This window comes from Pseudomonas sp. NPDC087029 (genome assembly GCF_044745345.1).
GTDB lineage: Bacteria > Pseudomonadota > Gammaproteobacteria > Pseudomonadales > Pseudomonadaceae > Aquipseudomonas > Aquipseudomonas faucium.
Genome location: NZ_JBIVAB010000004.1, coordinates 109642 through 221981 on the forward strand (window position 1 = coordinate 109642; position 112340 = coordinate 221981).

Sequence of the window (112340 nt, forward strand, 5' to 3'; positions counted from 1 at the left end):
GCAGCGGCCGCCTGCTCACTGCCGCCAAACGCCTCAACACCACCCACAGCACCGTTGCCCGGCATATCGAAAGCATCGAGAAAAGCCTCGGCACGCCGCTGTTCGTGCAGCATGCCCAGGGCTACGAGCTGACCTCGTCCGGCCAGGCACTGCTCAAGCACGCCGAAGCCATGGAAAACGTCGCCCTGCTGGCGCAGGAAGAAATCACCCAGGCCATCACCCCGCTGGGCAAGATCCGCCTGGGCGTCACCGAAGGCATCGGCATCATGTTCTTCACCCCGCGCATGGGCGAGCTGTTCGAGCGCTACCCGGGCCTTGAAGTGGAACTGGTGGCCGTGCCGCGCTTCGTCAGCATCCTCAACCGCGAAGCGGAAATCAGCATTCACCTGGAACGGCCCAGCGCCGACCTGTTGATCACCCGCAAGCTCACCGACTACCGCCTGGCGCTGTATGCCAGCCAAGCCTACCTGGACCGCGCCCCGCCACTGCGCCACCGCGAGGATTTGGCCCAGCACAGCTGGATCGGCTACGTCGATGACCTGTTGTTCAGCCAGGAGCTGCTGTTTCTCAACAGCTTCTGCCGTTCACCCAACGTCGCCTTTCGCAGCACCAGCGTGATTGCCCAGCAGACCGCCGCCCGCGCAGGGCTGGGCATTGCCGTGCTGCCCAACTACATGGCCCGCCACGACCCCACGCTGGTGCGCGTGCTGCCCAGCGAGACCATCCAGCGCAGCTACTGGATCTGCACCCGCCGCGAGCTGCACAAGTCGGTGCGCCTGCGGGTGGTGTGGGACTACCTGCTGGCGCTGTGCGCTGCGCAACAAGGCGAACTGCTAGCCGAATAGCGCCTTGCCGGCCAACAGCAACGCCGCCGACCAACCGGCCACGGCAAACATCTGCTGCAGGCGTGGCCCGGCGAGTTTGGCGGCCAGCGGCCGAGCCGCCAGCAAGCCGAGCACCGCACCGACGGCGAACGGTGCACCCACGCGCCAGTGCATCACGCCTGCCAGGCTGGCGCTGACCACACTGCCCGTGGACACCAGGGCGATCACCGCCAGCGAGGTGGAAACGATGCTTTTCATGCGCAAGTTGGTATAGCGGTTTAACGCCGGAATGATCACGAACCCGCCCCCCACACCGAGCAAACCGGACAGCAGCCCGGACAACGCCCCGGTGAAAGCCAGGGCGCGTGCGCACGGCAAGGTCCAGCGCAAGCGGCCCTGCAGCGGGTTGAGCACGCAGGGTTCGATGTAGCGGTGAGCTTCCGACGCTTCGCCGCGCAGCTCCTTGGCCGCCTTGCGCCAGATGCGCAGGCAGGCATACACCAGCACCGCGGCGAACACCAGGGCCAGGGGCGTGTTGGGCAAGCGGTGGGCGAGCATCAAGCCGAACGGCGCTGCCGCGATGCCGATCACGGCGATGAACAGGGCAGCGCGATAGCGCACCAGGCCCTGCCGCAACCCCAGCACTGCGCCCACGGCCGCCGCCATCCCCACCGCCAGCAACCCGATCGGCGCTGCTTCGACCATCGACAAGCCCAGGCCGAACACCAGCAGCGGCACCGCCAGGATGCCACCGCCGGCGCCAGTCAGCGCCAGCACCGCACCGATGATGGCGCCGAGGCCGGCGCCCAACAGTTCGTGTTCGATCACTGGCGTGCCTCGACCAGCGGCTGCGGCCGTGCCAACCACTCACGCCCCTTGAGCATGGCCTGCCAATACAGCGGTGGCAGCACCCGCGCCTTGAGCAGCCAGGCCAGGCGGGTAGGCTTGCGACCGTCGAGCAGCCAGCGCGGGAAGCTGGGCGCGACCTTGCCGCCATAGGTGAACTCGGCCAGCACGATCTTGCCGCGCTCGACGGTCAGCGGGCAGGAGCCGTAGCCATCGTACTGGGCCAGGGTCGGCAGCCTGCCGAGCGCCACCAGCACATTGTTGGCCACCACCGGTGCCTGCTTGCGGGCAGCGGCGGCGGTCTTGGCGTTGCTGGTGTTGGCTACGTCGCCCAGGGCATGAACATTGGAGAACTGGCGATGGCGCAAGGTCTGCGGGTCGACGTCGACCCAGCCGGCGGCATCGGCCAACGGGCTCTGGCGGATGAAGTCAGGAGCGACCTGCGGCGGTACCACGTGCAGCATGTCGAAGGCTTCAGTGCGGGTTTCGCTGCTGCCGTCGGCGAGGGTGCGGACGAAGGTCGCGCGCTTGTTGGGGCCATCCACCGCCACCAGGCGGTGGCTGTAGTTGAGGTCGACCCCGTACTTGTCGATGTAGGCCATCAGCGCCGGTACATAGTCGGGCACGCCGAACAGCACGGCGCCGGCATTGAAGAAGCTGGCCTTGACGTTACCCAGATGGCCGTGGCGCAGCCAGTGGTCGCACGACAAGTACAACGCCTTTTGCGGCGCGCCCGCGCACTTGATCGGCATGGGCGGCTGGGTGAACAGCGCGCGGCCCTGCTTGAGGTTTTGCACCAGCTGCCAGGTGTAGGGCGCCAGGTCGTAACGGTAGTTGGAGGTCACGCCATTGCGGCCAAGGGTTTCGCTGAGCCCGGCAATGGCCTCCCAGTCGAGCTTGAGGCCAGGGCAGACCACCAGCTGTTCGTAACTGATGGCGCGGCCGTCTTCGAGCATCACCAGCTGGGCCGACGGGTCGAAGCCCTGAACCCGAGCCTTCACCCAGTGCACACCACGGGGGATGGCCGAGGCCATGGTGCGGGCGGTGCTTGGCGCCTTGAACACGCCCGCACCGACCATGGTCCAGCCGGGCTGGTAGTAGTGCACGTCGGCGGGGTCGATGAGGGCGATGTCCAGCGACGGGTCGCGGCTGATCAGGCTTGAGGCGGTGGCGATACCGGCGGCGCCGGCACCGACGATGACCACTTTGTGGTGGTCGGCATGAGGGGAGGACAACAAGGCAGGCATGACGGAATTTCCTGGATTTCTAATGATGGAGCAGGGCAGTCAGAGCTTGTTCAGCGGGATCTTCAGGTAGCTCACGCCGTTTTCCTCGGGCTCGGGGAAATGGCCGCTGCGCATGTTCACCTGCACCGAAGGCAGGATCAGCACTGGCATGTCGAGGGTCTTGTCGCGGGCTTCGCGCATGGCGACGAAGCTGTCCTCGTCGATGCCGTGGTGGATGTGGATGTTGCTGGCGCGCTGCTCGGCCACGGTGGTCACGTAGCGCATCTCACGGCCACCTGGCAAGTAGTCGTGGCACATGAACAGCTGGGTCTGGTCGGGGAATGCCAGCAAGCGGCGGATGGAGCGATACAGGGTGCGGGCGTCGGCACCGGGGAAGTCGCAGCGCGCCGTGCCGTAGTCGGGCATGAACAGGGTGTCGCCAACGAACACCGCCTTCTCCCCGGCATCGGTGACCACATAGCTCATGCAAGCGGGGGTATGCCCAGGGGTGTGCAGGGCACGGGCATGCAGGTTGCCGATGCGAAACCCTTCCTCGTCTTCGAGCAGCACATCGAACTGGCTGCCATCGCGGGCGAAGCCAGGTTCGGCGTTGAACAGCGAGCCGAAGACTTTCTGCACCTGGGTGATGTGCGCACCAATGGCGGTATGCCCGCCCAGATGTTCCTTGAGATAGGCCGCCGCAGAAAGGTGGTCGGCATGCACGTGGGTTTCCAGCACCCACTGCACCTCGGCACCCAGCGCCTTTACCCGGGCAATCAGCAGGTCGGCCGAATCGGTGCAGGTGCGCCCGGACTTGGGGTCGTAGTCGAGGACGCTGTCGATCAGTGCGCACTTGCGCGTCTCGCCGTCCATGACCAGGTAGCTGATGGTCGAGGTCGCCTTGTCGAAGAAGGCTTCCACGTGAAGGTTGTTGCCGATGATCATCACGTTCTCCAATTTATCCACCGCACCTTGGCAGGCGCAGGCAGTGCCAGGAGGTTTATCAAGATGCATGCCAGGCCGCCCGGACTGCAATGGCCAATGAAACCGGGCGCTGCTGACGCAGGGTTGGCCAGTATGGCAGCGCCATTGGCAGTCGACTGACAGCCAATGGCAGTGTTTGGCAGTCCTTGTTACCCTGCATCGGTCATCCATCGGTGCCGTCATGCCTGAATCCCGTTCCATCATCCTAGCCCTGGTTTCCTACCTCGAACACGATGCACTGCCTACGATCGTGCTGGATACCGACTACAACATCCTCGCGGCCAACGCAGCCTATCGCCGGTTGTTCGGCCGTGACCAGCAAGCGCCACTGGGCGAGAAGTGCCACCGCGTCTCCCATCACTACGCGGTGCCGTGCGACCAGGCCGGTGAGCATTGCCCGATGCGCAAAGCGTGGGACAGCAAAGTGCCGGAGCGGGTCCTGCACATTCATCACACCCCACGCGGGCCGGAACACGTGGATGTGGAATTGCGCCCGATCCTCGATGAACAAGGCAGGGTGGTGGCCTTCGTCGAGCGCCTGACCACCGTCACCCTGGCCTCGGCGCAACCTCAGCAGCAAGGGCTGGTCGGGCGCGCGCCGGCCTTCAAGCATGCCTTGGCCAGCCTGCAGCGTGCGGCACCCGCACAGATCCCGGTGCTGCTGCAGGGCGAATCGGGCACCGGCAAGGAGCTGTTCGCCCGCGCCATCCACATGGGCAGCCCACGGGCCAACGGCCCCTTGGTGGTGGTCGACTGCACCGGCCTGACCGAATCGCTGTTCGAGAGCGAATTGTTCGGCTACGAGAAAGGCGCCTTCACCGGTGCCAACCAGCGCAAGATCGGCCTGGCCGAAGCGGCCCACGGCGGCACGCTGTTTCTCGATGAAATCGGCGAAGTGCCGTTGGCCATGCAGGTCAAGTTGCTGCGCCTGATCGAGTCCGGCAGCTTCCGCCCGGTTGGCAGCCTGCGTACCGTGCATTCGGATTTCCGCCTGGTGTCGGCGACGCACAAGCCATTGAAGCAGATGGTGGCAGAGGGCACGTTCCGGGAAGACCTGTACTACCGCATCAGCGGTTTCCCCATCCGTTTGCCGGCGCTGCGCGAACGTGTGGAAGACCTGCCGCTGCTTGCCGAAAGCCTGCTGCAGCGCATGCCAGGCAACCCGGCGCCGAAGCTGAGCCGCGAAGCGCAGCAGCACCTTGAGCTGCATCCTTTCCCGGGCAATATCCGCGAGCTGCGCAACATCCTGGAACGGGCTCGCCTGTTTGCCGACGACGGGCTGATACGGCCTGAACACCTGCCGGAAGATATAGGCCCGGAGCAGGTTCGCGGCCCTGGCGGCGGGCGAGGGCGCAATGGCCTGGGTGAGCTGGCGCAGGCGCTGGAGCAGTTCCAGGGGCCGCGCAGTGAGTTGGCGCGCCACCTTGGCATGAGCGAGCGCACCTTGTATCGGCGCCTGAAGGCGTTGGGGTTGTCCTAGCCCTTGCAAGATCGAGCAGCCAAAAAAAAGCCCGCTTGCGCGGGCTTTCTTTTGTGCGGTTTCTACACCTGATCAGAAGTCCAGGTTCGATACCGACAGGGCATTGCTTTCAATGAACTCACGGCGCGGCTCTACCGCATCACCCATCAGGGTGTTGAAGATCTGGTCGGCAGCGATCGCATCTTCGATGGTGACCTTCAGCATGCGGCGCACGGTTGGGTCCATGGTGGTTTCCCACAGCTGGTCCGGGTTCATCTCACCCAGCCCTTTATAGCGCTGGATGGTGTGGCGCTTGGTGGTCTCGTTCATCAGCCAGTCCAGGCCTTCCTTGAACTCGACGATCGCCTTGCGGCGCTCACCACGCTGAACATAGGCACCTTCGCCCAGCAGGCTGGACAGCTTGGCGCCGATATTGACCACGGTGCGGTAGTCGTTGCTGCCGAAGAAGTCGCGGTTGAAGGTGATGTAGCTGGCCAGGCCGTGGGAGGTGATTTCCACTTCCGGCAGCCAGACATTGCGTTCCTTGTCTTCGCGCAGGCTGGCCTTGTACGCCAGGCCCGACTTCTGGCTGTTGTTCAGGCGCTGCTGGAAGCTGTCCAGCCAGGCCTGCATCACGGCATGGTCGCCCAACTGCTCGAGGGTGACTTCAGGCAGGTAGATGAAGTGCTCGGTCAGCTCTTCCGGGTACAGGCGCGACAGACGCTTGAGGGTCTTCATCACGCTGCGGAATTCGTTGACCAGCGCTTCCAGCTGAACGCCGGAAACGGCTGGCGCCGATTCGTCCAGGTGCAGGCTGGCATCTTCGAGGGCCGACTGGGTCATGTACTCTTCCATGGCCTCGTCGTCCTTGATGTACTGCTCCTGCTTGCCTTTCTTGACCTTGTACAGCGGCGGCTGGGCGATGTAGATGTAGCCACGCTCGACCAGTTCCGGCAGCTGACGGAAGAAGAAGGTCAGCAGCAGGGTACGGATGTGCGAACCGTCGACGTCAGCATCGGTCATGATGATGATGTTGTGATAACGCAGCTTGTCGATGTTGTACTCTTCGCGGCCGATGCCGCAGCCCAGCGCAGTGATCAGCGTGCCCACTTCCTGGGACGAGATCATCTTGTCGAAACGGGCTTTCTCGACGTTGAGGATCTTGCCCTTGAGCGGCAGGATCGCCTGGGTACGGCGGTTACGACCTTGCTTGGCCGAGCCACCTGCGGAGTCACCCTCCACCAGGTACAGTTCGGAAAGGGCAGGGTCCTTCTCCTGGCAGTCCGCCAGTTTGCCCGGCAGGCCGGCAATATCCAGCGCGCCTTTGCGGCGAGTCATTTCACGCGCTTTACGCGCCGCTTCGCGGGCACGGGCTGCGTCGATCATCTTGCCGACGACGGCCTTGGCTTCGTTGGGGTTTTCCAACAGGAAGTCGGCGAAGTACTTGTTCATCTCCTGTTCCACGGCGGTTTTCACCTCCGAGGAAACCAGCTTGTCCTTGGTCTGGGAGCTGAACTTCGGATCCGGCACTTTTACCGAAATGATCGCGGTCAGGCCTTCACGGGCGTCATCACCCGTGGTGGCAACCTTGTTCTTCTTGGCCAGGCCTTCCTGCTCGATGTAGTTGTTCAGGCTACGGGTCAGGGAAGAACGGAAGCCCACCAGATGAGTACCGCCGTCGCGCTGCGGAATGTTGTTGGTGAAGCACAGCAGGTTTTCGTTGAAGCTGTCGTTCCACTGCAGCGCAACTTCAACACCCACGCCATCGTCGCGCTGGATGTTGAAGTGGAACACCTGGGAGTTGACCGGGGTCTTGTTGGTGTTCAGGTACTCGACGAACGCACGCAGGCCGCCTTCGTATTTGAAGAACTCTTCTTTGCCCGAGCGCTCGTCCTTCAGCAGGATGCCAACGCCGGAATTGAGGAACGACAACTCACGGATACGCTTGGCCAGGATGTCCCAGCTGAAGTGAATGTTCTTGAAGGTTTCAGCCGACGGCTTGAAGTGGATGTGGGTACCGGTGGTTTCGCTTTCACCGACAACGGCCATCGGCGCCTGTGGCACACCGTGCACGTAGGTCTGTTCCCAGATCTTGCCGCTGCGGCGAACGGTCAGCACCAGCTTTTCGGACAGGGCGTTTACTACCGAAACACCCACACCGTGCAGACCACCGGAAACCTTGTACGAGTTGTCGTCGAACTTACCGCCGGCGTGCAGCACGGTCATGATGACCTCGGCTGCCGAAACGCCTTCTTCTTTATGCACGTCTACCGGAATACCGCGGCCGTTGTCGCGCACGCTGATGGATTCGTCGGTGTGAATGATGACGGTGATGTCATCGCAGTGACCCGCGAGGGCTTCGTCGATCGAGTTGTCGACCACCTCGAAGACCATGTGGTGCAGGCCGCTACCATCATCGGTGTCGCCAATGTACATGCCGGGGCGCTTGCGCACGGCATCCAAACCTTTCAGCACCTTGATGCTGGAGGAGTCGTACGTTTGATTTTCGCTCATGCCTTCACTCCCGATGGTCGTGGGTCTGGGTGATACGGCCCTGTTCCACGTGGAACAAAGCAACTGGCGTTTCCGTTTGCCAGCCTTCCCTCAGTAATTCGTGATCTACACAGGTGATGAACACCTGGCAGCGTAATTCTTCAAGCAAGCGGCACAATGCGCGGCGGTGCTGGTCGTCCAGCTCCGACGGCAAGTCATCCACGAGATAAATACAGTGACCGCGGCGAGCCTGGCTGACGAGGTGGCCCTGGGCGATGCGCAATGCGCACACCACCAACTTTTGCTGACCGCGCGACAAAATGTCCGCTGCATTATTGGCAGCCAGACGAAGACGCAAATCAGCACGTTGCGGACCGGCCTGGGTATGGCCCATCTGCTGATCGCGAAGGAGAGAGGAGGCGAGGACTTCTTGCAGTTCCCGGTCCTTGTCCCAGCCTCGGTAATAGCTCAGGGTCAACCCGTCCAGCTCGACCAGTTCGCTCAGGGTTCGCTCGAAGACGGGCTTCAAGGCCTTGATGTAGTTGCGACGGTATTCATCTATTTCCGCGCTGGCCAGGCACAATTCCCGGTCCCAGGCGGCTTGCGAAGCTGGGTCAAGTGTACCATGACGCAACCACGAGTTCCGCTGCCGCAGCGCCTTCTGCAGGCGTTGCCAGGCGGGCAGGAAGCGAGGTTCCACGTGGAACACCCCCCAATCGAGGAACTGCCGACGTATTTTCGGCGCGCCTTCCAGCAAGCGGAAACTGTCTGGGTTGATCAGCTGCAAGGGCAGCAGCTCAGCCAATTGGGCTGCGCTCCTGGCATTCTGGCCATCAATGCGAATGGTGAACTCCCCCTGGCGCTCCCGTGATACACCAAGGTTGCTGGTGCCACCTTCGGCCAGCTGCACTTCGCCAAATACCGTGCACGCCGGTTGTTCGTATTGAATGACCGGGTTCAGGCGAGTGCTGCGAAATGAGCGAGCCAGGCCGAGCAGGTGCACAGCTTCGAGCACGCTGGTCTTACCGCTGCCGTTGGCGCCGTAGAGAATATTGATGCGGGGGGAGGGTGTGAGGGTCACCGGGTGCAGGTTGCGCACCGCGGTGACCATGATACGTCGAAGGGACATTTGGCCTGCTACGTTACAGGCGCATCGGCATGACTACGTAGGAAGAATCGTCGTTGCCGGCTTCCTGCAGCAGGGCACTGCTGTTGGAATCGGACAGGATCAGACGAACTTGCTCGGTAGTCATGACACCCAGCACGTCGAGCAGGTAGCTGACGTTGAAGCCGATTTCCAGCGAGCTGCCTTCGTAATCGACGCTGATTTCTTCTTCGGCTTCTTCCTGCTCAGGGTTGTTGGCCTGGATCTTCAGCTGGCCGGCAGCCAGTTGCAGGCGAATGCCGCGGTACTTTTCGTTGGAAAGAATCGCGGTACGGCTGAAGGCTTCACGCAGCGCCTGACGATCGCCCACCACCAGCTTGTCACCACCTTTAGGCAGCACGCGCTCGTAGTCCGGGAATTTGCCGTCGACCAGTTTCGAGGTGAAGGTGAACTCACCGGTGGTCGCGCGGATGTGATGCTGGCCGAGCACGATGCTGACCATGCCTTCAGGGTCGGTGAGCAGGCGCGCCAGCTCGAGGATACCCTTGCGCGGCACGATGACCTGGTGACGCTCATCCTGTTCGATCGCGGCGCTCATCGAGCACAGGGCCAGGCGATGGCCATCGGTGGACACTGCGCGCAAGGTATTGCGCGACACTTCCAGCAGCATGCCGTTGAGGTAGTAGCGCACGTCCTGCTGAGCCATGGCGAAGCTGGTGCGCTCGATCAGGCGACGCAGCTTGCTCTGCTCCAGGTTGCAGGTCAGCGAACCCGGGCCTTCTTCCACCGTCGGGAAGTCGTTGGCAGGCAGGGTCGACAGGGTGAAACGGCTACGGCCGGCCTTGACCAACAGCTTCTGCTCATCGACCTTGATATCGATCAGAACGTCGTTGGGCAGGCTCTTGCAGATGTCCATCAGCTTGCGCGCCGGGACAGTGATTTCGCCGGGCTCGGCCGGCTCTTCGAGTTGCACGCGGCCTACCAGTTCGACTTCCAGGTCGGTACCGGTCAACGACAGCTGCTGGCCTTGTACGACCAGCAGTACGTTGGACAGGACCGGCAAGGTCTGGCGGCGCTCGACGACACCGGCGACCAGTTGCAGGGGTTTCAACAGGGCTTCGCGTTGAATGGTGAAATGCATGGTCTAGTCCCTTGCCTTCAATTAGCTGGGCTGACGGCCATCAGGTCGTCAGCGTGCGCAGCAGGTTCTTGTAGTCCTCGCGGATGTCCGCGTCGGATTCCTTCAATTCGTTGATCTTGCGGCAGGCGTGCAGCACGGTGGTGTGGTCGCGGCCGCCAAACATGTCGCCGATTTCCGGCAGGCTATGGTTGGTCAGCTCCTTGGACAACGCCATGGCCACCTGACGCGGGCGCGCGACGGAACGCGAGCGGCGTTTGGACAACAGATCGGCGATCTTGATCTTGTAGTACTCGGCCACGGTGCGCTGAATGTTATCCACACTCACCAGCTTGTCTTGCAGCGCCAGCAGGTCTTTCAGCGACTCGCGAATCAGCTCGATGGTGATGTCGCGGCCCATGAAGTGCGAGTGGGCAATCACCCGCTTCAGGGCGCCTTCCAGTTCACGCACGTTGGAGCGGATGCGCTGGGCGATGAAGAACGCCGCGTCGTGCGGCAGCTCGACCTTGGCCTGGTCGGCCTTCTTCATCAGGATCGCGACACGGGTTTCCAGTTCCGGCGGCTCCACGGCCACCGTCAGGCCCCAGCCGAAGCGCGACTTCAGACGCTCTTCCAGGCCTTCGATTTCCTTGGGGTAGCGGTCGCTGGTGAGAATCACCTGCTGGCCACCTTCGAGCAAGGCGTTGAAGGTGTGGAAAAACTCTTCCTGCGAACGCTCCTTGCGGGCGAAGAACTGGATGTCGTCGATCAGCAGCGCATCCACCGAGCGGTAGAACCGCTTGAATTCGTTGATCGCGTTCAGCTGCAGCGCCTTGACCATGTCTGCGACGAAGCGCTCGGAATGCAGGTAGACCACCTTGGCATTCGGGTTCTTCTTCAGCAGGTGGTTACCCACAGCATGCATCAGGTGCGTCTTGCCCAAGCCTACGCCGCCATACAGGAACAGCGGGTTGTAGCCGTGCTTGGGGTTGTCGGCCACCTGCCAGGCCGCGGCGCGGGCCAGCTGGTTCGACTTGCCTTCGACAAAGGTTTCGAAGGTGAAGGTGCGGTTCAGGTAGCTGGTGTGCTTGAGCGCACCTTCGACCTGGACGGTGCGTTGTTCGGTACGCCCGCTGGCAGCGGGTGCCGCGTTACTGTCGGCCATGGCATCGAAGCTGTCTCGCGAGGACGACTCGGCGCTATCGGTCACCAGCACAGGTTCGACAACGCTGGCCATGACCGGCTCGGCAACGGCTGCGGCCGGCGCATTGGCAGCCTGGGGCTGGCTTTGCGCGAGCGAGGCTGCCACTGCAGCACTGACCGGGGCGTTGGGCGCAGCGCGCGGCGCAGAGCTGCGACGGCTGCCTATTAATAAGGAAAGGGCAGGCGCGATGCCGCTGCCGTTCTCACCCAACAGTTCGAGCAGGCGGCCGAGGTACTTTTCATTCACCCAATCGAGAACGAAGCGGTTAGGCGCATAGACGCGCAACTCGTCGCCTTCGGCTTCGACCTGTAGCGGACGGATCCAGGTGTTGAATTGCTGGGCAGGCAGTTCATCGCGCAGAAGCTCCACGCACTGCTGCCAAAGTTCCACTGACACGGATATCCCCTGAGTTTGAAAGCCGGATGAGGCAAAAACAAACCGCCATTGTACCGGTCGAGCGCTCAGTTATCCACATGTGGAAACATTCTGAGCCATGACAAATCAGCCATTTAGCGACCAAAACACCCTTTCAAGGCGGTGGATAAGCCCTGTGGATAAGCGCACATGAGGGCTATGCACAACCCTGGGTCGAGCCGTGTGGATAACTCCCCTGTGGATAAGCGGCGTTTTCATCCACAACTTGTGCGCATGCGCAGCACAGGCGCAGCACCCGTTGTGGACAAGGTTTTGAAATTCTGTACAGCCCATGAACAAAGGGCTGCAAGAAGTTATCCACAGATACTTATCCACTTAAGAGTTATAAGTTCTTCAGAAAAGCTTTTTATATGTCTCTTCTTTTTTTTCATTTTGTCGTCCGTTTGCCTGCACGGGCAAGCCTTGGCCGGAGGAACGCCAGCGATCACCTTCCATAAGGAATGACTGGTTGGAAATTGACCTATTGGCTTGCTTTCTCTAGAATCGCCGATCTCTTAAAAAGGGGGCCATCCCGGCCCGTTGTCGACAAACCCAGGTAACACGCCATGAAACGTACTTTCCAACCAAGCACCATCAAGCGCGCTCGCACCCACGGCTTCCGTGCCCGTATGGCTACCAAGAACGGCCGCGCTGTTCTGTCGCGTCGTCGTGCCAAAGGCCGTAAGCGTCTGGCCATTTGATTTTTCGGCACAGGTGGTGAGTCAGGACTTCAGTCGGGAAAAGCGACTGCTTACACCCCGGCATTTCAAAGCGGTCTTCGACTCCCCAACCGGCAAGGTTCCAGGGAAAAACCTGCTGATCCTTGCTCGCGAGAACGGGCTCGATCATCCACGCCTCGGCCTGGTGATCGGCAAGAAGAGCGTCAAGCTCGCCGTTCAACGCAATCGCCTCAAGCGCTTGATGCGCGATTCCTTCCGTCTGAACCAGCAAATGCTCGCTGGCTTGGACATAGTGATCGTCGCGCGCAAGGGATTGGGTGAGATAGAAAACCCGGAATTGCACCAACACTTTGGCAAGCTCTGGAAACGCCTGGCCCGCAGCCGGCCCTCTCCAGCGGCAAACGCCGATTCCGCAGGGGTAGACAGTCAAGATGCGTAAACTGGCACTCGTTCCGATCCAGTTTTACCGTTACGCCATTAGTCCTCTGATGGCCAGCCACTGTCGTTTCTACCCCAGTTGCTCCTGTTACGCTTACGAAGCCATTGAAAACCATGGTCTCTGGCGTGGCGGGTGGCTAGCCGTTCGTCGCCTGGGGCGTTGTCATCCGTGGAACGACGGCGGTTTCGATCCCGTTCCTCCCGCTCCTTCCTCCCGAACTTCTTCGATAGCCGAGTAATCATGGATATTAAACGCACGATCCTGATCGCCGCCCTGGCAATCGTGTCCTACGTCATGGTCCTGAAGTGGAACGATGACTACGGCCAGGCTGCCTTGCCGACTCAGAATACTGCTGCCAGCACTGTTGCTCCGGGCTTGCCCGATGGCGTACCCGCCGCCAACAACGGCGCCAGCGCCGATGTACCGAGCGCCAACGGCGAGTCGAGCCCTGCAGAACTGGCACCTGTTGCACTCAGCAAGGATCTGATCAAGGTCAAGACCGATGTCCTGGAACTGGCTATCGACCCAGTCGGTGGTGACATCGTCCAGCTGAACCTGCCGAAGTACCCACGCCGCCAGGACCATCCGGACATTCCGTTCCAGCTGTTCGACAACGGTGGCGAGCGCGTGTACCTGGCCCAGAGCGGCCTGACCGGCGCCAATGGCCCGGACGCCCGTTCCACTGGCCGTCCGCTGTACGCTGCCGAGCAGAAGTCCTACCAGATGGCCGATGGCCAGGAACAACTGGTGGTCGACCTGAAGTTCAGCGACAACGGTGTGAACTACATCAAGCGCTTCAGCTTCAAGCGCGGCGAGTACGACCTGACCGTCAGCTACCTGATCGACAACCAGAGCGCTCAGGCCTGGAGCGGCAACATGTTTGCCCAGCTCAAGCGTGACGCCAGTGGCGATCCGTCCTCGAGCACTGCCACCGGCACCGCGACCTACCTGGGCGCCGCCATGTGGACCGCGTCCGAGCCGTACAAGAAAGTGTCGATGAAGGACATCGACAAAGGTAGTTTGAAAGAAAATGTGTCCGGCGGCTGGGTCGCCTGGCTGCAGCACTACTTCGTGACCGCCTGGATTCCTGCCAAGTCCGACAACAACGTTGTGCAGACCCGCAAGGACAGCCAGGGCAACTACATCATCGGCTACACCGGCCCGGCCATCAGCGTACCTGCTGGCGGCAAGGTCGAAACCAGCGCCATGCTGTACGCCGGCCCGAAGATCCAGTCCAAGCTCAAGGAGTTGTCCCCAGGCCTGGAACTGACCGTCGACTACGGCTTCCTGTGGTTCATCGCCCAGCCGATCTTCTGGCTGCTGCAACATATCCACAGCCTGCTGGGTAACTGGGGCTGGTCGATCATCGTCCTGACCATGCTCATCAAGGGCCTGTTCTTCCCGCTGTCGGCTGCCAGCTACCGCTCGATGGCGCGCATGCGTGCCGTGGCGCCGAAGCTTGCCGCGCTGAAGGAACGCTTCGGTGACGATCGCCAGAAGATGTCCCAGGCGATGATGGAGCTGTACAAGAAAGAGAAGATCAACCCGCTGGGCGGCTGCCTGCCGATCCTGGTCCAGATGCCGGTGTTCCTGGCCCTGTACTGGGTACTGCTGGAAAGCGTAGAAATGCGCCAGGCCCCGTGGATGCTGTGGATCACCGACCTGTCGATCAAGGATCCGTTCTTCATCCTGCCGATCATCATGGGCGCGACCATGTTCATCCAGCAGCGCCTGAACCCGACTCCGCCGGATCCGATGCAAGCCAAGGTGATGAAAATGATGCCGATCATCTTCACCTTCTTCTTCCTGTGGTTCCCAGCGGGCCTGGTGCTGTACTGGGTTGTGAACAACTGCTTGTCGATCACCCAGCAGTGGTACATCACCCGCCGTATCGAAGCAGCGACGAAAAAAGCTGCTGCTTGACGGGCTACTCAGCTAGCCTGTGAATAAAAACGCCCCCTCGGGGGCGTTTTTGCTATCTGTCGTATTTGTCGTAGAGGCTTTCGAGCATGAACACTGTGCGTGAAACCATCGCAGCCATCGCCACCGCCCAGGGCCGCGGCGGTGTCGGCATCGTCCGCCTGTCCGGGCCACTGGCGGCCAAGGCTGGCCAACTCATCACCGGCCGCAGCCTGACCCCGCGCCATGCCCACTACGGCCCGTTCCGCGACGAGCAAGGGCTGGTGCTGGATGAAGGCATCGCGCTGTTCTTCCCGGGGCCGAACTCGTTCACCGGTGAGGATGTGCTGGAGCTGCAGGGCCATGGCGGCCCGGTGGTGCTGGATATGCTGCTGCAGCGCTGCGTCGAGGTCGGTTGCCGTCTGGCGCGCCCGGGCGAGTTCAGCGAGCGGGCATTTCTCAACGACAAGCTCGACCTGGCCCAGGCCGAGGCCATTGCCGACCTCATCGAGGCCAGCTCCAGCCAGGCGGCGCGCAATGCGTTGCGCTCGCTGCAGGGCGAATTCTCCAAGCGTGTGCACAGCCTGACCGAGGCGCTGATTGCCCTGCGCATCTACGTCGAGGCGGCCATCGACTTCCCGGAAGAAGAAATCGACTTCCTCGCTGACGGGCATGTGCTGTCGATGCTCGACACCGTGCGTGGCGAGTTGTCCACAGTGCAGCGCGAAGCCGGGCAGGGCGCCTTGCTGCGTGACGGCATGACCGTGGTGATCGCCGGCAGGCCCAACGCCGGCAAGTCGAGCCTGCTCAATACCCTGGCCGGCCGCGAGGCGGCGATCGTCACCGATATCGCCGGCACCACCCGGGACATCCTGCGCGAACATATCCACATCGATGGCATGCCGCTGCACGTGGTCGACACGGCAGGCCTTCGCGACACCGATGACCATGTGGAAAAGATCGGCGTGGAACGCGCGCTCAAGGCCATTGGCGAAGCCGACCGGGTGTTGCTGGTGGTGGACTCCACCGCCCCCGAGGCGAGCGACCCGTTTGCCCTGTGGCCGGAGTTCCTGGACCAGCGGCCAGACCCGGCCAAGGTCACGCTGATTCGCAACAAGGCCGACCTCAGTGGCGAGCGGGTAGCACTGGAACAATGCGACGATGGGCACGTGACGATCACCCTGAGCGCCAAGGGCGACGACCAGGGGCTGCAGCTGCTGCGCGAGCACCTCAAGGCCTGCATGGGCTACGAGCAGACCGCAGAGAGCGGCTTCAGCGCCCGCCGGCGCCACCTGGATGCACTGCGCCAGGCCAGCGACCACCTGGAACACGGGCGTGCCCAATTGACCCTGGCCGGGGCCGGAGAGCTGCTGGCAGAAGATTTGCGACAGGCACAGCAGGCACTGGGTGAAATCACCGGAGCCTTCAGTTCGGATGACCTGCTCGGCAGGATTTTCTCGAGTTTCTGCATCGGCAAGTAGTCCACAACCTGCCAGACCCAGGCCGCTCCTTCATGGAGCGGCTTTTTTTTGCCCGCATGAGCCCTGTGGGTAACTCGCCTTCAGGTCAGTTGATAAGCAGGCCTTTTTTCTGAGGACAAACCGGCCTGTGGGTAAAGAGGCATTTAATCCACAGGCTAAAACCGGTTATCCAGAACCCTCATGGCCATCCAGACACAGGGTTTAATTTCTCTCTACACAACGGTTGATAAGGGATACAGAACGTTATCCACAGATATCCGTGTGCATAAGAATAAACATAAAAACAAAGCTTTTTTAAATTTCTCTTCTTTGATTTCTGTTGTCTGCCACTCATCCACAGCCTGGTCAAAATTTGCGCAAAAGGTTTCTTTAGAGGGGGTGAAGTCCCTATACTTGTCGGCTTACCTTCTCTATTCGCAAAAACAGGCACGAGGTGCGTGGTGGATTTCCCTTCCCGTTTTGAAGTGATCGTCATCGGCGGCGGCCATGCCGGTACCGAGGCTGCGCTTGCGTCTGCACGCATGGGTGTGAAAACCCTGCTGTTGACCCATAACGTGGAAACCCTCGGTCACATGAGCTGCAACCCCGCCATCGGTGGTATTGGCAAGAGCCATCTGGTCAAAGAGATCGATGCCCTGGGCGGCGCGATGGCATTGGCCACCGACAAGAGCGGTATCCAGTTCCGCATCCTGAACAACCGCAAGGGCCCGGCCGTGCGCGCCACCCGAGCGCAGGCAGACCGCGCCATCTACAAGGCGGTGGTGCGCGAGATCCTGGAAAACCAGCCGAACCTGTGGATATTCCAGCAGTCGTGCGACGACCTGATCGTCGAGCAGGACCAGGTCAAAGGCGTGGTCACCCAGATGGGCCTGCGCTTCTTCGCCGAACAAGTGGTACTGACCACCGGCACCTTCCTCGGTGGGCTTATCCACATCGGTTTGCAAAACCACTCCGGTGGCCGCGCCGGTGACCCACCCTCGATCGCCCTGGCCCACCGCATGCGTGAACTGCCGCTGCGCGTCGGCCGCTTGAAAACCGGTACGCCGCCGCGTATCGACGGGCGTTCGGTAGATTTCTCGGTGATGACCGAGCAGCCAGGCGACACGCCGATCCCGGTGATGTCGTTCATGGGCAATGCGCAGATGCACCCGCGCCAGGTCAGCTGCTGGATCACCCACACCAACGCCCGCACCCACGAGATCATCGCCTCGAACCTCGACCGTTCGCCGATGTACTCCGGGGTCATCGAAGGCGTCGGCCCACGCTACTGCCCGTCGATCGAAGACAAGATCCACCGCTTCGCCGACAAGGAAAGCCACCAGGTGTTCATCGAGCCGGAAGGCCTGACCACCCACGAGCTGTACCCCAACGGCATTTCCACTTCGCTGCCGTTCGACGTGCAGCTGGAACTGGTGCGCTCGATCCGCGGCATGGAAAATGCCCACATCGTGCGCCCCGGCTACGCCATCGAGTACGACTACTTCGACCCGCGCGACCTCAAGTACAGCCTGGAGACCAAGGTCATCGGCGGCCTGTACTTCGCCGGCCAGATCAACGGCACCACCGGTTACGAAGAAGCCGGCGCCCAGGGCCTGCTGGCCGGGACCAACGCCGCACTGCGCGCCCAGGGCCGCGAAAGCTGGTGCCCGCGCCGCGACGAGGCGTACATCGGTGTGCTGGTCGACGACCTGATCACCCTGGGTACCCAGGAGCCTTACCGCATGTTCACTTCGCGCGCCGAGTACCGGCTGATCCTGCGCGAAGACAACGCCGACCTGCGCCTGACCGAAAAAGGCCGTGAACTGGGCCTGATCGATGACCAGCGCTGGGCCGCCTTCTGCGCCAAGCGCGATGGCATCGAGCGTGAGGAACAGCGCCTGAAGTCGACCTGGGTACGCCCCAATACCCCGCAAGGTCAGGCCGTTGTGGATAAGTTCGGCACCCCGCTGAGCCACGAGTACAGCCTGCTCAACCTGCTCGCCCGCCCGGAAATCGACTACGCCGGGCTGATCGAGGCGACCGGCGGTGAGGTCATCGACCCGCAGGTTGCCGAGCAGGTCGAGATCAAGACCAAGTACGCCGGCTACATCGACCGCCAGCAGGATGAAATCGCCCGCCTGCGCGCCAGCGAAGACACGCGCCTGCCTGTGGATATCGACTACGCCACGATTTCCGGCCTGTCCAAGGAAATCCAGGGCAAGCTGGGCCAGACCCGCCCCGAGACGCTGGGCCAGGCTTCGCGTATCCCGGGCGTTACCCCGGCGGCGATTTCCCTGTTGCTGATTCATCTGAAAAAACGCGGCGCTGGCCGCGAATTGGAGCAAAGCGCTTGAGTTCCCTGGTCACCCCGCAGCACGCAGAAGAGTTGTCCACAGGCGCGCGCCAGCTCGGCATCGAGCTGAGCGCGCAGCAGCACGAAGCGCTGCTGGGCTACCTGGCCCTGTTGATCAAGTGGAACAAAGCCTACAACCTGACCGCCGTGCGCGATCCGGACGAGATGGTCTCGCGCCATCTGCTCGACAGCCTCAGCGTCATGGGGTTTATCCACAGCGACCGCGAAACCTGGCTGGATGTGGGCAGCGGCGGTGGCATGCCGGGCATTCCGTTGGCTATCCTGCACCCGCACAAACAGGTGACGGTGCTGGATGCCAACGGCAAGAAGACGCGCTTTCTGACCCAGGTCAAAATGGAGCTGAAACTGGACAACCTCACGGTTATCCACAGCCGCGTCGAGGCCTTCCAGCCCGCGCAGCCGTTCAGCGGCATCATCTCCCGCGCCTTCAGCAGCATGGAGAACTTCACCAACTGGACCCGCCACTTGGGCGACACCGGGACGCAATGGCTTGCAATGAAGGGGCTGCATCCTGCCGATGAACTGGTAGCATTGCCCGCAGACTTCACAGTGGAAAGCGAGCAGGCCCTGACCGTTCCAGGTTGCCAGGGCCAGCGCCATCTGCTGATACTGCGCCGCAAGGCATGACTGGGAACACACGCAACAATGGCTAAGGTATTCGCAATCGCGAACCAGAAAGGTGGAGTGGGCAAAACCACCACCTGTATCAATCTTGCTGCATCGCTGGCCGCGACCAAGCGTCGTGTGCTGCTGATCGACCTCGATCCGCAGGGCAACGCCACCATGGGCAGCGGTGTGGACAAACACGAACTCGAGCATTCGGTCTACGACCTGTTGATCGGCGAATGCGACCTTGCCCAGGCCATGCACTACTCCGAGCACGGCGGCTTCCAGCTGCTGCCGGCCAACCGCGACCTGACTGCCGCGGAAGTGGTGCTGCTGGAGATGCAGGTCAAGGAGAGCCGCCTGCGCAATGCCCTGGCGCCGATCCGCGAGAGCTACGACTACATCCTCATCGACTGCCCACCGTCGCTGTCGATGCTGACGCTCAACGCCCTGGTCGCCTCCGATGGCGTGATCATCCCGATGCAGTGCGAGTACTACGCACTGGAAGGTCTCAGCGACCTTGTGGATAACATCAAGCGCATCGCCGCCCGCCTGAACCCGCAACTGAAGATCGAAGGCCTGCTGCGGACCATGTACGACCCGCGCCTGAGCCTGAACAACGATGTTTCGGCGCAGCTCAAGGAGCACTTCGGCGAGCAGCTGTACGACACGGTCATCCCGCGCAACATCCGCCTGGCGGAGGCGCCGAGCTTCGGCATGCCGGCACTGGCCTACGACAAGCAATCGCGTGGTGCACTCGCCTACCTGGCCCTGGCCGGGGAACTGGTGCGCCGTCAACGCCGTCAATCATGCACTGCACAAACAACTTAAGGAATCCGCATGGCCGTTAAGAAACGGGGTCTCGGACGTGGGTTGGATGCACTGCTCAGTGGTCCGTCCGTCAGCGCGCTCGAAGAGCAGGCTGTGAAGATCGACCAGAAAGAACTGCAACACCTGCCGGTCGAACTGGTCCAGCGCGGCAAGTATCAGCCGCGCCGCGACATGGATCCGGTGGCGCTGGAAGAACTGGCGCACTCGATTCGCAGCCATGGCGTGATGCAGCCGATCGTGGTCCGCCCGATCGACGGCAACCGCTATGAAATCATCGCCGGTGAACGCCGCTGGCGCGCCACCCAGCAGGCCGGCCTGGACACCATCCCGGCGATGGTCCGCGAAGTGCCCGACGAAGCGGCCATCGCCATGGCCCTGATCGAGAACATCCAGCGCGAGGACCTCAACCCGCTGGAAGAGGCCCTGGCCCTGCAGCGCCTGCAGCAGGAGTTCGAACTGACCCAGCAACAGGTGGCGGATGCCGTGGGCAAGTCGCGGGTCACCGTGGCCAACCTGCTGCGCCTGATCTCGCTGCCGGAAGCGATCAAGACCATGCTCGCCCACGGCGACCTGGAGATGGGCCACGCACGTGCTTTGCTCGGCCTGGAAGAAGATCGCCAGGAAGAAGGGGCGCGACATGTTGTCGCACGTGGCCTCACCGTGCGCCAAACCGAGGCACTGGTGCGCCAGTGGCTCAGCGGCAAACCTGATCCGGTCGAACCGAGCAAACCTGATCCGGATATCGAGCGCCTTGAACAGCGGCTTGCAGAGCGCCTGGGCTCGCCCGTGCAGATACGCCACGGGAACAAGGGAAAAGGGCAATTGGTTATTCGTTACAACTCGCTTGACGAGTTGCAAGGTGTGCTTGCTCACATCCGCTGAAACAATTCCTGTTGTAGCGCTCAGTCGGAAATCACTACGAAGAGTTGAATAGGGGTTAATCCACCCCTATACTCTGCGCGCATTTTGTCGGCACAAATTATGCCAAGTCGTTGCTGACTTGTTGGTCGACTTTCGAGGAGCAGTTTTGATGGAAATCCGCACGCCAAACCGCCTGCCTTTCCATCGCTGGGCGGTTTTCCCGGTACTGCTGGCTCAATTTGTAGTACTGCTGCTGGCAACGCTGGTGTTGTGGCAGTGGAAAGGGGTGGTCAGTGGATATTCAGGCCTTTGCGGAGGTTTGATTGCCTGGCTGCCCAATTTGTATTTCGCCTGGAAGGCTTTTCGCTTCAGCGGAGCCCGGGCGGCGCAGGCCATCGTCAAGTCGTTCTACGCAGGCGAGGCAGGCAAGATGATTTTGACGGCAGTGCTGTTCGCACTGACCTTCGCAGGAGTGAAGCCACTGGCGCCGTTAGCAGTATTCGGCGTCTTCGTGTTGACCCTTTTGGTCAGCTGGTTCGCGCCCCTGCTGATGAATAAAAGACTTTCGAGACCTTAGGGCGTTTGAGGCAACCATGGCAGCAGAAACCGCTTCGGGCTATATCCAGCACCACTTGCAGAACCTGACCTACGGTCAACTACCAGACGGCAGCTGGGGCTTCGCCCATTCGGCTGCAGAAGCCAAGGCAATGGGCTTCTGGGCGTTCCACCTGGACACCCTGGGTTGGTCCGTCGCGCTGGGTCTGATCTTCCTGTTCATTTTCCGCATGGCGGCGAAGAAGGCGACTTCCGGCCAGCCTGGCGGTCTGCAGAACTTCGTTGAAGTGATGGTGGACTTCGTACACGGCAGCGTGAAGGATTCCTTCCACGGCCGTAGCCCGGTGATTGCTCCGCTGGCGCTGACCATCTTCGTCTGGGTGTTCCTGATGAACGCCATCGACCTGGTACCGGTCGACTGGATTCCTCAGCTGGCCATCCTGATCTCCGGTGACCCGCACATTCCGTTCCGCGCCGTGTCGACCACCGACCCGAACGCGACCCTGGCCATGGCCTTCTGCGTGTTCGCCCTGATCATCTTCTACAGCATCAAGGTCAAGGGCCTGGGCGGCTTCATCGGTGAGCTGACCCTGCACCCGTTCGGCAGCAAGAACATCTTCCTGCAGATCCTGCTGATTCCGGTCAACTTCCTGCTCGAATTCGTCACCCTGATCGCCAAGCCGATCTCGCTGGCACTGCGACTGTTCGGCAACATGTACGCCGGCGAGCTGGTGTTCATCCTGATCGCGGTGATGTTCGGCGCCGGCATCCTCTGGCTCAGCGGCCTGGGTGTGGTGCTGCAGTGGGCGTGGGCTGTGTTCCACATCCTGATCATCACCCTGCAAGCTTTCATCTTCATGATGCTTACCATCGTCTACCTGTCGATGGCTCACGAAGATAACCATTAAGACCGCCTGGCGTGTCTGATAGCCTTCCCCGCTCGTTTGGGGGGAGGGCTTTAAAAGTCCGCAAGGGCAGCTGTACCAAACGATTTGTTTTACCGCTTCAAACTAAAAACCTAACCAATACGACGTAAAAGTCGGGAGGAAAGATGGAAACTGTAGTTGGTCTGACCGCTATCGCTGTTGCTCTGCTGATCGGCCTGGGTGCTCTGGGTACCGCCATTGGTTTCGGCCTGCTGGGCGGCAAGTTCCTGGAAGGCGCTGCTCGTCAGCCTGAGATGGTGCCGATGCTGCAGGTCAAAATGTTCATCGTTGCCGGTCTGCTCGACGCCGTAACCATGATCGGTGTTGGTATCGCTCTGTTCTTCACCTTCGCGAATCCGTTCGTTGGTCAGATCGCCGGCTAATCACTCGTATTCACGAGTTGATGGCTGTATGAATTAAGACCGAGCGAGGTGTTGGCGTGAACATTAATGCAACCCTGATTGGCCAATCCGTTGCTTTTCTGATTTTTGTACTCTTCTGCATGAAGTATGTATGGCCTCCGGTCATCACTGCCCTGCACGAGCGCCAAAAGAAGATTGCCGACGGCTTGGACGCTGCCAACCGCGCAGCTCGCGACCTGGAGCTGGCCCAAGAGAAAGTGGGTCAGCAACTGCGTGAAGCTAAAGCACAGGCAGCCGAAATCATTGAGCAAAGCAAGAAACGCGCTGCTCAGCTTGTCGAGGAAGCCCGTGATCAGGCCCGCGTCGAAGCTGACCGTGTGAAGGCTCAGGCTCTGGCCGAGATCGAACAGGAACTGAACAGCGCCAAAGACGCTCTGCGTGCCCAAGTGGGTGCTCTGGCCGTTGACGGTGCTGAAAAGATCCTTGGCGCCACAATCGATCAAAACGCGCATGCGGAGCTGGTTAACAAACTGGCCGCTGAAATTTAAGCGAGGGCGATCATGGCAGAACTGACCACGTTGGCCCGACCTTACGCTAAGGCTGCCTTTGAGCATGCCCAGGCCCATCAGCAACTGGCCAATTGGTCAGCCATGCTCGGCCTGGCTGCTGCGGTGTCGCAAGACGACACCATGCAGCGCCTGCTCAAGGCCCCGCGACTGACGAGCGCAGAAAAGGCCGCCACGTTCATTGACGTGTGCGGTGACAAGTTCAATGCACAGGCACAGAATTTCATTCGTGTTGCCGCGGAAAACGACCGTCTCCTGCTTCTGCCGGAGATTGCCGCTCTGTTCGACCTGCTGAAGGCCGAGCAAGAGAAATCCGTGGACGTGGAAGTCACCAGTGCCTTCGCGTTGAACCAAGAACAGCAAGACAAACTCGCCAAGGTTCTCAGTGCACGGTTAGGCCAGGAAGTGCGCCTGCACGCGTCGGAGGATGCCAGCCTGATTGGCGGCGTCGTCATCCGCGCTGGTGACCTGGTAATCGATGGCTCTGTTCGCGGCAAAATCGCGAAACTGGCCGAAGCATTGAAATCTTGAGTTTGAAGGGGCAGCAGAGCAATGCAGCAACTCAATCCTTCCGAAATTAGTGAAATCATCAAGGGCCGCATCGACAACCTCGATGTGAGCTCCCAAGCCCGTAACGAAGGTACCGTTGTTTCGGTATCCGACGGTATCGTGCGGATCCACGGTCTGGCCGACGTCATGTACGGCGAAATGATCGAGTTCCCTGGCGGCGTCTACGGCATGGCACTGAACCTGGAGCAAGACTCCGTGGGTGCAGTGATCCTGGGTGCCTATGACACCCTCGCCGAAGGCATGAGCGCCAAGTGCACCGGCCGCATCCTGGAAGTTCCGGTTGGTAAGGAACTGCTGGGCCGCGTCGTCGACGCACTGGGCAACCCGATCGACGGCAAAGGTCCACTGGGTCACACCCAGACCGACGCGGTCGAGAAAGTAGCTCCAGGCGTGATCTGGCGTAAGTCGGTAGACCAGCCTGTACAGACTGGCTACAAGTCCGTCGACGCCATGATCCCTGTCGGCCGTGGCCAGCGCGAGCTGATCATCGGTGACCGTCAGATCGGCAAGACCGCCATGGCCATCGACGCCATCATCAACCAGAAAGACTCCGGTATTTTCTGTGTGTATGTGGCTGTCGGCCAGAAGCGTTCCACCGTTGCCAACATCGTTCGCAAGCTGGAAGAAAACGGCGCCCTGGCCAACACCATCGTGGTCGTTGCCAGTGCTTCGGAATCCGCCGCACTGCAGTTCCTGGCACCTTACGCCGGCTGCACCATGGGCGAGTTCTTCCGTGACCGCGGTGAAGACGCCCTGATCGTTTACGATGACCTGTCCAAGCAGGCCGTTGCCTACCGTCAGATCTCCCTGCTGCTGCGCCGTCCACCAGGACGTGAAGCGTACCCAGGTGACGTGTTCTATCTCCACTCCCGTCTGCTGGAGCGTGCATCGCGCGTTTCCGAAGAGTACGTCGAGAAGTTCACCAATGGCGCAGTCACTGGCAAAACCGGTTCCCTGACCGCTCTGCCGATCATCGAAACCCAGGCTGGCGACGTTTCCGCGTTCGTTCCGACCAACGTGATTTCCATCACCGACGGTCAGATCTTCCTGGAATCGGCCATGTTCAACTCGGGCATCCGCCCTGCAGAGAACGCCGGTGTTTCGGTATCCCGCGTAGGTGGTGCCGCTCAGACCAAGATCATCAAGAAGCTGTCCGGTGGTATTCGTACCGCTCTGGCTCAGTACCGTGAACTGGCGGCATTCGCCCAGTTCGCTTCCGATCTGGACGAAGCGACCCGCAAGCAGCTCGAGCATGGTCAGCGCGTTACCGAGCTGATGAAGCAGAAGCAGTACGCGCCGATGTCCATCGCGGACATGGCTCTGTCGCTGTACGCCGCTGAGCGTGGTTTCCTGACTGACTTAGAAGTCTCCAAGATCGGCAGCTTCGAGCAAGCACTGATCGCCTTCTTCAACCGTGATCACGCCGAACTGATGGCGAAGATCAACGTGAAGGGTGACTTCAACGACGAAATCGACGCAGGCCTGAAAGCCGGTATCGAGAAGTTCAAGGCCACCCAGACCTGGTAAGCCGCAGCGGGGGCCCAGGCCCCCGCTTGCTAACCTGATAGGTGATACATGGCAGGCGCAAAAGAGATTCGCAGTAAGATTGCGAGCATCAAAAGCACGCAAAAAATTACCAGCGCCATGGAGAAAGTGGCGGTCAGCAAGATGCGCAAGGCACAAATGCGCATGGCTGCTAGCCGTCCTTACGCGGAGCGTATCCGCCAGGTGATCGGTCATCTGGCCAACGCCAACCCGGAATACCGCCACCCGTTCATGATCGAGCGCCCTGTAAAGCGCGTCGGTTATATCGTGGTGAGCAGTGACCGTGGTCTGTGCGGTGGCTTGAACACCAACCTGTTCAAGGCCCTGGTCAAGGACATGAACGTAAACCGCGAACAGGGCGTTGAAATCGACCTGTGCGTGATCGGCAGCAAGGGTGCGACTTTCTTCCGCATCTTTGGCGGCAACGTCGTAGCCGCGATCAGCCACCTGGGCGAAGAGCCATCGATCAACGATCTGATCGGCTCCGTCAAAGTGATGCTGGACGCCTACCTGGACGGCCGTATCGATCGCCTTTCGGTGGTTTCGAACAAGTTCATCAACACCATGACCCAAACTCCAACGGTCGAGCAATTGGTACCGCTGGTGGCAACCCCGGATCAGGATCTCAAGCATCACTGGGATTACCTGTACGAACCCGACGCAAAAGAGCTGCTGGACGGCTTGATGGTGCGTTACGTGGAGTCGCAGGTGTACCAGGCGGTGGTCGAGAACAACGCTGCTGAACAAGCGGCCCGGATGATCGCGATGAAGAACGCCACAGACAACGCCGGTGATTTGATCAAAGAGCTTCAGTTGATCTACAACAAGGCGCGTCAGGCTGCGATCACCCAGGAGATCTCGGAAATCGTCGGCGGCGCTGCCGCGGTTTAACGGTTCAAAAATTCAGAGGATCCAGCTATGAGTAGCGGACGTATCGTTCAAATCATCGGCGCCGTCATCGACGTGGAATTCCCACGTGACGTCGTGCCGAGTGTATACAACGCGCTGAAAGTACAAGGCGCGGAAACCACCCTCGAAGTTCAGCAGCAGCTGGGCGACGGCGTGGTTCGTACCATTGCGATGGGCTCCACCGAAGGCCTGAAGCGCGGTCTGGATGTCGTTGACACCGGCGCTGCCATTTCCGTTCCTGTTGGTAAGGCCACTCTGGGCCGCATCATGGACGTTCTGGGCAACCCGATCGACGAAGCCGGCCCGATCGGCGAAGAAGAGCGTCGCGGTATCCACCAGCCAGCGCCTTCGTTCGCTGACCAGGCAGGCGGCAACGACCTGCTGGAAACCGGCATCAAGGTTATCGACCTGGTTTGCCCGTTCGCCAAGGGTGGTAAGGTTGGTCTGTTCGGTGGTGCCGGTGTCGGCAAGACCGTAAACATGATGGAACTGATCCGTAACATCGCCATGGAACACAGCGGTTACTCCGTGTTCGCTGGTGTGGGTGAGCGTACTCGTGAGGGTAACGACTTCTACCACGAGATGAAGGACTCCAACGTTCTCGACAAGGTAGCGCTGGTCTACGGTCAGATGAACGAGCCACCAGGAAACCGTCTGCGCGTAGCGCTGACCGGCCTGACCATGGCTGAGAAATTCCGTGACGAAGGTAACGACGTTCTGCTGTTCGTCGACAACATCTATCGTTACACCCTGGCCGGTACCGAAGTATCCGCACTGCTGGGCCGTATGCCTTCGGCAGTAGGTTACCAGCCGACCCTGGCTGAAGAGATGGGCGTTCTGCAAGAGCGCATCACCTCCACCAAGGAAGGTTCGATCACCTCCGTGCAGGCCGTATACGTACCTGCGGACGACTTGACCGACCCGTCGCCAGCCACCACCTTCGCCCACTTGGACGCCACCGTCGTTCTGTCCCGTGACATCGCCTCCCTGGGTATCTACCCAGCGGTCGACCCACTGGACTCGACTTCGCGCCAGCTGGACCCGAACGTGATCGGCAACGAGCACTACGACACCGCGCGTGGCGTTCAGTATGTTCTGCAGCGCTACAAAGAGCTGAAGGACATCATCGCGATCCTGGGTATGGACGAACTGTCCGAAAGCGACAAGCAACTGGTAGCCCGCGCTCGTAAGATCCAGCGCTTCCTGTCGCAGCCGTTCTTCGTGGCCGAAGTCTTCACCGGCTCGCCAGGCAAGTACGTGTCCCTCAAAGACACCATCGCTGGCTTCAGCGGCATCCTCAAAGGTGACTACGACCACCTGCCAGAACAAGCGTTCTACATGGTCGGCAGCATCGACGAAGCGATCGAGAAAGCCAAGAAACTGTAATTCCTGCGCCCCGCAAGGGGCGCTATCAGGTTGAGGCAAGCAGATGGCTATGACAGTCCATTGCGATATCGTCAGCGCGGAAGGAGAGATTTTCTCCGGCCTGGTCGAGATGGTGGTTGCGCACGGTAACCTGGGTGATCTTGGTATCGCTCCAGGCCACGCGCCGCTGATCACCAATCTGAAGCCTGGTCCGATCACGCTGACCAAGCAGGGTGGCGCCCAAGAGGTGTTCTACATCTCTGGTGGTTTCCTCGAGGTTCAGCCGAACATGGTCAAGGTGCTTGCCGATACCGTGCAACGTGCTGCAGACCTGGATGAAGCTCAGGCCCAGGAAGCCCTCAAGGCTGCCGAAAACGCCCTGAGTCTGAAAGGCGCGGACTTCGACTACAGCGCCGCCGCCGCACGTCTGGCCGAGGCCGCAGCCCAGCTGCGTACCGTCCAGCAAATGCGCAGAGGCAAGTAATCGGCCCCGGCTGATCACTTCTGTAGCGATTGAGTAAAAGGGTAGCCTCGGCTACCCTTTTTCTTTTTCCGTTTTTCCCTCCCGGTCATTTCACTGACCACCCAGGATTGGTAGCCAGTCAATGTCACTCGATATCGTTATTCTCGCCGCCGGCCAAGGCACCCGCATGCGCTCGGCGCTGCCCAAGGTGCTGCACCCGGTTGCCGGCAACTCCATGCTTGGCCATGTTATCCACAGCGCGCGCCAGCTTCAGCCGCAAGGCATCCATGTGGTCATTGGCCACGGCGCCGAGCAGGTGCGCGAGCGCCTGGGTGCTGACGACCTCAATTTCGTGATGCAGGACAAGCAGCTGGGTACCGGCCATGCCGTGGCCCAGGCGCTGCCGGCCATCAGCGCCGATACGGTGCTGGTGCTGTATGGCGATGTGCCGCTGATCGAAGTGGAAACCTTGCAGCGGCTGCTGGCCAAGGTCAGTGACACGCAACTGGGCCTGCTCACCGTCACCCTGCAGGACCCGACGGGCTACGGCCGCATCGTGCGTGATGGCAACGGGCAGGTCACTGCCATCGTCGAGCACAAGGATGCCAGCGAAGCGCAGAAGGCGATCAAGGAAGGCAACACCGGTATCCTTGCCATGCCTGCTGCGCGCCTGGCCGAGTGGATGGGGCGCCTGTCGAACAACAATGCCCAGGGCGAGTACTACCTGACCGACGTCATCGCCATGGCGGTCAACGATGGCCTGGTGGTCGCGACCGAACAGCCACACGACCCGATGGAAGTGCAGGGCGCCAACGACCGCCGCCAGCTGTCCGAGCTCGAACGCCATTACCAGCTGCGCGAAGGCCGCCGGCTGATGGCCCAGGGCGTCACCCTGCGCGACCCGGCGCGCTTCGATGTGCGCGGCGAGGTGACCGTTGGTCGTGATGTGCTGATCGATATCAACGTGATCCTCGAAGGCAAGGTGGTGATCGAGGACGACGTGCAGATCGGCCCCAACTGCGTCATCAAGAACAGCACGCTGCGCAAAGGCGCGGTGGTCAAGGCCAACAGCCACCTCGAAGGCGCGGTGATGGGCGAGGGCAGCGATGCCGGCCCGTTCGCTCGCCTGCGCCCGGGCACTGTGCTCGATGCCAAGGCCCATGTGGGTAACTTCGTCGAACTGAAGAACGCACACCTGGGCGAGGGTGCCAAGGCCGGGCACCTGACCTACCTGGGCGATGCCGAGGTTGGCGCGCGCACCAATATTGGTGCGGGCACCATCACCTGCAACTATGACGGCGCCAACAAGTTCAAGACCGTGATGGGCGAGGACGTGTTCATCGGCTCCAACAACTCGCTGGTGGCGCCTGTGGATATCAAGGATGGTGCGACCACGGCAGCGGGTTCGACCGTTACCCAGACTGTCGAAGCGGGTGAGCTGGCGGTGGCACGGGCGCGTCAACGCAATATCTCGGGGTGGAAGCGCCCGGAGAAGATCAAGAAGAGCTGAGTTATACACAGCTGTTTCGATCGGAAGCCGACTTGTGTGAATAAGTCGGCTTTTTTTATTGGGTGATGGAGAGGGGGAGGGCTTTGCCCTCCTTTCGCGACACAAGGCCGCTCCTACAGAACAGACTCAGGATCTTATCCACAGGTCAGCGGCAGCTTGACGAAACGGCCATCTTAGGTTTTGATTGCAACCGTTATCTTTCGAATCGAAACTTAAGCGCCCATGTCGAAACGCAATACACCCCAACGCCGCCATAACATCCTGGCCCTGCTCAGCGAGCAAGGCGAGGTGAGCGTGGACGCCTTGGCCAAGCGCTTCGAAACCTCGGAAGTCACCATCCGCAAGGACCTGGCAGCGCTCGAGGCCAATGGCCTGCTGCTGCGTCGTTACGGCGGCGCGGTACCGGTGCCGCAGGAAATGCTCGGCGAGTCGGCCCAGCCCGTGTCCGCCTACAAGCGGGCCATTGCCCGTGCTGCTGTCGGACGCATCCGTGAACACGCACGCATCATCATCGACAGCGGCAGCACCACTGCCGCCATGATCCCGGAACTCGGCCGCCAGCCAGGCCTGGTGGTGATGACCAATTCGCTGAACGTGGCGCGTGCCATCAGCGAACTCGAACACGAGCCCGTGCTGCTGATGACCGGCGGCACCTGGGACCCGCACTCCGAATCGTTCCAGGGCCAGGTCGCCGAGCAGGTACTACGCTCCTACGATTTCGACCAGCTGTTCATCGGTGCCGATGGCATCGACCTCACCCGTGGTACCACCACCTTCAATGAACTGCTCGGCCTGAGCCGGGTCATGGCCGAGGTGGCGCGCGAGGTGATCGTGATGGTCGAGTCCGACAAGGTCGGGCGCAAGATCCCCAACCTCGAGCTGCCCTGGGGCAGCGTGCACACCCTTATTACAGACGAACGCCTGCCCGCAGCGGCACGCGACCATATTCAAGCTCGCGGCATCAACCTGATCTGCGCCGCGATCAGCCAGGAGAAATAACCATGTGTGGAATCGTTGGTGCGGTAGCCGAGCGCAATATCACCGCCATCCTCATCGAAGGCCTCAAGCGTCTTGAATACCGCGGCTATGACAGCGCCGGCCTGGCGGTCTACACCCAGCAGGGTGAGCTGCAGCGCCTGCGCCGCATTGGCAAGGTCGCCGAGCTGGAAGCCGCCAATACTGCCGAGCCGCTGGTCGGCCAGCTGGGCATCGCCCACACCCGCTGGGCCACCCACGGCGCGCCGACCGAAGGCAATGCCCACCCGCATTTCTCCGGCCACGAAGTGGCGGTGGTGCACAACGGCATCATCGAAAACCACGAAGAGCTGCGTGAAGAGCTCAAGGGCCTGGGTTACGTGTTTGCCTCGCAGACCGACACCGAGGTCATCGTCCACCTGATCCACCACACTCTCAAGACCATCCCGGACCTGGCCGACGCCCTCAAGGCCGCGATCAAGCGCCTGCACGGCGCCTATGGCCTGGCGCTGATCAGCGTGAAACAACCGGACCGCCTGGTGGCCGCGCGCAGTGGCAGCCCGCTGGTGATCGGCCTGGGCCATGGCGAGAACTTCCTGGCCTCCGACCAGCTGGCGCTGCGCCAGGTCACCGACCGCTTCATGTACCTGGAAGAGGGCGATGTCGCCGAGATCCGCCGTGACCAGGTGAAGATCTGGGACCAGGATGGCAACGCCGTGCAGCGCGAAACCGTGCAGTACCACGAAGGTGCCGAAGCTGCCGACAAAGGCGCCTACCGCCACTTCATGCTCAAGGAAATCCACGAGCAGCCGGCCGTGGTCCAGCGCACCCTGGAAAGCCGCCTGGGCAACGACCACGTGCTGGTGCAGGCCTTCGGCCCGCAGGCTGCCGAGCTGTTCGCCAAGGTGCGCAACGTGCAGATCGTCGCCTGCGGCACCAGCTACCACGCCGGCATGGTCGCCCGTTACTGGCTGGAGAGCCTGGCGGGTATCCCATGCCAGGTCGAAGTGGCCAGCGAATTCCGCTACCGCAAGGTGGTGGTGCAGCCCGACACCCTGTTCGTGTCGATCTCCCAGTCCGGCGAAACCGCCGACACCCTGGCCGCCCTGCGCAATGCCAAGGCACTGGGTTTCCTTGGCAGCCTGGCGATCTGCAACGTCGGCATCAGCTCGCTGGTGCGTGAATCCGACCTGACCTTGCTGACCCTGGCCGGCCCGGAAATCGGCGTGGCCTCGACCAAGGCGTTCACCACCCAGCTGGTCTCGCTGATGCTGCTGACCCTGGCCCTGGGCCAGGTGCGTGGCACCCTCGAAGCGGGCGTGGAAGCGGAACTGGTTGAAGAACTGCGCCGCCTGCCAGCCCGCCTGGGCGAAGCATTGGCCATGGACGCCACTGTCGAGAAGATCGCCGAGCTGTTCGCCGACAAGCACCACACCCTGTTCCTCGGCCGTGGCGCCCAGTACCCGGTGGCGATGGAAGGTGCGCTCAAGCTCAAGGAAATCTCCTACATCCACGCCGAAGCCTACCCAGCCGGCGAGCTCAAGCACGGCCCATTGGCACTGGTGGACAACGACATGCCAGTGGTCACCGTGGCGCCGAACAACGAGCTGCTGGAAAAGCTCAAGTCGAACCTGCAGGAAGTGCGTGCACGCGGCGGCGAGCTGGTGGTGTTCGCCGACGAGCACGCCGGCATGAGCAATGGCGAAGGCACCCACGTGATCAAGGTGCCGCACATCTCCGATGCGCTGGCGCCGATCCTCTACACCATCCCGCTGCAGCTGCTGTCGTACTACGTTGCTGTGCTCAAAGGGACTGACGTCGACCAGCCGCGTAACCTGGCCAAGTCGGTGACGGTGGAGTAAGGCCAGGTATTCCTAGATCTTGTGGTCGTAACCATTAAAGTCGGTCTCTGAATATTGAAGTCGGTCTCGCTTGGAGCCTTTGAGGGCTCCAAGCGATGGTCCTTCTCTTCTGCTTCACGGGCGCCTTGAAAATCCTGGGTGCTCACCTTGCTGCTCACCATCCAACCGCACGAATCTTTACGCTCCTTCATCGAAAGACATTTCTATCTAGACTATCGATCACCTGAGTCGGTCAAGTTCAGGGAATTGTCCAGGTCCTATATGCGAGGATCGTCTATTGAGTTCATCGCTATCCTCTGTAAGAAATCCCGAAAAGCTCCATCGGCGCCTTTCGGAAGCTGAAATTCTGTAGGGTTCACGGCCATCTACGGAAAGGAATTATGTAATGGCAAAGCGTTACTACTCTCGGACGAGGCCTGGAATGTGGTCTCCGATCTCTTCATCGAGACCCATGGCCGAGGGCGACCACGCCTAGGCGTCCGCCTGATGCTCGATGGTGTGCTTTGGGTGCTCTGCTCGGGGGCTGCGTGGCGAGACATGCCGGAGCGCTTCGGCCCATGGTCAACGGTGTATCAACCGTGACGCGGCTGGCGAAATGAAGGGGCGTTCGATCAGATGCTCAAACGTTTGCACCTGAGATTGAATGAGTAGGCCTGATCGATCTGCAAACCTGGATGATCGACTCAACCGCCGTACGCGCAACCCGAGCCTCATCCGGCGCTCGGAAAAAAAAGGGGCCTGCCCAGCCTGCCGATCACGCTGTAGGTCGCAGCCGTGGTTGCCTGACAACCAAAATCCACATGCTCTGCCATGCCAACGGGATATCGTTGTGCTTCCTCCCCTCAGGCGGTCAAGCCAGTGACATCAGCTATGCCAAGCCATACAGCGATGTGCTGCAAGTCGTTTCTGAGAAAAAACGTTAGAACGGCTCGCACTTCAATGGCGACAAAGATGCTTACACAGTTCTCCCTACGTCCCTGTTTATGTGAACTACGCTTGAATCTTCAATTAATTGAGGGTGTTATCTATGGCTAGTGGGATTTTTCATGTGGAATTTCGCGCGAGCACAGGTGATTTCGGTGACGGGCTTGTGGTTGTGAAGGACGGCGCGGTGAACGGAGGCGATCCTCATTATCTCTACCAAGGGGAAGTCCCAATACAATCTGGCGAGTTCGAGTCGCGGTTTACCGTTCGGAAATACCGCGACGGTAATGTGAATGTCGTAGGCATCGACAATTACACCCTGTTGGCCAGGGGACGCGTTGACTACGAGGGGGGCACTATCGAGTTGCGTGGAGCGGTGGAGGAGCACCCTCAGCTAACCCTTCAGCTACGTGGCCGTAAGATTCAGCCGGTAGTGTGAGCCTATCTCGAGGCCACCTTGGCCGTTGAGTTGAGTAGGGCGTTCCTCTATGGATTGAAGCCTAAAAAAACCCCGCCGATTGGCGGGGTCTTTTTATTCAGTGGTCCAAGCGATCAAGCATGTCCAGCACACCGCTGAACAATCGACCAGCGCTAAACACGCTAGTGACCATCCGCAAAACGCGCCATACCTGGCGCAAAGGAAGTTTAAACCCCATTGGGGTGGCTCCTCGTGCGGGAACCGGACTCCGACCGCCTCTCCGGGCTTGGCGGTCGGATGATGAATTGTTGTCGAACGCATCATCAAGTCCTAGTTCTGTGAATCGGCCCATTCCCGGCACGGTTCCACCCGTGGTTGAGGGGCCAGGCGATAGCAAGCTAGCGAGTGCCATCTTTTTACCACTGATCGGCGAGCCGACCTAGAGCAGTTAGGTTTGTTTCTCGTCGGATTTTGACAAGTTTCAGACGAACGGTATGAGTCCGTTACACATCTTGTGTAACGCCTGTTGCTAGTAGCAACACAGCCGTCCCCGACGGTGTTTAGAGGTAGGCGGAATCCGCCTAAATGCCCGATTCAGCTAGCTTAACCACCGGTTTGCAATCAAAACGCCATCATTTCGATAAATCTCAATCTCTCCTGGGAGATCCAGAGAAGTTCGATGAGCTTCGTTGTAATCGTGCGGTTGATCAAAAAAGGCAACGTGGGATGCTATTGCACGTGATTTAACACGTAGCTATATTCAACCCGTCGAACGTGTCATCAAGTCGCCAGCAAGCTTCTCCACAAGCTCATTGGCCGAGAAAGCCGCCCCTCCAAGGCGGCTTTTTTGTGCCCGAGATTTGGGTGGGGGTCAACGCATCGCTGTGTCGCCATTACGGCAATCACCTCATCAGCAACCAGCACCCAAATCTGCGCGTACGTGATTACTTTACCACGGTGCTAATCACCAGTTCGCGCAAACCGGCAACCCCAAAGATTTACGCCACCTCTTGGTTCTACTCAGCCCTAAAGACTCAAACGGGGAGCGGAAGTGATTGGACAGTGGATGGTGTGAGAGGTAATTAGAGCCCAGATCATTTGCATGATGGCAAAATGACCTCAGGTAGGACTTGCGCCAACCGCCTTAAATGGATTGCTGCCCGAAAGGCAAAGCAACGAGGATCTTGGGTACCATGGAAAGCTTCAAAAAGGACAATCACTACGTACCTCAGACATACCTGAAGCAGTGGATGAGCGACGGCAAGGTCCTCACATACAGACTCCTGGTGCCTCATGAAAAATGCGAAACCTGGAAGGCGCTGTCACCCAAAAGCATTGCCAAGCTTGAGCACCTTTACTCTTACTTCTCGGGCTCAAAGGACAGTGACGAGATTGAACGCTGGCTTGATCGTGATTTCGAAGTACCTGCATCCAGATCAATTGCAAAGGTGGTTAGCGAATCGCGGTTGACCAGTGAGGACTGGAACAATTTGTTCCGCTTCGCGATAGCGCAGTCAGTCAGGACCCCGGCTGGATTGCAGAGCTTTATGAGGCGTCAGAGTGAAACGCTTGAGTCGTTCTTGTCTGAAACGATGGAGGAGTCAGTTGCCAAGTTTAATTCAGCCCTGTCTTCCGGTGTTGAACTGGAGCCGGCCCCAGTTGCAGACCCTTACAACAAGCTTCCCTTGAAGATTCAGCGTGTAAAGAATGAGGATGGAGAGGTGGGGCTGCAAGCGCACGTCCTGAACGGACGAAAGTTTTGGATATGGCATCTTGAGCACGTGCTAAAGAGCACTATCCATCGGATACCTACCCAACGTTGGACCATTCTGCATGCACCACCTGGGGTGACTTGGCCCACCACTGATAACCCGTTTACGAGGTTGGGTGTTGGGGTGAAAGGTGAGTTGAGCCTTGAGGGGGGCTGGGGTGTACGAGGGACGAGACTTTTCATTCCGCTCAGCCCAAAGCATCTCTTGTACGCCTGTGTGGGTTCTAGACCACCTCAACGAGGCACCACGCTCAGTATCTACGACGCAGCTTTTTTCAGGACAATGATCCTGAAGGGCGCCGGCCGCTACGTATATGCAACGGACACCCGTGACATCGAGGAGTACCTGCCCCGTACAGTCTCTCGCGAGCAGTACGATTCGGAGCAGAGGCTTTGGGCTGAATGGCATGAGAGCCAGTCGAGGGAAGAGGCCGAGTATCCCGACCCTGAAGTCATCCAGAGCCTAAGCCGGCGAGAACTTTTTTAATATTTTTCGAATCGGAAAGCGGTTTGAGGGGCGAGGTGAGACAGACTTTAATGATTCCAAAATGCTACAGAGCCCAAGATCTTTGCCGAAATGAAATTGACTTTAATGTCTACGATCACTTGGGAATTAAATCTGCCGCAGGTGGCCAAGGGGTATCAGCCCTTGGCCATCGCTTACGACAGTGCCCACAGGTTTCAAAGACCTAGCTGCTTGAGCAGCACATCAGTCCTGCGTTGATAAGTTGAACGGTCATAAGACAACAACGCCATCCGCCACAACCCCTGAAGATAGGTAATCAGGACGTCAGCGACCGTTTCGGTATCGAGTTCCGAAGGTATAAATCCTTGCGCCTGGTCGGCATGCAGCCGTTGCGCAAAATGCCCTTTCAATTGGCTCAGCGACTGCTGTGCATACTGCGCAAACTCAGGTTCTGCCAGTACCTCTTCCGCCTCCATTGCAGCAATCATGCACAGGCGCGAGGGGGTAGCGGGGTTATCCAACCCGTCGAGGACAGCAGAAAAGAACGCTCGAATTCCAGCTGATGCGGTGTCTGCCTGCAGCAGAGCCTCAATCCGCGGCATGGTGACCTGGACCTCGTAGCGCTGCAAACATGTCAGGTACAAGTTCTTCTTACTTTTCAGGGTGTTATAGAACGACCCTTCGCGGATCCCCATGACCTTGAGCAAGTCACGCAACCCGGTCTCGGCATAGCCGTGTGCCCAGAACAGAGCAGTCGCTTTGTCCAGGGCCTGTTCGTAATCGAATGCAATTTTTCGAGTCATGCTGAAATTCTACGCTAATTGTAGCGATAGCTACAAACAATTGACGGGATCATCCCATCGCCCTAAATTGTAGCGGTCGCTACAGATGCGATTTACCGTCAACGACGACCCTTGGGCAGTGATTCCATCGCTGGGCCACCACCCTTGGGATCAGCTCATGAGTACTCACATGCAAAACTCACCCAATGCATTGGTTCTGCCTACCGCGAACGAAGGCCTGACACCCTTTACCATCGAAGTGCCGCAAGCTGCCATCGATGACCTTCAGCAACGCCTGCGCATGATCAGGTGGCCAGACGGAGAGCTGGTTTCCGATTGGTCGCAGGGGGTGCCTTTGTCAGCGGCAGAGCAATTGGTCGCGCACTGGTTGCACCACTATGACTGGCGCAAGTTCGAGGCCAGGCTCAACAGCTTTCCTCAGTTCCGCACACGTATCGATGGTGTGGGCATCTATTTCATCCACGCTCGGTCACCCCATCCACATGCCATGCCGATCTTGCTGACCCATGGCTGGCCAGGCTCGGTGGCGGAGTTTCTGGACGTTATCGAACGCCTCACCGATCCGACCCGCTTTGGCGGTAGTGCGAAAGATGCCTTCCATGTGGTTGTACCTGCTATCCCTGGGTACGGTTTCTCGGATAAACCCCGCGATCTGGGCTGGAACCCAGACCGTATTGCACGGGCGTGGGCCGTACTCATGACCGAACGACTCGGCTATGAGCATTGGGTGGCACAAGGTGGGGATTGGGGCTCAGCAATCACTACGGCACTGGCCAGCCATAAACCTCGAGGCCTGGTGGCCGCACACGTGAACTTGCCGATGGTGGTGCCGGCTCAGTTGCCCGAACAACTGTCCCAGGACGAGAGAGAGGCACTGGCGGGTATTCAGTACTTCGTCGATAAGGGCACAGGCTACGCCGATCAGATGAACACTCGGCCGCAGACCATTGGCTATGCCCTGAATGATTCGCCACTGGCATTGGCAATGTGGATGTACGAGAAGTTTTGGGATTGGACTGATAACAACGGCCAGCCCGAAGATGCCCTGACGCGGGACCAGATGTTGGACGACATCTCATTGTACTGGTTCACCGGTACCGGCACCTCGGCATCACGCTTGTATTGGGAGGGCGTGGGTCAGACTATCCACAGCCATGAATTCTTTTCGTCAGCCCGCTCGGGGGGGCGCAAGATTGAAATTCCGATGGGAGCCAGCCTGTTCCCTGCGGAAACCTTCAATCCTCCGCGCAAATGGGCTGAGCAAGCGTGGGAGCATATTTTCTATTGGAACCGTGTCGATGCTGGTGGTCACTTTGCAGCGTTCGAGCAACCCGATATTTTCGCCAGGGAAATGTGGAAAGCTTTCAGGGTGTTCCGGGATCAGGTGATCGATAGTTGATTTGGCACCTTGCAATTGATCGAAGGGCTTATGCCCCGAGGTGATTGCGAAAAACCATTTCCTACTAATGGTAGCCTGCCGGTAATATCTTCTCCCAACGTTTGACCCCCTATCCGAACTGCCGCCGCCGGCGCAGTGTTGACCCAGGAGAATCAATGGCTAGTCGGATGTCCAAGGCTGATCGCCGCGATCAGTTATTGGCGATCGCAGAGGGCATCGTCAGGGACCAAGGCACCGATGCCCTGACGCTGATCACGCTCGCCCAGCAGGCGGGCGTGAGCAAGCCGGTGACGTATGAGCACTTTTCCACGCGTGAAGGGCTGCTGGTCGAGCTTTACCAGCAGTACGACAAGCGATTCGTCTCTGGCCTGCGTGGCAGCCTCGGCGAGAAGGCGCTGTCGTTGCACGACACCGCGCATGTGGTAGCCAACGCATTCATCGATTGCGCCTGCAATTGCGGGCCTGTGTATGAGCGGGTGATCGCGGCGTTGGCTGCCTATCCGGAGTACCGCGACCTCAAGATCCGCATACGGCAATTCATGGTGGACGCGTTCCTGGAGATATTTGCCGCCCATGTGCACGATCAGAACATGCCCGCGCGGGTCGTGTTCGCCGCGATGTACGGTGCCATGGAGGAGCTGGCGCAAGGCGTCATCCATCATGAGTTCGACAGGCAGGAAGCGGTCGCGTGCATCACCCGCCTGCTGGCGTTTTCAGTCACGCCCCAGCCAGCCTGAAGGCGGCAGCCGCCGGCGCACATTGATGTGTGCCGGCATTATCAGCGTCACTTCGCGGCTTTTGCATTCAGATGGCCGCAACATCCCCCTCAAGTCCTTCCTCATACCTCCCTCCTTCCCGCACAGCCTTGGCATACCAGGGATGAAAGGTTCTTGCGAAAGCCAAAAATTGTCAGCAGACTGTTAACCACGGGATAGCAGTTAACCAATGGTTACGAAGTAAAGGAAAGCGTCGTCATCCCGAGCCTGCGTTGGATGTGACAAAAAAACAAAAACGTCCTGGAGTCGCCTGATGTTCTACCTCAACAAAAAGGTTGATGTGTTCCTCATCACCATGAGCCTTGTCGCCGTGCTGCTGACAGTGGTCGGCCTGGCCGCCTTCCCCGAGCAAGCCGGCGTTGCTGCCAATCAACTCTTCGAATGGGCCACACGATCCTTCGGCACGGCCGTGCAGCTGATCATCTTCGGCAGCACCCTGGCGGTGCTGCTGGTCGCGTTCAGCAAGTACGGCAATATCCGCCTGGGTTCGGGCAAGCCCGAATACTCCACCACCACCTGGGTGTTCATGTTCATCTGCGCGGGCATGGGCTCTTCCACCCTGTACTGGGGCGTGATGGAGTGGGCGTACTACTACCAGACCCCCGGCCTGAACATCGCCCCGCAATCGCGCGAGGCCCTGGAGTACAGCGTCGGCTATTCCTTCTTCCACTGGGGCATCAGCGCCTGGTCGATCTACGCCCTGGCGTCGCTGGCCATGGCCTATCACTTCCATGTACGCAAGAAGAGCGGCCTGAACCTGGCCTCGATCGTCGAGGCGGTCACCGGGCTCAAGGCCACCGGGCCGGTGGGCCGGGTGGTGGATTTGATCTTCCTGCTGACCATGATGGGGGCGCTCACCGTTTCCCTGGCGCTCACCGCATCGACCCTGACCCGCGGCCTGTCGGGCCTGGTCGGCACGCCCGACACCTTCACCGTGCAGGTCATGCTGATCGGCGTGATCGCCGTGCTGTTCTCGCTGAGTTCCTACATCGGCATCGATGGTGGCCTGCAAAAACTCAGCAAGATCGTCTGCTACGGCGCGCTGGTCTTCGCCGCGGTGGTGCTGCTGATTGGCCCGACCCAGTTCACCATCAACAACACGGCCAATGGCATTGGCCTGATGATCCAGAACTACGTGCACATGAGCCTGTTCACCGACCCTGCCGGCGAGGGCGAATTCACCCGCAACTGGACGGTGTTCTACTGGCTCTGGTGGATTTCCTACGCCCCAGGCGTGGCAATGTTCGTGACGCGCGTGTCGCGCGGCCGGCAGATCAAGGAAGTGGTGCTGGCGCTGATCCTGGGCGGCAGCGTCGGTTGCTGGTTCTTCTTCGGCGCGCTGGAGAGCTACAGCATGCACCAGTTCATCACCGGCGCCATCGACGTGCCCCGGATCCTCACCGAACACGGCGGCGAAAGTGCCGTTGAAGCCGTGATCCTGGGCATGCCCTGGGGCAAGGTGTTCCTGGCGGTGTACCTGTTCATCATGGCGGTGTTCTGCGCCTCGCACATGGACGCAGCCGCCTACGCCGTGGCCGCAACCAGCACCCGCAACCTGCAGGAAGGCGAAGACCCGTCGCCCACCCACCGCCTGTTCTGGTGCGTGACCCTGACCCTGGTGCCACTGGCCATGCTGTTCGCCAAGGCCTCGCTGTCCACCATGAAGACGGCTGTGGTGCTGACCGCCATCCCGTTCACCGTGATCCTGCTGATCAAGGTGTATGGCTTCTTCAAATGGATGCTCGCCGACTACGGCTCGGTGCCGGCCCACCTCATCGAGGAAGAGGCCGCGGCCATGGCGCGGGACGAGCGCCCTGCAACCCCGAACGAAGTAACCAAGCCAGCGGCAACCGCAGCGGCATTGGCTCAATGATTTTGCCTGCGCGGTGTCGCCTACCCCTCGGTTGATGCCGCGACAGGTTTTTTTTGACCGTAATGTTAACTGCCAGATGACGGTTAACCAAAGCTTACAAGACGCGCAACGCGCAGCCTGGAGATTACAGATGACCAAGTTCCAACGCCTGCCAGCTGATTTCTGCAGCGATCACGAAAAGGCGTTCACCATTCCGGCCACGTTCTACACCAGCGGGGATGTGTTCGAGCACGAGAAAGAGCAGATTTTCGCCAAGAGCTGGATCTGCGTCGGCCATCGCAGCGAAGTGGCGCAGAACAACGACTACATCACCCGTGAAGTGATCGGCGAGAGCATCATCGTTATCCGTGGGCGCGACAGCGTGCTGCGCGCCTTCTACAACGTGTGCCCGCACCGTGGCCACCAGCTGCTCGAAGGCAGCGGCAAGGCCAAGAACGTCATCGCCTGCCCGTACCACGCCTGGACCTTCAAGCTCGATGGCGACCTGACCCACGTGCGCAACTGCGACCAGGTCGAGGCGTTCGACAAGGGCGATTTCAGCCTCGTCCAGCTGCGTGTCGAAGAATACGCAGGCTTCATTTTCATCAACATGGACAACGAAGCTGGGCCGGTCGAAGAGCAGCTGCCAGGCCTGCAGAAAAGCATGCGCGAGGCCTGCACCGTCATCGACGACCTGCAGCTGGCTGCGCGCTTCGTCAGCCACACGCCGGCGAACTGGAAGTCGATCGTCGACAACTACCTGGAGTGCTACCACTGCGGCCCGGCGCACCCAAGCTTCGCCGACTCGGTGGACGTCGGCCAGTACGGCCACACCCTGCACGGCAACTGGACCTTGCAGTACGGCGTGGCGAAATCGTCCGAGCAGTCGTTCAAGGTCGATGAGTCGGTCAAGGATCCGTCCTTCGCAGGCTACTGGGCCTGGCCGTGCACCATGTTCAACGTGCCGCCGGGCGCCAACTTCATGACCGTGATCTACGAGTTCCCGGTCGATGCCGAAACCACCCTGCAGCACTACGACATCTATTTCCTGAACAAGGAAATCACCCCAGAGCAGCAAGTGCTGATCGACTGGTACCGCGAAGTGTTCCGCCCTGAAGACCTGCGCCTGGTCGAGAGCGTGCAGAAGGGCCTGAAGTCGCGGGGCTACCGCGGCCAAGGCCGGATCATGGTCGACAAGGAGCGCTCCGGGATCAGCGAGCACGGTATTGCTCACTTCCACAACCTCATCGCTGTGGCCCACCTGGACTAAGCATGAGCGCCCGGCCGCAAAGGCCGGGCAATCCCTTTCTATCTATTTCCGGACCCCACGATCCGAAAGCGTGATGCCAGGGCGGCGAGGCCGCCGCCCTGCGCGCAGTTGAGGTGCAAGATGGCCAATGCTTACGAGATGTTTAGTGTGCAAGTGACCGAGGTTGAACAGGCGACGGCGCAGATCAAGCGCTTCACGCTTGCGCGGGCCGATGGTCAGCCCATGCCGGCCTTCACAGGTGGCAGCCACGTGATCGTGAAGATGGCGGACGGCCTCAGCAACGCGTATTCCTTGATGAGTGACCCGCGGGATTTGTCTCGCTACCAGATCGGCGTGCGCCTGGAAGAGCAGTCCAAAGGTGGCTCGGCCTTCATGCACGAGCGCGTGCAAGTGGGCAGCGAGCTCACCATCTCCACGCCAAACAACCTCTTTGGCCTCGACCCCGCTGCCGGCAAGCACGTGATGATCGCCGGCGGCATCGGCATCACGCCGTTCCTGTCGCAGCTTCACGAGCTGGAAGGGGGCGAGGTGCCCTACGAGCTGCATTACGCCTTCCGCAGCCCCGACCATGGGGCGTTCCAGGGCCAATTGGCCGACGGCCCGCATGCTGCGAATGTCAGCTTGTACGTCGACAGCCTTGGGCGTCGCCTCGACCTGCCCGCGCTGTACGCAGGCCTGAGCGAGGATGCGCACATCTATGTGTGCGGCCCCAAGCCGTTGATCGACGCGGTCATCGAAGGCGCGAAGGCGGCGGGCATCGCCGATGCCCGGGTGCATTTCGAGCAGTTCGCGGCCACCCCGGCCGAGGGCGGTGCCTTTACCCTGGTGCTCGGCAGGTCGGGCCGGGAGCTTCAGGTCGAGGAAGGCATGACCATCATCCAGGCCATCGAGAACGTCAAGGCCGCCCAGGTCGAATGCCTGTGCCGTGAAGGCGTCTGCGGCACCTGCGAGACGGCGATCCTCGAAGGTGAAGCCGAACACTTCGACCAGTACTTGTCCGATGAAGAAAAAGCGTCCCAGCAAACCCTGATGATCTGCGTCTCCCGCGCCCGTGGCTCGAGGCTGGTCATCGACCTCTGAGGCCGCTTCCCCTCGAGCGGCGGCGCCCGGCCTGGCGCGCCGCTGCTCGCCGAGTCCCGCACAGGGCAGGCCGCGCGCGTCTGTAATCCATGGGTTAACAGATGTGTATACTGGCGGCCAAGCCCTTCACGGACCGTTCCCCATGCAGGAAAACAGCTTCGCCTTCCGCCTCAAGGAACTGCTTGAACACAACAAGCTGACCCTCCAGGCGGTCGGCACCGCACTTGGCATCTCCCGCACCGCCGTGCACAAATGGACCAAGGGCGGCGAAATCGACTACGACAACCTGCGCAAGCTTGCCGACTTTCTCCGGGTCAACTGGCTGTGGCTGCGCTATGGCCAGGAGGCGCTGAACAGCGTCCAGCAGGCCGAGCCTGTCGAGCTGCCGATGACCGACCTGCGCCGGCGCTATGCCGCTGAAATCATGGAAAGCGAAGCGCGCATGAAGCTTGCCCAGGAGGGCGCGCGGATCGTGACCTGGGAATGGAACCTGATCAGCGACGAGGTGACCTATTCCTCCAACGTCAAGGACGTCTACGGCTGGGCCATCAGTTCGAACGAGGATTTCTGGAGCCATCTGCCCGGCGAGGACGTGCAGGCGATGCAGGCCATGTACGAGCGGATGATCTGCAGCGGCGAGCACTGCGATTACGAGTACCGGCTGTACCAGCCCGATGGCAGCGTGCGCTGGATCTCGTCGCGCTCGACGGTGATACACGACGCTGCCGATCGCCCGGTCAAGGTGGTCGGCATCAGCATGGACAGCACTGCGGCCAAGGTCGAACAGCAGGCGCTGCTGCAGAGGATCAAGGACCTGGAGACCAAGCTGAGTGCGCTTGGCGTCGCCTAGCCGACAGGGCCGCACACGCAGCCCCTCAAACATGGCAAAGCCCCGCGCTGCGGGGCTTTGACACGATCAGAGCAGCGCGGCAACCGCCTCGCCCACTTCCGTCGTCGATGCAGAACCGCCCAGGTCCCGCGTTCTCGGGCCGCTTTTGAGCACCTGCTCGATCGCCCGCAGAATCGCATCGTGCGCTTCGCGCTGCCCCAGAAAGTCCAGCATCAGCGCGCCCGACCAGATCATCGCGATCGGGTTGGCGATGTTCTGCCCGTAGATGTCTGGCGCGGAGCCGTGCACGGGTTCGAAGAGGCTCGGGAAGGCGCGTTCGGGGTTGAGGTTCGCCGACGGCGCGATACCAATGGTGCCCGTCGTTGCAGGGCCCAGGTCGGAGAGGATGTCGCCGAACAGGTTGGTGGCGGCAACCACGTCGAAACGGCCGGGCTGCAGCACGAAGCGCGCCGCCAGGATGTCGATGTGCTGCTTGTCCAGGGTGATGTCCGGGTAATCCTTGGCCACGTCATCGGCGCGGGCATCCCACCACGGCATGCTGATCGCCACGCCATTGCTCTTGGTCGCCAGCGTTACGTGCTTGCGAGGGCGGCTTTGCGCGAGGTCGAAGGCGTACTTCAGCAGGCGATTGGCGCCGTGGCGCGAATACACCGACTCCTGGATGACGATCTCGCGGTCGGTGTTTTCGTACATGATCCCGCCCAGCGAGGTGTACTCGCCTTCGGTGTTTTCACGCACGACGTAGTAGTCGATATCGCCGGGCTTGCGATTGGCCAGCGGGCACGGCACGCCTTCGAAAAGCCGGACCGGGCGCAGGTTGATGTACTGGTCGAATTCGCGGCGGAACTTGAGCAGCGAACCCCACAGCGAGATGTGGTCGGGCACGGTGTCGGGCCAGCCGACGGCGCCGAAGAAAATCGCATCCATGCCCGAGAGCTGTTGTTTCCAGTCATCGGGCATCATCTTGCCGTGGGCCAGGTAGTAGTCGCAGCTCGCCCATTCGAAGTGGTGGTATTCAACGGTGAAATCAAAGCGCCGGGCAGCCGCTTCCAGCACCCTCAGGCCTTCTGGCATTACTTCCTTGCCGATACCGTCACCGGCGATTGCGGCGATCTTCAGGGTCTTTGTCATTGCTTGGGTACTCCCATTCTTGTAAGGCTGCGACGCTGTTTGACTCAGCTTAAGTGTTTCCTGTAAGAGATCAATCGAGCCTCTGGGGAATGAGTATTCACGAATCATGAACAATATGCCGTTGAACGAGGACCTTCGGGTATTCGTTGCCGTTGCCCGCAAAACCAGCTTCAACGCAGTGGCGCAAGAGTTCGGCGTGTCCGCCGGCTACGTCAGCAAGCGCATTCGGGTGCTGGAGGAGTCGCTGGGCACCAAGTTGCTGCACCGCAGCACGCGCCGGGTGTCGATCACCGAGGAAGGCGAGCGGGTGTTCCACTGGGCGTTGCGTGTGCTGGACGACCTCGACCAACTGATCCAGGAAGTGTCCACGGCCCAGGGCGAACCCCGCGGTCTGTTGCGCATCTGCAGCAGCTTTGGCTTCGGCCACAAGGTCGTCGCCCCGCTGATCTCGCAGATGACGGCGGCGCATCCGGGGCTCAGCGTGCGCTTCGAGATGTTCGACCGCATCGTCGACATCGCCTCGGAAGGCTTCGACCTGGATGTGCGGATCGGCGATGAGATTGCGCCACACCTGATCGCCAGGAAGCTTGCCGCCAACCGCCGCATCCTGTGCGCGGCCCCGGCTTACCTGGCGCATAGGGGCACGCCCAAAACGCTGGAGGACCTGGCGCGGCATGACTGCCTGGTGATCAAGGAGCGCGATCACCCCTTTGGTGTCTGGCGCCTGAAAAATGGGGTAACTACCGCAAGCGTGAAGGTGACAGGGCCGCTCTCGACCAACCACGGCGAAGTGGCGATGGAATGGTGCGTCGATGGCCGTGGGATTCTGCTTCGTTCGCTGTGGGACGTGGGTGCGCAACTGCAATCCGGCGCGCTCGTGCAGGTGCTGCCGCAGTGGGGCCAGGAAGCCAACGTCTGGGCGGTGTACCCCAATCGCCTGAACCGTTCGGCCAAGGTGCGCACCTGCGTCGAGTTCCTTGCCGCGCACCTTGCCGCCATGGACGAGGGCAGGGCGGCCTCATCATGAGCAAAACTACAGTTGCTCTTCAAAATAATGAGTTTGTCTCAGCGCGCCCGTATCCCGACAATTCCCTTCATCGAATTTATCGTTCAAGGGACAAGGCACCATGGCACTGGCACACACCCTCGGTTTCCCGCGCATCGGCCGTGACCGCGAGCTGAAAATAGCCCAGGAGGCATTCTGCAAGGGCGAGCTGAGCGAGGCGGGGCTGCATGCGATCGGCCGTGAGCTGCGTGCCACCCACTGGCAAGCGCAGAAGGATGCCGGCATCGAGTTGCTGCCAGTGGGCGACTTCGCCTGGTACGACCAGGTGCTCACCCATTCGCTGACCTTCGGCGTGATCCCCGCGCACCTGCGCGCTCACGAAGGTGCCAAGCCAACCCTGAAAACCTTGTTCGGCATGGCTCGGGAGGCTGTGGATAACTGCGCTGGCGCTGACCACGCCCCGGGCATTTCCCAGTGGTTCGACAGCAGCCACCATTACCTGGTACCTGAATTCACCGCCGACCAGCAATTTGCCCTGAGCTGGGAGCAGCTGTTCGAAGAGGTCGATGAAGCCAAGGCCCAGGGCCACGCGGTCAAGCCTGTGGTGATCGGCCCGCTGACCTACCTGTGGCTCGGCAAGACCAAGGGCGGCGACTTCGACAAGCTGGAGCTGGTCGAGCGCCTGCTGCCGCTGTACGACGAAATCTTCAACCGCCTGGCCGCGCAAGGCGTGGAGTGGGTACAGATCGACGAGCCGATCCTGGTACTGGACCTGCCGCAAGCATGGAAAAACGCCTACGAGCGCGTGTACAACATCCTGCAGCGGGCGCCGCTGAAGAAACTCATCGCCACCTACTTCGGTGGCCTGGAAGATAACCTCGGCCTGGCCGCCAACTTGCCTGTCGACGGCCTGCACATCGACCTGGTGCGCGCCCCGGACCGCTACCCGACCATTCTCGATCGCTTGCCGGCCTACAAGGTCCTGTCGCTGGGGCTAGTCGATGGCGACAGCGTCAAGGCCTGTGCCCCCGAACGCGCCGTGGACCTGCTGCAGGATGCTGCCGAACGCCTGGGCGATCGCCTGTGGGTCGCGCCGTCTTGCGCGCTGCTCTACAGCCCGGCCGAGCAGGCGGCGGCGAAAGGCTGGCTGAGCTTTGCGGTGCAAACGTGCCAGGCCGTGGCCGAGCTGGCCAAGGCCGCCAACGCCACCGGGGCAGTGCGCGCCGCCGCCTGATTGAGTGGCTCGCTCAGCGCATGCCCAAGCTGGTCTTCAACCAATCGATGAACCAGATCGCATCGTCGCTGAGCATCGGGGTGGGGGAAAGCACCTGGTAGCTTTCCAGGGGCGTACTGTGGCGCGTGCAGCGCACCAGCGTGCCTTCGGCAAGCTGCCGGCTGACCAGCACCTCGGTTGCCAGCGCAATGCCCTGACCTTCTTCCGCCAGCTTCAGCACGATGTCGTTGCTCACGTGCGAGGCATCGGCCTTCACCCGCACGCGCACGCCATTGGCGGTGAGCCAGGAGCTCCACCAACTGCCATTGTCGACATGGATCAGGCGGCACTGCGCCAGCGCCTCCACGCTCAAGTCCTGGGCCAGGCCCTGGCGATAGAGCGGTGAGCAGACGGCAAACACCTCAGGCCGAATCAGCAGCGCCTGGACCCCGGCAAACTCCCCCGGGAAGCCATAGCTGATGCCCAGGTCCGCGTGGCGGGCGTCGACGCTGGTGAACGTCGCGTTGGGCTCGATGGCAATCTTCAGTTCCGGGCGCAGTGTGCGCAGCTCGTCGATACGGGGCGTCAGCCAGCGCGAGGCGAAGGCCGGGACGCACAAGATGCGCAACCAGCGCTCAGGCTTGCGGCGGCTGATGTGCATGCCGGCGTCGGCCAGCAACCTCAGCGATTGCGAAACCGACTGGTAGTAGTAGGCGCCATCCCGGGTCAGGCTCACCCCTCTGGAGGAGCGATCGAGCAGGCGCACGCCCAGCCAGTCCTCGAGGATTTTCACGTGGCGGCCTATGGCCGGCTGGGTCACGTGCAGGGCCTGGGCCGCAGCGACGTAGGTACCCAGGCGGGCGGCGGCCTCGAAGGCACGGACTGCGTTCAGCGGGGGGAGCCGTTCTGTGGTCATGGGCGCTCGGTGCTGTTAGTTTTTCTTATAGTCACGGCAAATTTATTGTGCTTTCGCGGCGCGTACAAGATGCAGACACTTGGCTGGACGCAATCGCGTGCCATCCGAGGATCAGCTGATGCAGGCCATGAAGAAAACGTTCACCGTGCTTTCCGTACTCGCTGCCATGTCCGGCGCGGCATATGCCCAGGATGCCAAGGGGCCTTGCGGGGTGCCGGGGCTCACCACCTGCCCGCAGCCGTTCGACAAGACCCTGCCGCCTGCCAAGGACATGCTGAACTGGGACCAGGACACCCGCGTGGTGGGCTTTCGCAACACCTACCGGCTCTACGGGGGTGATGTCTTCAGCACACGCGGCGCTACCCCGTACCCCTTGCCCGACGCCACGCACAAGCTGAGCGAGGTGCACTATACGGTCGATGGCAAGCCCCAGGGCCTGGACGACTACCTGCGCAACCAGAGCGTCACCGGCCTGCTGGTGCTCAAGGACGGCAAAGTTGCCTACGAGCACTACGCCAAAGGCAACACGCCCCAGACCCTCTGGACTTCGCGCTCGGTGGCCAAATCCGTCGTCAGCGTGCTGGTGGGCATCGCGATCAAGGAAGGCAAGATCCACTCGGTGGACGACAAGATCACCCAGTACATCCCCGAACTCGAAGGCAGCGCCTGGCAGGACGTGACCCTGCACCAACTGATGCAGCACACCTCGGGGGTGGTCTGGGACGAGAACTATGCCTCGAAGGATTCCGACTTCTCGCACATGACCCAGTGCGAGGCCAAGCCCGACCCCTATGCATGCGTGCTGAACCTGGTGAAGTCGGTCAAACGCAAGCCGGGCGTGAAGCCTGGCGAGGTGTGGTCCTACAACACTGGCGGCGCCTGGCTGGTAGGCCGGGTGCTGGAGAATGCCACCGGCAAGACCATTGCCCAGAACCTGCAGGACAAGGTCTGGAGCCGCTATGGCATGCAGCAGGACGGTGTCTGGCACGCGCTGGTACCCGGCAAGGTCGACATGGGGGGCCACGGCTTCAACGCCACCCTGCGCGACTGGGGCCGGTTTGGCCAGTTCGTGCTGAGCGGCGGCCAGCTGCCCGGTGGAGAGAAGCTGCTGCCCGATGACTGGATCGCCCGCTCCACCCACTGGACCCAGGCCAAAGGCTCGGTCACCGCTGCCGCGCCCAAGGGCCAGTATGGCTACCAGTGGTGGTACAACGCGCCAGCCCCGGATGCCAACCTCGAACCCAAGCACACCGCCGACAGCGACCAGACCTTCTGGGCCCTGGGCATCTACGGGCAGACCATCGCGATAAACCCGGCCGAACACCTGGTGATGGTGCAATGGTCGACGTGGAAAAACGCCGAGACGCCTAGCGCTTTGTATGACGAGCAAGCAGTATTCTTCAACGCAGTGGCAGGTGCGCTGAAGTAACGGCCTTGCTGTACCGATAGGCCAGCTGGCCACGACCGCGCCCCGAACACTCGGGGCGTTTTCATTTACGTTTGCCCGCGCGAAGGTGCGTTTGCATGAAGGCCGTCCATCTCACCCTGATCAGCCACGCAGCGACCGAGGCGCAGCGCCTGGGCCGCTTTCATGGCGATGCCGATGAAACCCTGGCCAGCTCGGCTCAGCCCGTGCTGCTGCCCGATGGCGCCACCGGCCTGGCCGGCCCCGAGCTGCGCACCACGCAGACGGCGCAGTGGCTGGGGCTGCGGGCCAGCGTCGAGCCGGCGCTGCGCGACTGCGATATCGGCTGGTGGAAGGGCGTGTCGTTGAAGGCGTTGCAGCGTGATGAGCCGGCGCTGTTGCAGGCGTGGCTGAGCGACCCGCACTCGGCGCCCCATGGCGGCGAGTCGATCGCCGATGTGTGCAAGCGCGTGGCGCGCTGGCTGGAGGGCTTCACCACGCCCGGCCACTGGGTTGCCGTGACCCACCCGATGATCATCCGCGCGGCGATGATGCATGTGCTGCAGTGCCCCTTGGCGGCGTTTCATCGCATCGACGTGCAACCGCTTTCGCAGCTGCACCTCGGCCATTACGGCATGTGGCGGGTCAGGCTGGCTGGCGCTGACTGACCGCCGGGCGCCTCAACGCTCGGCGCGATTCCAGGCGAAGCGGTAGACGCTTGTAGGCAGCGCAGCGCGGCAGCGGCCATTGTCGGCATCGGCGCCGACCACGTACCAGTCGGCACGCGATGTCGCCCCCAGGGGGTGGGCCTTGTCGGGGTTGAAGCAGCGCGCCAGTTGCGGCTCTGGTACCAGCGCGTAGGTGGCCGGATATTGCTGCAGCCAGCCGGCGGCCTGTTCCACCGAAGAGTGGCGGATGAAGCCGAAGTGCACCAGCGGCTGGCGCGCATACAGCCAATGGCCTTCACGCCAGTTGACCAGCACCAGGTCGGCGCCGTGGGTGAGCTCGGCGGCCTGGGCCATCACCCGTTCGTGGGGGTTCATGCCGTCCTTGAGCGGTTCGATGAAGCCGCGCACGAACCACAAGCCGAACCACAGCACGGCCACGCCGGTGAACACGCGCCGCGCCAGCGGCCGATGCACGAACCAGCGCTTGAGCAGCCAGGGCAGCAGCGGCGCGCTGACCAGCACCAGGCCCGGCAGGGCGGGGTAGATGTACAGCTTGCGCTTGCCGGTCGAGAGGCAGAAGAACAGCACCACCAGCACGACCCAGCCGAGCAGTACCAGGGTGCGGCCATCGTGCTTGAGCAACTGCCGGCGCCAGGCCGGGATCAGCCAGGGCAGGGCCAGCACCAGCGGCAGCCAGTACTTGGGGATGACATGCACGAAGAAGTACCAGAAGGGTTCGCGGTGGTCCCAGGCATTGGCGTAGCGGTTGGCGGTCTGGTGCAGGAGGATTTCGCGCAGGTACGCCATGCCTTCCGGGTTGCCGTCACGCATCACGGCAATCACCATCGGTGCCAGCCACACGCAGCAAGCGGCCAGTAGCACCAGCAGCCCCAGCGCCCAGCGGCCGGCCTGCCCCGGCATCGCCACCACCCCGCGCCAGCCTTTGCGCACCGCGTAGGCATACGGGATGAGCATCAGCGCCGGCACGAAGCCCACGCCTTTGCTGATGATGCCAAGGCCCATGGCCGCGCAGCCGGCATAGAACCAGCCCCAGGCCGGGCCGAGCAGCAGGTGCCTGACCAGCCCGTAGAAGCCCAGCGCCACCCACAGGCACAGGAAGCTGTCGATCTGGCCGGTGCGCAGGATGCTGTAGGTCTGGTAGGTGGCCAGGAACAGCAGCGCCGCGTTGCGCCCGGTGCGCCGGTTCCACAGGCGCCGGCCGAGGTCGTAGAGCACGGCGGTGGCGGTGCCGGCCGACATCAGGCCGGGCAGGTACAGGGCGACGTTGGGGCTGCCGGTCAGCCAGGTGAAGAACGCCACGGTCCACATGAACAGCGGCGGTTTGTCGCCGTAGATTTCCGCGGCCCGGTGCGGCACCAGCCAGCTGCCGCTCTGCAGCATTTCCAGGGCCACGCCGAGGAAGCGTTCCTCGTCGACGTTCTGCGGCAGGCGCAGGCCGAGCCCGGCACCGACCAGCACCAGGGCCAGCACGACCAGCAACGCCCCTTCAAGGCGTGGAGATAGAAATGCGCGCACGGTGTCATTCTTCCTTGAGCGGCTTGGCCTGTTGATTGATCAACTGCAGATTGCGCAGGTACACCAACAGCCCGAAGGACTGCCCGGCGATGAACACCGGGTCCTGGCGGTAGATCGCATAGAGCAGCAGCAAGGCGCTGCCGAGCATGCTCAGGTACCAGAACCCCACGGGGATCACGCTGCGCTTCTTGTATTCGCTGTACAGCCATTGCAGGACGAAACGGCCGGTGAACACCGCCTGCCCGACGAAGCCGAGCACCAGCCACAAGGTTTCACTTGGCAGCTTCATGGCTGGACCTCTTCGACCATGGCCTGCAAGCGTGTCCTGCGAATCAGCCACCACACGCCGAACAGGTCGACGATGCCGACCAGCGCGCGGTCCAGGTTGCCGTACTTGGACACACCTGCCTGGCGGTGCCGGTGATTGACCGGATGCACCAGCATGCGCCCGTTGTGGCGCTGGATCAGGGCCGGGATGTAGCGGTGCATGTGGTCGAAGTAGGGCAGGGCGAGAAACGCCTCGCGGTTGATCAGCTTGAGCCCGCAGCCGGTGTCTGGCGTGGCGTCCTTGAGCAGGCGCCGGCGCAGGCCGTTGGCCAGGCGCGAGGCCCAGCGCTTGCTGGCGCTGTCCTGGCGGTTGACCCGGTGCCCGGCAATTAGCTGCAGCCGGCCCTCGGCTTGTTGCGGGGCACGGGCCAGCGCCAGCATGCCGGGGATGTCTGCCGGGTCGTTCTGCCCGTCGCCATCCAGGGTTGCCAGCCAGGTGCCGCTGGCAAGCTTGGCGGCGTGGTAGATCGAGGTGCTCTGGCCGAGCGAGCGCTCATGGCGCAGCACCCGCAGTTCGGGGACCTGGTTGCGCCTGAGCTCGCCCAGCAGCTGCAACGTGCCGTCGCTGCTGCCGTCGTCGACCACGATGATTTCGTACTGCTCGCCCTGCAGCGCGGCGCGCACTTCCAGGAGCAGCCCTGGCAAGTTCGCCGCTTCGTTCTTGGCCGGTATCAGTACGGAGAGGGACGTGCGCTCGGTCATCGGCATTCCTGTAGTGAAAGAGTCGGGCAGGGCAGGGCCTGGAAATGCTCGCGGTACCAATCGACGAACGCTTGCACGCCCGCCTCGACCGGCACTCGGGGCTGGTAGCCCACCCACTGGGCCAGGGCCGAAACATCCGCCCAGGTTTTCATCACATCACCTGGCTGCAGCGGCAGTAGCCGGCGCTCGGGGCGGATGCCCAGCGCCTTCTCCAGCGCTTCGACGAATGCCAGCAACGGCACGGGCTGGCCGCGGCCGATGTTGAACAGGTGGTAGGGCGGGGTGCTGGCGCTGGCCACCGGGGGGCGCAGGCGAAGGCGGCAGATGCTTTCGACGATGTCGTCGATGTAGGTGAAGTCGCGAGCCATTTCACCTTGGTTGTAGAGGTCGATGGGTTTGCCGGCGAGCATGGCTTCGGTGAACTTGAACAGCGCCATGTCCGGGCGGCCCCAGGGGCCGTATACGGTAAAGAAGCGCAGGCCGCTGGTCGGCAGGCCGTACAGGTGCGCGTAGGTGTAGGCCATCAGTTCGTTCGAGCGTTTGGTCGCGGCGTACAGCGAGATAGGGTGGTCGACGGCGTCGCTGACCTTGAACGGCATCTGCTGGTTGCTGCCGTACACCGAGCTGCTGGAGGCATAGATCAGGTGGCTGGGCGCTCGCTGGCGGCAGGCCTCGAGCAGGTTGATGAACCCCACCAGGTTGGCCTGGCCATAGGCGTGCGGGTTGTCCAGCGAGTAGCGCACACCGGCTTGTGCAGCCAGGTGAATGACCTGCTCGAAGTGGTGCGCGGCGAACAGCGTCGCCAGGCCGGCGGCGTCGGTGATGTCCAGGGGCAGGAAGGTGAAGCCAGGCAGCTCGCGCAGGATGGCCAGGCGCGCTTGCTTGAGCGATACGCTGTAGTAGTCGTTGAGGTTATCGATGCCGACGACGTCGATGCCTTGTTCACACAGCCGTCGAGCCACATGGAAACCAATGAAACCGGCGGAGCCGGTGACCAGCACCGTCATGATCTGCATCCATTTCAAGCAATCGGACGACAGTAGCTGCGGTTGATTTCGGTTTGGTGACAGCGCAAACCCGACGCCCCTTCAGGGCGCGCCGGGTCGTGGGGCAAGGGGGTCAGATTTGCATGGCCATGCCTTCGACGTTCATCGCTGCCTGGCGCAAGGCTTCGGAACGGGTAGGGTGCGGGTGGCAGGTGAGGGCGATGTCCTCGGCCGAGGCGGAGAACTCCATGGCCACGCAGAACTCGCCGATCATCTCGCTGACGCTCGGGCCGACCAGGTGCACGCCCAGCACTTCATCGGTATTGGCATCGGCGATGACCTTGGCGAAGCCTTCGGTCTCGTGGTTGATCTTGGCCCGGCTGTTGGCGGTGAACGGGAACTTGCCCACCTTGTAGGCGCGGCCTTCGGCCTTGAGTTGCTCTTCGGTCTTGCCGACGGTGGCCAGCTCCGGGCGGGTATAGATGACGCCTGGGATCAGGTTGTAGTTGACCTCGTGGGGCTTGCCGGCGATGCGCTCGATGCAGGCCACCGCTTCGTCTTCTGCCTTGTGCGCCAGCATCGGCCCGGAGGTGACGTCGCCGATGACCCAGATGCCCGGCACCGAGGAGCGGTGGTGGTCGTTGGCGAGCATGCCGCGCTTGTCGGTCTCAAGACCTACGCTCTCCAGGTTCAGGCCCTTGGTGTAAGGACGACGCCCGATGGCGACCAGCACGTAGTCGGCCTGCAGGGTTTCGGCGGCGCCGCCGGCAGCCGGTTCGAGGGTCAGGCTGACGCCGTCGGCCGAGGGCGTGGCCTGGGTCACCTTGCTGCCCAGCTTGAAGCTCATGCCTTGCTTGGCCAGCGCTTTTTGCAGGGTCTTGGCGGTTTCTTCATCGGTACCCGGGCAGATCCGGTCGAGGTACTCGATCACCGTGACCTGGCTGCCCAGGCGGCGCCACACCGAACCCAGCTCCAGGCCGATCACGCCGGCACCGATCACCACCAGGTGCTTGGGCACCTGTGGCAGGGCCAGGGCGCCGGTGGAGTCGATGATACGCTGGTTGTCGATGGTCACGCCGGGCAGGGGGGTTGGCTCGGAGCCGGTGGCGATGACCACGTCCTTGGCCTGCAGCGTGGTTTCGCTGCCATCCTCGGCCTTGACGATGACCTTGCCGACGCCATCCAGGCGGCCCCAGCCCTTGACCCAGTCGACCTTGTTCTTGCGGAACAGGTACTCGATGCCCTTGGTCAGGCCGGTGACGCTCTCGTCCTTCTGTTTCATCATCTGGGCGAGGTTCAGGGTGGGCTTGACCTCGATACCGAGGTGGGCGAACTCGGCGCCGCTGGCCGCCTCGTAGAGTTCGGAGGCGTGCAGCAAGGCCTTGGACGGCATGCAGCCGACATTCAGGCAGGTGCCGCCGAGGGTCGAGCGGCCTTCCACGCAGGCGACGCTCAGGCCCAGTTGCCCGGCGCGAATCGCCGCGTTGTAGCCACCAGGGCCGCCACCGATGATCACCACGTCATAGGATTTCATGGATTCAATACTCCAGATGAGGAAGCGCGAGAGGGGCACAAGGTTAAGCTGAGCGAGGCGGATTGTATACAATCGAGCTTAAGATCATTCGGTTCTAGACCATGGTCGCGTTTAGCGGAAAGCTCGCACGAATGAACTACTCTGTTTCGGTGGCGTTCGAAATTACCAGGCGCCATGCCAAATATGGAAAGGAGGATCGTTCATGCTCGCGCAACTTCCGCCGGCATTGCAGAGTCTTCATCTGCCTCTGCGCCTTAAACTATGGGACGGCAACCAGTTCGACCTGGGCCCTAGCCCGCAGGTCACCATCCTGGTCAAGGAGCCTCAGCTGATCAGTCAGCTGACTCACCCGAGCATGGACCAGCTGGGCACCGCTTTCGTCGAGGGCAAGCTGGAGCTGGAAGGCGACATCGGCGAAGCCATCCGGGTATGCGACGAGCTGAGCGAGGCGCTGCTGAGCGATGAGGATGAGGCTCCGCCACCGCGGGTGGCGCATGACAAGCGCACCGATGCCAAGTCCATTTCCTACCACTACGACGTTTCCAACGCGTTCTATCAGCTCTGGCTCGACCAGGACATGGCCTATTCCTGTGCCTACTTCCGCGAGCCGGACAACACCCTCGAGCAAGCCCAGCAGGACAAGTTCGACCACCTGTGCCGCAAGCTGCGCCTGCAGGCCGGCGACTACCTGCTCGACGTCGGTTGCGGCTGGGGCGGGCTGTCGCGCTTCGCCGCGCGTGAGTATGGCGCCAAGGTGTTCGGCATCACCTTGAGCAAGGAGCAGCTCAAGCTGGGCAGGCAGCGGGTCAAGGCCGAGGGCCTGGGCGACAAGGTCGACCTGCAGATCCTCGACTATCGCGACCTGCCCCAGGATGGCCGCTTCGACAAGGTGGTCAGCGTGGGCATGTTCGAGCATGTCGGCCATGCCAACCTGGCGCTGTACTGCCAGAAGCTGTTCGGCGCCGTGCGCGAGGGTGGCCTGGTGATGAACCACGGCATCACCGCCAAGCATGTCGATGGCCGGCCGGTGGGGCGAGGGGCGGGTGAGTTCATCGACCGCTATGTGTTCCCCAACGGCGAGCTGCCGCACTTGTCGATGATCAGCGCGAACATCTGTGAGGCTGGCCTGGAAGTGGTGGACGTGGAAAGCCTGCGCCTGCACTACGCCAAGACCTTGCACCACTGGAGCGAGAACCTGGAGAACCAGTTGCACAAGGCAGCGGCGCTGGTGCCGGAAAAAACTCTGCGCATCTGGCGGCTGTACCTGGCCGGTTGTGCCTATGCGTTCCAGAAGGGCTGGATCAACCTGCACCAGATCCTGGCAGTGAAACCTTATGCCGATGGGCACCATGACCTGCCCTGGACCCGCGAAGACCTGTATCGCTGAATAGCCAGCGAGTGAAAAAAAGGGGCCGCATCAGCGGCCCCTTTTGCATTACAGGATCGGTGAAATCAGCCGTGCGATGCGCATCCCCAGTTGCTGGATGCGGTGGGTGTCCTGGCTGTCCTCGGCGGTAATTTCCCTGGCCTGCTCGAAGTCGGCCAAGAGCATGGCCTCGACCTGGTCGGCGAAGGCGCGGTCGACGGTCAGCAGGGTGATCTCGAAGTTGAGGCGGAACGAGCGGTTGTCCAGGTTGGCGCTGCCGATGGCGCTGACCTCATCGTCCACCAGCACCACCTTCTGATGCAGGAAGCCCGGCTGGTAGCGGAACATGCGCACGCCGGCGCGAACTGCCTCGAACGCGAACAGGCTGGAGGCGGCATAGACGATGCGGTGGTCGGGCCGGGCCGGGATGAGGACGCGCACATCCACCCCACGCAGCACGGCCAGGCGCATGGCGGCGAACACGGCTTCGTCGGGGATGAAGTACGGGCTGGTGATCCAAACCCGCCGGGTGGCGGAATGGATCGCTTCGAGGAAGAACAGTGAACAGGTTTCCTGCGGGTCGGCCGGGCCGCTGGCCAGGGCCTGGCAGAGCACGCCGTTGTCGGGGTAGGTGTCGGGCAGTATCAGCGGCGGCAGCTCGCGGGTGGCCCAGTACCAATCTTCGGCGAACGACTCCTGCAGGCACGCCAGCACCGGGCCGCTGATCTGCACGTGGGTGTCGCGCCAGGGTGAGAGCCGCGGGTTGCCGCCCAGGTATTCATCGCCCACGTTGTGCCCGCCGATGAACCCGGCGACGCCATCGACCACGACGATCTTGCGGTGGTTGCGGAAGTTGACCTGGAAGCGGTTGAACAAGCCGCGGCGGGTGGCGAAGGCGTGGATCTGCACGCCGCCTTCGCGCAGCTGCTGGCTGTAGCGGGCAGGCAGGGCATGGCTGCCGACCCGGTCATACAACACGAAAACCTGCACCCCTTCGGCCGCCTTGCGCAGCAGCAGTTGCTGCAGGGCCTTGCCGATCTTGTCGTCGTGGATGATGAAGAACTGCACCAGCACCACTTCGCGGGCCTGTTCGATGGCGGCGAAAATGGCGTCGAAGGTGGCCTTGCCATCGACCAGCAGCTTGACGTTGTTGTTGGCCAGGCAGGGCATGCGGCCGAGTTTGGGCATGGCGCGCAAGGCCGCGTAGCCGCCGGACTCACGGGCGGTAAGGGCCTCTTCCACCCAGGGCCGCCAGTTGAGGTTGGCCATGGCCACGTGCATTTCCTGGTTGGCCTGGCGGCGTGCCTGGATGTAGGCATAGAACGAGCGCGCGCCGAAGATCAGGTAGGGAATGAGGGTGAAGTAGGGGATGAAGATCAGCGACATGGCCCAGGCGATTGCACCTTGGGCGGTGCGCACGGTGAACACTGCATGCAGCGCTGCGGTGATGCCAAGCAAATGCATGATGCCGAGCACGTAGCCGAAGAAGTAGGGGCTGTGGTAATCCATACGCATCCTGCTTGGCGAATATACAGCGGGTAACAGAACACGTTCCAGGCCCGCCTTGCAACCTGAAAGCGGATTTGGCGTCTAAGGCTCAGCCCGGCCCGTTGGCCGGCTTTTTCGAGGAGCGTTGGTCCATGAAGATTCGTCTGCCACTGCTGGCACTGGCCCTTGGCCTGAGCAGCCCATTGGTGCACGCGCAGATGTTGCAACCCGGCTTGTGGGAGCTGACCACCAGCAACATGCAGGTCGATGGCAAGCCGTTGCCGGACATGCAGTTCATGCTGGGGCAGTTGAAGAACCTGCCGCCGGAGCAACGGGCAATGATGGAAGGCGTACTGGCCAAGCAAGGCATCACGGTGGGCGGCAATGGCGTGCGCTCGTGCCTGACGCCGGAGCAGGTGCAGACCAACGACATCCCGCTGCAGGATCCGAAGTCTGGCTGCACCCAGAAGATTACCGACCGCACGGGCAATGTCTGGAAGTTCCAGTTCAGCTGCCCCAAGGCCCAGGGGAGCGGCCAGGCGACCTTCCTGAGTGACAAGGAATTCACCACCCAGGTAAACGGCACGTTCAATGCGTCCGGCGTGCAGCAACAGGGCAGCATGAATACCCGGGCGGTGTGGCTCGGCAGCGACTGCGGAACCGTCAAGCCGCGTAGCTGACGCCTACCATTGCCACTGGCTGCTGGCGACTGCGTCGTGGGCATGCAGGCTTTCTGCATGTTCCACGCGAAGCTTGAAGCCGGTGGCCCAGCCCAGCTTTCTCAGCGCCCGATGAATCCGTCGGGCCGCGTCCTCGCAGAACATCAGGTTCTGCCCATTGGCCAAGGCGAACGCCTGCTCGTCGGCACGCTTCACTGCCGTTTGCACGGCGGTCCCCAGGCTCGCTTCAACGGCGTCGATCAGCTCGGTTATCGGCAAGCTATCCAGATCGCTGCGCAAACGCAGCTGCAGTGTGGCCTGGCTGCGCTGGCTGTGTGGCGTTGCGACGATGCCTTCGCTGCTGCCCAGCCATTCGAGAACGGCCTGCCGCTCTAGAATTTCCGTGCTGAAATCTTCCTGGAATTGGCGCTGAATCAACTGCCGGGCCAATGCTGCAGAGCAGGGGCAGGTAGAGGAATAAGGCACGCGCACGGATAGTTCCACGTGGAACATTTCTTTTTCTAGCTTGGCATCCACGCTTACCGGATAACTTTTCCAGCCTGCCAAAGGGCTGACCAGCGCTGGGCGTTTCAGCAAATGATCGAAGCTCAATCGCAGATTGGCTGCCGTTGAAAGTCCCTCGTGGCTGTCGAGAAAGCCTTCCAGCAAGAGGCGAATGGCGTGTGGCGTCAGCGCCTGATGCTCCAGTTGCTCCAGCGCCAGGTAGAGCCTGGACATGTGAATGCCGCGCGAATGACCATCCACCAGATTGACGCCTGCGTCGGCCAAGGCCGCCACACTTCGCCCTTGCAACTGAATGGGCAGGGCAATTGCGCACATGCCGACCCAGTCCAAGGGCGTGGCGTGCAGCTGCGTTTGTGCGGCGATATCGGGGAGCGTCAGGCTGTTCATGGCGGCACCAGGCAAGGGAGTGACAGCGGCATCTTCGAAAACCTTCCGACGAATACGGCTTGGCGAAATTGTATTGTTACTTTATAACATTATGCAATGCATCGTTCGAATGCGCCTGCCTGAAGAGGTTTCGCCATGCCCCATCGCTTACCCGTCACCGTGCTGTCCGGCTTCCTCGGCGCCGGCAAGAGCACCTTGCTCAACCATGTGCTGCGTAACCGCGACGACCTTCGGGTCGCGGTGATCGTCAACGACATGAGTGAAATCAACATCGACGCCAGTGAGGTGCAGCGCAACGTCAGCCTGAACCGCGCCGAGGAAAAACTGGTCGAGATGAGCAACGGCTGCATCTGCTGCACCTTGCGCGAGGACTTGCTGGAAGAAGTGGCGCGCTTGGCCGAGGAAGGCCGCTTCGATTATCTGCTGATCGAGTCCACCGGCATCTCGGAGCCGTTGCCGGTTGCCGAGACCTTCACCTTCCGCGATGAGCAGGGCCGCAGCCTGTCCGACATGGCGCGCCTGGACACCATGGTCACCGTGGTCGATGGGGTGAATTTCCTGCGCGACTACCAGGCTGCCGACAGCCTCGCGAGCCGCGGCGAAACCTTGGGTGAAGACGACGAGCGTTCGATCAGCGACTTGCTGATCGAACAGGTCGAGTTCGCCGACGTGCTGCTGCTGAGCAAGATCGACCTCATCAGCCGCCACGAGCGTGAAGAGCTCACGGCCATTTTGCGCAGCCTCAATGCGCGTGCGCAGATCGTGCCGATGGTCATGGGCCAGGTGCCCCTGGGGCGCATCCTCGACACCGGGCTGTTCGACTTCGACCAGGCGGCGCAGGCGCCCGGCTGGCTGCAGGAGCTGCGCGGGGCGCATGTACCGGAAACCGAAGAGTACGGCATTGCCTCCAGCACCTGGACAGCGCGCAGGCCCCTGCACCCGCAACGCTTTTTCGATTTCATCCACAACGACTGGGACAACGGCCGGCTGCTGCGCTCGAAGGGCTTCTTCTGGCTGGCGAGCAAATTCCAGGAGGCCGGCAGCTGGTCGCAGGCAGGCGGCATGATGCGCCATGGGCTGGCGGGCCGCTGGTGGCGTTTTGTGCCGCGTGAGCAGTGGCCGCAGGACGAACAGAGCACGGCGGAAATCCTCAAGCACTGGTGCGTGGAGAGTGGTGATTGCCGCCAGGAGCTGGTGTTCATTGGCCAGAATATCGACTTCGCCAAGTTATCCACAGCGCTGGACGCCTGCCTGCTGAACCACGAAGAGATGGCGTTGGGGCCCATGGGGTGGCTGCGGCTGGCCGACCCGTTCGGCCCCTGGCACGCCGAGGAGGCCGCATGAAACTGGCGCAGCAGCCTGTGGATATCTGCCAGGCCTTTGGCGAATCGCCCACGGTGCTGACGGAAATCCTGCAGGACGGCGTCAACCTGGCGGTTTGGCAGCGGCGTTTGCCGGCGCAGCTGGAAGACTTCGCAGCGCTGGTGGTCAGCCTCGGGCAACCGTTGGCTGACCAACGGGTGCTGGATGTGCACGAACAGCAACCACCGGTATTGCCAGGCCTGTTGCGCGAGGCCAGCGACTTGCGGGGTTATGAAGGTTTTGTCGCCGATGTGGCCTGGTTGGTGTCGGCCTACACCTGCCTATTGGGGGCGCGACGGGTTGGGCTGCGGCTGCGGGTTCTACAGGGAGCGATGTGCCCGCGTTTCCATGTGGATAACGTGCCTGTGCGCTTGCTCGCCACCTACATCGGCCCTGGCAGTGAATGGCTCGAGGAAGGCGCAATAGCGCGGCCTGGCCTGCAGCACGCCGAGCCCCCTGTGGATAACATCCGCCAGCTGCAGGCGGGTGATGTGGCGGTGCTCAAGGGGGAGAAATGGCTGGGCAACGAAGGGGCGGGGCTGATTCATCGCTCGCCCGCCAGCCAGGCCCGGCGCCTGTTGCTGAGCCTTGACTGGCTGGCCTGACGGGGCATAGTGGGGGCAAATCCGCCGCGAAGTGATCGCATGCTGCAGAACATCCCCACCCATGTCATCGCCGGCCCGCTGGGCGCTGGCAAGACCAGCCTGATTCGCCAGCTCATGGCCCAACGCCCGGCGGGTGAGCGCTGGGCAGTGCTGGTCAATGAGTTCGGCCAGATCGGCCTCGATGCGGCATTGCTGGCCAGCGACCAGGACGGCATTGCCATTGCCGAGGTGGCGGGCGGGTGCCTGTGCTGTGTCAATGGCATGCCGTTTCAGGTCGGCTTGGGCCGGCTGCTGCGCAAGGCGCGGCCGGATCGCGTGTTCATCGAGCCTTCCGGGCTTGGCCACCCGCTGCAACTGCTGGATCAGCTGCGCCGTGCCCCTTGGCTCGGCGTATTGGCCGTGCAGCCGCTGGTGATGGTGGTGGATGCCCAGGCACTGGCGCGCGGGGAACGGCTTGGCGAGGCTCAACGGCAGGCGTTGGGGGCTGCTGAATGGGTGGTCATGAACAAGAGCGGGGGTGTGGACGAAAATTCTAAGCTGTTGATAAGTAAGGAATTTTCTGGAAAGCAGATGACCTGGACCGAACACGGTCGGCTGCCATTCGAGCAGCTTCCGGTGTCATCCACAGGGCAGTTTTCCACTGTATATGTTGATAACTGCGCTGTGGATATTCCCGCTGGGCAACCAGGGCAGCTGTGGACAGATCCGCGCAAGCCAATCTGCATCGAGCACAGCGGCGAGGGTGGCTGGAGTATCGGCTGGCGCTGGCATCCCAGCCAACAATTTGATCCACAGGGCCTGCGCGACGTTCTTCACGCCTGGCCATGGCGTCGGGCCAAAGGTGTTATCCACAGCCCCGCTGGTTGGCAATCATTCAACGGTTTGGACGGCAACCTGCCCGATTGGCAGGCAAGTGAATGGCGCCGCGACACTCGCATCGAACTGATCTTCGACCAACCGCAAGCCGCGCAGGCATTGCAGCAGGCTGTGGATAACTGCCGGGTGGGCTGATCAGTTGCGCCAGCGGTTGTGTTCCTGGCGCCACTGCTGCATCTCGATCACGTTGCCGGCCCGCGGTGGCGTCTTGATTTCGAACGGGTAGGGCGCCAGTTCGATCTGCACGCTGTGGGCGCCGAACTGGGTCACGGTGCCGGGGTGGCGTTGTTCACCGGTGACGGTGAACTCGAAGGCATACACCCGCGCCAGGCGCTTGCGGCCGTTGGCGTCGCGCACGAAGGCGATGCGCTTGAGCGCGACGGCGTCGTCGAGCAGTTCCAGGTCCAGTTTGGCGCAGTGTTGCTTGACCCGCTCCAGGGCCTTCTCGCGCAGCCCATGGTTGTGCCATAACCAAGCGCCTGCCGTGGCCACCAGCATCAGGACGAAGAGATTCTCCAGGGTCAACATTTGCGTATGCTCCAAACAGGTCGAACCAGCTTAACTGCGTCCCTGGCCTGTCGTACAGGTGGCAATCGAGTTCATACTGCGCGACGCACAATCCGTGAAACAGCTTTGGAAACCTTGCGCATGAAACGTACCCCGCACTTGCTCGCCATCCAGTCCCACGTGGTGTTCGGCCACGCCGGAAACAGCGCCGCGGTGTTTCCCATGCAGCGTATAGGGGTCAATGTCTGGCCACTGAATACCGTGCAATTTTCCAATCACACTCAGTATGGCCAGTGGGCGGGCGAAGTGCTTGCCCCAGCGCAAATTCCTGCGTTGGTGGAAGGGATTTCCAACATTGGCGAGCTGGGCCACTGCGATGCCGTGCTGTCCGGCTACCTGGGCAGCGCCGAACAGGGCCGGGCGATCCTCGCCGGGGTAGCGCGGATCAAGGCCGTGAACCCCAAGGCGCTGTACCTGTGCGACCCGGTCATGGGCCACCCGGAGAAGGGTTGCATCGTGCCCCAGGAAGTCAGCGAATTCCTGCTCGACGAGGCCGCCGCCAGGGCCGATATCCTCTGCCCCAACCAGCTCGAGCTGGACAGTTTCTGCGCCCGCCGGGCGCAGTCCCTGGAAGATTGCGTGAGCATGGCGCGCAGCCTGCTCGCGCGCGGCCCGCAGGTGGTGCTGGTCAAGCACCTTGCGTACCCGGGGCGTGAAGAGGGCATGTTCGAGATGCTGCTGGTGACCCGCGACGAGAGCTGGCACCTGCGCCGCCCGCTGCTGGCCTTCCCGCGCCAGCCGGTCGGGGTCGGCGACCTGACCTCGGGGCTGTTCCTGGCGCGGGTGCTGTTGGGCGACAGCTGGACGCAAGCGTTCGAGTTCACCGCCGCAGCGGTGCATGAAGTGCTGCTGGAAACCCAGGCCTGCGCCAGCTACGAGCTGCAACTGGTGCGGGCCCAGGACCGCATCGCCCACCCACGCGTGCGCTTCGAGGCGAAGCGCCTGGCGTTCTAGATCGAATCGGTCTTCAGGTTCTGGTAGCGCTGTTCCAGTTCCTGGCGGATCTGCCGGCGCTGCTGGCCCTGCAGGAAGCGGCGCTTCTCTTCGCTGGAGTGCGGCTGGCGCGGCGGCACCGGCACCGGGCGGCGGTTGTCGTCGACCGCGACCATGGTGAAGAAGCAGCTGTTGGAATGGCGCACCGAGCGCTCGCGGATGTTTTCGGTGACCACCTTGATGCCCACTTCCATCGACGTGTTGCCGGTGTAGTTGACCGAGGCCAGGAAGGTCACCAGCTCGCCGACATGCACCGGCTCGCGGAAGATCACCTGGTCGACCGACAGGGTCACCACGTAACTGCCGGCATAGCGGCTGGCACACGCATAGGCCACTTCGTCGAGGTACTTGAGCAGGGTGCCGCCATGTACGTTGCCAGAAAAGTTGGCCATGTCCGGGGTCATCAGGACGGTCATGCTCAGCTGGGCGTTTCCAGGTTCCATAGTGTGCTCACGGTGAGGTTGCGCTGTATCGGGGTCGTTATCTGCTGACACTTCTGTTTCCCCTTCTTGAAGTTTTGCCTTCTGGTACGGGACGTTGGCTGCGGCGCCATGGTCACGCCGATCGCGCCATCGCAGGCCGTTAACCCGCCGATCTGTTTCTACATATTGCACCGGCTTTTTGCGGCGGGGTGCGATGTTAACCTGAGTACGCCCATGCAATATGGGCTTACCTGCATTCAATACAGTATGTACTTGCTGCTCGCTCGGGGTTGCCTCGGCAGAGGAGCGGTCTGCCTGGGCATCTATCAACAGGGCACCGAAAAGGAGTATCGCGCCATGCATGCCATCAGCTTCATCCAGGATCTGGCAGTGATCATGCTGGTCGCGGGGGTGGTGACGATCCTCTTTCATCGCCTCAAGCAGCCCGTGGTGCTGGGCTACATCGTCGCCGGCTTCATCATCGGCCCACACACACCGCCGTTCGGCCTGATCCACGATGAAGACACGATCAAGACCCTGGCCGAGCTGGGGGTGATTTTCCTGATGTTCTGCCTGGGGCTCGAGTTCAGCCTGCGCAAGCTGTTTAAGGTGGGCGCAACGGCGTTCATCGCGGCGTTCCTGGAAATCGTCCTGATGATCTGGATCGGTTTCGAGATCGGCCGCTGGTTCGGCTGGAACACCATGGATTCCTTGTTCCTCGGCGCCATCCTGGCGATCTCCTCGACCACCATCATCGTCAAGGCGCTCAACGACTTGAAGATGAAGAACGAGCGCTTTGCCCAGCTGATCTTTGGCGTGCTGATCGTCGAGGACATTCTTGGCATCGGCATCATTGCCTTGCTCTCGGGCATCGCGGTCAGCGGCACGGTGAGCTCCGGCGAGGTGTTCTCCACCGTGGGCAAGCTCTCGCTGTTCATGATCGTCGCGCTGGTCATCGGCATCCTGCTGGTGCCGCGGCTGCTGGCCTATGTGGCCAAGTTCGAGAGCAATGAGATGTTGCTGATCACCGTGCTGGGGCTGTGCTTCGGCTTCTGCCTGCTGGTGGTCAAGCTTGAGTACAGCATGGTGCTGGGCGCCTTCCTGATCGGTGCGATCATGGCCGAGTCGCGCCAGCTGCTGAAGATCGAGCGGTTGATCGAGCCGGTGCGCGACCTGTTCAGCGCCATCTTCTTCGTGGCCATCGGCTTGATGATCGACCCGCAGGTACTGCTCGATTACGCCTGGCCGATCGTGGTGATTACCCTGGCGGTGGTGCTGGGCAAGATGCTGTCGTGCGGCATGGGCGCGTTCATTGCCGGCAACGATGGCCGTACTTCCCTGCGAGTGGGCATGGGGCTGTCACAAATTGGCGAATTTTCGTTCATCATCGCGGCGCTGGGGATGACCCTGCAGGTCACCAGCGACTTCCTCTACCCGGTTGCCGTGGCGGTATCGGCCATTACCACGCTGCTCACGCCCTACCTGATTCGCGCTGCCGACCCGCTGTCGCTGAAGCTCGGCAAGGTGATGCCAACCCGCCTTTCACGCGTGCTCTCGCTGTATGGCGAGTGGCTGCGCAGCATTCAACCGCAAGGTGAGGGGGCCATGCTGGCGGCGATGATCCGGCGCATCCTGCTGCAGGTGGGGGTCAACCTGGCGCTGGTGATCGCGATCTTCTTCAGCGGCGGCTATTTCGCCAGCCGAATCGGCGCTTGGCTGGCTGAATGGGTCAGTGATGTGAGCCAGCAGAAGGCGGTGATCTGGGGGGCGGCGCTGTTGCTGTCGCTGCCGTTCCTGATTGCGGCGTACCGCAAGCTCAAGGCGCTGTCGATGTTGCTGGCGGAAATGGGCGTCAAGCCGGAAATGGCCGGGCGGCATACCCAGCGCGTGCGTCGGGTGGTGGCCGAGGTGATTCCGCTGCTGTCGCTGCTGGTGATTTTCCTGCTGCTGTCGGCGCTGTCGGCGAGCATTCTGCCGACCAATGAGCTGTTGCTGATCATTGCGGTGGTGGCGGCGGCAGTGGTGGCGGTGCTGTGGCGCTGGTTCATCCGCGTGCATTCGCGCATGCAGATCGCCTTGCTGGAGACGCTGGAGAACAGCCGCGACCATACCCACTGAGGGGTATGCCTCCTGCGCGAGATTTCACCGAAGGCCGAGGGGATCAGGCGGTAGCGATGTCGCCAGGCGCAGAAGGCCTGGCGATTTTACGAGCCTTGGTGGCTCGTAGCCATCATTTTGTGCGGTTGCTTCTCGATCAGCTTTCCAGCCAGACGTCGCGCGCCCAGTGCCACACCGATTCCCAGCTGTCTTCGCCCACTGCTTCCTCGTCGCCATCCCACAGCACCACGGTGCCGTCTTCCTCGACGCAGTAGTAGTTGTCGCCATCCTGGCACAGCGGGATCAGGTCACGTGGAACACCCGCGTCCCAGGCATTGGCCGCGACGTCGGGCAGGTAGGTGTGCGATTGCGGGTCGGTGGCGGTCACCGGCTCCAGCGAGCCATACACCACATCGCTGACGGTTAGCAGGAACTCCTTGAACACGAACGGGATGTTGATGAACAGTTGCTCCTCGATCTCGACCAGTTGGTCTTCGTCGGGAAGCTCCAGCGGCACCGGCACGGGTTCATTGGCTTCACGGAGTTGTTCGATCACTTCTTCCACGGTTCACATCCTCTAACCTTGATGACAACGCTGCGCGTTATACCCTAGTAGGCCGCTCTGGCAAAAGCAAAAACCCCGGGACAGGCCCGGGGTTTTTTGTGCAGCGTGCGACGGTTAGCCGTTTTGGCGGATACCGGCGACCAGCCAAGGCTGGTTCTCGCCCTGGGCGCGAACCATGTGCCAGCTTTCGCTGAAGGCTTCGCCCTGGTCGAAGCGCGAGGTCTTCGACACGCCACGGAAGGTCAGGGTGGCGTCGGTACGGTCGGAGCGATCGTCCAGGCCGTCCAGTTGCACATCGAGGTTGTCGATGTAGGTGGCCTGGAAGCCATCACCCAGGTCGGCGCGCTCACGCTTGAGGAACTCGAGCATTTGCGGGGTGACGAACTCGGCGATCTTGTCCATCTCGTTGGCATCCCAGTGCTGCTGCAGCGACTGGAAGTGGTTACGCGCAGCGGCCAGGAAGTTCTGCTCGTTGAACCATGCCGGGGCATTGATGACCGGAGCGGCAGACGCGGCAGGTGCGGCCGAACCCCCGAAGATCGACGGCTGGGCAGGCTGGGCGTGAGCTTCACGCTGGAATGGCGCGTGGCCCGGTGCGGCCATTTGCGGCTGCTGCTGGCGACGGCGCGCGGCAATGAAGCGGAACACCAGGAAGGCGATCAGCGCGACGATCAGGAAGTCCATGATCTGGAAGCCCTCGAAACCGTCACCCATGAACATGGACGCCAGCAGGCCACCGGCGGCGAGGCCGGCCAGTGGGCCCAGCCAGCGCGAAGCACCGCTGGCGGCGGCCGGAGCACGGCCCGGAGCGGTCGGCGCGGCGGCAGGCGTGGTTGGCGTGGCCTGGCGAGTCTGGTGGATAGGCGCGGAGCCCGAGCTCTTGCCGCCGCCGAAGCGCTTGGCGTTGGCGTCCAGGCTCAGCGTCAGGCCGACGCAGAGCGCCAGTGCGATGCTAAGAAAACGTTGCATAAATGGGATATCCCCTGTTGTGGATTGCACGCGCGTCATGGTGCACAGGTTCCCTGGCACATGACCAGCGACATAATGTTTCGAGCTTTTGCCTGAATGTTACAAACCAGGCCGAGCCGGCGCCTGCGGGAGCCGGCTACATCGACAGCCTCAGAGGGCCTCGAGCTTGGCGTACCCCAGCATCAGCCACTTGCTGCCTTCGGCAAAGTTCACCTGCACCCGTGCCTGGGCGCCAGACCCCTCGAAGTTGAGGATGGTGCCTTCACCAAAGACCGAATGTTGCACGCGCTGGCCGAGGCTGAAGGCCGTCTGCGGAATGCTGGCATTGGCGAACAGGCTGCTGGTGCTGCTTTGCGAGCCACCGAACGGGCGGCTGACACTGTTGGACAAGCGTACTTCCTGAACCAGCCCCGCCGGGATTTCCCTGACGAACCGCGACACCTTGTTGTACGTCTCGCTGCCATAAAGCCGGCGCGTTTCGGCGTAGGTCATGATCAGCTGGCGCATGGCGCGGGTAATGCCCACGTAGGCCAGGCGGCGTTCCTCTTCGAGGCGGCCGGGCTCTTCCAGGCTCATCTTGTGCGGGAACAGGCCTTCTTCCATGCCCACCAGGAACACGTAGGGGAATTCCAGGCCCTTGGCACTGTGCAGGGTCATCAGCTGGATGCTGTCTTCATGCTCGTCGGCCTGAGCTTCGCCAGCTTCCAGCGAGGCGTGGCCGAGGAAGGCCGACAGCGGCGAAAGGTCGGCGTCGTCTTCGCCGGCTTCGAAGTTGCGCGCGGCGCTGACCAGTTCCTCAAGGTTTTCTACCCGAGCCTGGCCCTTTTCGCCTTTTTCTTCCTGGTGATAGATGATCAGCCCGGACTGCTCGATGACCGTTTGGGTCATGGTGTGCAAGGGCATGTCCGCGACCTTGCCGGCCAGGTTCTCGATCAGTTCGATGAAGGCGCCCAGGGCGCTGGCCGCACGGCCCTTGAGGGCCTTGGCGGCAATCAGCTGGCACATCGCTTGCCACATCGACAGCTGGCTGTGGCGGGCATGCTCACGGATGGCTTCGACGGTCTTCTCGCCGATGCCGCGCGGCGGCACGTTGATCACCCGCTCCAGCGCCGCGTCGTTGCCGCGGCCTTCGAGCAGGCGCAGGTAGGCCATGGCGTTCTTGATTTCGGCACGTTCGAAGAAGCGCTGGCCGCCATAGATGCGGTAGGGAATGCGTTCGCGCAGCAGGGCCTCCTCCAGCACCCGCGACTGGGCGTTGGAGCGATAGAGGATGGCGATATCGCTGCGCGAGCTGCCGCCCTTGATCAGGCTCTCGATGGTTTCCACTACATAACGGGCTTCGTCGTGCTCGTTGTAGGCCGCGTACAGGGTCAGCGGCTCGCCTTCGCCCAGGTCGGTCCACAGTTCCTTGCCCAGGCGCCCGCTGTTGTTGGCGATCAAGGCGTTGGCGGCCTTGAGGATGCCGCCGGTGGAGCGGTAGTTCTGCTCCAGGCGGATCAGCTCGGCGTCGGGGAAGTCGGCGGTGTACTGGTGGATGTTCTCGATCTTCGCCCCGCGCCAGCCGTAGATCGACTGGTCGTCGTCGCCCACCGCCATCAGGCTGTCGCCACCGCCCGCGAGCAGGCGCAGCCAGGCGTACTGCACGGCGTTGGTGTCCTGGAATTCGTCCACCAGCACATGGCGGAAGCGCCGCTGGTAGTGCTTGAGCAGGTCGGGGTGGTCGCGCCAGAGGTCCAGGGCACGCAGCAGCAATTCGGAGAAATCGATGACGCCGGCGCGCTCGCAGGCCTGCTCGTAGGCGCTGTAGACATCGCGCATGGTCTGCATGAACAGGTCGCCGCTGGCCTGGATATGTTGCGGGCGCAGGCCCTCGTCCTTTTGCCCGTTGATGAACCACTGGGCCTGGCGCGCCGGCCATTTCTGCTCGTCCAGGCCGAGTTCGCGCATGACGCGCTTGACCAGGCGCTGCTGGTCGTCGCTGTCGAGGATCTGGAAGTTCTGCACCAGGCGCGCTTCCTGCCAGTGCGCGCGCAACAGGCGGTGCGCCAGGCCGTGGAAGGTGCCGACCCACATGCCCGCCGGGTTTATGCCCAGCAATTGCTCGATCCGCTGGCGCATCTCGGCGGCAGCCTTGTTGGTGAAGGTCACCGACAGGATCGAGTGCGGCGAGGCCTGCTCGACCTGGATCAGCCAGGCGATGCGGTGCACCAGCACGCGGGTTTTACCGGAACCGGCGCCCGCGAGCACCAGCTGACGCCCGAGCGTGGCCGCGACGGCCTGGCGCTGGGCATCGTTGAGGGAATTGAGCAGGAGGGAGAGGTCATCTGTGTGCATCCGGCCATTCTAGGGGGAGGCCGGTTAAGGGGCAAACACCTACTGTATAAATATTCACCTTCAGCTGCTGTCGCTCATCGGTTTGTCGCGGCGTGCCATGCCAGATCGACGGATGGCGATCTGGCATGGGCCACTTCAGTCGACGGCTACGCGGTGCCCGATCTCAACCATCTGCGACCCTTCGGCTGAAATGATTTCCAGCCTTTTCCACGAAGAAGCGCCTTCGCGCGTGAAAAATACCGGTTTCTCGGTCAGAACCTGCAGCGACGCCTGTTCGCTTTCCACCAGCGTCAGCTGCAGCACTTCCCAGCCGCCTTTGTGGCGGATCTTGGGTTCCGCCAGCACGGGTTCGACACCTGAGTTATGGACGGTCACGCTTCCCTGAACGACGAAGCACACTGGCTGGCCCGGCACTTCGCTGTTGTAGGCGACAAGGTTTTCGATTTTGCTCATGATCAATGCCTTTGCAGTTGAAAGTAGCGCCAATCGGCGCCGCGCTACTTTCGCCACTGCAACGCAACAGTGGGATCGGGCAGGACTTCAGCTATGCCAATGCCTGCCATGGCCGGCCAGCAGGCTGTTGGCCTGATCGGGCCCGTTGCTGCCGGCGGCATAGTGGCGGGGCGGCTGGAAGTGCTCGTCCCAGCCTTTGAGGATGGCGTCGATCCAGGCCCAGGCGGCCTCCACTTCGTCGCGGCGCATGAACAGCGTCGAGTCGCCTTCCAGCACATCCAGCAACAGGCGCTCGTAGGCTTCCCAGCGGCGTGTCTGGCCGAACACCTGGGCCAGGTTGAGGTCCAGGTCCACCGGCTCCAGGCGCATGCCCTTGCCGGGGCTCTTGGTCATCATGCGCAGGCTGATGCGCTCGTCCGGCTGCAGCTGGATCAGCAGCTGGTTGACCTGGCCGCCGCTGAACAGCTCATGGGGCACGGGCTTGAATTGTATGACGATCTGCGACGAGCGCCGCGTCATGCGCTTGCCGGTGCGCAGGTAGAAAGGCACGCCGGCCCAGCGCCAGTTGTCGACATGCGCCTGCACGGCGACGAAGGTTTCGGTGTCGCTGTCATTGTCCACGTCCTTTTCGAAGTAGTAGGCCGGCACTTCCTGGCCGCCGATGTGGCCGGCGCCGTACTGACCGCGCACGGTCTTGTCCTGCACGTCCTGGCCGTTGATCGGCTTGAGCGCGCGCAGGATCTTCACCTTCTCGTCACGCACGGCCTCGGCTTCGAACTGCGCAGGCGGCTCCATGGCCACCAGGCACAACAGCTGCAACAAGTGGTTTTGCAGCATGTCGCGGGTCGCGCCGGCGCGGTCGTAATAGCCGCCGCGGTTTTCCACGCCCAGGGTCTCGCACACGCTGATCTGCACATGGTCGACCTGGCCATTGCGCCACACAGGTTCCAGCAGGGCATTGGCGAAGCGCAGGGCCATGAGGTTCTGCACGGTTTCCTTGCCCAGGTAGTGGTCGATGCGAAACACCTGGCGCTCTTCGAACACGCTGCCGATCGCTTCGTTGATGGCAATGGCCGATTCCAGCGAATGGCCAATCGGTTTTTCCAGCACGATGCGCGCTTCGCTGTCGGCCAGCCCGGCAATGCGCAGGTGCCGGGCAATCGGCACGAACAGGTTGGGCGCGGTGGCCAGGTAATAGATGCGGGTGAGCCCGCCGGGCTCGCCGAGGTAGCGCGCCAGGCGGCCGAAGTCGGCGCTCTGGGAGGCGTCCATGGGGAAGTAGTCCAGGCGTGCGGAAAAGCGCCGCCACACTTCTTCTTCGAAGTCGTGGCGGGCAATCTGCGCCCGGCAATGGCGCTCGGCGAGCAGCAGGTACTCATCGCGCGACAAGTTGCGCCGGGCCAGGGCGATGATGCGCACGGCAATGTTCAGACGCCCCTCGCGATACAGGTGATAGAGCGCCGGCAGCAGCTTGTGCAGGGCCAGGTCGCCGGTGCCACCGAACACCAGAATGTCGCAAGGAATAGTCAAACCACCACTCTCCACGTTCGTTTAACTGGGCGGGTTGGCGTCCATGTAGTATAACTACAAGAAAGCTACATCCCGGCCAGCCGATCATAACCGAGTCCAGCCCGTGAATCTGTTGCAACATATCGCCCAATCGCGCCACCTGCTGCGCAAATCGGAACTCAAAGTCGCGGACCATGTGCTGCTCGACCCGGCTGCCGTCATGCACAGCTCCATGGCCGACCTGGCGCACAGCGTGGGCATCAGCGAGCCGACCATCGTGCGCTTTTGCCGGGCGATCGGTTGTTCGGGCTTCCAGGACCTCAAGCTCAAGCTGGCGCAAAGCCTGGCGGCGGGCGCCAGTTTCGGCCAGTTCGCCATTCACGAAGACGACTCGGTCGCCGACTACAGCCTGAAGATCTTCGACACCACCCTGCACACCCTGATGGAAGTGCGCGAGCAGCTCGATCCGCAGGCGTTGCAGCAGGCGGTGAGCGCCATGGCCCAGGCGCAGCGCGTGGAGTTCTACGGCTTTGGCGCATCGGGTGCGGTGGCCGCCGATGCCCAGCATAAGTTCTTCCGCCTGCTGCTCAACGCTGCCGCCTATTCCGACCCGCACATGCAGGCGATGTCGGCGGTGACGCTCAAGCCGGGCGATGTGGCCGTGTGCATTTCCCAGTCGGGGCGCTCCAAGGACCTGCTGATCACCGCCAACCTGGTGCGCGAGAGCGGTGCCAACCTGATCACCCTGTGCCCGAGCCAGACGCCGCTGGCGGAGCTGTCGACCGTCAACCTGGCCATCGACGTGCACGAAGACACCGAAATCTACACCCCGCTGACCTCGCGTATCGCCCACCTGGTGGTGATCGACGTGCTGGCCATGGGCGTGGCCATGGCGCGCGGGCCGAGCCTGGTCAACCACCTCAAGAGCGTGAAGCGCAGCTTGCGCAGCCTGCGCCTGTCGCCGAAGTCGATCAAGGCCATGGATGACTGAACCCGGCCGTGAAATTTCACGGTTTTGTCACTGTTCCACAGCCAAACGGTAAAGCGCCCGAGCCAGTCTGAAACTCCCCGCACTCGATCAGGGAGACAGAAAATGGCTCGTGACTTCGATGGCTCTTACCTTCCCAGCGCCAAATCCCGCAAGCAGCAGGAAAAAGATCAGCGTCGCATGGAGTACCGCCGCGCGATCGAAAGCTATTGCGACCAACGCCAGCTGCTGCGCGAACTCGCCGATTACCCCGAGCTGCACGAGCTCACGGTGTGGCAGGCGTCGGCGGCAGCTTCCCCGAAAAACGTTCAACAAGCGCGCTGATCAGCGCACGTTCGCTGCGGATGAACGCCAGAAAAGCCAAGGCCACCGGCGACTGCCGCTTGGCTTTTGACTGCACCACGCACCAGCTTCGGTACAGCGGCAGTTCCTCCACCGGCAACTCCTTGAGCACGCCCACGGCCAGCTCCATGTTCACCGCATGGCGCGTCAGCAGGGCGATGCCAAGGCCGGCGATCACGCATTCACGCTGGGCATCGGCCGAGGCCACTTCCAGGGTTTGGGTAAAGTGCACGCGCTTGTCCTTGAAGTACTCCTCGCAGGCCTTGCGGGTGCCCGAGCCCTGTTCACGGACCAGCAGGGTATGAGGCTCCAGGTCTTGCAGGCGCAGCTGTTCGAGCTTGCTCAGCGGGTGGTCGGGCGGCGCCACGGCGACGATCGGGTTGTTGAGGAAGGGCAGAAACTCCAGCCCCATGTCCTGGGGCACCATGGACATGATGATCAGGTCGTCACGGTTGTCGGAGAGGCGCCGGATCGCCTGGGCGCGGTTGACCACGGTGAGGGTCAGGTTGACCTCCGGGTGGCGTTGCTTGAAGGCGGCGAACAGGTGTGGCACGAAGTACTTGGCGCTGGATTCGATGGCCAGCTTCAGTTGACCCTGCAGTGAGCCCTGCATGTCCGACAGTTGCATGTCGAGGCTTTCCAGGCGCCCGAAGATGTCGCGGCTGGCCCGCTGCAGCGCCTCGGCCGCTTCGGTCAGGTAAAGTTTCTTGCCGACGTACTCGAACAACGGCTGGCCAACCAGCTCCTCGAGCTGACGGATCTGTAGACTAACGGCGGGTTGCGTCAGCGCCATCTCCTCCGCAGCGCGGCTGTAGGAGCGTAAATCACACACTTCGTTAAAGATCTGCAATTGACGCAAAGTCATACGCATCAAGGACTTACGCATTTCTACCCCGGCTTTGGCAAAACCTTGTTACCGAACTATAAGGCTTTGCTAATACTGCCCCTAACAAATATTGATTTTTGTTTATCGACCCGCAGCGCTAGGGTGAATGTGCGACTGGCCAACGACGATTGGTCACGCGCCGACCGGTAAAACCGGATCGTCTGTTCCTACGGCTTTGGGAAGACTCCAGTGATAAAAAAAATCCTGATCGCCAACCGGGGTGAAATCGCAGTTCGGATCGTGCGTGCCTGCGCCGAGATGGGCATTCGCTCTGTCGCGATCTATTCCGACGCCGACCGTCACGCCTTGCACGTCAAGCGCGCCGACGAGGCCTACAGCATTGGTGCCGAGCCACTGGCCGGTTACCTGAACCCGCGCAAGCTGGTCAACCTTGCTGTGGAAACCGGCTGTGATGCCCTGCACCCGGGTTACGGTTTCCTGTCGGAAAATGCCGAGTTGGCAGAGATCTGCGCCGAGCGCGGGATCAAGTTCATCGGCCCGGCCGCCGACGTCATTCGCCGCATGGGCGACAAGACCGAAGCGCGTCGCACCATGATCCAGGCCGGTGTGCCGGTGACCCCAGGCACCGAAGGCAACGTTGCCGACATCCACGAAGCCCTGAGCGAAGGCGAGCGCATCGGTTACCCGGTGATGCTCAAGGCCACCTCCGGCGGTGGCGGGCGCGGCATCCGCCGCTGCAACAGCCGCGAAGAACTGGAACAGAACTTCCCACGGGTGATTTCCGAGGCCACCAAGGCCTTCGGCTCGGCCGAAGTGTTCCTGGAAAAGTGCATCGTCAACCCCAAGCACATCGAAGCGCAGATCCTTGGTGACAGCTTCGGCAACGTGGTGCACCTGTTCGAGCGCGACTGCTCGATCCAGCGCCGCAACCAGAAGCTCATCGAAATCGCCCCGAGCCCGCAGCTCACCCCCGAACAGCGCGCCTACATCGGCGACCTGGCGGTGCGTGCGGCCAAGGCGGTGAACTACGAGAACGCCGGTACCGTGGAGTTTCTGCTCGCCGATGGCGAGGTGTACTTCATGGAGATGAACACCCGGGTGCAGGTGGAACACACCATCACCGAGGAAATCACCGGTATCGACATCGTCCGCGAGCAGATCCGCATCGCCTCGGGCCTGCCGCTGTCGGTCAAGCAGGAAGATATCCAGCACCGCGGCTACGCGCTGCAGTTCCGTATCAACGCCGAAGACCCGAAGAACAACTTCCTGCCAAGCTTCGGCAAGATCACCCGTTACTACGCCCCCGGCGGGCCGGGCGTGCGAACCGACACCGCGATCTACACCGGCTACACCATTCCACCGTTCTACGACTCCATGTGCCTGAAACTGGTGGTGTGGGCGTTGACCTGGGAAGAAGCCATGGACCGCGGCCTGCGGGCCCTGGACGACATGCGCGTGCAAGGGGTGAAGACCACCGCCGCGTACTACCAGGAAATCCTGCGCAATCCGGAATTCCGTAGCGGCCAGTTCAATACCAGCTTCGTCGAAAGCCACCCTGAACTGACCAACTACTCGATCAAGCGCAAACCCGAAGAGCTGGCCCTGGCCATCGCCGCCGCCATCGCCGCCCACGCAGGCCTGTGAGGAACCCCATAATGTCCAAGAAAATTCACGTAACCGACACGATCCTGCGCGACGCCCACCAGTCCCTGCTGGCCACCCGCATGCGTACCGAAGACATGCTGCCGATCTGCGACAAGCTCGACAAGGTCGGCTACTGGTCGCTGGAAGTCTGGGGCGGCGCCACCTTCGACGCCTGCGTGCGCTTCCTTAAGGAAGACCCGTGGGAGCGCCTGCGCAAACTGCGCAATGCCCTGCCCAACACCCGCTTGCAGATGCTCCTGCGCGGCCAGAACCTTTTGGGCTACCGCCACTACAGCGATGACGTGGTCAAGGCGTTCGTGGCCAAGGCTGCGGTCAACGGCATCGACGTGTTCCGCATCTTCGACGCGATGAACGACGTGCGTAACCTGCGCGTGGCCATCGAGGCGGTCAAGGCGGCCGGCAAGCATGCCCAGGGCACCATCGCCTACACCACCAGCCCGGTGCACACCATCGAGGCCTTCGTGAACCAGGCCAAGCAGATGGAAGCCATGGGTTGCGATTCGGTGGCGATCAAGGACATGGCCGGCCTGCTGACCCCGTATGCCACCGGCGAGCTGGTCAAGGCGCTGAAGGCCGAGCAGTCGCTGCCGGTGTTCATCCACTCCCACGACACCGCCGGCCTGGCTGCCATGTGCCAGCTCAAGGCGGTGGAAAACGGCGCCGAGCACATCGACACCGCCATCTCCAGCTTCGCCTGGGGCACCAGCCACCCGGGCACCGAGTCGATGGTCGCCGCGCTGAAGGGCAGCGAGTTCGACACCGGCCTGGACCTGGAGCTGCTGCAGGAAATCGGCCTGTACTTCTACGCCGTGCGCAAGAAGTACCACCAGTTCGAAAGCGAATTCACCTCCGTGGACACCCGCGTGCAGGTCAACCAGGTGCCAGGCGGCATGATTTCCAACCTGGCCAACCAGCTCAAGGAGCAGGGCGCACTCAACCGCATGAACGAAGTGCTGGCCGAGATCCCACGGGTTCGCGAAGACCTCGGCTTCCCGCCGCTGGTGACCCCGACCTCGCAGATCGTCGGTACCCAGGCGTTCTTCAACGTGCTCGCCGGCGAGCGCTACAAAACCATCACCAACGAGGTGAAGCTGTACCTGCAAGGCGGTTACGGCAAGGCCCCGGGTGTGGTCAACGAGCAGCTGCGGCGCCAGGCGATCGGCAGCGAAGAAGTGATCGACGTGCGCCCGGCCGACCTGCTCAAGCCGGAAATGGCCAAGCTGCGTGCCGACATCGGCGCCCTGGCCCGCAGCGAGGAAGACGTGCTGACCTTCGCCATGTTCCCGGACATCGGGCGCAAGTTCCTCGAAGAGCGCGAAGCCGGCACCCTGACCCCTGAAGCGCTGCTGCCGATCCCGGAAGCAGGCGCTGCGGTGGCCCATGGTGGCGAAGGCGTGCCGACCGAGTTCGTCATCGACGTGCATGGCGAGACCTACCGCGTCGACATCACCGGCGTGGGCGTGAAGGCCGAAGGCAAGCGCCACTTCTACCTGTCGATCGACGGCATGCCGGAAGAGGTGGTGTTCGAGCCGCTCAACGAGTTCGTCGGCGGCGGCAGCAGCAAGCGCAAGCAGGCCAGCGCACCGGGCCACGTCAGCACCACCATGCCGGGCAACATCGTCGATGTGCTGGTCAAGGAAGGCGATGTGGTCAAGGCCGGCCAGGCGGTGCTGATCACCGAGGCGATGAAGATGGAAACCGAAGTGCAGGCGGCCATCGCCGGTAAGGTCGTGGCCATCCATGTGGCCAAGGGCGACCGTGTGACGCCGGGTGAAATCCTGATCGAGATCGAAGGCTGACAGAAGCCTTCATCTACAAGCGGTTAACCTCTGGGGAGCGGATGCTCCCCTTTTTTTGTGCTGCATTTACTGGCCCTATCGCCGGCAAGCCGGCTCCCACAGATACCCCACCAGCCTCGAGGCCTGTGATGTACCTGTGGGAGCCGGCTTGCCGGCGATAGGGCCGGTAAAACCAACGCAATACTCAGCCCTTGCGACACTGCTCCAACGTCCGCACCTGCCCCTCAGGCTGCTGGTTCTGCTCGCTCAACCAGCGCTCGAACCCCGCTGCCACCTGCGGCCACTCATCATCGGTAATCGAATACCACGCCGTATCCCGGTTGTGGTCCTTGACCACCAGGTGCTTGCGAAACACCCCTTCGAACTGGAAGCCAAACCGCTCTGCCGCGCGCTTGGAGCGGGCATTGGCGTTGTTGCACTTCCATTCCAGGCGGCGGTTGCCCAGCTCGAAACTCAACTTGCCCAGCAGGTACACGGCCTCGGTGCTCTTTGGCGTGCGCTGCATGGGGGCGCCGAAGGCGATGTGGCCGATCTCGATGCGGCCGTGGTCGGGCACGATCGACATCAGCGTGAGCACCCCCTGGGCCTGGCCGCTGGCGCGGTCGAGCACGGTGTAGTACAGCGGATCGTGGCCGGCGGCGTTGCCTTCGAGCCAGCGGTCGAAGGCGGCGCGCTCGGCGAAGGGGCCGTAGGGCAGGTAGTCCCACAGCAGCGGATCGGCTTGCGGGCCTTGCAAGGCCTGCCACAAATCGTCGGCGTGGCGGGCCGGGTCGAGTTTCTCCAGGCGTATGAAGCGGCCTTCGATGGTCGCAGCCTTGGGCGCTGCAGCGGGTTTCCAGTTCAGTGCGTCAGTCATGTTGGCCTACAGCCCTTTGCGAAATTGAATGAAGCCTGGCCGCTCGGCAACCTGTTCATACAGGCTGATGGCGGTGGCGTTGGTTTCGTGGGTCAGCCAATGCACCTTGATGCAGCCGGCCGCCTTGGCGGTGGCGTAGACGTGCTCGATCAGCTGGCGGCCGATGCCCAGGCCACGCTGGTTGCCGTCGACGTACAGGTCCTGCAGGTAGCACGAGTTCTCGATGCTCCAGTTGGAGCGGTGGTAGATCCAGTTGACCATGCCCACCGCCTTGCCATCGACCCAGGCCAGAGCCGAATGGGTCGGCTCGCTGGGGTCGAGCAGGCGCTGCCAGGTGCTGGCGCTGACCGCCTCGGGCAGCTCGGTTTGGTAGAAGCGCAGATAGGCCTGCCACAGGGCGAGCCAGGCAGCATGGTCGTTGGCGCCGACAGGGCGCAGGGTAACGCTGGGCATGGGGCTTTTCCTTCAGAGCTGGCGCATCTGCGCCGCGAGTTGGTTGTCGAGGTAATCGGGGCTGCTGGCCAGGCCTTCGCGCACGCCGGCGATGTCTTGCGCGGAGCGGTTCTGGCTGAGCTTGCGCGCGCCTTGCAGGCGGGCGATGGGCAGGCGGATACCGACGATGGCGCGGAGCATGCCGTCGAGGTAGTCGCGGGGCGCGTCGGCCACTTGCCACGGGTTATCGCGGCCTTGCTCATGGCGCTCGGTCAGCCGGGTGACGATGCTCATCAGCGGCGCGGCTTCGTGGATCACTTCGGCCGGGCCATAGGCATGCACGGCCAGGTAGTTCCAGGTCGGCACCACCTTGGGGTTGTCGGCTTTGCTGGGGTAGTAGCTGGGGCTGACATAGGCATCGGCACCCGGGAACACCAGCAAGGCCTCGGCACCGCGCTCCAGGTCCTGCCACTGGCGATTGGCGCGCGCCAGGTGGGCGTAGACGGTGCCGAATTCGCCTTCGGCAGTGTCTACCAGCACCGGCAGGTGGGTGGCCAGCAAGCCCTGCTCGCCGTGGCTGACCAGCACTGCCAAGCGGGTGTCGAGCATGTGCTGGTGCAAGCGTTGCAGGTCGTGTTCCTGGTGAGGTTTGCTGTTGTACATGCGCAGGTTCCTTGTCCAATGGCTCCATCCTAGGCAGGCTATTGGCCCAGTGTAAGATCCATTTCAGGCTGTTTTGATAGGTCCAATGCCATGAGCGAGCGCCCTCTTGTACTTCCGTTCGACCCCGCCGGGATCGTGCTCGACCGCCGCCGGGGCTTGAGCCAGCAGCTCTACCAGGCATTGCGTGCGCGGGTGCTGGACGGGCGCCTGAGCAGTGGCACGCGGCTGCCGGCCAGCCGCGATCTGGCCAACATCCTGGCGCTGTCGCGCAATAGCGTAGTCCGTGCCTACGACCAGCTTTATGCCGAGGGCTACATCGAAAGCCGGGTAGGGGATGGCACTTATGTGAGCCGCCAGGCAAAACTATCCACACAACTATCCACAGGGTTATCCCGGGGTTTATCAACAGGTTTATCCACATTTTCAGCGGAAAATACTGAGGATTTATCCAGCAACACGCTGTCCAGCGAGCCGTTGGAGCGTCTGAAAAGTAACCACTTGCCGCTGCCAAGAAGCGGCGCGCCGCGCGCTTTTCGCGTGGGCATCCCGGCCTTCGACCTGTTCCCGTTCGACGTCTGGGCCAAGCTGCAAGCGGGTTTCTGGCGAAACCCCGAGCCTGCGCAGCTGGGCTACGGTGACCCGGCCGGCGAGTGGACGCTGCGTGAGTTGATCGCCGCTTACCTGCGCCGCTCCCGGGGGCTCTCGTGCACCGCTGAACAAATTGTGATCACCAGTGGCGCACAGCAGGCCATCAGCCTTTGTGCACAGTTGCTGCTGCAGCCGGGCGACACCGTGGCTGTGGAAAACCCAGGCTATCGGGCGGCAGGGCATACCTTCGCCGTGGCCGGTGGCAAGGTGACGGGCATCGCGGTGGATGAGGAAGGCATGGATTGCCGGCGCCTGGAGCAGTTGCAGGACTGCCGGCTGGCTTACGTGACGCCCGCTCACCAGTACCCCACCGGGGTGACCATGAGCCTGGCCCGGCGCCTGGCGCTGCTGGCCTGGGCCGAGCGCGGCGATGGCTGGATCATCGAGGACGACTACGACGGCGAGTACCGCTACAGCGGCGCACCGCTGGCCCCGTTGGCGGCGCTGGACCGCCAGGGGCGGGTGCTGTACGTGGGCACCTTCGGCAAGATCGCTTTCCCGGCGCTGCGCCTTGGCTACCTGGTGCTGCCGGCGCGGCTGGTGCAGGCCTTCAGCCAGGGCAGGGCGCTGGCGATGCGCCATTCCGAGGTGGGTACCCAGTGCGTGATGGCCGAGTTCATGGCCCAGGGGCACTTCCAGCGGCATATCCGCCGCATGCGCCGGGCGGCGTTGAGCCGGCGCAATGTGCTCAAGGCCGGTTGGCCTGTGGATGTGCCGGGGCTGGCGGGGATGCCGGAGGTGGCGGCGGGGCTGCATGTGAAGGTGGATGTGGATAACTTTGCCCGCGAGCAGGAGCTGGTGGCCAAAGCGGACGCGGTGGGGGTGGAGGTGAATCCGCTGAGTGGTTACTGGCTGGAGGACAGCGAGGTGCCTGTGGATAAGCGTGCGGGGCTGGTGCTGGGGTTTGCGGCGGTGCCGGAGGGGGAGATTGCCGAGGCGTTGATGCGTTTGCGCAAGGCCTGGCGGTAGGAGCGGCCTTGTGTCGCGAAAGGGCCGCAAGGCGGCCCCAGATCTGCGGTTCTGCTGGTATTTCTGGGGCTGCCATGCAGCCCTTTCGCGACACAAGGCCGCTCCTACAGGGTTCGCAGGACTCTGTAATGGAGCAGCCTTCAGCAGGTATCAGGTCCCGGACTTGATCTTGGTCCAGGCCCGCGTGCGCGCCCGCTCTGCCTCACGCGACAAGGGCTTGAGCGTGTACAGCTTGGCCATCGCCTCGGCCGTCGGATACAGGTTGGGGTTGTTGCGAATCGCCGGGCTGACCTTGTCGGTCGCGTCCTTGTTCGGGTTCGGGTACCCGACAAAGTCACTGATCGGCGCAATCACCTCCGGCCTCAGCAGGTAGTTGATGAAGGCGTGCGCATCCTCCGGGTTGGCTGCCCCCTTCGGAATCGCCAGCATGTCGAACCAGATCGGCGCGCCTTCCTTGGGCAGGCGCATGTCCACCACCACGCCATTCTTCGCATCCCGTGCCCGGTTGGCGGCCTGGGAGAAACTGCCGGAATAGCCGACGGCGACGCAGATGTCGCCGTTGGCGATGTCGGCCATGTACTTGGAGGAGTGGAAGTAGGTGACGTGCGGGCGAATCTTCAGCAGCAGCGCTTCGGCCTTCTTGTAGTCGTCCGGCTTGTCGCTGTTCGGGTCCAGGCCCAGGTACTTCAAGGCCAGCGGCAGGATCTCCGACGGCGAGTCGAGCAGCGCCACGCCGCATTGCTTGAGCTTGGCGATGTTCTCTTCCTTGAAGATCAGGTCCCAGCTGTCCACCGGCGCGTTGGCGCCGAGCACGGCCTTGACCTTGTCCGGGTTGAAGCCGATCAGCACGGTGCCGTACATGTAGGGCACGGCGAACTTGTTGCCCGGGTCGTTGGCCTCGATCAGCTTCATCAGCGCCGGGTCCAGGTGCTGCCAGTTCGGCAGCTTGCTGCGGTCCAGCGGCTGGAAGACCCCAGCCTCGATCTGCTTGGCGAGGAACACGTTGGACGGCACCACCACGTCATAGCCGGAGTTGCCGGTCAGCAGCTTGGCTTCCAGGGCCTCGTTGGTGTCGAAGATGTCGTAGACCAGCTTGACCCCACTGTCTTTCTGGAAGTCACTCAAGGTCTGCGGCGTGATGTAGTCGAACCAGTTGTACACCCGCAGGGTGCGCTGTTCGGCCTGGGCCTGGAAGGCGCCGGTGAACAGGGTGGCAGCGATGAACGGGGCGAGCAGACGCTTGAGTCGGACCATTTACCGGGCTCCTGGCTGGGCACGCTGGAAACCTTCCAGCACGTTGACTGCGTTGATACCGATTTCTTCCACAGCGTAGCCACCTTCCATCACGAACAAGGTCGGCTTGCCGAGTTGTGCGATGCGCTTGCCCATTTCCAGGTAGTCCGGGCTGTCCAGCTTGAACTGGGAGATCGGGTCGTCCTTGAAGGTGTCCACGCCCAGCGAAATCACCAGCACATCGGCGTCGTAGGCAGCGATACGCTGGCAGGCGTCTTCCAGGGCGGCGCTCCAGGCGGCCCAGTCACTGCCGGCGGGCAGCGGGTAGTTGATGTTGCAACCAGCACCTGCGCCTTCGCCGGTTTCGTCGGCATAACCGAGGAAGAACGGGAATTCGGCCTGCGGGTCGCCGTGGATCGAGGCGAAGAACACGTCGCTGCGCGCGTAGAAGATGTCCTGGGTGCCGTTGCCGTGGTGGTAGTCGACATCGAGGATGGCCACTTTGCCGCGGCCCTGGTCGAGGAACGCCTGGGCGGCGATGGCCGCGTTGTTCAGGTAGCAGTAGCCGCCCATGACTTCGCCGGCGGCGTGGTGCCCTGGCGGGCGGCAAAGGGCGAAGGCCGAATGCGCGCCTTGCTGGATTGCGGCCTGGGCGGTCAGCGCCACTTGCGCGGCGCTGTAGGCGGCTTGCCAGGTGCCGGCGGTGATCGGCGCGCCGGCGTCGAAGCTGTAGTAGCCCAGCTCGCCGTGCAGGCCGGTCGGCTTGACCTGGCGCAGGGTGCGTGCCGGCCAGGTGAAGGGCAGCAGGTCGCCTTCGTGGCCCAGCGCAGCCCAGCGGCCCCAGGCGCCCTGGAAGAAGTCGAGGTAGTCGGCGCTGTGGATGCGCTGGATGGGTGCGCGGCCGAAATCGGTCGGGCCTTGAACGTCGCCGAGGTTGCGCTTTTTCACCTGCTCGAGCACATGGTCGGCGCGCGAAGGCATTTCGAAGCAAGGCATCAGCTTGCCGTCGATCAGCTCGCAGCGGCCGTGGTGCAGGCGGTGGTCATCGGAATAGATTGTCAGCATTGTTGTTCTCCGGGGGTACAGGCGTGGGCCCATTCTCGTGGGCGGCCCGCAGGGGGAGAACGACGCAAACGGCCAAAAGGGGATCGATGTGGCCAAGGTCGCTGGCCTGTGCCGGCCCTGTCGCCGGCAGGCCGGCTCCCACAAGGCCCGGTGCGCTCTCTGTAGGGCTACGGTCAGCCGCGAAAATGGCTGGGCGCTACACCACTCCAACGCTGGAACGCATGCCGAAAACTGGCGGTTTCGCTGAAACCCAAGGTCTCGGCAATCCGGTAGATCGGCATCTGCTCATCGGCCAGCAACTGCTTGGCCCGTTCGAAGCGCAGCTCATCGAGCAGCTGCTGGTAACTGCTGCCCAGCGCCTGCAAATGCCGGCGCAAGGTGCGCGAGGAGCAGTTCATCTGCCGCGCCAGGCCTTCGAGCCCCGGCGCCGCATCCAGTTGCTGCAGCAACAGCTGGCGGATTCGCCCCAGCCACGCCTGGCGCCCGGTGAACTCCAGGTTCAGCCGCCGGCAGCGTTCGCTCATGGCCTTGTGGGTGATCGGGTCGGCCAATGGCAACGGGGTGTCGAGCCAGCGCCGCTCGAAGGCGAAGGCGTTGTCTTCGTCGGCGAAGCTCAGCGGGCAGTGGAATGCCCGGGTATAGAGCGCGTGGTAGCCGGGCCGGGCATGTTCGAAGCGGGCGCCGAGCAATGGCAGCGGGCGGCCGAGCAGGTCGTCGCAGATGACTTTCAGCGACACCAGGCAGAACTCGGCATTGAAAGCGGCCAGCGCCGGGCTGTCGTGGTAGTCGCTGGCGCTGAACCAGACCCGCTGGCCATCGTCGATCAGGCGCAGCTGGAAGACTGTTCCCAGCAGTGCCGGATACTGCAGCGCCAGGCGCAGGGCGTCACCCAAAGTGGCACTGGAGAGCAGCGCGTAACCGAGCATGCCGTAGCACGACACATGCATGCGCCGGCCCAGTTCCAGGCCGATGTCCTCGCGCCGCGCCACGGCATTGGCACACACCTGCAGCTCCTGCTGGGTGGTGATGCGCGCATCGGCATGCCCCAGGTCCGCCGGGCCTATGCCGCTGCCGGCGAGCAACGCCGTGGCCTCGCAACCGTCTTCCTGGAACAGGTTGAGGATCAGCGAAACCGCATTCAGGGTGGTCAGGTGGCTATGCAGCATGCTCGGTAATCCCGTTTGGCTGGGAGGCATTATGGAGCAAGTTGTGTGCCGGGCTGCGGCAGACGAAAAAAAGGGCCCGAAGCGTGCGCTCGGGCCCTTGAAAGGTTGAGAGGTGTCTAGTCCCTCGACCTGGTGAGACTGTTTGCAGCGGCCGGGTTACGCCTTCAGCGGAACCAGACGTGGAGCGATCATGTTTTCCGGACGCAGGATGTCGTTGAGCATCTCTTCATCCAGCAGCTTCTCTTCGCGCACCAGTTCCAGCACGCCGCGGCCTGTTTCCAGGGCTACACGGGCGATACGGGTGGCGTTTTCGTAGCCGATGTACGGGTTCAGGGCGGTGACCAGGCCGATCGAGTGCTCGACCAGTTCACGGCAGCGCTGTTCGTTGGCGGTGATGCCGACGATGCAGTGCTCGCGCAGCATGTCCATGGCGCGTTGCAGCAGGCGGATCGAGTCGAAGATCTTGTAGGCGATCAGCGGTTCCATCACGTTCAGCTGCAGCTGGCCACCTTCGGCGGCGACGGTCAGGGCCAGGTCGTTGCCCATGATGGCGAAGGCCACCTGGTTGACCGCTTCCGGGATAACCGGGTTGACCTTGCCTGGCATGATCGAGCTGCCTGGCTGACGCGCCGGCAGGTTGATCTCGTTGATGCCGGTGCGCGGGCCGCTGGACAGCAGGCGCAAGTCGTTGCAGATCTTCGACAGCTTGACCGCAGTGCGCTTGAGCATGCCGGAGAACAGCACGAAGGCGCCCATGTCGGAGGTGGCTTCGATCAGGTCGGCAGCCGGTACCAGCGGCTGGCCGCTGATGGTGGCCAGGCGCTGTACGGCCAGGGCCTGGTAGCCCGGGTCGGCGTTGATGCCGGTGCCGATGGCGGTGCCGCCCAGGTTGATTTCGGTCAGCAGTTCCGGAGCCAGCGAGCGCAGGCGCTGCAGGTCTTCGGTCATGGTGGTGGCGAAGGCGCGGAATTCCTGGCCCAGGGTCATCGGCACGGCGTCCTGCAGCTGGGTACGGCCCATCTTCAGTACGTGGTCGAATTCCTTGCCCTTGGCAGCGAAGGCCTGGATCAGGCTGTCGAGGCTGGCCAGCAGGGCGTCGTGGCCCAGCAGCAGGCCCAGGCGGATGGCGGTCGGGTAGGCGTCGTTGGTCGACTGGGCCATGTTCACATCGTTGTTCGGGTGCAGGTACTGGTACTCACCCTTCTGGTGGCCCATGGCCTCCAGCGCGATGTTGGCGATGACTTCGTTGGCGTTCATGTTGGTGGAAGTACCAGCACCGCCTTGGATCATGTCCACCACGAACTGCTCGTGGTAGTCGCCCTTGATCAGTCGTGCGCAGGCTGCGCTGATCGCGGCGTGCTTGGCATCGCTCAGGTGCCCCAGCTCACGGTTGGCGTCAGCAGCTGCCTGCTTGACCATCGCCAGGCCGACTACCAGTTTCGGGTAGTGCGACAGCGGAACACCGGAGAGGTGGAAGTTGTTGGCAGCGCGCAGGGTCTGGATGCCGTAGTAGGCATCGGCAGGGACTTCAAGGGTACCAAGCAGATCTTTTTCGACGCGGAACGATGCAGCGGAGGACATGATGGATATCATCTCGATTTTGACCCGGCACCTGCCGGAATGGCGCCAATCCTAGGCCTGAAGGGGATTTTGCGGCCAATGCTGTTGCACGCTAACCTATGCACAAACGGCATAGTGTTTCGTGTGACGCCAATTGACAATCGAGCGTGTTCCATTTTGGTGCATGCCGGGAGACTCGCTTCATGAACCTTGAAAGCAAGTGGCTGGAAGACTTGAGCGCCCTCGCCGCGACCCGCAGTTTTTCCCAGGCGGCGGAGCGCCGTTTCGTCACCCAGCCGGCCTTCAGCCGGCGTATTCGCAGCCTCGAAGCAGCCCTTGGCCTGACCCTGGTGAATCGTTCCCGCACCCCGATTGAATTGACCGAGGCCGGGCAGCTGTTTCTGGTCACCGCGCGCACCGTGGTCGACCAGCTGGGCGAGGTGCTGCGCCATCTTCATCACCTTGAAGGCGGGCAGGGCGAGGTGGTCCAGGTGGCCGCCGCGCACTCCCTGGCTTCGGGCTTTTTCCCACGTTGGGTTGCGCAATTGCGCAACGATGGCCTGAACATCGCCACCCGCCTGGTTGCGACTAACGTCGGAGATGCGGTGCATGCCTTGCGCGAAGGTGGCTGCGACTTGATGCTGGCGTTCTACGACCCGGATGCCGCGCTGCAGATGGATGCCGAGATCTTCCCCTGGCTGCACATGGGCAATACCGAAATGCTGCCGGTGTGCGCGGTGGGGGCCGATGGCAAGCCACTGTTCGACCTCGAAGGCGACAGCAGCGTGCCGCTGCTGGCCTACAGCGCCGGCGCCTTCCTCGGCCGCTCGGTCAACCTGCTGCTGCGCCAGCGCAGCCTGCGCTACACCACTGTCTATGAAACGGCCATGGCCGACAGCCTCAAGAGCATGGCGCTGGAAGGCATGGGCATTGCCTGGGTGCCGCAGCTCTCGATGCGCGGCGAGCTGGAGCGGGGCGAGCTGGCCATCTGCGGCGGCAGCCAATGGCACGTGCCGCTGGAGATCCGCCTGTACCGCTGCGCCCTGGTGCGCAAGGCCAACGTGAGGCTGTTGTGGCGCAAGCTCGAAGGGGGCGCCGCGGTTGACCCAAAAGTCAGCCAAAGCCCCGAAAAATAAGGCCGACAGTTGGTCGCCAGGGGTGCCAGCAACGGCCTTGGTTACGCTATACTGCGCGGCCTTTCGACCGGACAGCTCCGGTCCGGATCAGCAAACAAGCCACGCCGGTCGTCCCGCGTGGCTTGTTGTTTTTTGACGCGCCTGCGGGCGCAACAAGCGAAGAGGCTCGACGATGAGTGCACTGGTTGGCGTGATCATGGGCTCCAAGTCCGATTGGTCCACCCTTAGCCACACCGCCGATATGCTGGAAAAACTCGGCATTCCCTACGAAGTGAAGGTGGTTTCCGCCCACCGCACCCCGGACTTGCTGTTCCAGTACGCCGAAGAGGCAGAAGGGCGTGGCATCGAGGTGATCATTGCCGGTGCCGGTGGCGCTGCCCACCTGCCAGGCATGTGCGCCGCCAAGACCCACCTGCCGGTGCTGGGCGTGCCGGTGCAGTCGTCGATGCTGTCGGGTGTCGACTCGCTGCTGTCGATCGTGCAGATGCCGGCCGGTGTGCCGGTCGCCACGCTGGCCATCGGCCGCGCCGGTGCGGTCAATGCTGCCCTGCTGTCGGCGAGCATCCTCGGCGCCAAGTACCCGCAGTACCACGCCGCGCTCAAGCAATTCCGCACGGAACAGACCGACACCGTGCTGGACAACCCAGATCCACGCCAGGCTTGAGGCCCAACCCATGAAGATCGGTGTAATCGGTGGCGGCCAGCTGGGCCGCATGCTGGCCTTGGCGGGCACTCCGCTGGGCATGAACTTCGCCTTCCTCGACCCGGCACCGGATGCCTGTGCCGCGCCCCTGGGTGAACACCTGCGGGCCGACTACAGCGACCAGGACCACCTGCGCCAGCTGGCCGACGAAGTCGACCTGGTGACCTTCGAGTTCGAAAGCGTCCCGGCCGAAACCGTGGCCTTCCTTTCGCAGTTCGTCCCGGTCTATCCCAGTGCCGAGGCGCTGCGCATCGCCCGCGACCGCCTGTTCGAAAAGAGCATGTTCCGCGACCTGCGTATCCCGACCCCGGCCTTCGCCGACATCCTCTCGCAACAGGACCTGGATGCCGCGGTCGCCAGCATCGGCCTGCCAGCCGTGCTCAAGACCCGCACCCTGGGTTACGACGGCAAGGGCCAGAAGGTGCTGCGCACCCCTGACGATGTGCTGGGTACCTTCGCCGAGCTGGGCAGCGTGCCTTGCCTGCTCGAAGGCTTCGTGCCCTTCACCGGCGAAGTGTCGCTGGTGGCGGTGCGTGCCCGCGATGGCGAAACCCGCTTCTACCCGCTGGTGCACAACACCCACGAAAGCGGCATCCTGCGCCTGTCGGTGGCCAGCGAGGCGCACCCGCTGCAGGCGCTGGCCGAAGACTACGTCGGCCGTGTGCTCAAGCAGCTGGACTACGTGGGCGTGATGGCTTTCGAGTTCTTCGAAGTCGACGGTGGCCTGAAGGCCAACGAAATCGCCCCGCGCGTGCACAACTCCGGGCACTGGACCATCGAAGGCGCCGAGTGCAGCCAGTTCGAGAACCACCTGCGCGCCGTTGCCGGCCTGCCGCTGGGCTCGACCGCCAAGGTCGGCGAGAGCGCGATGCTCAACTTCATCGGTGAAGTGCCGGCGGTGGACAAGGTCGTCGCCATCGACGACTGCCACCTGCACCACTACGGCAAGGCCTTCAAGGTCGGGCGCAAGGTCGGCCACGCCACCCTGCGTTGCCAGGACATGGCCACCCTGCAGGCCAAGATCGCCGAAGTAGAGGCGTTGATCAGCAACTGATCGAACTTCTCCAGGCGCCTTGCCCTCTGAACATGGCAACAAGCCAAAGCGCTGACTAGGCTTTGGCTTGTTCCATTTTCACTGCAGAGGGAATGCCATGGGCATCATTGGAACCATCTTCATCGGCCTCATCGTTGGCCTGCTGGCCCGCTTCATCAAGCCGGGCGACGACAGCATGGGCTGGATCATGACCATCCTCCTGGGTATCGCCGGCTCCCTGCTCGCCACTTATGGCGGCCAGGCACTGGGCATCTACCAGGCAGGCCAGGCCGCAGGCTTCTTCGGTGCGCTGGTGGGTGCCGTGGTGCTGCTGGTGATCTACGGATTCATCAAGAAACGCTGATTAGTGGTTAGAATGCCCGGCAATTCATCCGAGTTGCCGAGCATTTTCATGCGTGCGTTTTTCCTCCTCCCCTTGCTGCTTGCCAGCACCCTGGCCCATGCCGAGCTGCCTGAAACCGACTGGCTGGAGCTGATGCCCAAGTCGGACCAGAAGGCCCTGGAGCAGATGCCGGAGATCGACCACAACTCCCCCGAAGCCATGGGCACCTTCACCGACAAGGGCGGCCTCAAGCAGAGCAAAGGCCTGCCGGCGGTGATGTATTCGACCAAGACCGTGGCCAGCATGAATGGCAAGGCCATCCGCCTGGGCGGCTACCCGGTGCCGCTGGAGAGCGACGCCAAGGGCAACAGCACGCTGTTCTTCCTGGTGCCGTACCCGGGCGCCTGCATCCACGTGCCGCCACCGCCGCCGAACCAGCTGGTGCTGGTGCGTTACCCCAAGGGGCTGAAGATCGACGATATCTACACGCCGCTGTGGGTCAGCGGGACGTTGAAGGTTGAGAAGGTCAGCAATGACCTGGCCGATGCGGCCTATGCGCTGGATGCGGGGAAGGTGAGGGTGGTGGAGGATGCTGACCTGTAGGGGCATTGCGCTGGCCCGATCGCCGGCAAGCCGGCTCCCACAGGTACACCACAGCGCTCAAGAACAGTGGCGTACTTGTGGGAGCCGGCTTGCCGGCGATCGGGTCGGTAGAAAAATCAGATCACTTCACTGCCAATAATGACCTTGAGCACACTGCTCGCCCCAGGTCGCAACTCCACCACATCATCCCAGACATTCGCCGTCTCGATGCACAGCATGCGCTGCCAGCCATCGTCGGCCATGTCCGCCAGCTCCTTGGCCCGTTCGGTCCATGGGTTCCAGATCACCGCCGAACGCGAGCCGCTGCTGGCCAGGGTGATGCGCCGGTTCCAGTGCGGGTCGACGATGCTCAGCGTGGGTGGGGTATCCAGGTAGATGCGGTCGGTTTCCCCGGCAAAGCCCAGTGCGCCCTCTTGCTGGCGCTGCTTCCAGTCGGCCAGGGTCTCGATGTAGCTCAGCCCTTCGACGCCTTCGACCCGCGCCTGGCGCACGTCGCTGACGGCAAAGTAGCTGTGCAGGGCCTGGCTGATGGTCACCGGCGTATTGCCGCGGTTGTGGCTGGTGAGGCTCAGTTCGAGTGCGTCGCCCAACACCACGCGCAGCTTCAGCTCGACATCGTGCGGCCAGCCCGGCAGCTCCCCCTGGGCCTCGGGCAGGCCGAATTCGATGCGCAGTTCACTGCCCGCTTCTTCGATGCCCAGCAACTGCCAGTCACGCGTGCGCGCCAGCCCGTGGGCCGGGGCCTGCTCGGCGTGATACATGGCTTGCACCGCTTGCGGGTTGCGCTGCAGGTTGCCGAACCAGGGCCAGCACACCGGCACGCCGGCGCGCACCGACTTGCCTTGGCGGAAGATCGCCTGGTCGCTCAGCCACAGCAGCGGTGGCTCGCCAACACGCTGGTAGCTGAGGATCTGCGCACCCTGCTGGGCGATCAGTAGTTCGGCGTGGTCGCTGCTGATGCGCCAGCAGTTGAGTTCGCCGTGTTGCTCGGTTTCGACCTTGAAGCTAGCCATTGCGCTGTTCTCATTGATTGCCTGTGGGCCTTCGACCCGGTGGCCTGCAATGAGTTTAACGCCCGCATGGCTCAGCGACGAGGCACCGAGCGGGTGCGGCCACTGCCGTCGATGGCGACGAACACGAAGACGGCCTCGGTGACCTTGCGCCATTCGCTGGACAGCGGGTCGTCGCTCCACACTTCCACCATCATCTGGATCGAGCTGCGGCCGATCTCCAGGGTCTGGGTATAGAAGGACAGTTGCGCGCCCACGGCCACCGGCACCAGGAACGCCATGCGGTCGATGGCCACCGTGGCCACTCGGCCACCGGCGACGCGGCTGGCCATGGCCGTGCCGGCCAGGTCCATCTGGGCAACCAGCCAGCCGCCGAAGATATCGCCGAAACCATTGGTTTCGCGTGGCAGTGCGGTGATCTGCAAGGCCAGGTCGCCTTGCGGGATGGGGTCTTCTTGTTCGAGTTCGATCATGCGGTGGGGCCTCTGACCCGTGACGCTTTCGTTGGTGTGGCGAGGGAAAACGAACCTGCGCAAAACAGACTACGCCGATATCGCTTCGCTGGACGGCCATAGGGAAACTCTGCGAAACCGTCTGACATCAAGACCGGCGTTTTCGCACAACATCCCAAGCTGGCGGCAACCTTTTCCTACGAACGGCCAGTATATATAGCCAAACGGCCAGCGACGACCGCGCATTCATGAATATCTGTATGGATTTTGTATCGCTTTCGGCGTGGCTCGGCAATTTGCTATCTTCGCCTGTCCGCCCAATCCAGAAGCCGCGTTGCAAGCGGCCTGCATGACCTACAAGAGAACAACCAGCGATGACTTCCGTGCCGAGCAGTATCGAGCAGCCCTCGCGGCCGCTGACCCGCAGTGACTACAAAACCCTCTCACTGTCCGCCCTGGGCGGAGCGCTGGAGTTCTACGACTTCATCATCTTCGTGTTCTTCGCCACCGTGGTCGGCAAGTTGTTCTTCCCCGCCGACATGCCCGAATGGCTACGCCTGATGCAGACCTTCGGCATTTTCGCCGCCGGCTACCTGGCGCGGCCGCTGGGCGGCATCGTCATGGCCCACTTCGGCGACCTGCTGGGGCGCAAGAAGATGTTCACCCTGAGCATCTTCATGATGGCCTTGCCAACCCTGATCATGGGCCTGCTGCCGACCTATGCGCAGATCGGCATGTGGGCGCCGATCCTGTTGCTGCTGATGCGCGTGATCCAGGGCGCGGCCATCGGCGGTGAAGTGCCAGGTGCCTGGGTATTCGTCTCCGAGCACGTTCCGGCGCGCAACACCGGCTATGCCTGCGGCACCCTGACTGCCGGCCTGACCGCAGGCATCCTGCTGGGCTCGCTGGTGGCGACGCTGATCAACAGCGTCTACACCCCCGAAGAAGTGGCTGACTACGCCTGGCGCGTGCCGTTCCTGCTGGGCGGGGTGTTCGGGCTGTTTGCCGTGTACCTGCGCCGCTGGCTGCACGAAACCCCGGTGTTCGCCGAGATGCAGCAGCGCAAGGCGCTGGCCGAGGAGCTGCCGCTGCGCGCGGTGCTGCGCGATCACCGTGGCCCGATCATCCTGTCGATGCTGCTGACCTGGCTGCTGTCGGCAGGCATCGTGGTGATCATCCTGATGACCCCGGCGCTGCTGCAGAGCATCTACCACATCAGCCCGACCGACTCGCTCAAGGCCAACAGCCTGGCCATCGTGCTGCTCAGCCTGGGCTGCGTCGCCTCGGGCAGCCTGGCCGATCGCTTTGGCGCCGGGCGGGTGTTCGTCATCGGCAGCCTGATGCTGCTGGTGAGTTCCTGGACCTTCTACCACAGCCTGGCCACGCACCCGGAGCTGCTGTTCCCGCTGTACGCCGTGACCGGCCTGTGCGTGGGCGTGATCGGTGCGGTGCCTTACGTGATGGTCAAGGCGTTCCCGCCGGTGGTGCGTTTCACCGGGCTGTCGTTCTCCTACAACATGGCTTACGCGATCTTTGGCGGTTTGACGCCGATGGTGGTGACGGCGCTGCTCAAGGTCAGCCCGATGGCACCGGCCTATTACGTGGCCGGCCTGTGCGCCGTCGGTCTGATCGTTGGCCTCTATCTGCTCGCCAACAAACGCTAAGGCGCAGGCCTTGCTGGCCTCATCGCCGGCAAGCCGGCTCCCACAGGATTGCCGCAGACCTTGTGGGAGCCGGCTTGCCGGCGACTGCGCAGCACACCTCTGCAACATTTTGAAAGGCCATCCTGGGTTTCCAGTGATGGCCTTTCATCCAATTGTCATATTGGAGTCATATCGTGTTCATGCGGCCTGCAGATACTGGGCCCCGATCCATCCAACACCCCCAATATTCCTGCTAGGAGCAAGGCATGAAACTGAAGCGTTTGATGGCGGCCCTCACCTTTGCCGCCGCTGGCGTTGCGACCGCCAACGCGGTAGCCGCCGTCGACCCTGCGATCCCGACTTACACCAAGACCACCGGTGTTTCGGGCAACCTCTCCAGCGTCGGTTCCGACACCCTCGCGAACCTGATGACTCTGTGGGCCGAGGCCTACAAGAAGGAATATCCGAACGTAAACATCCAGATCCAGGCTGCCGGCTCCTCCACCGCGCCACCCGCGCTGACCGAAGGCACCGCCAACCTCGGCCCGATGAGCCGCAAGATGAAGGACGTCGAGCTGCAGGCCTTCGAGCAGAAGTACGGCTACAAGCCGACCGCCATCCCGGTCGCCGTCGACGCCCTGGCCGTGTTCGTGCACAAGGACAACCCGATCAAAGGCCTGACCATGGCCCAGGTCGATGCGATCTTCTCCTCCACCCGCCTGTGCGGTGCCAAAACCGAAGTCAAGACCTGGGGCGACCTGGGCGTGACCGGCGACCTGGCCAACAAGCCAGTGCAGCTGTTCGGCCGCAACTCGGTATCGGGCACCTACGGGTACTTCAAGGAAGAAGCCCTGTGCAAAGGCGACTTCAAGGCTAACGTCAACGAACAGCCTGGCTCGGCTTCGGTCGTGCAGTCGATCAGCTCCTCGCTGAACGGCATCGGCTACTCGGGCATCGGCTACAAGACTGCCAGCGTCAAGACTGTCGCCCTGGCCAAGAAAGAAGGCGGCGAGTTCATCGAAGACAACGAAGCCAACGCCCTGAACGGCTCGTACCCGCTGTCGCGCTTCCTCTACGTCTACGTCAACAAGGCGCCGAACAAGCCTCTGGCCCCGCTGGAAGCCGAGTTCGTCAAACTGGTCCTGTCGCAGGCAGGCCAGCAGGTCGTGGTGAAGGATGGCTACATCCCGCTGCCAGCCAAAGTGGTCGACAAGACCCTGGCTGACCTGGGCCTGTCCCACACGGACAACGTCGCAAAAAAGTAACTAACTGAGGAAGAGGCCGGTGCAGATGCCCGGCCTTTTCCAAGCATTCTTGGTCCGCAGCCAGGGCTCCTGAGCGGCGGGCTTTTTTGCGTCAACGCACTGTCATGTTTTTGTCATACGGGACCGCTAGGGTGTGCGCATGAATGATCTGGCCAACTCCACAATGACCCAAAATTCCCCTCCCGTGCGGATTGATTTCAATACGCCCGAGTTGCAACGCAAGCGCCGCATGCGCGCTCTCAAGGATCGCCTGACCCGCTGGTATGTACTGGTGGGCGGGCTTGCCGTGCTGGCAGCCATCACCCTGATCTTCTTCTACCTGGCCTACGTGGTGCTGCCGCTGTTCCAGGGCGCCGAACTGACCAGCAAGAAGGCCCTGGAGCCGACCTGGCTGCAGCAGGATGCCGGCAAGCCGCTGATGATCGCCCTTGAAGAGCAGAACCTGGTCGGCATGCGCGTTTCGGACAAGGGTCAGGCACTGTTCTTCGATACCAAGACCGGCAAGGAACTCAACCGCGTCGACCTGCCGCTGCCGGCAGGCACCCAGGTTTCCTCGATCAGCACCGACCAGCCGGGTAGCCCGCTGGTGGTACTGGGCCTGTCTGACGGCAAGGCAGTGGTGTTCCACCACACCTACAAGATCACCTACCCGGACAACAAGAAGACCATCACCCCCGGCATCGACTACCCCTACGGCCAGGAGCCGTTCGTGCTCGACGACCAGGGCCGTGCGCTGGAGCACGTCAGTGTCAACGTCAATGGCGACACCCTGCTGCTGGCCGGTTCCACCGGCGCGCACCTGCAGGTGGTGGAGCTGACGCGCACTGAAAACATGATGACCGACGAGGTCACCACCGAGCAGAACCGCATCGAGCTGCCGCAGATGACCGAGGCGGTGAAGAATATCTTCATCGACCCGCGCCAGCAGTGGCTGTACGTGATCAACGGCCGCGCCACCGCGGACGTCTTCAGCCTGCGCGATAAGAGCCTCAACGGTCGCTACAAGCTGTCCGACAGCGCCGACACCGAAATCACCGCGACCGCCCAGCTGGTTGGCGGCATTTCGCTGATCGTCGGTGACTCCAAGGGCGGCCTGGCCCAGTGGTTCATGGCCCGCGACCCGGATGGCGAGCAGCGCTTCAAGCAGATTCGCACCTTCCAGATGGGCAAGGCGCCGGTCGTGCAGATCGATGCCGAAGAGCGCCGCAAGGGCTTCATCGCCCTGGACGCCGACGGCAAGCTGGGTGTGTTCCACAGCACCGCGCACCGCACCCTGCTGGTCGAGCAGGCGGCCGAAGGCCCTGGCGTGCTGGCCCTGTCGCCACGTGCCAACCGCATCATCATCGAAGAAGGCGGCAAGCTGCTGCCGCTGAGCCTGAAGAACCCGCACCCTGAAGTGTCCTTCAGCGCACTGTGGGGCAAGGTCTGGTACGAGAACTACGACGAGCCCAAGTACGTCTGGCAGTCGACCGCGTCGAACACCGACTTCGAGCCCAAGCTGAGCCTGTCGCCACTGACCTTCGGCACCCTGAAGGCAGCGTTCTACGCGATGATCCTGGCTGCGCCTCTGGCCATCGCCGCGGCCATCTACACCGCCTACTTCATGGCCCCTGGCATGCGCCGCAAGGTCAAGCCGGTGATCGAGCTGATGGAAGCGATGCCGACGGTGATCCTCGGCTTCTTCGCCGGCCTGTTCCTCGCGCCATACCTTGAAGGCCACCTGCCTGGCGTGTTCAGCCTGCTGCTGATCCTGCCGATCGGCATCCTGGTTGCAGGCTTTGCCTGGAGCCGCCTGCCGGAGTCGATCCGCCTGCGCATCCCGGATGGCTGGGAGGCGGCGATCCTGATCCCGGTGATCCTGTTCATCGGTTGGTTCGCCCTGTACATGAGCCCGTTCATGGAGACCTGGTTCTTCGGCGGTGACATGCGCCTGTGGATCACCAACGACCTGGGCATCACCTACGACCAGCGCAACGCCCTGGTGGTGGGTATCGCCATGGGCTTCGCGGTCATCCCGAACATCTACTCGATCGCCGAAGACGCCGTGTTCAGCGTGCCGCGCAGCCTGACCCTGGGCTCCCTGGCCCTGGGTGCGACGCCGTGGCAGACCCTGACCCGCGTGGTCATCCTCACCGCCAGCCCGGGTATCTTCTCGGCGCTGATGATCGGCATGGGCCGTGCGGTGGGCGAAACCATGATCGTGCTCATGGCTACCGGCAACACGCCGGTGATGGAGATGAACCTGTTCGAAGGCATGCGTACCCTGGCCGCCAACGTGGCGGTGGAAATGCCCGAATCGGAAGTCGGCGGCAGCCACTATCGCGTGCTGTTCCTCGCCGCCCTCGTGCTGCTGATGTTCACCTTCATCATGAACACCTTGGCCGAGCTGATTCGCCAGCGTCTGCGCAAGAAATACTCGTCGCTTTGATAGAAAGGTAGAGATCCGTGAAAAAGGATTCCCTCAAAGGCTGGTTCAAGAGCGGCGCCCCCGGCGTCTGGATCAGCGGTGGCGCGGTCGCCATGGCGGTGATCATGACCATCGGCCTGCTGGCGGTGATCGCCGTGCGCGGCCTCGGCCACTTCTGGCCGGCCGACCTGGTCCAGGCCACCTACAAGGTGCCGGGCCAGGCTGACCACGTCATCATCGGTGAAGTGGTGCAGAAGGAAGAAGTGCCCCGGGCACGCCTGAAGGGGGCCGGCCTGCCGGTACCCGAGCAAGGCCCGGAGTTCATGACCCGCGAGCTGATCAAGGTGGGTAACCGCGACCTCAACGGCAGCGACTTCACCTGGGTGGTCGGCGAGTGGCTGGTGGACGAGCAGCGTCCGGCCGACCTGATTGCCCTGGAGCGCCGCGAGTGGGGCAACTTCTATGGCTACCTGGTCAGCGTCAAGGAAGAAGGCCGCGTGGTCGCCGAAGGCCCTGCCGCGTGGAACGAGCTGCAGGCCCGCCTCAAGCGTGCCAGCCAGCTCAACAGCGAGCTGCAGACCCTGGAGAAGAAGGACATTGGTGCCATCAACCATGGCCTCGAACGCCTGCGCCTGCACAGCCGCAAGCTGGAGCTGGACGGCAAGCTGGATGCCGCGGCCCAGGCCGACATGGAAGCCGAGCGCGCCGAGCTCAACAGCCGCTACAAGGCCATCGAAGACCGCCTCAGCGGCCTGCACCAGGCCTTCGCCCGCGACAGCCTGGTGGCCCGTGACGGCAACGGCCGCGAAGTGGAGATCAACCTGAGCAAGGTGGTGCACGCCATCCAGCCGAACGCCATGTCCGGCTTGACCAAGATGGGCACCTACTTCGCCAAGGTCTGGGAATTCCTCAGCGACGACCCGCGTGAGGCCAACACCGAAGGCGGCATCTTCCCGGCCATCTTCGGCACCGTGATGATGACCCTGATCATGGCCGTGATCGTCACCCCGTTCGGCGTGCTGGCGGCCGTGTACCTGCGCGAGTACGCCAAACAGGGCCCGGTGACGCGCCTGATCCGCATCGCCGTGAACAACCTGGCGGGCGTGCCGGCGATCGTCTACGGCGTGTTCGGCCTGGGCTTCTTCGTCTATGTACTGGGCGGCTCGATCGACCGGCTGTTCTTCCCCGAAGCATTGCCGGCCCCGACCCTGGGTACCCCGGGCCTGCTGTGGGCCTCGCTGACCCTGGCGCTGCTGGCGGTACCGGTGGTGATCGTGGCCACCGAAGAAGGCCTGGCGCGCATTCCGCGCACCGTGCGCGAAGGCTCGCTGGCCCTCGGTGCGACCAAGGCCGAGACCCTGTGGAAGATCGTATTGCCGATGGCCAGCCCGGCCATGATGACCGGCATGATCCTCGCCGTGGCCCGCGCCGCCGGTGAAGTGGCGCCGCTGATGCTGGTGGGTGTGGTCAAGCTGGCGCCATCGCTGCCGGTGGATGGCAACTACCCGTACCTGCACCTGGACCAGAAGATCATGCACCTGGGCTTCCACATCTACGACGTCGGCTTCCAGAGCCCCAACGTCGAGGCCGCGCGGCCGCTGGTTTACGCCACCGCGCTGCTGCTGGTGATGGTGATCGCCACCCTCAACCTCTCGGCGGTGTGGATCCGTAACCACCTGCGCGAGAAGTACAAGGCGCTCGACCACTGAGCCTGAATTGCAAGCGAGCCGCCCGCAGCCGGGCGGCCCTTTGAAACGAATTGATAGCGTATGGAGTTGACCATGCAGCATGAATCCCACACCCACGGCATCGACATGTCTGCCCTGGGCCGCGACAAGCAGAGCCTGCGCCTGGCCGAAGAGACCGTGGCCATCGAAGTGCCTGGCCTGAGCCTCTACTACGGCGACAAGCAGGCGCTGTTCGACGTCAGCATGAACATCCCCAAGCAGCGCGTGACCGCCTTCATCGGCCCGTCCGGCTGCGGCAAGTCGACCCTGCTGCGCACTTTCAACCGCATGAACGACCTGGTTGACGGCTGCCGCGTGGAAGGCGCCATCAACCTGTACGGCAACGACATCTACCGCAAGGGCGAGGACGTTGCCGAGCTGCGCCGCCGCGTGGGCATGGTGTTCCAGAAGCCCAACCCGTTCCCCAAGACCATCTACGAGAACGTGGTGTACGGCCTGCGCATCCAGGGCATCAACAAGAAGCGCGTGCTCGACGAAGCGGTCGAGTGGGCACTGAAGGGCGCGGCCCTGTGGGACGAGGTCAAGGACCGCCTGCACGACTCGGCGCTGGGCCTGTCCGGCGGCCAGCAGCAGCGTCTGGTGATTGCCCGCACCATCGCCGTCGAGCCTGAAGTGCTGCTGCTCGACGAACCGTGCTCGGCACTGGACCCGATCTCGACGCTGAAGGTCGAAGAGCTGATCTACGAGTTGAAATCCAAGTACACCATCGTCATCGTCACCCACAACATGCAGCAGGCCGCGCGGGTGTCCGACTACACCGCGTTCATGTACATGGGCAAACTGGTCGAATTCGGGGATACCGACACCCTGTTCACCAACCCGGCGAAGAAGCAGACCGAAGACTACATCACCGGTCGCTACGGCTAAGCAGCCCTGCCAGGGAACGACACGAACCACTTGAAGCTTGCAGCTGCTTCGCGGAGCCAGACGATGATCAACAAAGAAAGCCTTACGCACCACATTTCCCAGCAGTTCAACGCCGAACTCGAAGAGGTGCGCAGCCACCTCCTGGCCATGGGCGGCCTGGTCGAGAAGCAGGTCAACGACGCGGTCACCGCGCTGATCGAGGCCGATTCGGGCCTGGCCCAGCAAGTGCGCGAAGTCGATGAGCAGATCAACCAGATGGAGCGCAACATCGACGAGGAGTGCGTGCGCATCCTCGCCCGTCGCCAGCCGGCGGCCTCCGACCTGCGTCTGATCATCAGCATCTCCAAGTCGGTGATCGACCTGGAGCGCATTGGCGACGAATCGACCAAGATCGCCCGCCGCGCCATCCAGCTGTGCGAGGAAGGCGAGTCGCCGCGCGGCTACGTCGAGGTGCGCCACATCGGCGACCAGGTGCGCAACATGGTGCGCGATGCGCTGGATGCCTTCGCCCGCTTCGATGCCGACCTGGCGCTGTCGGTGGCCCAGTACGACAAGACCATCGACCGCGAGTACAAGACCGCGCTGCGCGAGCTGGTGACCTACATGATGGAAGACCCGCGCTCGATCTCGCGGGTCTTGAGCGTGATCTGGGCTCTGCGTTCGCTGGAGCGTATCGGCGACCACGCGCGCAACATCTCGGAGCTGGTGATCTACCTGGTCCGCGGCACCGACGTGCGCCACATGGGCCTCAAGCGCATGAAGGCGGAAGTCGAGGGCAGCGCTGGCCTTGAGGCCGAAATCGCTAATGTTCCGGGCGAACCTGACGATAAATAGGATTGCTCCCGAGCATCGACGCCCGGCCTTGGCCGGGCGTTTTCGTTTGTGCTCGAGCAGCCGGCAGGCACCCGCGTTTGATGCGACGAAGTCCCGGCGTGACGCAAAGATTGGCAAAAGGCCACCACTGAGCGGTAGGCTAGTCGGGATTCAAGAGGAGTATCGATGAGTAAAGTGAATGTGCTGGTCGTGGATGATGCTCCGTTCATCCGTGACCTGGTCAGAAAGTGCCTGCGCAACGCCTTCCCGGGCATGGTCATCGAAGATGCGGTGAACGGCCGCAAGGCCATGGCCATGCTGGCCAAGGAAACATTCGACCTGGTCCTGTGCGACTGGGAAATGCCGGAGATGTCCGGCCTGGAGCTGCTCACCTGGTGCCGCCAGCAGCCCGAGATGAAAGCGCTGCAGTTCATCATGGTGACCAGCCGCGGTGACAAGGAGAACGTGATCCAGGCCATCCAGGCCGGGGTGTCCGACTTTGTCGGCAAGCCGTTCACCAATGAGCAGCTGCTGACCAAGGTGAAAAAGGCCCTGGCCAAGACCGGCAAGCTGGAAAGCCTGGTGGCCGGTGCGCCGGCGCGGGCCAATTCGGCGTTCGCCAACGATTCGCTCAGTGCCCTGACCGGCGGCAAGCCGGAAGCGGTCAAGGTGGCGGCGGCCGCGGCCCCGGCCAAGCCGTTGATCAATGCCCCCGCGCCGCAAACGGCGGCAGCGGCCGCGCAGTCCGGGCGTGGCCAGGGCCAGTTGCGCCTGGCCAGCGGCATCCAACCCTGCGTGATCAAGGCCCTGAGCCTCAAGGAGGCGCTGCTGGTGGTGCGCCGCAGCGCCGCGTTGCCTCAGGTGCTGGAAGGGGCGGTGCTGGACCTGGAGCAGGGCGAGAGCGCCGAAGTGGCGCGCCTCAATGGCTACCTGCACGCCGTGGCGGCGCTGGAGCCCAAGCCTGAGAGCGACTGGCTGCAGCTGACCTTCAAGTTCGTCGACCAGGATGCACAGAAGCTCGACTACCTGTCGCGGCTGATTGCCCGCGGCACGGCGCAGAAGCACTTCACCCCGGGCGCCTGATGCCCGACGGCTCAAGTTTGACGGCGCAACTGCCGGTGGGCGCGGGCTTGCCCCGCGAACACCGGCGAAGCCGGTGCCATCCACCGCGCTGCCTGTTTCGCGGGGCAAGCCCGCCCCACACGTTACCCATCTTCCGACCAGCTGTAATACCGCTGCGAATAGCTGCTGCTAGGCTTCGACAGAACGCACCTGTCAAAAAGCCACTATCATGCCCGCCGCCGCCCGCTTGCTGCTGTTCTGTGCCTTGCTCTCGGCCTCGGCGTCGAGCCTGGGCGTGACCCTCTACAAGACCGTCGACAACCTCGGCGTGGCCTCGTACTCCGACCGCTACAGCCCTGGGGCGAAAACCTTCGAGCTGCGCGAGCCGATGCTCGAGCGCATCGATGGCCAGGTGCGCCTGCAGGCCGAGACCTTCCCGGGCGGTGTGCGCTTTCTGGTGCGCAACGAGCTGTATGTGCCGATGCAGGTCGAACTGCGCATCGATAAGCTGGCCAATGCCTTTGGCGGCAACAAGCCGCGCATCGTGGTCGCGGTGGTAGGGCCGCGCTCGACCCGGGTGCTGAGCTCGGTGCTGGCGGCGCCGGGTGGCAAACTGCAGTACGCCAGCAATTTCCAGTACGCCATGGGTGACCCCGGCCTGCGCTCCCAGGGCTACCGCTACCCCTTCCCATGGAAAGGCGGGCCGTTCCGCCTGACCCAAGGCCCCAACGGGCGCTTCAGCCATTTCGGCCCCAAGGCCCGCTATGCCATGGACATCGCCATGCCCGAGGGCACCCCGATCATCGCGGCGCGCGGCGGTATGGTGGTGAAGGTCGAGAACAACCAGAGCGGGCGCGGCAGCAACCCATCGGGCAATTTCGTGCGCATCCTGCACCCGGACGGCACCATGGGCGTGTACCTGCACCTGATGCGCGGCTCGGTGGTGGTGGCGGAGGGGCAGCAGGTGGTGTTGGGGCAGGCGCTGGCCAAGTCGGGCAACACCGGCAACAGCACCGGCCCGCACCTGCACTTCGTGGTGCAGCGCAATGTGGGCCTGGCGCTGGAGTCGATACCGTTCCAGTTCGACCGACCGATCGGCGGGTTGCCGGACTTTACTGCCGGCAACCCGTGAGGCGGCTCAATCGAGCTTGAGCACCTTGGCCAGCACGATCTTCGGCCCTTTCATCTTCTTGATGATGATGCGCAGGCCTTCGACTTCCAGCACTTCCTCTTCTTCAGGCACGCGCTTGAGGGTCTCGTAGATCAGGCCAGCGAGGGTTTCCGCCTCGATGTGGTCCAGGTCGATGCCGAGCAGGCGCTCGACCTTGAACAAGGGCGTGTCGCCGCGTACCAGCAGCTTGCCGGGCTGGTAGGCGAGGATGCCGCGCTCGGTCTTGCGGTGCTCGTCCTGGATATCGCCCACCAGCACTTCCAGCACGTCTTCCATGGTCAGGTAGCCGATCACCTTGCCATCGGCTTCCTCCACCAGCACGAAGTGCGCGCCGCCCTTGCGGAACTGCTCCAGCAGCTGGGCCAGCGGCATGTGCCGGGATACGCGCTCCAGCGGCCGGGCCAGGTCTTCGAGGTCGACGGTTTCCGGCAGGTGTTCGAGCTCCGCCAGCTCCAGCAGCAGGTCCTTGATGTGCAAGAGGCCTGTGAATTCCTCGCGCGCGGCGTCGTACAGCGGGTAGCGGCTGAACTTGTGGCGGCGCACCAGGGCGAGCACTTCCTTGAGCGGTGCGTGGGCGTCGATGCTGACCATGTCTTCGCGCGAGTTGGCCCAGTCGACCACTTCCAGCTCGCCCATTTCCACGGCCGAGGCCAGCACGCGCATGCCCTGGTCGCTTGGGTCCTGGCCACGGCTGGAGTGCAGGATCAGCTTGAGTTCTTCGCGGCTGTAGTGGTGCTCGTGGTGCGGGCCTGGCTCACCTTGCCCGGCGATGCGCAGGATGGTGTTGGCGCTGGCGTTGAGCAGGTAGATGGCCGGGTACATCAGCCAGTAGAACAGGTACAGCGGCACGGCCGTCCACAGCGACAGCAGCTCGGGCTTGCGGATCGCCCACGACTTGGGCGCCAGTTCGCCGACCACGATGTGCAAGTACGAGATGACGAAGAAGGCGATGAAGAACGACACGGCCTTGATCAGCTCGGGGGTGTTCACGCCCAGGTAGTCGAGCAGCGGTTCGAGCAGGTGGGCGAAGGCCGGCTCACCGACCCAGCCCAGGCCCAGCGAGGCCAGGGTAATACCCAGCTGGCAGGCCGAGAGGTAGGCGTCGAGCTGGTTGTGTACCTTGCGCAGGATGCTGCCGCGCCAGCCATGCAGCTCGGCGATGGACTCGACGCGCGTGGAGCGCAGCTTGACCATGGCGAACTCGGCGGCAACGAAGAAGCCGTTGAGCAGCACCAGGAACAGGGCAAAGAGAATCATGCCGAAATCGGCGAAGAGCGAGGTGAGGCTGATACCAGGGGAAGGGTCCATGATGGAGTTTTTACGGGGTCCGTCTTCGAGAAAGGTTGAAAGTAAAGTGCCAGCGTTGGCTGGCACAGGGGATCCAATGTAGCGGCTGGGGCGGCAAAAGCAAAGTAACCCGTTGCTCAGCCCTTGCCGTTGGCCAGTTGCACCGGGGCAAAGTGGCAGGTGAAGGTGCTGCCGTGCCCGGGCACGCTGCTGATTTCCAGCTTGCCCCGGTGGCGCATCAGCACATGCTTGACGATTGCCAGCCCCAGGCCGGTGCCGCCGGTATTGGAGGCGCGGCTGGAATCGACCCGATAGAAGCGCTCGGTCAGGCGTGGCAGGTGCTTGGCATCGATGCCGACCCCCGAATCCTGCACCGACAGGTGCGCGCCCTGGGCATCGGCCCACCAGCGGATACGGATGCTGCCCTGGTCCTGGGTGTACTTCACCGCATTGAACACCAGGTTGGAGAAGGCGCTGCGCAGTTCCGACTCGCTGCCCTTGAGCTTCAGGCCCGGCGCGGCTTCCAGGGTGATGCGCTGGTTGCGCGGACCGGACAGCGCCTGGGCGTCGTTGTAGATCGACTGCAGCAGGCCATCGACCGCCACCGGCTGGTTGTCGGAGGGGTAGTCGGTGGCTTCGAGCTTGGCCAGCAGCAGCAGGTCGTTGAGCAGCGTCTGCATGCGCGCGCCTTGCTGGTTCATCTGCTGCAATGCCCGGGCCCAGCGCGGGTTCACGTCTTCGACGTTGTCCAGCAGGGTTTCCAGGTAGCCGGTGATGACGGTCAGCGGGGTGCGCAGCTCGTGGGAGACGTTGGCGACGAAGTCCTTGCGCATCTGCTCGAGCTGGTGAATGCGGGTGACGTCGCGCACCAGCATCAGGTGCTCGTTGTTGCCGTAGCGGGTCAGGTGCAGCTGTACACGCAGGCGGTCGTTGATCGGTGAGGGGATTTCCAGCGGTTCGGCGTAGTTTTCCGACTCGAAGTATTCCTTGAAGCGCGGGTGGCGCACCAGGTTGGTCACTGGCTGGCCGCCGTCTTGCGGGGTCTTGAAGCCGAGCAGGGTTTCCGCGGCGCGGTTCCACCACTCAAGGTTGCCGTCACTGTCGAGCATGATCACCGCGTCTCGCAGTGCGGCGGTGGACTCCTGCACCCGGTCGATCACCGCCTGCAGGCGCCCGCGCACGCGCTGGTCGCGGCGTTGCAGGTGGTAGATGCTGTCGAACACCTCGCCCCACAGGCCGTAGCCGTCGGGCGGGGCTTCGTCGGGCTGGTGGTTGCGCAGCCAGTCATGCAGGCGCAGCAGCTGCTTGAGGGTCCAGCCCAGGTAGAGCGCCAGGCCGATGGCCAGGCTCCAGCCGTAGTAACCGCTGACCAGGCCGCCGATCAGGCAGACGGTGATCAGCAGCAGCAGGTGGCGAATCAGGGTCGCGTGCCAGTTCTGGTTCAATTGACGGTCCTTGTACAACGACGTGCGGCGTGGCGCTGGTGGCCCGATCAGCTCTTGGTCGAGAAGCGGTAGCCAGTGCCGCGCACGGTTTGTACCAGATTTTCGTAGGCTTCACCCAGTGCCTTGCGCAAGCGACGGATGTGCACGTCCACGGTGCGCTCCTCGACATACACGTTGCCGCCCCAGACCTGGTCGAGCAATTGGCCACGGGTGTAGGCACGCTCCTGGTGGGTCATGAAGAACTGCAGCAGGCGGTATTCGGTGGGGCCCATTTCCGCAGGCTTGCCATCGATGGTCACGCGGTGGCTGATCGGGTCGAGCAGCAGGCCGCCGACTTCGATCGGCGCTTCGCTGTCACTCGGGCCGGTGCGACGCAGCACGGCCTTGAGGCGGGCGACCAGCTCGCGTGGGGAGAACGGCTTGGTGATGTAGTCGTCGGCGCCCACTTCCAGGCCCTGGATCTTGTTGTCTTCCTCGCCCTTGGCGGTGAGCATGATGATCGGGATGTCGCCGGTCAGCTCGTCACGCTTGAGGCGGCGCGCCAGTTCGATGCCGGAGGTGCCAGGCAGCATCCAGTCGAGCAGGATCAGGTCCGGCTTGCGGTCGACGATGATGGCGTGGGCCTGCTGGGAGTTCTCGGCTTCCAGGCAGTCATAGCCGGCCATTTCCAAGGCAACGGCGATCATCTCGCGAATGGGCGCTTCGTCGTCGACGATCAGAATGTTCCTGCCAACCATGCTCAAAACCTCTCCCGGATAATCGTGTCTGGCCCGCATTAGATAACGGAATTATTGCAGCTGTGTGACAGGGCGTTGGCCGTTCTGGCGACATTGCATGACTGGGCTAGGCTAGAAAGGGCCGCTGCGCCGGCATATCGAACCTATTCCACCCCCGAACCAATGGTGAATCCAATGACACGACATACGCTGAGCTGGATGGCCCTTTTCGCTGCACTGGCGCTCCCGGGGGTGGCGTCTGCCCACCATGCGATGGAGAAGGACGGCATGTTCGTCGATCACAAGGGCATGACGCTGTACACCTTCGACAAGGATGCCGGTGGCAAGTCGATGTGCAATGGCGAGTGCGCTACCAACTGGCCGCCTTTGATGGCCGATAAGAGCGAGAAGGCCGAAGGCAAGTGGACCAAGATCGAGCGCGACGACGGCAAGATGCAGTGGGCGTATGACGGCAAGCCGCTGTATACCTTCGTCAAGGACAAGAAAGCCGGTGACATGACCGGTGATGGCATGAAGGACGTCTGGCACGTCGCCAAGCCTTGAGATTGCCGGGGCCGCGTTGCGGCCCTATCGCGACACAAGGCCGCTCCTACAGAGGACCGTGGTGTTCTGTAGGAGCGGCCTTGTGTCGCGAAAGGGCTGCAAAGCAGCCCCAAACATTCAGCGCAGTGCGTAGTCGAGCACTACGCCCATGAAGATGATCAACCCCGCCCAGTGGTTGTGCAGAAACGCCTTGAAGCACGACTCGCGGTCCAGCTTGCGCGTCGACCAGAACTCCCAGGCAAAGCACAGCACCGCCCCCAGCAGCCCCAGGTGGAACCACCCCCCCAGGTCGAAGCGGCTACCGGCCAGCAACAGGCACCCCAGCGACAGCAGCTGCAGGGTCAGGATGATCACCCGGTCAGCCTCGCCGAACAGGATCGCCGTCGATTTCACGCCAATCTTCAGGTCGTCGTCGCGATCGACCATGGCGTAGTAGGTGTCATACCCCACCGTCCACAGCAGGTTGGCGATGTACAGCAGCCAGGCACTGGCCGGCAGCTCGCCGCCCGCGGCCGTGAAGGCCATGGGGATGCCCCAGGAATACGCCGCGCCCAGCACCACCTGCGGGTAGTAGGTGTAGCGCTTCATGAACGGGTAGCAGAACGCCAGCGCCACCGCGCCGAACGACAGCCACACGGTCTGGCTGTTGGTGCACAGCACCAGCAGGAAGCTCACCGCGACCAGGATGGCGCACAGCGCCAGCGCCTCGCGCGGCTTGACCCGGCCGCTGGCCAGGGGCCGGTCGGCAGTGCGCTTGACGTGGCCGTCGACCTTGCGGTCGGCGAAGTCGTTGATGCAGCAGCCGGCAGCCCGCATCAGCACCACGCCGAGGCCGAAGATCAGCACGTTGGCCAGCGTCGGCGAACCTTGCCCGGCAATCCACACTGCAGTGAGGGTGGGCCACAGCAGCAGGTAGATGCCGATCGGCCGGTCCATGCGGCTGAGCTGGACGAAGTCCCACGCGCGCGGGTGCACGCGGTTGAGCGACTTGAGCAGTTGCAGGTACATCAGCGGGTTTCCTCCTTGGCCGCTTGCCACAGGGTCGGCAGGAACACTTCGGCCACCAGCAGGTCGAGGCCGTCGCGGGCGAAGCGCGAGCGCCGCCCCCACAAGCCTTCTGCGGCGGCCTGGTCAGGCAGCCAGGCGTGCGGATAGGTACACACTTCGATGGGGTGGCGGATGAACGCCTGGTCGCAGAATAGCAACTCGCCCAGCGAGCGGCTGCCCAGGGTTTCCAGGTCCAGGCCGCCGCGCTCCAGCGCGCTGCGGCTGGCCACGCTGCGGGCGAATACCCAGGCCTGGCCATGGCCACGCAGGTACACCTCACGCACCCAGCCTTCCGCGCCCGGGGCGATGCCCAGCGCCTGGCATTCGTCATCGCGCAGCGGCTGCCAGCCCTCGAACAGGGGGGTGACACTGAAGTGGTCGTGGGACAGGCGGGTCAGGCGGCGAGTCAGGGAGCCTTCGTCGAACAGCCAGTCGAGGGTAGGCTGGTCGATATCGGTCGCCAGCTGTGAATACGGCAGCCACGCGACAGCGGCTGCTTGCGGGGATTCGTACGACACGTCGGTATGCTTGTTACAGCCAGAGAGGCGGCGAGCTTAGCATGATTGCCCCAAGTGCTTGCATAATGCCCGCGAAAGGGCCTCGAGCCCCCTTACAAAGCCTGAGCCTGTACCGAGGAACGACCAACCATGAAGAAGTGGCAATGTATTGTCTGTGGCCTGATCTATGACGAAGCCGAAGGCTGGCCGGACGACGGCATCGCCCCCGGCACCCGCTGGGAAGATGTGCCGCAGGACTGGCTGTGCCCCGACTGCGGCGTCGGCAAGAGCGACTTCGAAATGATCGCCATCGGCTGATCCCACCCCCCTGCAACGAGAGGAACGCACGACATGACGCTCCCTGTGGTAATCATCGGTACCGGCCTTGCGGGCTACAACCTGGCCCGTGAATTTCGCAAGCTCGATGGCGAGACGCCGCTGCTGCTGATCACCGCCGATGACGGTCGCTCCTATTCCAAGCCCATGCTCTCCACCGGTTTTGCCAAGCAAAAGGACGCCGATGGCCTGTGCATGGCCGAGCCGGGCGCCATGGCCGAGCAACTCAAGGCCGAGGTGCGCACCCACACCCGCATCAGCGGCATCGACCCCGGGCACAAGCGCCTGTGGATCGGTGAAGAGGCCGTGGCGTACCGCGACCTGGTGCTGGCCTGGGGCGCGCAGACCGTGCAGGTACCGGTCGAAGGTGACGGTGCCGACCGGGTGTTCCCGATCAACGACCTGGAGGACTACGCGCGTTTTCGCGCCGCCGCCGCCGGCCGGCAGCGGGTGCTGATCCTGGGTGCCGGCCTGATCGGCTGTGAATTCGCCAACGACATGAGCCTGGGCGGGTTCCAGGTCGATGTGGTGGCACCCTGCGAACAGCTCATGCCGACTCTCCTGCACCCCGCTGCCGCGGCTGCGGTACAGGCCGGGTTGCAAGGGCTGGGGGTGCGCTTTCACCTCGGCCCGGTGCTGACCCGCCTGGAGCGGCAGGGTGAGGGGCTGCTGGCGCATCTGTCCGACGGCATGCAGATCGCCTGTGACCTGGTGGTCTCGGCCATCGGCCTGCGCCCGCGTATCGACCTGGCCGCCGCCGCCGGGCTGCAGACCAACCGGGGCGTGGTAGTGGACCGCCACCTGCGGACCTCGCATAACAACATCTACGCCCTGGGCGACTGCGCCGAGGTCGACGGCATCAACCTGCTCTACGTGATGCCGCTGATGGCCTGCGCCCGCGCCCTGGCCCAGACCCTGGCCGGCAACCCGGCGCAAGTCAGCTACGGGCCGATGCCCATCACCGTGAAAACCCCGGCGTGCCCGCTGGTGGTTTCGCCTGTGCCCCAGGGCCTTGAAGGCACTTGGCAGGTAGAGGGGCAGGGCAGCGACCTGAAAGTGCTCTGCCACGCGGCTGACGGCCAGCTCCTGGGTTACGCCCTGACCGGCAGCGCGGTGCTGGAGAAGCTGGCGCTGAACAGGCAGTTACCCGCGCTCATGGCGTAAATAGCGGGCGTTCTGTCGGATTTATCCTGTTGTTGCCCGCACAATGGCCGCCCTGATACTGGCGCGGCCTCGGGGAGCGTGCCATCCTCACTTCCGTCTGCCGCAGATTAGAGCCTGCGGTGCCTTGAACGCTGCTTCAATGGCAGCACGGCATAACAACAAGAAATCCCGTCAAAGAGGCTTCACTATGCGTAAACCAGATCTCACCGCCGTCATCGCCGAAAAGGCCGATCTGACCAAGGAAAAGGCCAACGAGGTGCTGAATGCGATTCTCGACAGCATCACCGGTGCCCTGGACAAGGACACGGTCACGCTGGTCGGCTTCGGTACCTTCGAAAAACGTCATCGTGGTGCCCGCACCGGGAAAAACCCGCAAACCGGCGAGCCGGTGAAAATCAAGGCCAGCAATACCGTTGCCTTCAAGCCTGGCAAGAACCTGCGCGACAGCGTCAATACGCAGCCTGCCAAGGCGGCCAAGAAAGCCAAGTGATCGATTCCTGACATCCCCAGTGTCGGTTCAGCGGGCGCCCGAGGGCGCCCGTTGTGCTTTCTGCCGCCAACGTGCGGCGAACTTGCATTAATAGTTCAAGAAAAGGATAAACTGCGCGCTTCAGTCATATTTCATTCGAGGCGCGTTGATGAAGTTTCGCTTTCTTCTCTGGGCCATGGGGCTGCTGATGGCCAGGGCCAGCCGCAACAACCCGGCGTTCCAGCAGCAACTCAAGGACAAGGACCTGGTGTTCCAGATGCAGACGCTGGACGGCAAGGTGGCCCGGCACTTCATCGTCAGTGGCGAGCGCATCAGCAGCAAGGGCGGCATGCACCCGCAGCCGGCCTTTGCCATCGCCTTCAAGGACGCCGCCTATGGCTTTGCCACGATGCAGGCGGGCAACAAGCAGCTGGCGTTCATGCAGGGGATTCAGGACAAGAACATCCAGATCAAAGGCAATCCGGCTTTGGTGATGTGGTTCCAGGGCTTGATGAAGTACCTGAAGCCGAAGAAGAAGGGCTGAAATGGTTGGGGCCGCGTAGCGGCCCTTCGCGACACAAGGCCGCTCCTACAGGGCATGCGATCTCCTGTAGGAGCGGCCTTGTGTCGCGAAAGGGCTGCAAAGCAGCCCCAAAGGCCTCAATGCGGCGCGTTGAACTGCGAAGCCAGTTCGCGCAACAAGGTCTCGGCCTCGAGCACCTTGTTCACCACATCCTCAGCCTTGTCCCGGGTAATCCCCAGGCGCTCCAGCAATTCATCGGGAATCGCCTCCTGCGGCCCCGAGCCAATCCCGCGCATGCGCAGCAGGCGAGTCGCCAGGCACACCAGGTTCGGGTACGCCGCGTACTCACCCTCATACGCCGGGTCGTGCTGGAAGCGCAGCGCCGTGGACAGCTCTTCGGGCATGTCCCACAGCTTCATCAGCCAAGCGCCGATCTGTTCGCGGCTGATGCCCAGCAGATGCTGCTCGACGAAGGTGTGGCACAGGTGCGGGTTGACCTCCAGGTGCCGGCAGATCAGCGAGAAGTGCGGCGGAAACACGTGCGCCAGCAGCAGATAGCCGAAGTTGTGCAGCAGCCCGGCGAGGTAGGTCAGGCCCGCTTCCGGGCGCTCGGCGCGCGGCATGGCGCGGGTCAGGCCCTCGATGATCGCCGCGGTGTAGATCGACTGCTGCCAGTACGGCGTCGCCTGCTGCGGATGGTCCTTGGGCAAGCTCAGGGTCTTGCCCAAGGCCAGGCCCAGGGCCAGGTTGATCACCAGGTCGAAGCCCAGCACGCGGACGATGGCATCTTCCACCGAGCGGATCTTGCCGGGTGAGGCGTAGTAGGGCGATGCGGCCCAGCTCACCACCTGTGCGGCCAGCGCCGGGTCGGTTTCGACCACGCCGGTGATGTCGTCGATGCTGGCATTGGGGTCGACGCGCAGCTTGATGATCTTTTGCGCGGTGTCGGCCAGCGGCGGGATCTCGATGGTTTCTTCCAGGCGCTTCTGGATGCGCCGCGCGGTGAAGGCCTGGACGGCCTGGGTGATTTCCCGGGAGTCGTCGTCTGGCCGGTCGAGGTTGGGGCGGATGTCCCTGACCGGTTGGCCGAAACTGCCGGCGCTGGCCTTTTTCAGCATGCGCTTGAAGTCATCCTGCTGGATTTCCAGCAACAGCCCGGCTTC

At 62.6% G+C, this 112340-nt stretch carries 104 protein-coding genes and 2 pseudogenes (2 of these 106 only partly in view); 66 read left to right on the top strand and 40 right to left on the bottom strand.

What is annotated here, in order from left to right; genetic code table 11:
* A protein-coding gene (locus tag ACIPG5_RS08795) for a LysR family transcriptional regulator (protein WP_176511747.1) crosses the window boundary here: on the top strand, window positions 1–845 show its 3' portion. It extends 43 nt beyond the left edge of the window; the window shows 845 of its 888 coding nt (coding positions 44–888); its start codon lies off the left edge, out of view; the stop codon is at window positions 843–845.
* Here the strand turns inward: ACIPG5_RS08795 and ACIPG5_RS08800 are convergent.
* The 3 genes from ACIPG5_RS08800 to ACIPG5_RS08810 are packed head-to-tail and all read right to left on the bottom strand — an operon-like array spanning window position 834 to window position 3841.
* Window positions 834–1652 (bottom strand): sulfite exporter TauE/SafE family protein, encoded by an 819-nt coding sequence (locus ACIPG5_RS08800; protein WP_401374376.1) that lies wholly within the window; start codon window positions 1650–1652, stop codon window positions 834–836. The genes ACIPG5_RS08795 and ACIPG5_RS08800 overlap by 12 nt on opposite strands.
* Window positions 1649–2917, bottom strand: coding sequence for an FAD/NAD(P)-binding oxidoreductase (locus ACIPG5_RS08805; RefSeq protein ID WP_401374379.1), 1269 nt, complete (start codon window positions 2915–2917; stop codon window positions 1649–1651). The genes ACIPG5_RS08800 and ACIPG5_RS08805 overlap by 4 nt, the downstream gene beginning before the upstream one ends.
* 39 nt (window positions 2918–2956) lie before the next feature.
* A complete protein-coding gene (locus tag ACIPG5_RS08810) occupies window positions 2957–3841 on the bottom strand; it encodes an MBL fold metallo-hydrolase (protein WP_401374381.1) in 885 nt (294 codons plus the stop codon).
* 220 nt (window positions 3842–4061) lie between these two features.
* Between ACIPG5_RS08810 and ACIPG5_RS08815 the strand changes: the two genes are divergently transcribed.
* A complete protein-coding gene (locus ACIPG5_RS08815; protein WP_314616389.1) occupies window positions 4062–5360 on the top strand; it encodes a sigma 54-interacting transcriptional regulator in 1299 nt (432 codons plus the stop codon).
* Between the two features lie 72 nt (window positions 5361–5432).
* On the opposite strand, the gene gyrB is transcribed toward ACIPG5_RS08815, so the two are convergent.
* The 4 genes from gyrB to dnaA are packed head-to-tail and all read right to left on the bottom strand — an operon-like array spanning window position 5433 to window position 11654.
* A complete protein-coding gene (gene gyrB / locus ACIPG5_RS08820; RefSeq protein ID WP_176511752.1) occupies window positions 5433–7853 on the bottom strand; it encodes a DNA topoisomerase (ATP-hydrolyzing) subunit B in 2421 nt (806 codons plus the stop codon).
* A 4-nt stretch (window positions 7854–7857) separates the two neighbouring features.
* Window positions 7858–8961, bottom strand: a complete 1104-nt coding sequence (recF, locus tag ACIPG5_RS08825; protein WP_176511753.1) for a DNA replication/repair protein RecF — start codon at window positions 8959–8961, stop codon at window positions 7858–7860.
* A 13-nt stretch (window positions 8962–8974) separates the two neighbouring features.
* Window positions 8975–10078 (bottom strand): DNA polymerase III subunit beta, encoded by a 1104-nt coding sequence (gene dnaN / locus ACIPG5_RS08830; protein ID WP_176511754.1) that lies wholly within the window; start codon window positions 10076–10078, stop codon window positions 8975–8977.
* A 40-nt stretch (window positions 10079–10118) separates the two neighbouring features.
* Window positions 10119–11654, bottom strand: a complete 1536-nt coding sequence (gene dnaA / locus ACIPG5_RS08835) for a chromosomal replication initiator protein DnaA (protein ID WP_176511755.1) — start codon at window positions 11652–11654, stop codon at window positions 10119–10121.
* A 584-nt stretch (window positions 11655–12238) separates the two neighbouring features.
* Between dnaA and rpmH the strand changes: the two genes are divergently transcribed.
* From rpmH to ACIPG5_RS08955, 24 genes and pseudogenes are all read left to right on the top strand, one after another.
* Entirely contained in the window at window positions 12239–12373 is a 135-nt protein-coding gene (gene rpmH, locus ACIPG5_RS08840) for a 50S ribosomal protein L34 (protein ID WP_003253163.1), read from the top strand.
* Window positions 12374–12386: 13 nt separating this feature from the next.
* Window positions 12387–12791 (top strand): ribonuclease P protein component, encoded by a 405-nt coding sequence (rnpA, locus tag ACIPG5_RS08845; protein ID WP_176511810.1) that lies wholly within the window; start codon window positions 12387–12389, stop codon window positions 12789–12791.
* Window positions 12784–13029: a membrane protein insertion efficiency factor YidD gene (yidD, locus tag ACIPG5_RS08850; protein ID WP_078477749.1), complete on the top strand. Its 246-nt coding sequence runs from the start codon at window positions 12784–12786 to the stop codon at window positions 13027–13029. The genes rnpA and yidD overlap by 8 nt, the downstream gene beginning before the upstream one ends.
* Window positions 13030–13031: 2 nt before the next feature.
* Window positions 13032–14714: a membrane protein insertase YidC gene (gene yidC, locus ACIPG5_RS08855; RefSeq protein ID WP_176511756.1), complete on the top strand. Its 1683-nt coding sequence runs from the start codon at window positions 13032–13034 to the stop codon at window positions 14712–14714.
* Between the two features lie 86 nt (window positions 14715–14800).
* On the top strand, window positions 14801–16171 hold the full coding sequence (gene mnmE, locus ACIPG5_RS08860) for a tRNA uridine-5-carboxymethylaminomethyl(34) synthesis GTPase MnmE (RefSeq protein ID WP_176511757.1): 1371 nt from the start codon (window positions 14801–14803) through the stop codon (window positions 16169–16171).
* Between the two features lie 440 nt (window positions 16172–16611).
* On the top strand, window positions 16612–18504 hold the full coding sequence (gene mnmG, locus ACIPG5_RS08865; RefSeq protein ID WP_176511758.1) for a tRNA uridine-5-carboxymethylaminomethyl(34) synthesis enzyme MnmG: 1893 nt from the start codon (window positions 16612–16614) through the stop codon (window positions 18502–18504).
* Window positions 18501–19151 (top strand): 16S rRNA (guanine(527)-N(7))-methyltransferase RsmG, encoded by a 651-nt coding sequence (gene rsmG / locus ACIPG5_RS08870; protein ID WP_236236185.1) that lies wholly within the window; start codon window positions 18501–18503, stop codon window positions 19149–19151. The genes mnmG and rsmG overlap by 4 nt, the downstream gene beginning before the upstream one ends.
* An 18-nt stretch (window positions 19152–19169) precedes the next feature.
* A complete protein-coding gene (locus ACIPG5_RS08875; RefSeq protein ID WP_401374387.1) occupies window positions 19170–19961 on the top strand; it encodes a ParA family protein in 792 nt (263 codons plus the stop codon).
* 9 nt (window positions 19962–19970) lie between these two features.
* Entirely contained in the window at window positions 19971–20843 is an 873-nt protein-coding gene (locus ACIPG5_RS08880) for a ParB/RepB/Spo0J family partition protein (RefSeq protein ID WP_401374389.1), read from the top strand.
* 148 nt (window positions 20844–20991) lie between these two features.
* The gene (locus tag ACIPG5_RS08885; protein WP_176511762.1) at window positions 20992–21399 is read left to right on the top strand and encodes a F0F1 ATP synthase subunit I; all 408 of its coding nucleotides are present in this window, start codon (window positions 20992–20994) and stop codon (window positions 21397–21399) included.
* Between the two features lie 16 nt (window positions 21400–21415).
* Entirely contained in the window at window positions 21416–22285 is an 870-nt protein-coding gene (gene atpB, locus ACIPG5_RS08890; protein ID WP_016394319.1) for a F0F1 ATP synthase subunit A, read from the top strand.
* Window positions 22286–22428: 143 nt separating this feature from the next.
* Window positions 22429–22686 carry a F0F1 ATP synthase subunit C gene (gene atpE, locus ACIPG5_RS08895; protein WP_003097235.1) on the top strand — a complete coding sequence of 86 codons (258 nt, stop codon included), beginning with the start codon at window positions 22429–22431 and terminating at the stop codon, window positions 22684–22686.
* A gap of 56 nt (window positions 22687–22742) precedes the next feature.
* Complete coding sequence (locus ACIPG5_RS08900; protein WP_176511763.1) at window positions 22743–23213, top strand: F0F1 ATP synthase subunit B; 471 nt, start codon at window positions 22743–22745, stop codon at window positions 23211–23213.
* 12 nt (window positions 23214–23225) lie between these two features.
* The gene (locus tag ACIPG5_RS08905; protein ID WP_176511764.1) at window positions 23226–23762 is read left to right on the top strand and encodes a F0F1 ATP synthase subunit delta; all 537 of its coding nucleotides are present in this window, start codon (window positions 23226–23228) and stop codon (window positions 23760–23762) included.
* A gap of 21 nt (window positions 23763–23783) precedes the next feature.
* Window positions 23784–25328 carry a F0F1 ATP synthase subunit alpha gene (gene atpA, locus ACIPG5_RS08910; RefSeq protein ID WP_401374393.1) on the top strand — a complete coding sequence of 515 codons (1545 nt, stop codon included), beginning with the start codon at window positions 23784–23786 and terminating at the stop codon, window positions 25326–25328.
* Window positions 25329–25376: 48 nt separating this feature from the next.
* Complete coding sequence (gene atpG, locus ACIPG5_RS08915; protein WP_176511766.1) at window positions 25377–26237, top strand: F0F1 ATP synthase subunit gamma; 861 nt, start codon at window positions 25377–25379, stop codon at window positions 26235–26237.
* Window positions 26238–26264: 27 nt separating this feature from the next.
* A complete protein-coding gene (atpD, locus tag ACIPG5_RS08920) occupies window positions 26265–27641 on the top strand; it encodes a F0F1 ATP synthase subunit beta (RefSeq protein ID WP_008092236.1) in 1377 nt (458 codons plus the stop codon).
* Window positions 27642–27684: 43 nt separating this feature from the next.
* The gene (locus ACIPG5_RS08925; protein ID WP_176511767.1) at window positions 27685–28104 is read left to right on the top strand and encodes a F0F1 ATP synthase subunit epsilon; all 420 of its coding nucleotides are present in this window, start codon (window positions 27685–27687) and stop codon (window positions 28102–28104) included.
* Window positions 28105–28225: 121 nt separating this feature from the next.
* On the top strand, window positions 28226–29593 hold the full coding sequence (gene glmU / locus ACIPG5_RS08930) for a bifunctional UDP-N-acetylglucosamine diphosphorylase/glucosamine-1-phosphate N-acetyltransferase GlmU (protein ID WP_176511768.1): 1368 nt from the start codon (window positions 28226–28228) through the stop codon (window positions 29591–29593).
* Between the two features lie 222 nt (window positions 29594–29815).
* Window positions 29816–30592 carry a DeoR/GlpR family DNA-binding transcription regulator gene (locus ACIPG5_RS08935; RefSeq protein WP_401374397.1) on the top strand — a complete coding sequence of 259 codons (777 nt, stop codon included), beginning with the start codon at window positions 29816–29818 and terminating at the stop codon, window positions 30590–30592.
* A gap of 2 nt (window positions 30593–30594) precedes the next feature.
* Window positions 30595–32430, top strand: a complete 1836-nt coding sequence (gene glmS / locus ACIPG5_RS08940) for a glutamine--fructose-6-phosphate transaminase (isomerizing) (RefSeq protein ID WP_401374400.1) — start codon at window positions 30595–30597, stop codon at window positions 32428–32430.
* 385 nt (window positions 32431–32815) lie between these two features.
* A pseudogene (locus tag ACIPG5_RS08945) lies at window positions 32816–33350 on the top strand (IS5 family transposase); the annotation flags it as partial.
* 107 nt (window positions 33351–33457) lie between these two features.
* The gene (locus ACIPG5_RS08950; RefSeq protein WP_401374402.1) at window positions 33458–33793 is read left to right on the top strand and encodes a GrlR family regulatory protein; all 336 of its coding nucleotides are present in this window, start codon (window positions 33458–33460) and stop codon (window positions 33791–33793) included.
* A gap of 1172 nt (window positions 33794–34965) precedes the next feature.
* On the top strand, window positions 34966–36030 hold the full coding sequence (locus ACIPG5_RS08955) for a DUF4238 domain-containing protein (protein WP_401374404.1): 1065 nt from the start codon (window positions 34966–34968) through the stop codon (window positions 36028–36030).
* A gap of 194 nt (window positions 36031–36224) precedes the next feature.
* Here the strand turns inward: ACIPG5_RS08955 and ACIPG5_RS08960 are convergent, their stop codons facing one another.
* Window positions 36225–36812, bottom strand: a complete 588-nt coding sequence (locus ACIPG5_RS08960; RefSeq protein ID WP_401374406.1) for a TetR/AcrR family transcriptional regulator — start codon at window positions 36810–36812, stop codon at window positions 36225–36227.
* Window positions 36813–36981: 169 nt separating this feature from the next.
* Here ACIPG5_RS08960 and ACIPG5_RS08965 point away from each other — a divergent pair, with 169 nt between their 5' ends.
* From ACIPG5_RS08965 to ACIPG5_RS08990, 6 genes are all read left to right on the top strand, one after another.
* Window positions 36982–38211 carry an epoxide hydrolase family protein gene (locus tag ACIPG5_RS08965; RefSeq protein ID WP_401374408.1) on the top strand — a complete coding sequence of 410 codons (1230 nt, stop codon included), beginning with the start codon at window positions 36982–36984 and terminating at the stop codon, window positions 38209–38211.
* A 167-nt stretch (window positions 38212–38378) separates the two neighbouring features.
* Window positions 38379–38948 (top strand): TetR/AcrR family transcriptional regulator, encoded by a 570-nt coding sequence (locus ACIPG5_RS08970; RefSeq protein WP_176511772.1) that lies wholly within the window; start codon window positions 38379–38381, stop codon window positions 38946–38948.
* A 292-nt stretch (window positions 38949–39240) separates the two neighbouring features.
* Window positions 39241–40860 (top strand): BCCT family transporter, encoded by a 1620-nt coding sequence (locus tag ACIPG5_RS08975; RefSeq protein WP_401374410.1) that lies wholly within the window; start codon window positions 39241–39243, stop codon window positions 40858–40860.
* 130 nt (window positions 40861–40990) lie between these two features.
* Window positions 40991–42109, top strand: coding sequence for an aromatic ring-hydroxylating dioxygenase subunit alpha (locus tag ACIPG5_RS08980; RefSeq protein ID WP_176511774.1), 1119 nt, complete (start codon window positions 40991–40993; stop codon window positions 42107–42109).
* A gap of 120 nt (window positions 42110–42229) precedes the next feature.
* On the top strand, window positions 42230–43189 hold the full coding sequence (locus ACIPG5_RS08985) for a PDR/VanB family oxidoreductase (RefSeq protein ID WP_401374413.1): 960 nt from the start codon (window positions 42230–42232) through the stop codon (window positions 43187–43189).
* Between the two features lie 142 nt (window positions 43190–43331).
* A complete protein-coding gene (locus tag ACIPG5_RS08990; RefSeq protein ID WP_176511776.1) occupies window positions 43332–44039 on the top strand; it encodes a helix-turn-helix transcriptional regulator in 708 nt (235 codons plus the stop codon).
* Between the two features lie 66 nt (window positions 44040–44105).
* Here ACIPG5_RS08990 and ACIPG5_RS08995 read toward each other — a convergent pair whose 3' ends face one another.
* Window positions 44106–45170: a tartrate dehydrogenase gene (locus ACIPG5_RS08995; protein WP_313393395.1), complete on the bottom strand. Its 1065-nt coding sequence runs from the start codon at window positions 45168–45170 to the stop codon at window positions 44106–44108.
* A 106-nt stretch (window positions 45171–45276) separates the two neighbouring features.
* On the opposite strand from ACIPG5_RS08995, the gene ACIPG5_RS09000 reads away from it, so the two are divergent.
* Together ACIPG5_RS09000 and ACIPG5_RS09005 are read left to right on the top strand one after the other, a co-directional pair.
* Complete coding sequence (locus ACIPG5_RS09000) at window positions 45277–46197, top strand: LysR substrate-binding domain-containing protein (protein WP_401374416.1); 921 nt, start codon at window positions 45277–45279, stop codon at window positions 46195–46197.
* 100 nt (window positions 46198–46297) lie between these two features.
* Window positions 46298–47407, top strand: a pseudogene (locus ACIPG5_RS09005) (5-methyltetrahydropteroyltriglutamate--homocysteine S-methyltransferase); the annotation flags it as partial.
* A 16-nt stretch (window positions 47408–47423) separates the two neighbouring features.
* On the opposite strand, the gene ACIPG5_RS09010 reads toward ACIPG5_RS09005, so the two are convergent.
* Window positions 47424–48305, bottom strand: a complete 882-nt coding sequence (locus tag ACIPG5_RS09010; RefSeq protein ID WP_401374419.1) for a LysR substrate-binding domain-containing protein — start codon at window positions 48303–48305, stop codon at window positions 47424–47426.
* A 97-nt stretch (window positions 48306–48402) separates the two neighbouring features.
* Here ACIPG5_RS09010 and ACIPG5_RS09015 point away from each other — a divergent pair, with 97 nt between their 5' ends.
* Together ACIPG5_RS09015 and ACIPG5_RS09020 are read left to right on the top strand one after the other, a co-directional pair.
* The gene (locus ACIPG5_RS09015; protein ID WP_236237832.1) at window positions 48403–49734 is read left to right on the top strand and encodes a serine hydrolase; all 1332 of its coding nucleotides are present in this window, start codon (window positions 48403–48405) and stop codon (window positions 49732–49734) included.
* 95 nt (window positions 49735–49829) lie between these two features.
* On the top strand, window positions 49830–50378 hold the full coding sequence (locus tag ACIPG5_RS09020) for a histidine phosphatase family protein (protein WP_401374422.1): 549 nt from the start codon (window positions 49830–49832) through the stop codon (window positions 50376–50378).
* 12 nt (window positions 50379–50390) lie between these two features.
* On the opposite strand, the gene ACIPG5_RS09025 is transcribed toward ACIPG5_RS09020, so the two are convergent.
* From ACIPG5_RS09025 to lpdA, 5 genes are all read right to left on the bottom strand, one after another.
* Window positions 50391–51914, bottom strand: a complete 1524-nt coding sequence (locus ACIPG5_RS09025) for an ArnT family glycosyltransferase (protein WP_401374425.1) — start codon at window positions 51912–51914, stop codon at window positions 50391–50393.
* Window positions 51915–51918: 4 nt separating this feature from the next.
* Entirely contained in the window at window positions 51919–52203 is a 285-nt protein-coding gene (locus tag ACIPG5_RS09030; RefSeq protein ID WP_236237835.1) for a lipid-A-disaccharide synthase N-terminal domain-containing protein, read from the bottom strand.
* Entirely contained in the window at window positions 52200–52943 is a 744-nt protein-coding gene (locus ACIPG5_RS09035; protein ID WP_401374428.1) for a glycosyltransferase family 2 protein, read from the bottom strand. Before ACIPG5_RS09035 ends, ACIPG5_RS09030 begins: the two co-directional genes overlap by 4 nt.
* Window positions 52940–53950 carry an NAD-dependent epimerase gene (locus ACIPG5_RS09040; RefSeq protein WP_401374430.1) on the bottom strand — a complete coding sequence of 337 codons (1011 nt, stop codon included), beginning with the start codon at window positions 53948–53950 and terminating at the stop codon, window positions 52940–52942. The genes ACIPG5_RS09035 and ACIPG5_RS09040 overlap by 4 nt, the downstream gene beginning before the upstream one ends.
* A 112-nt stretch (window positions 53951–54062) precedes the next feature.
* A complete protein-coding gene (lpdA, locus tag ACIPG5_RS09045; protein ID WP_176511785.1) occupies window positions 54063–55463 on the bottom strand; it encodes a dihydrolipoyl dehydrogenase in 1401 nt (466 codons plus the stop codon).
* 202 nt (window positions 55464–55665) lie between these two features.
* Here lpdA and cfaB point away from each other — a divergent pair, with 202 nt between their 5' ends.
* Window positions 55666–56850 (top strand): C17 cyclopropane fatty acid synthase CfaB, encoded by a 1185-nt coding sequence (cfaB, locus tag ACIPG5_RS09050; protein ID WP_236237838.1) that lies wholly within the window; start codon window positions 55666–55668, stop codon window positions 56848–56850.
* 48 nt (window positions 56851–56898) lie between these two features.
* Here cfaB and cls read toward each other — a convergent pair whose 3' ends face one another.
* The gene (cls, locus tag ACIPG5_RS09055; protein ID WP_401374433.1) at window positions 56899–58338 is read right to left on the bottom strand and encodes a cardiolipin synthase; all 1440 of its coding nucleotides are present in this window, start codon (window positions 58336–58338) and stop codon (window positions 56899–56901) included.
* A gap of 131 nt (window positions 58339–58469) precedes the next feature.
* Here cls and ACIPG5_RS09060 point away from each other — a divergent pair, with 131 nt between their 5' ends.
* Window positions 58470–58997 carry a DUF3617 domain-containing protein gene (locus tag ACIPG5_RS09060; RefSeq protein WP_176511788.1) on the top strand — a complete coding sequence of 176 codons (528 nt, stop codon included), beginning with the start codon at window positions 58470–58472 and terminating at the stop codon, window positions 58995–58997.
* Window positions 58998–59000: 3 nt separating this feature from the next.
* On the opposite strand, the gene folE2 is transcribed toward ACIPG5_RS09060, so the two are convergent.
* Complete coding sequence (gene folE2 / locus ACIPG5_RS09065) at window positions 59001–59888, bottom strand: GTP cyclohydrolase FolE2 (RefSeq protein WP_401374435.1); 888 nt, start codon at window positions 59886–59888, stop codon at window positions 59001–59003.
* A 135-nt stretch (window positions 59889–60023) separates the two neighbouring features.
* Between folE2 and zigA the strand changes: the two genes are divergently transcribed.
* Genes zigA through ACIPG5_RS09080 form a run of 3 tightly spaced genes read left to right on the top strand, consistent with a single transcriptional unit; the run spans window position 60024 to window position 62866 of the window.
* The gene (gene zigA, locus ACIPG5_RS09070; RefSeq protein WP_401374437.1) at window positions 60024–61232 is read left to right on the top strand and encodes a zinc metallochaperone GTPase ZigA; all 1209 of its coding nucleotides are present in this window, start codon (window positions 60024–60026) and stop codon (window positions 61230–61232) included.
* On the top strand, window positions 61229–61855 hold the full coding sequence (locus ACIPG5_RS09075) for a DUF1826 domain-containing protein (protein ID WP_401374440.1): 627 nt from the start codon (window positions 61229–61231) through the stop codon (window positions 61853–61855). Before zigA ends, ACIPG5_RS09075 begins: the two co-directional genes overlap by 4 nt.
* A 39-nt stretch (window positions 61856–61894) precedes the next feature.
* Window positions 61895–62866 (top strand): CobW family GTP-binding protein, encoded by a 972-nt coding sequence (locus tag ACIPG5_RS09080; protein ID WP_401374443.1) that lies wholly within the window; start codon window positions 61895–61897, stop codon window positions 62864–62866.
* Here ACIPG5_RS09080 and ACIPG5_RS09085 read toward each other — a convergent pair whose 3' ends face one another.
* Window positions 62867–63259 carry a DUF3301 domain-containing protein gene (locus ACIPG5_RS09085; RefSeq protein ID WP_176511793.1) on the bottom strand — a complete coding sequence of 131 codons (393 nt, stop codon included), beginning with the start codon at window positions 63257–63259 and terminating at the stop codon, window positions 62867–62869. It abuts the gene before it with no gap.
* Window positions 63260–63379: 120 nt separating this feature from the next.
* Between ACIPG5_RS09085 and pdxY the strand changes: the two genes are divergently transcribed.
* Window positions 63380–64252, top strand: coding sequence for a pyridoxal kinase PdxY (gene pdxY, locus ACIPG5_RS09090; RefSeq protein WP_401374445.1), 873 nt, complete (start codon window positions 63380–63382; stop codon window positions 64250–64252).
* Here pdxY and ACIPG5_RS09095 read toward each other — a convergent pair.
* Window positions 64249–64734 carry an acyl-CoA thioesterase gene (locus ACIPG5_RS09095; protein ID WP_176511795.1) on the bottom strand — a complete coding sequence of 162 codons (486 nt, stop codon included), beginning with the start codon at window positions 64732–64734 and terminating at the stop codon, window positions 64249–64251. The genes pdxY and ACIPG5_RS09095 overlap by 4 nt on opposite strands.
* Before the next feature lie 336 nt (window positions 64735–65070).
* On the opposite strand from ACIPG5_RS09095, the gene ACIPG5_RS09100 reads away from it, so the two are divergent.
* Window positions 65071–66831: a cation:proton antiporter gene (locus tag ACIPG5_RS09100; protein WP_176511796.1), complete on the top strand. Its 1761-nt coding sequence runs from the start codon at window positions 65071–65073 to the stop codon at window positions 66829–66831.
* Between the two features lie 136 nt (window positions 66832–66967).
* On the opposite strand, the gene ACIPG5_RS09105 is transcribed toward ACIPG5_RS09100, so the two are convergent.
* From ACIPG5_RS09105 to zwf, 5 genes are all read right to left on the bottom strand, one after another.
* Window positions 66968–67375 carry an SMI1/KNR4 family protein gene (locus tag ACIPG5_RS09105; protein WP_176511797.1) on the bottom strand — a complete coding sequence of 136 codons (408 nt, stop codon included), beginning with the start codon at window positions 67373–67375 and terminating at the stop codon, window positions 66968–66970.
* A gap of 114 nt (window positions 67376–67489) precedes the next feature.
* Window positions 67490–68344: a Tim44 domain-containing protein gene (locus ACIPG5_RS09110; RefSeq protein ID WP_176511798.1), complete on the bottom strand. Its 855-nt coding sequence runs from the start codon at window positions 68342–68344 to the stop codon at window positions 67490–67492.
* A 150-nt stretch (window positions 68345–68494) separates the two neighbouring features.
* Window positions 68495–70678, bottom strand: a complete 2184-nt coding sequence (uvrD, locus tag ACIPG5_RS09115; protein WP_401374450.1) for a DNA helicase II — start codon at window positions 70676–70678, stop codon at window positions 68495–68497.
* A gap of 135 nt (window positions 70679–70813) precedes the next feature.
* Window positions 70814–71131, bottom strand: a complete 318-nt coding sequence (locus ACIPG5_RS09120) for a hypothetical protein (RefSeq protein ID WP_176511800.1) — start codon at window positions 71129–71131, stop codon at window positions 70814–70816.
* Between the two features lie 87 nt (window positions 71132–71218).
* The gene (gene zwf, locus ACIPG5_RS09125) at window positions 71219–72661 is read right to left on the bottom strand and encodes a glucose-6-phosphate dehydrogenase (RefSeq protein WP_401374453.1); all 1443 of its coding nucleotides are present in this window, start codon (window positions 72659–72661) and stop codon (window positions 71219–71221) included.
* Window positions 72662–72764: 103 nt separating this feature from the next.
* Here zwf and hexR point away from each other — a divergent pair, with 103 nt between their 5' ends.
* Window positions 72765–73631, top strand: a complete 867-nt coding sequence (gene hexR, locus ACIPG5_RS09130; RefSeq protein ID WP_176511802.1) for a transcriptional regulator HexR — start codon at window positions 72765–72767, stop codon at window positions 73629–73631.
* 102 nt (window positions 73632–73733) lie between these two features.
* Complete coding sequence (locus ACIPG5_RS09135) at window positions 73734–73952, top strand: PA3496 family putative envelope integrity protein (RefSeq protein ID WP_401374456.1); 219 nt, start codon at window positions 73734–73736, stop codon at window positions 73950–73952.
* On the opposite strand, the gene ACIPG5_RS09140 is transcribed toward ACIPG5_RS09135, so the two are convergent.
* Window positions 73894–74856: a LysR family transcriptional regulator gene (locus ACIPG5_RS09140; RefSeq protein WP_176511804.1), complete on the bottom strand. Its 963-nt coding sequence runs from the start codon at window positions 74854–74856 to the stop codon at window positions 73894–73896. The two genes, ACIPG5_RS09135 and ACIPG5_RS09140, sit on opposite strands and share 59 nt — an antisense overlap.
* Window positions 74857–75045: 189 nt before the next feature.
* Here ACIPG5_RS09140 and ACIPG5_RS09145 point away from each other — a divergent pair, with 189 nt between their 5' ends.
* Both ACIPG5_RS09145 and oadA read left to right on the top strand, forming a co-directional pair.
* Window positions 75046–76461: an acetyl-CoA carboxylase biotin carboxylase subunit gene (locus ACIPG5_RS09145; protein WP_016394359.1), complete on the top strand. Its 1416-nt coding sequence runs from the start codon at window positions 75046–75048 to the stop codon at window positions 76459–76461.
* Between the two features lie 11 nt (window positions 76462–76472).
* Window positions 76473–78281, top strand: a complete 1809-nt coding sequence (gene oadA, locus ACIPG5_RS09150; RefSeq protein ID WP_401374460.1) for a sodium-extruding oxaloacetate decarboxylase subunit alpha — start codon at window positions 76473–76475, stop codon at window positions 78279–78281.
* A 184-nt stretch (window positions 78282–78465) separates the two neighbouring features.
* Here oadA and ACIPG5_RS09155 read toward each other — a convergent pair whose 3' ends face one another.
* The 3 genes from ACIPG5_RS09155 to ACIPG5_RS09165 are packed head-to-tail and all read right to left on the bottom strand — an operon-like array spanning window position 78466 to window position 80232.
* A complete protein-coding gene (locus ACIPG5_RS09155; RefSeq protein ID WP_236237852.1) occupies window positions 78466–79137 on the bottom strand; it encodes a GNAT family N-acetyltransferase in 672 nt (223 codons plus the stop codon).
* Between the two features lie 6 nt (window positions 79138–79143).
* Window positions 79144–79590 (bottom strand): GNAT family N-acetyltransferase, encoded by a 447-nt coding sequence (locus ACIPG5_RS09160; RefSeq protein ID WP_176511807.1) that lies wholly within the window; start codon window positions 79588–79590, stop codon window positions 79144–79146.
* A 12-nt stretch (window positions 79591–79602) separates the two neighbouring features.
* Complete coding sequence (locus tag ACIPG5_RS09165) at window positions 79603–80232, bottom strand: FMN-binding negative transcriptional regulator (protein ID WP_401374464.1); 630 nt, start codon at window positions 80230–80232, stop codon at window positions 79603–79605.
* 90 nt (window positions 80233–80322) lie between these two features.
* Here ACIPG5_RS09165 and ACIPG5_RS09170 point away from each other — a divergent pair, with 90 nt between their 5' ends.
* Entirely contained in the window at window positions 80323–81849 is a 1527-nt protein-coding gene (locus tag ACIPG5_RS09170) for a PLP-dependent aminotransferase family protein (protein ID WP_401374466.1), read from the top strand.
* A 150-nt stretch (window positions 81850–81999) separates the two neighbouring features.
* Here ACIPG5_RS09170 and ACIPG5_RS09175 read toward each other — a convergent pair whose 3' ends face one another.
* The 4 genes from ACIPG5_RS09175 to aspA form a co-directional block, all read right to left on the bottom strand.
* Window positions 82000–83103, bottom strand: coding sequence for a polyamine ABC transporter substrate-binding protein (locus ACIPG5_RS09175; protein WP_236237601.1), 1104 nt, complete (start codon window positions 83101–83103; stop codon window positions 82000–82002).
* Window positions 83104–84147, bottom strand: a complete 1044-nt coding sequence (locus tag ACIPG5_RS09180; RefSeq protein WP_176517935.1) for a histone deacetylase family protein — start codon at window positions 84145–84147, stop codon at window positions 83104–83106.
* Window positions 84148–84320: 173 nt separating this feature from the next.
* Window positions 84321–85313, bottom strand: a complete 993-nt coding sequence (locus ACIPG5_RS09185) for an AraC family transcriptional regulator (RefSeq protein WP_176517936.1) — start codon at window positions 85311–85313, stop codon at window positions 84321–84323.
* A 156-nt stretch (window positions 85314–85469) separates the two neighbouring features.
* Window positions 85470–86894, bottom strand: coding sequence for an aspartate ammonia-lyase (aspA, locus tag ACIPG5_RS09190; RefSeq protein ID WP_176517937.1), 1425 nt, complete (start codon window positions 86892–86894; stop codon window positions 85470–85472).
* A gap of 182 nt (window positions 86895–87076) precedes the next feature.
* Here aspA and ACIPG5_RS09195 point away from each other — a divergent pair, with 182 nt between their 5' ends.
* The 5 genes from ACIPG5_RS09195 to ACIPG5_RS09215 all read left to right on the top strand — a co-directional run bounded on the left by ACIPG5_RS09195 (window position 87077) and on the right by ACIPG5_RS09215 (window position 90691).
* Entirely contained in the window at window positions 87077–88009 is a 933-nt protein-coding gene (locus ACIPG5_RS09195) for a LysR substrate-binding domain-containing protein (protein ID WP_401374470.1), read from the top strand.
* Window positions 88010–88181: 172 nt separating this feature from the next.
* Complete coding sequence (gene purE, locus ACIPG5_RS09200) at window positions 88182–88673, top strand: 5-(carboxyamino)imidazole ribonucleotide mutase (RefSeq protein ID WP_003253304.1); 492 nt, start codon at window positions 88182–88184, stop codon at window positions 88671–88673.
* 10 nt (window positions 88674–88683) lie between these two features.
* Window positions 88684–89766 (top strand): 5-(carboxyamino)imidazole ribonucleotide synthase, encoded by a 1083-nt coding sequence (locus ACIPG5_RS09205; protein WP_401374473.1) that lies wholly within the window; start codon window positions 88684–88686, stop codon window positions 89764–89766.
* Between the two features lie 97 nt (window positions 89767–89863).
* Window positions 89864–90109: a GlsB/YeaQ/YmgE family stress response membrane protein gene (locus tag ACIPG5_RS09210; RefSeq protein WP_010955824.1), complete on the top strand. Its 246-nt coding sequence runs from the start codon at window positions 89864–89866 to the stop codon at window positions 90107–90109.
* 12 nt (window positions 90110–90121) lie between these two features.
* Window positions 90122–90691, top strand: coding sequence for a DUF3299 domain-containing protein (locus tag ACIPG5_RS09215; RefSeq protein WP_286913627.1), 570 nt, complete (start codon window positions 90122–90124; stop codon window positions 90689–90691).
* 116 nt (window positions 90692–90807) lie between these two features.
* Here the strand turns inward: ACIPG5_RS09215 and ACIPG5_RS09220 are convergent, their stop codons facing one another.
* The gene (locus ACIPG5_RS09220) at window positions 90808–91704 is read right to left on the bottom strand and encodes a D-hexose-6-phosphate mutarotase (RefSeq protein ID WP_401374476.1); all 897 of its coding nucleotides are present in this window, start codon (window positions 91702–91704) and stop codon (window positions 90808–90810) included.
* Between the two features lie 71 nt (window positions 91705–91775).
* Window positions 91776–92174, bottom strand: coding sequence for an acyl-CoA thioesterase (locus ACIPG5_RS09225; RefSeq protein WP_003253317.1), 399 nt, complete (start codon window positions 92172–92174; stop codon window positions 91776–91778).
* A 353-nt stretch (window positions 92175–92527) separates the two neighbouring features.
* On the opposite strand from ACIPG5_RS09225, the gene ACIPG5_RS09230 reads away from it, so the two are divergent.
* From ACIPG5_RS09230 to ACIPG5_RS09265, 8 genes are all read left to right on the top strand, one after another.
* Window positions 92528–93817 (top strand): MFS transporter, encoded by a 1290-nt coding sequence (locus tag ACIPG5_RS09230; protein WP_176517942.1) that lies wholly within the window; start codon window positions 92528–92530, stop codon window positions 93815–93817.
* A 245-nt stretch (window positions 93818–94062) separates the two neighbouring features.
* A complete protein-coding gene (locus ACIPG5_RS09235; protein WP_176517637.1) occupies window positions 94063–95061 on the top strand; it encodes a phosphate ABC transporter substrate-binding protein PstS in 999 nt (332 codons plus the stop codon).
* 139 nt (window positions 95062–95200) lie between these two features.
* Window positions 95201–97489, top strand: coding sequence for an ABC transporter permease subunit (locus tag ACIPG5_RS09240; protein WP_176517638.1), 2289 nt, complete (start codon window positions 95201–95203; stop codon window positions 97487–97489).
* A 17-nt stretch (window positions 97490–97506) separates the two neighbouring features.
* A complete protein-coding gene (gene pstA / locus ACIPG5_RS09245) occupies window positions 97507–99177 on the top strand; it encodes a phosphate ABC transporter permease PstA (RefSeq protein WP_401374480.1) in 1671 nt (556 codons plus the stop codon).
* Between the two features lie 72 nt (window positions 99178–99249).
* On the top strand, window positions 99250–100083 hold the full coding sequence (pstB, locus tag ACIPG5_RS09250; protein ID WP_176517640.1) for a phosphate ABC transporter ATP-binding protein PstB: 834 nt from the start codon (window positions 99250–99252) through the stop codon (window positions 100081–100083).
* Window positions 100084–100146: 63 nt separating this feature from the next.
* On the top strand, window positions 100147–100917 hold the full coding sequence (phoU, locus tag ACIPG5_RS09255; RefSeq protein WP_176517641.1) for a phosphate signaling complex protein PhoU: 771 nt from the start codon (window positions 100147–100149) through the stop codon (window positions 100915–100917).
* A 165-nt stretch (window positions 100918–101082) separates the two neighbouring features.
* The gene (locus ACIPG5_RS09260; protein ID WP_401374484.1) at window positions 101083–101979 is read left to right on the top strand and encodes a response regulator; all 897 of its coding nucleotides are present in this window, start codon (window positions 101083–101085) and stop codon (window positions 101977–101979) included.
* A gap of 208 nt (window positions 101980–102187) precedes the next feature.
* The gene (locus tag ACIPG5_RS09265) at window positions 102188–103090 is read left to right on the top strand and encodes a M23 family metallopeptidase (protein WP_176517643.1); all 903 of its coding nucleotides are present in this window, start codon (window positions 102188–102190) and stop codon (window positions 103088–103090) included.
* Window positions 103091–103096: 6 nt separating this feature from the next.
* Here ACIPG5_RS09265 and ACIPG5_RS09270 read toward each other — a convergent pair whose 3' ends face one another.
* From ACIPG5_RS09270 to phoB, 3 genes are all read right to left on the bottom strand, one after another.
* Window positions 103097–104437, bottom strand: a complete 1341-nt coding sequence (locus tag ACIPG5_RS09270; protein ID WP_176517644.1) for a hemolysin family protein — start codon at window positions 104435–104437, stop codon at window positions 103097–103099.
* A gap of 116 nt (window positions 104438–104553) precedes the next feature.
* On the bottom strand, window positions 104554–105861 hold the full coding sequence (gene phoR / locus ACIPG5_RS09275; RefSeq protein ID WP_176517645.1) for a phosphate regulon sensor histidine kinase PhoR: 1308 nt from the start codon (window positions 105859–105861) through the stop codon (window positions 104554–104556).
* A gap of 47 nt (window positions 105862–105908) precedes the next feature.
* Complete coding sequence (phoB, locus tag ACIPG5_RS09280; RefSeq protein ID WP_003253341.1) at window positions 105909–106598, bottom strand: phosphate regulon transcriptional regulator PhoB; 690 nt, start codon at window positions 106596–106598, stop codon at window positions 105909–105911.
* Window positions 106599–106772: 174 nt separating this feature from the next.
* Here phoB and ACIPG5_RS09285 point away from each other — a divergent pair, with 174 nt between their 5' ends.
* Window positions 106773–107141 (top strand): hypothetical protein, encoded by a 369-nt coding sequence (locus ACIPG5_RS09285; protein WP_176517646.1) that lies wholly within the window; start codon window positions 106773–106775, stop codon window positions 107139–107141.
* A gap of 117 nt (window positions 107142–107258) precedes the next feature.
* Here the strand turns inward: ACIPG5_RS09285 and ubiA are convergent, their stop codons facing one another.
* Both ubiA and ACIPG5_RS09295 read right to left on the bottom strand, forming a co-directional pair.
* A complete protein-coding gene (ubiA, locus tag ACIPG5_RS09290; protein ID WP_176517647.1) occupies window positions 107259–108149 on the bottom strand; it encodes a 4-hydroxybenzoate octaprenyltransferase in 891 nt (296 codons plus the stop codon).
* Window positions 108149–108706, bottom strand: a complete 558-nt coding sequence (locus tag ACIPG5_RS09295; RefSeq protein ID WP_176517648.1) for a chorismate lyase — start codon at window positions 108704–108706, stop codon at window positions 108149–108151. The genes ubiA and ACIPG5_RS09295 overlap by 1 nt, the downstream gene beginning before the upstream one ends.
* Before the next feature lie 129 nt (window positions 108707–108835).
* Between ACIPG5_RS09295 and ACIPG5_RS09300 the strand changes: the two genes are divergently transcribed.
* The 4 genes from ACIPG5_RS09300 (at window position 108836) to ACIPG5_RS09315 (ending at window position 111198) form a co-directional block, all read left to right on the top strand.
* Window positions 108836–109003: a rubredoxin gene (locus ACIPG5_RS09300; RefSeq protein WP_008091623.1), complete on the top strand. Its 168-nt coding sequence runs from the start codon at window positions 108836–108838 to the stop codon at window positions 109001–109003.
* A 33-nt stretch (window positions 109004–109036) separates the two neighbouring features.
* Entirely contained in the window at window positions 109037–110185 is a 1149-nt protein-coding gene (locus tag ACIPG5_RS09305; RefSeq protein ID WP_401374489.1) for an NAD(P)/FAD-dependent oxidoreductase, read from the top strand.
* Between the two features lie 187 nt (window positions 110186–110372).
* The gene (locus ACIPG5_RS09310) at window positions 110373–110675 is read left to right on the top strand and encodes an HU family DNA-binding protein (RefSeq protein ID WP_176517650.1); all 303 of its coding nucleotides are present in this window, start codon (window positions 110373–110375) and stop codon (window positions 110673–110675) included.
* Window positions 110676–110823: 148 nt separating this feature from the next.
* Window positions 110824–111198 carry a helicase gene (locus tag ACIPG5_RS09315; RefSeq protein ID WP_236237587.1) on the top strand — a complete coding sequence of 125 codons (375 nt, stop codon included), beginning with the start codon at window positions 110824–110826 and terminating at the stop codon, window positions 111196–111198.
* 116 nt (window positions 111199–111314) lie between these two features.
* On the opposite strand, the gene ACIPG5_RS09320 is transcribed toward ACIPG5_RS09315, so the two are convergent.
* Window positions 111315–112340, bottom strand: the 3' portion of a protein-coding gene (locus ACIPG5_RS09320; protein ID WP_176517652.1) for an aminoacyl-tRNA deacylase and HDOD domain-containing protein. The gene runs 378 nt beyond the window's last position; only the last 1026 of its 1404 coding nucleotides appear in the window; its start codon lies beyond the right edge, outside the window — the gene reads right to left on this strand; it ends in the stop codon at window positions 111315–111317.

What these genes read in the sequence shown, in the direction of transcription:
- gyrB (WP_176511752.1), bottom strand. Translation starts at nt 7,853, where the DNA reads ATGAGCGAAAATCAAACGTACGACTCCTCCAGCATCAAGGTGCTGAAA.
- glmU (WP_176511768.1), top strand. Translation starts at nt 28,226, where the DNA reads ATGTCACTCGATATCGTTATTCTCGCCGCCGGCCAAGGCACCCGCATG.
- ACIPG5_RS09020 (WP_401374422.1), top strand. Translation starts at nt 49,830, where the DNA reads ATGAAGGCCGTCCATCTCACCCTGATCAGCCACGCAGCGACCGAGGCG.
- ACIPG5_RS09170 (WP_401374466.1), top strand. Translation starts at nt 80,323, where the DNA reads ATGAGCGAGCGCCCTCTTGTACTTCCGTTCGACCCCGCCGGGATCGTG.
- ACIPG5_RS09060 (WP_176511788.1), top strand. Translation starts at nt 58,470, where the DNA reads ATGAAGATTCGTCTGCCACTGCTGGCACTGGCCCTTGGCCTGAGCAGC.
- yidD (WP_078477749.1), top strand. Translation starts at nt 12,784, where the DNA reads ATGCGTAAACTGGCACTCGTTCCGATCCAGTTTTACCGTTACGCCATT.
- ACIPG5_RS09160 (WP_176511807.1), bottom strand. Translation starts at nt 79,590, where the DNA reads ATGCCCAGCGTTACCCTGCGCCCTGTCGGCGCCAACGACCATGCTGCC.
- ACIPG5_RS09095 (WP_176511795.1), bottom strand. Translation starts at nt 64,734, where the DNA reads ATGGAACCTGGAAACGCCCAGCTGAGCATGACCGTCCTGATGACCCCG.
- ACIPG5_RS09285 (WP_176517646.1), top strand. Translation starts at nt 106,773, where the DNA reads ATGACACGACATACGCTGAGCTGGATGGCCCTTTTCGCTGCACTGGCG.
- glmS (WP_401374400.1), top strand. Translation starts at nt 30,595, where the DNA reads ATGTGTGGAATCGTTGGTGCGGTAGCCGAGCGCAATATCACCGCCATC.
- ACIPG5_RS09000 (WP_401374416.1), top strand. Translation starts at nt 45,277, where the DNA reads ATGAACAATATGCCGTTGAACGAGGACCTTCGGGTATTCGTTGCCGTT.
- ACIPG5_RS08805 (WP_401374379.1), bottom strand. Translation starts at nt 2,917, where the DNA reads ATGCCTGCCTTGTTGTCCTCCCCTCATGCCGACCACCACAAAGTGGTC.
- ACIPG5_RS09185 (WP_176517936.1), bottom strand. Translation starts at nt 85,313, where the DNA reads ATGCTGCATAGCCACCTGACCACCCTGAATGCGGTTTCGCTGATCCTC.
- cfaB (WP_236237838.1), top strand. Translation starts at nt 55,666, where the DNA reads ATGCTCGCGCAACTTCCGCCGGCATTGCAGAGTCTTCATCTGCCTCTG.
- zigA (WP_401374437.1), top strand. Translation starts at nt 60,024, where the DNA reads ATGCCCCATCGCTTACCCGTCACCGTGCTGTCCGGCTTCCTCGGCGCC.
- aspA (WP_176517937.1), bottom strand. Translation starts at nt 86,894, where the DNA reads ATGTCCTCCGCTGCATCGTTCCGCGTCGAAAAAGATCTGCTTGGTACC.
- ACIPG5_RS09120 (WP_176511800.1), bottom strand. Translation starts at nt 71,131, where the DNA reads ATGAGCAAAATCGAAAACCTTGTCGCCTACAACAGCGAAGTGCCGGGC.
- ACIPG5_RS09135 (WP_401374456.1), top strand. Translation starts at nt 73,734, where the DNA reads ATGGCTCGTGACTTCGATGGCTCTTACCTTCCCAGCGCCAAATCCCGC.
- phoU (WP_176517641.1), top strand. Translation starts at nt 100,147, where the DNA reads ATGATCAACAAAGAAAGCCTTACGCACCACATTTCCCAGCAGTTCAAC.
- ACIPG5_RS09035 (WP_401374428.1), bottom strand. Translation starts at nt 52,943, where the DNA reads ATGACCGAGCGCACGTCCCTCTCCGTACTGATACCGGCCAAGAACGAA.
- atpD (WP_008092236.1), top strand. Translation starts at nt 26,265, where the DNA reads ATGAGTAGCGGACGTATCGTTCAAATCATCGGCGCCGTCATCGACGTG.
- ACIPG5_RS09165 (WP_401374464.1), bottom strand. Translation starts at nt 80,232, where the DNA reads ATGTACAACAGCAAACCTCACCAGGAACACGACCTGCAACGCTTGCAC.
- purE (WP_003253304.1), top strand. Translation starts at nt 88,182, where the DNA reads ATGAGTGCACTGGTTGGCGTGATCATGGGCTCCAAGTCCGATTGGTCC.
- ACIPG5_RS08965 (WP_401374408.1), top strand. Translation starts at nt 36,982, where the DNA reads ATGCAAAACTCACCCAATGCATTGGTTCTGCCTACCGCGAACGAAGGC.
- atpG (WP_176511766.1), top strand. Translation starts at nt 25,377, where the DNA reads ATGGCAGGCGCAAAAGAGATTCGCAGTAAGATTGCGAGCATCAAAAGC.
- ACIPG5_RS09075 (WP_401374440.1), top strand. Translation starts at nt 61,229, where the DNA reads ATGAAACTGGCGCAGCAGCCTGTGGATATCTGCCAGGCCTTTGGCGAA.
- ACIPG5_RS08975 (WP_401374410.1), top strand. Translation starts at nt 39,241, where the DNA reads ATGTTCTACCTCAACAAAAAGGTTGATGTGTTCCTCATCACCATGAGC.
- ACIPG5_RS08960 (WP_401374406.1), bottom strand. Translation starts at nt 36,812, where the DNA reads ATGACTCGAAAAATTGCATTCGATTACGAACAGGCCCTGGACAAAGCG.
- ACIPG5_RS09100 (WP_176511796.1), top strand. Translation starts at nt 65,071, where the DNA reads ATGCATGCCATCAGCTTCATCCAGGATCTGGCAGTGATCATGCTGGTC.
- ACIPG5_RS08880 (WP_401374389.1), top strand. Translation starts at nt 19,971, where the DNA reads ATGGCCGTTAAGAAACGGGGTCTCGGACGTGGGTTGGATGCACTGCTC.
- uvrD (WP_401374450.1), bottom strand. Translation starts at nt 70,678, where the DNA reads ATGCACACAGATGACCTCTCCCTCCTGCTCAATTCCCTCAACGATGCC.
- ACIPG5_RS08905 (WP_176511764.1), top strand. Translation starts at nt 23,226, where the DNA reads ATGGCAGAACTGACCACGTTGGCCCGACCTTACGCTAAGGCTGCCTTT.
- dnaN (WP_176511754.1), bottom strand. Translation starts at nt 10,078, where the DNA reads ATGCATTTCACCATTCAACGCGAAGCCCTGTTGAAACCCCTGCAACTG.
- ACIPG5_RS08995 (WP_313393395.1), bottom strand. Translation starts at nt 45,170, where the DNA reads ATGACAAAGACCCTGAAGATCGCCGCAATCGCCGGTGACGGTATCGGC.
- ACIPG5_RS09210 (WP_010955824.1), top strand. Translation starts at nt 89,864, where the DNA reads ATGGGCATCATTGGAACCATCTTCATCGGCCTCATCGTTGGCCTGCTG.
- ACIPG5_RS09240 (WP_176517638.1), top strand. Translation starts at nt 95,201, where the DNA reads ATGAATGATCTGGCCAACTCCACAATGACCCAAAATTCCCCTCCCGTG.
- ACIPG5_RS08935 (WP_401374397.1), top strand. Translation starts at nt 29,816, where the DNA reads ATGTCGAAACGCAATACACCCCAACGCCGCCATAACATCCTGGCCCTG.
- cls (WP_401374433.1), bottom strand. Translation starts at nt 58,338, where the DNA reads ATGGATTACCACAGCCCCTACTTCTTCGGCTACGTGCTCGGCATCATG.
- ACIPG5_RS09305 (WP_401374489.1), top strand. Translation starts at nt 109,037, where the DNA reads ATGACGCTCCCTGTGGTAATCATCGGTACCGGCCTTGCGGGCTACAAC.
- ACIPG5_RS08990 (WP_176511776.1), top strand. Translation starts at nt 43,332, where the DNA reads ATGCAGGAAAACAGCTTCGCCTTCCGCCTCAAGGAACTGCTTGAACAC.
- ACIPG5_RS09080 (WP_401374443.1), top strand. Translation starts at nt 61,895, where the DNA reads ATGCTGCAGAACATCCCCACCCATGTCATCGCCGGCCCGCTGGGCGCT.
- ACIPG5_RS08810 (WP_401374381.1), bottom strand. Translation starts at nt 3,841, where the DNA reads ATGATCATCGGCAACAACCTTCACGTGGAAGCCTTCTTCGACAAGGCG.
- ACIPG5_RS09030 (WP_236237835.1), bottom strand. Translation starts at nt 52,203, where the DNA reads ATGAAGCTGCCAAGTGAAACCTTGTGGCTGGTGCTCGGCTTCGTCGGG.
- ACIPG5_RS09300 (WP_008091623.1), top strand. Translation starts at nt 108,836, where the DNA reads ATGAAGAAGTGGCAATGTATTGTCTGTGGCCTGATCTATGACGAAGCC.
- ACIPG5_RS08955 (WP_401374404.1), top strand. Translation starts at nt 34,966, where the DNA reads ATGGAAAGCTTCAAAAAGGACAATCACTACGTACCTCAGACATACCTG.
- ACIPG5_RS09155 (WP_236237852.1), bottom strand. Translation starts at nt 79,137, where the DNA reads ATGACTGACGCACTGAACTGGAAACCCGCTGCAGCGCCCAAGGCTGCG.
- atpB (WP_016394319.1), top strand. Translation starts at nt 21,416, where the DNA reads ATGGCAGCAGAAACCGCTTCGGGCTATATCCAGCACCACTTGCAGAAC.
- mnmE (WP_176511757.1), top strand. Translation starts at nt 14,801, where the DNA reads ATGAACACTGTGCGTGAAACCATCGCAGCCATCGCCACCGCCCAGGGC.
- ACIPG5_RS09310 (WP_176517650.1), top strand. Translation starts at nt 110,373, where the DNA reads ATGCGTAAACCAGATCTCACCGCCGTCATCGCCGAAAAGGCCGATCTG.
- phoB (WP_003253341.1), bottom strand. Translation starts at nt 106,598, where the DNA reads ATGGTTGGCAGGAACATTCTGATCGTCGACGACGAAGCGCCCATTCGC.
- recF (WP_176511753.1), bottom strand. Translation starts at nt 8,961, where the DNA reads ATGTCCCTTCGACGTATCATGGTCACCGCGGTGCGCAACCTGCACCCG.
- ACIPG5_RS09010 (WP_401374419.1), bottom strand. Translation starts at nt 48,305, where the DNA reads ATGACCACAGAACGGCTCCCCCCGCTGAACGCAGTCCGTGCCTTCGAG.
- ACIPG5_RS09260 (WP_401374484.1), top strand. Translation starts at nt 101,083, where the DNA reads ATGAGTAAAGTGAATGTGCTGGTCGTGGATGATGCTCCGTTCATCCGT.
- ACIPG5_RS09195 (WP_401374470.1), top strand. Translation starts at nt 87,077, where the DNA reads ATGAACCTTGAAAGCAAGTGGCTGGAAGACTTGAGCGCCCTCGCCGCG.
- oadA (WP_401374460.1), top strand. Translation starts at nt 76,473, where the DNA reads ATGTCCAAGAAAATTCACGTAACCGACACGATCCTGCGCGACGCCCAC.
- folE2 (WP_401374435.1), bottom strand. Translation starts at nt 59,888, where the DNA reads ATGAACAGCCTGACGCTCCCCGATATCGCCGCACAAACGCAGCTGCAC.
- ACIPG5_RS09265 (WP_176517643.1), top strand. Translation starts at nt 102,188, where the DNA reads ATGCCCGCCGCCGCCCGCTTGCTGCTGTTCTGTGCCTTGCTCTCGGCC.
- ACIPG5_RS08985 (WP_401374413.1), top strand. Translation starts at nt 42,230, where the DNA reads ATGGCCAATGCTTACGAGATGTTTAGTGTGCAAGTGACCGAGGTTGAA.
- atpA (WP_401374393.1), top strand. Translation starts at nt 23,784, where the DNA reads ATGCAGCAACTCAATCCTTCCGAAATTAGTGAAATCATCAAGGGCCGC.
- ACIPG5_RS08970 (WP_176511772.1), top strand. Translation starts at nt 38,379, where the DNA reads ATGTCCAAGGCTGATCGCCGCGATCAGTTATTGGCGATCGCAGAGGGC.
- ACIPG5_RS09205 (WP_401374473.1), top strand. Translation starts at nt 88,684, where the DNA reads ATGAAGATCGGTGTAATCGGTGGCGGCCAGCTGGGCCGCATGCTGGCC.
- ACIPG5_RS08815 (WP_314616389.1), top strand. Translation starts at nt 4,062, where the DNA reads ATGCCTGAATCCCGTTCCATCATCCTAGCCCTGGTTTCCTACCTCGAA.
- yidC (WP_176511756.1), top strand. Translation starts at nt 13,032, where the DNA reads ATGGATATTAAACGCACGATCCTGATCGCCGCCCTGGCAATCGTGTCC.
- ACIPG5_RS09175 (WP_236237601.1), bottom strand. Translation starts at nt 83,103, where the DNA reads ATGGTCCGACTCAAGCGTCTGCTCGCCCCGTTCATCGCTGCCACCCTG.
- ACIPG5_RS08980 (WP_176511774.1), top strand. Translation starts at nt 40,991, where the DNA reads ATGACCAAGTTCCAACGCCTGCCAGCTGATTTCTGCAGCGATCACGAA.
- ACIPG5_RS09215 (WP_286913627.1), top strand. Translation starts at nt 90,122, where the DNA reads ATGCCCGGCAATTCATCCGAGTTGCCGAGCATTTTCATGCGTGCGTTT.
- pstB (WP_176517640.1), top strand. Translation starts at nt 99,250, where the DNA reads ATGCAGCATGAATCCCACACCCACGGCATCGACATGTCTGCCCTGGGC.
- ACIPG5_RS09140 (WP_176511804.1), bottom strand. Translation starts at nt 74,856, where the DNA reads ATGCGTAAGTCCTTGATGCGTATGACTTTGCGTCAATTGCAGATCTTT.
- ACIPG5_RS08950 (WP_401374402.1), top strand. Translation starts at nt 33,458, where the DNA reads ATGGCTAGTGGGATTTTTCATGTGGAATTTCGCGCGAGCACAGGTGAT.
- ACIPG5_RS09085 (WP_176511793.1), bottom strand. Translation starts at nt 63,259, where the DNA reads ATGTTGACCCTGGAGAATCTCTTCGTCCTGATGCTGGTGGCCACGGCA.
- ACIPG5_RS09220 (WP_401374476.1), bottom strand. Translation starts at nt 91,704, where the DNA reads ATGGCTAGCTTCAAGGTCGAAACCGAGCAACACGGCGAACTCAACTGC.
- ACIPG5_RS08885 (WP_176511762.1), top strand. Translation starts at nt 20,992, where the DNA reads ATGGAAATCCGCACGCCAAACCGCCTGCCTTTCCATCGCTGGGCGGTT.
- pdxY (WP_401374445.1), top strand. Translation starts at nt 63,380, where the DNA reads ATGAAACGTACCCCGCACTTGCTCGCCATCCAGTCCCACGTGGTGTTC.
- ACIPG5_RS08875 (WP_401374387.1), top strand. Translation starts at nt 19,170, where the DNA reads ATGGCTAAGGTATTCGCAATCGCGAACCAGAAAGGTGGAGTGGGCAAA.
- ubiA (WP_176517647.1), bottom strand. Translation starts at nt 108,149, where the DNA reads ATGTACCTGCAACTGCTCAAGTCGCTCAACCGCGTGCACCCGCGCGCG.
- ACIPG5_RS09180 (WP_176517935.1), bottom strand. Translation starts at nt 84,147, where the DNA reads ATGCTGACAATCTATTCCGATGACCACCGCCTGCACCACGGCCGCTGC.
- ACIPG5_RS08925 (WP_176511767.1), top strand. Translation starts at nt 27,685, where the DNA reads ATGGCTATGACAGTCCATTGCGATATCGTCAGCGCGGAAGGAGAGATT.
- ACIPG5_RS09235 (WP_176517637.1), top strand. Translation starts at nt 94,063, where the DNA reads ATGAAACTGAAGCGTTTGATGGCGGCCCTCACCTTTGCCGCCGCTGGC.
- atpE (WP_003097235.1), top strand. Translation starts at nt 22,429, where the DNA reads ATGGAAACTGTAGTTGGTCTGACCGCTATCGCTGTTGCTCTGCTGATC.
- ACIPG5_RS09270 (WP_176517644.1), bottom strand. Translation starts at nt 104,437, where the DNA reads ATGGACCCTTCCCCTGGTATCAGCCTCACCTCGCTCTTCGCCGATTTC.
- lpdA (WP_176511785.1), bottom strand. Translation starts at nt 55,463, where the DNA reads ATGAAATCCTATGACGTGGTGATCATCGGTGGCGGCCCTGGTGGCTAC.
- ACIPG5_RS09110 (WP_176511798.1), bottom strand. Translation starts at nt 68,344, where the DNA reads ATGCAACGTTTTCTTAGCATCGCACTGGCGCTCTGCGTCGGCCTGACG.
- ACIPG5_RS09230 (WP_176517942.1), top strand. Translation starts at nt 92,528, where the DNA reads ATGACTTCCGTGCCGAGCAGTATCGAGCAGCCCTCGCGGCCGCTGACC.
- rpmH (WP_003253163.1), top strand. Translation starts at nt 12,239, where the DNA reads ATGAAACGTACTTTCCAACCAAGCACCATCAAGCGCGCTCGCACCCAC.
- ACIPG5_RS09040 (WP_401374430.1), bottom strand. Translation starts at nt 53,950, where the DNA reads ATGACGGTGCTGGTCACCGGCTCCGCCGGTTTCATTGGTTTCCATGTG.
- ACIPG5_RS09225 (WP_003253317.1), bottom strand. Translation starts at nt 92,174, where the DNA reads ATGATCGAACTCGAACAAGAAGACCCCATCCCGCAAGGCGACCTGGCC.
- ACIPG5_RS09315 (WP_236237587.1), top strand. Translation starts at nt 110,824, where the DNA reads ATGAAGTTTCGCTTTCTTCTCTGGGCCATGGGGCTGCTGATGGCCAGG.